The 112,920-nt window shown below is 62.4% G+C and carries 105 protein-coding genes (1 of these 105 only partly in view); 75 read left to right on the top strand and 30 right to left on the bottom strand.

All coding sequences use genetic code 11. The features are described 5' to 3' along the window. On the bottom strand, positions 1-239 hold the beginning of the coding sequence (locus tag F8N82_RS19270; RefSeq protein WP_038996807.1) for a CaiB/BaiF CoA transferase family protein. Its footprint begins 961 nt before the window's first position; the window shows 239 of its 1,200 coding nt (coding positions 1-239); it begins with the start codon at positions 237-239; its stop codon lies beyond the left edge, outside the window. A 130-nt stretch (positions 240-369) separates the two neighbouring features. Here F8N82_RS19270 and F8N82_RS19265 point away from each other — a divergent pair, with 130 nt between their 5' ends. The 3 genes from F8N82_RS19265 to F8N82_RS19255 all read left to right on the top strand — a co-directional run bounded on the left by F8N82_RS19265 (position 370) and on the right by F8N82_RS19255 (position 3,898). After that, entirely contained in the window at positions 370-909 is a 540-nt protein-coding gene (locus tag F8N82_RS19265; RefSeq protein WP_038996805.1) for a YaeQ family protein, read from the top strand. Between the two features lie 55 nt (positions 910-964). Then, positions 965-2,674: a single-stranded-DNA-specific exonuclease RecJ gene (recJ, locus tag F8N82_RS19260; protein WP_038996804.1), complete on the top strand. Its 1,710-nt coding sequence runs from the start codon at positions 965-967 to the stop codon at positions 2,672-2,674. 117 nt (positions 2,675-2,791) lie between these two features. Further along, on the top strand, positions 2,792-3,898 hold the full coding sequence (locus F8N82_RS19255; RefSeq protein ID WP_038996803.1) for an NADH:flavin oxidoreductase/NADH oxidase: 1,107 nt from the start codon (positions 2,792-2,794) through the stop codon (positions 3,896-3,898). A gap of 139 nt (positions 3,899-4,037) precedes the next feature. Here F8N82_RS19255 and F8N82_RS19250 read toward each other — a convergent pair whose 3' ends face one another. From F8N82_RS19250 to ydcS, 6 genes are all read right to left on the bottom strand, one after another. Further along, on the bottom strand, positions 4,038-5,900 hold the full coding sequence (locus tag F8N82_RS19250; RefSeq protein ID WP_038996802.1) for an NAD(P)-binding protein: 1,863 nt from the start codon (positions 5,898-5,900) through the stop codon (positions 4,038-4,040). 13 nt (positions 5,901-5,913) lie between these two features. Next, positions 5,914-7,338 (bottom strand): gamma-aminobutyraldehyde dehydrogenase, encoded by a 1,425-nt coding sequence (locus tag F8N82_RS19245; RefSeq protein WP_038996801.1) that lies wholly within the window; start codon positions 7,336-7,338, stop codon positions 5,914-5,916. Between the two features lie 19 nt (positions 7,339-7,357). Beyond that, positions 7,358-8,164, bottom strand: a complete 807-nt coding sequence (locus F8N82_RS19240) for an ABC transporter permease (RefSeq protein ID WP_038996800.1) — start codon at positions 8,162-8,164, stop codon at positions 7,358-7,360. Next, positions 8,154-9,092, bottom strand: a complete 939-nt coding sequence (locus F8N82_RS19235; RefSeq protein WP_038996799.1) for an ABC transporter permease — start codon at positions 9,090-9,092, stop codon at positions 8,154-8,156. The genes F8N82_RS19240 and F8N82_RS19235 overlap by 11 nt, the downstream gene beginning before the upstream one ends. A gap of 1 nt (position 9,093) precedes the next feature. Then, on the bottom strand, positions 9,094-10,134 hold the full coding sequence (locus F8N82_RS19230) for an ABC transporter ATP-binding protein (RefSeq protein ID WP_038996798.1): 1,041 nt from the start codon (positions 10,132-10,134) through the stop codon (positions 9,094-9,096). A gap of 71 nt (positions 10,135-10,205) precedes the next feature. Further along, positions 10,206-11,357: a putative ABC transporter substrate-binding protein YdcS gene (ydcS, locus tag F8N82_RS19225; RefSeq protein ID WP_038996797.1), complete on the bottom strand. Its 1,152-nt coding sequence runs from the start codon at positions 11,355-11,357 to the stop codon at positions 10,206-10,208. A gap of 188 nt (positions 11,358-11,545) precedes the next feature. Here ydcS and F8N82_RS19220 point away from each other — a divergent pair, with 188 nt between their 5' ends. The 15 genes from F8N82_RS19220 to F8N82_RS19150 all read left to right on the top strand — a co-directional run bounded on the left by F8N82_RS19220 (position 11,546) and on the right by F8N82_RS19150 (position 27,584). Then, positions 11,546-12,265 (top strand): tellurite resistance TerB family protein, encoded by a 720-nt coding sequence (locus F8N82_RS19220; RefSeq protein WP_038996796.1) that lies wholly within the window; start codon positions 11,546-11,548, stop codon positions 12,263-12,265. Positions 12,266-12,395: 130 nt separating this feature from the next. After that, positions 12,396-14,018: a methyl-accepting chemotaxis protein gene (locus tag F8N82_RS19215; protein ID WP_038996794.1), complete on the top strand. Its 1,623-nt coding sequence runs from the start codon at positions 12,396-12,398 to the stop codon at positions 14,016-14,018. A 7-nt stretch (positions 14,019-14,025) separates the two neighbouring features. Next, positions 14,026-14,556, top strand: coding sequence for a chemotaxis protein CheW (locus F8N82_RS19210; RefSeq protein ID WP_038996793.1), 531 nt, complete (start codon positions 14,026-14,028; stop codon positions 14,554-14,556). After that, a complete protein-coding gene (locus tag F8N82_RS19205) occupies positions 14,553-15,821 on the top strand; it encodes a CheR family methyltransferase (RefSeq protein ID WP_038996792.1) in 1,269 nt (422 codons plus the stop codon). Before F8N82_RS19210 ends, F8N82_RS19205 begins: the two co-directional genes overlap by 4 nt. After that, positions 15,818-16,483, top strand: coding sequence for a chemotaxis protein CheW (locus F8N82_RS19200; RefSeq protein ID WP_038996790.1), 666 nt, complete (start codon positions 15,818-15,820; stop codon positions 16,481-16,483). Before F8N82_RS19205 ends, F8N82_RS19200 begins: the two co-directional genes overlap by 4 nt. Beyond that, positions 16,480-18,756: a hybrid sensor histidine kinase/response regulator gene (locus tag F8N82_RS19195; RefSeq protein ID WP_038996789.1), complete on the top strand. Its 2,277-nt coding sequence runs from the start codon at positions 16,480-16,482 to the stop codon at positions 18,754-18,756. The genes F8N82_RS19200 and F8N82_RS19195 overlap by 4 nt, the downstream gene beginning before the upstream one ends. Beyond that, positions 18,753-19,766 carry a chemotaxis response regulator protein-glutamate methylesterase gene (locus F8N82_RS19190; protein ID WP_038996788.1) on the top strand — a complete coding sequence of 338 codons (1,014 nt, stop codon included), beginning with the start codon at positions 18,753-18,755 and terminating at the stop codon, positions 19,764-19,766. Before F8N82_RS19195 ends, F8N82_RS19190 begins: the two co-directional genes overlap by 4 nt. Positions 19,767-19,817: 51 nt before the next feature. Continuing rightward, complete coding sequence (locus F8N82_RS19185; protein WP_038996787.1) at positions 19,818-20,822, top strand: response regulator; 1,005 nt, start codon at positions 19,818-19,820, stop codon at positions 20,820-20,822. 168 nt (positions 20,823-20,990) lie between these two features. Beyond that, positions 20,991-22,086 (top strand): peptide chain release factor 2 gene (gene prfB, locus F8N82_RS19180; RefSeq protein WP_099050695.1). Its coding sequence is split into 2 segments (ribosomal slippage): positions 20,991-21,062 and positions 21,064-22,086, totalling 1,095 coding nucleotides; the frame shifts between segments, so codons are not numbered across the junction. Between the two features lie 93 nt (positions 22,087-22,179). Continuing rightward, positions 22,180-23,682, top strand: coding sequence for a lysine--tRNA ligase (gene lysS / locus F8N82_RS19175; RefSeq protein ID WP_038996784.1), 1,503 nt, complete (start codon positions 22,180-22,182; stop codon positions 23,680-23,682). A gap of 100 nt (positions 23,683-23,782) precedes the next feature. Further along, on the top strand, positions 23,783-24,487 hold the full coding sequence (locus F8N82_RS19170) for a TetR/AcrR family transcriptional regulator (protein WP_038996782.1): 705 nt from the start codon (positions 23,783-23,785) through the stop codon (positions 24,485-24,487). A 28-nt stretch (positions 24,488-24,515) separates the two neighbouring features. After that, entirely contained in the window at positions 24,516-25,061 is a 546-nt protein-coding gene (locus tag F8N82_RS19165; protein ID WP_038996781.1) for a hypothetical protein, read from the top strand. A 24-nt stretch (positions 25,062-25,085) separates the two neighbouring features. After that, positions 25,086-26,363, top strand: a complete 1,278-nt coding sequence (locus F8N82_RS19160; RefSeq protein WP_038996779.1) for a flavohemoglobin expression-modulating QEGLA motif protein — start codon at positions 25,086-25,088, stop codon at positions 26,361-26,363. Next, positions 26,335-27,258 (top strand): alpha/beta hydrolase, encoded by a 924-nt coding sequence (locus F8N82_RS19155; protein ID WP_038996778.1) that lies wholly within the window; start codon positions 26,335-26,337, stop codon positions 27,256-27,258. The genes F8N82_RS19160 and F8N82_RS19155 overlap by 29 nt, the downstream gene beginning before the upstream one ends. Then, positions 27,255-27,584: a hypothetical protein gene (locus F8N82_RS19150; protein WP_038996777.1), complete on the top strand. Its 330-nt coding sequence runs from the start codon at positions 27,255-27,257 to the stop codon at positions 27,582-27,584. The genes F8N82_RS19155 and F8N82_RS19150 overlap by 4 nt, the downstream gene beginning before the upstream one ends. A 70-nt stretch (positions 27,585-27,654) precedes the next feature. Here the strand turns inward: F8N82_RS19150 and F8N82_RS19145 are convergent, their stop codons facing one another. The 3 genes from F8N82_RS19145 to F8N82_RS19135 all read right to left on the bottom strand — a co-directional run bounded on the left by F8N82_RS19145 (position 27,655) and on the right by F8N82_RS19135 (position 29,525). Continuing rightward, positions 27,655-28,443 carry an OmpA family protein gene (locus F8N82_RS19145; protein WP_038996776.1) on the bottom strand — a complete coding sequence of 263 codons (789 nt, stop codon included), beginning with the start codon at positions 28,441-28,443 and terminating at the stop codon, positions 27,655-27,657. Between the two features lie 50 nt (positions 28,444-28,493). Next, on the bottom strand, positions 28,494-28,907 hold the full coding sequence (locus tag F8N82_RS19140; RefSeq protein WP_038996775.1) for a DUF4398 domain-containing protein: 414 nt from the start codon (positions 28,905-28,907) through the stop codon (positions 28,494-28,496). Between the two features lie 273 nt (positions 28,908-29,180). After that, the gene (locus F8N82_RS19135; protein WP_038996774.1) at positions 29,181-29,525 is read right to left on the bottom strand and encodes a hypothetical protein; all 345 of its coding nucleotides are present in this window, start codon (positions 29,523-29,525) and stop codon (positions 29,181-29,183) included. 119 nt (positions 29,526-29,644) lie between these two features. Here F8N82_RS19135 and ppc point away from each other — a divergent pair, with 119 nt between their 5' ends. From ppc to F8N82_RS19100, 7 genes are all read left to right on the top strand, one after another. Continuing rightward, positions 29,645-32,272 carry a phosphoenolpyruvate carboxylase gene (ppc, locus tag F8N82_RS19130; protein WP_038996773.1) on the top strand — a complete coding sequence of 876 codons (2,628 nt, stop codon included), beginning with the start codon at positions 29,645-29,647 and terminating at the stop codon, positions 32,270-32,272. Between the two features lie 257 nt (positions 32,273-32,529). Further along, positions 32,530-33,180 (top strand): adenylate kinase, encoded by a 651-nt coding sequence (gene adk, locus F8N82_RS19125; RefSeq protein WP_038996772.1) that lies wholly within the window; start codon positions 32,530-32,532, stop codon positions 33,178-33,180. Between the two features lie 87 nt (positions 33,181-33,267). After that, a complete protein-coding gene (tsaB, locus tag F8N82_RS19120) occupies positions 33,268-33,942 on the top strand; it encodes a tRNA (adenosine(37)-N6)-threonylcarbamoyltransferase complex dimerization subunit type 1 TsaB (protein WP_038996771.1) in 675 nt (224 codons plus the stop codon). Positions 33,943-34,071: 129 nt separating this feature from the next. Beyond that, a complete protein-coding gene (locus F8N82_RS19115; RefSeq protein WP_038996770.1) occupies positions 34,072-34,368 on the top strand; it encodes a hypothetical protein in 297 nt (98 codons plus the stop codon). A gap of 3 nt (positions 34,369-34,371) precedes the next feature. Next, positions 34,372-35,241 carry a DUF72 domain-containing protein gene (locus tag F8N82_RS19110; protein ID WP_038996769.1) on the top strand — a complete coding sequence of 290 codons (870 nt, stop codon included), beginning with the start codon at positions 34,372-34,374 and terminating at the stop codon, positions 35,239-35,241. Between the two features lie 33 nt (positions 35,242-35,274). Continuing rightward, positions 35,275-36,105: an isocitrate lyase/PEP mutase family protein gene (locus tag F8N82_RS19105; protein WP_038996768.1), complete on the top strand. Its 831-nt coding sequence runs from the start codon at positions 35,275-35,277 to the stop codon at positions 36,103-36,105. A 6-nt stretch (positions 36,106-36,111) separates the two neighbouring features. After that, positions 36,112-36,807, top strand: a complete 696-nt coding sequence (locus F8N82_RS19100; RefSeq protein WP_371857303.1) for an extensin family protein — start codon at positions 36,112-36,114, stop codon at positions 36,805-36,807. 3 nt (positions 36,808-36,810) lie between these two features. On the opposite strand, the gene F8N82_RS19095 is transcribed toward F8N82_RS19100, so the two are convergent. Next, a complete protein-coding gene (locus F8N82_RS19095) occupies positions 36,811-37,431 on the bottom strand; it encodes a hypothetical protein (protein WP_038996767.1) in 621 nt (206 codons plus the stop codon). Between the two features lie 98 nt (positions 37,432-37,529). Between F8N82_RS19095 and F8N82_RS19090 the strand changes: the two genes are divergently transcribed. Next, the gene (locus tag F8N82_RS19090; RefSeq protein ID WP_162195915.1) at positions 37,530-38,309 is read left to right on the top strand and encodes a class I SAM-dependent methyltransferase; all 780 of its coding nucleotides are present in this window, start codon (positions 37,530-37,532) and stop codon (positions 38,307-38,309) included. Here F8N82_RS19090 and F8N82_RS19085 read toward each other — a convergent pair. After that, on the bottom strand, positions 38,306-38,938 hold the full coding sequence (locus F8N82_RS19085; RefSeq protein WP_038996766.1) for a TetR/AcrR family transcriptional regulator: 633 nt from the start codon (positions 38,936-38,938) through the stop codon (positions 38,306-38,308). The two genes, F8N82_RS19090 and F8N82_RS19085, sit on opposite strands and share 4 nt — an antisense overlap. 195 nt (positions 38,939-39,133) lie before the next feature. Between F8N82_RS19085 and F8N82_RS19080 the strand changes: the two genes are divergently transcribed. Together F8N82_RS19080 and F8N82_RS19075 are read left to right on the top strand one after the other, a co-directional pair. Next, positions 39,134-40,234: an efflux RND transporter periplasmic adaptor subunit gene (locus tag F8N82_RS19080; RefSeq protein ID WP_038996765.1), complete on the top strand. Its 1,101-nt coding sequence runs from the start codon at positions 39,134-39,136 to the stop codon at positions 40,232-40,234. A gap of 6 nt (positions 40,235-40,240) precedes the next feature. Then, positions 40,241-43,306, top strand: coding sequence for an efflux RND transporter permease subunit (locus tag F8N82_RS19075; RefSeq protein WP_038996764.1), 3,066 nt, complete (start codon positions 40,241-40,243; stop codon positions 43,304-43,306). Positions 43,307-43,366: 60 nt separating this feature from the next. On the opposite strand, the gene F8N82_RS19070 is transcribed toward F8N82_RS19075, so the two are convergent. The 3 genes from F8N82_RS19070 to plsB form a co-directional block, all read right to left on the bottom strand. Beyond that, positions 43,367-44,056 carry a DUF4197 domain-containing protein gene (locus F8N82_RS19070; RefSeq protein WP_038996763.1) on the bottom strand — a complete coding sequence of 230 codons (690 nt, stop codon included), beginning with the start codon at positions 44,054-44,056 and terminating at the stop codon, positions 43,367-43,369. Between the two features lie 33 nt (positions 44,057-44,089). Next, positions 44,090-44,488 carry a YbaY family lipoprotein gene (locus F8N82_RS19065; RefSeq protein ID WP_038996762.1) on the bottom strand — a complete coding sequence of 133 codons (399 nt, stop codon included), beginning with the start codon at positions 44,486-44,488 and terminating at the stop codon, positions 44,090-44,092. 84 nt (positions 44,489-44,572) lie between these two features. Next, positions 44,573-47,059 carry a glycerol-3-phosphate 1-O-acyltransferase PlsB gene (gene plsB / locus F8N82_RS19060; protein WP_150776881.1) on the bottom strand — a complete coding sequence of 829 codons (2,487 nt, stop codon included), beginning with the start codon at positions 47,057-47,059 and terminating at the stop codon, positions 44,573-44,575. A 222-nt stretch (positions 47,060-47,281) separates the two neighbouring features. Between plsB and F8N82_RS19055 the strand changes: the two genes are divergently transcribed. Continuing rightward, a complete protein-coding gene (locus F8N82_RS19055) occupies positions 47,282-47,491 on the top strand; it encodes a cold-shock protein (RefSeq protein WP_038996759.1) in 210 nt (69 codons plus the stop codon). An 88-nt stretch (positions 47,492-47,579) separates the two neighbouring features. Here the strand turns inward: F8N82_RS19055 and F8N82_RS19050 are convergent, their stop codons facing one another. The 4 genes from F8N82_RS19050 to F8N82_RS19035 form a co-directional block, all read right to left on the bottom strand. Beyond that, complete coding sequence (locus F8N82_RS19050; protein ID WP_038996758.1) at positions 47,580-47,957, bottom strand: hypothetical protein; 378 nt, start codon at positions 47,955-47,957, stop codon at positions 47,580-47,582. Positions 47,958-47,974: 17 nt separating this feature from the next. Beyond that, positions 47,975-48,787, bottom strand: coding sequence for a putative RNA methyltransferase (locus F8N82_RS19045; protein ID WP_095163247.1), 813 nt, complete (start codon positions 48,785-48,787; stop codon positions 47,975-47,977). Continuing rightward, positions 48,787-49,938 (bottom strand): succinyl-diaminopimelate desuccinylase, encoded by a 1,152-nt coding sequence (gene dapE / locus F8N82_RS19040; protein ID WP_038996755.1) that lies wholly within the window; start codon positions 49,936-49,938, stop codon positions 48,787-48,789. Before dapE ends, F8N82_RS19045 begins: the two co-directional genes overlap by 1 nt. 142 nt (positions 49,939-50,080) lie before the next feature. Continuing rightward, positions 50,081-52,672 (bottom strand): glycosyltransferase, encoded by a 2,592-nt coding sequence (locus tag F8N82_RS19035; RefSeq protein WP_038996754.1) that lies wholly within the window; start codon positions 52,670-52,672, stop codon positions 50,081-50,083. 290 nt (positions 52,673-52,962) lie between these two features. Here F8N82_RS19035 and tcdA point away from each other — a divergent pair, with 290 nt between their 5' ends. Continuing rightward, the gene (gene tcdA, locus F8N82_RS19030) at positions 52,963-53,784 is read left to right on the top strand and encodes a tRNA cyclic N6-threonylcarbamoyladenosine(37) synthase TcdA (protein WP_038996752.1); all 822 of its coding nucleotides are present in this window, start codon (positions 52,963-52,965) and stop codon (positions 53,782-53,784) included. Here tcdA and F8N82_RS19025 read toward each other — a convergent pair. The 4 genes from F8N82_RS19025 to F8N82_RS19010 are packed head-to-tail and all read right to left on the bottom strand — an operon-like array spanning position 53,763 to position 56,869. After that, complete coding sequence (locus F8N82_RS19025; protein WP_038996751.1) at positions 53,763-54,173, bottom strand: SufE family protein; 411 nt, start codon at positions 54,171-54,173, stop codon at positions 53,763-53,765. The genes tcdA and F8N82_RS19025 overlap by 22 nt on opposite strands. Continuing rightward, positions 54,170-55,375 carry an aminotransferase class V-fold PLP-dependent enzyme gene (locus F8N82_RS19020; RefSeq protein ID WP_038996750.1) on the bottom strand — a complete coding sequence of 402 codons (1,206 nt, stop codon included), beginning with the start codon at positions 55,373-55,375 and terminating at the stop codon, positions 54,170-54,172. The genes F8N82_RS19025 and F8N82_RS19020 overlap by 4 nt, the downstream gene beginning before the upstream one ends. A gap of 54 nt (positions 55,376-55,429) precedes the next feature. Beyond that, entirely contained in the window at positions 55,430-56,464 is a 1,035-nt protein-coding gene (gene dapD / locus F8N82_RS19015) for a 2,3,4,5-tetrahydropyridine-2,6-dicarboxylate N-succinyltransferase (protein ID WP_095163246.1), read from the bottom strand. Positions 56,465-56,506: 42 nt separating this feature from the next. After that, positions 56,507-56,869: an ArsC family reductase gene (locus F8N82_RS19010; protein WP_095163244.1), complete on the bottom strand. Its 363-nt coding sequence runs from the start codon at positions 56,867-56,869 to the stop codon at positions 56,507-56,509. Positions 56,870-57,099: 230 nt separating this feature from the next. On the opposite strand from F8N82_RS19010, the gene F8N82_RS19005 reads away from it, so the two are divergent. After that, a complete protein-coding gene (locus F8N82_RS19005; protein WP_038996749.1) occupies positions 57,100-58,746 on the top strand; it encodes a Na+/H+ antiporter in 1,647 nt (548 codons plus the stop codon). 67 nt (positions 58,747-58,813) lie between these two features. On the opposite strand, the gene dapC is transcribed toward F8N82_RS19005, so the two are convergent. Genes dapC through map form a run of 3 tightly spaced genes read right to left on the bottom strand, consistent with a single transcriptional unit; the run spans position 58,814 to position 63,534 of the window. Next, positions 58,814-60,007, bottom strand: coding sequence for a succinyldiaminopimelate transaminase (gene dapC, locus F8N82_RS19000; protein WP_038996748.1), 1,194 nt, complete (start codon positions 60,005-60,007; stop codon positions 58,814-58,816). 23 nt (positions 60,008-60,030) lie between these two features. Continuing rightward, positions 60,031-62,730 carry a [protein-PII] uridylyltransferase gene (locus tag F8N82_RS18995; protein WP_038996747.1) on the bottom strand — a complete coding sequence of 900 codons (2,700 nt, stop codon included), beginning with the start codon at positions 62,728-62,730 and terminating at the stop codon, positions 60,031-60,033. A 21-nt stretch (positions 62,731-62,751) separates the two neighbouring features. Next, positions 62,752-63,534: a type I methionyl aminopeptidase gene (gene map / locus F8N82_RS18990; protein WP_038996746.1), complete on the bottom strand. Its 783-nt coding sequence runs from the start codon at positions 63,532-63,534 to the stop codon at positions 62,752-62,754. Between the two features lie 344 nt (positions 63,535-63,878). Here map and rpsB point away from each other — a divergent pair, with 344 nt between their 5' ends. The 23 genes from rpsB to ispD all read left to right on the top strand — a co-directional run bounded on the left by rpsB (position 63,879) and on the right by ispD (position 89,862). After that, on the top strand, positions 63,879-64,619 hold the full coding sequence (gene rpsB / locus F8N82_RS18985) for a 30S ribosomal protein S2 (protein WP_038996744.1): 741 nt from the start codon (positions 63,879-63,881) through the stop codon (positions 64,617-64,619). A 193-nt stretch (positions 64,620-64,812) separates the two neighbouring features. Further along, on the top strand, positions 64,813-65,676 hold the full coding sequence (gene tsf / locus F8N82_RS18980) for a translation elongation factor Ts (RefSeq protein ID WP_038996743.1): 864 nt from the start codon (positions 64,813-64,815) through the stop codon (positions 65,674-65,676). Between the two features lie 182 nt (positions 65,677-65,858). Then, a complete protein-coding gene (gene pyrH / locus F8N82_RS18975; protein ID WP_038614006.1) occupies positions 65,859-66,602 on the top strand; it encodes a UMP kinase in 744 nt (247 codons plus the stop codon). Next, positions 66,599-67,156 carry a ribosome recycling factor gene (gene frr / locus F8N82_RS18970; protein WP_038996742.1) on the top strand — a complete coding sequence of 186 codons (558 nt, stop codon included), beginning with the start codon at positions 66,599-66,601 and terminating at the stop codon, positions 67,154-67,156. The genes pyrH and frr overlap by 4 nt, the downstream gene beginning before the upstream one ends. An 18-nt stretch (positions 67,157-67,174) precedes the next feature. Continuing rightward, complete coding sequence (gene uppS, locus F8N82_RS18965) at positions 67,175-67,930, top strand: polyprenyl diphosphate synthase (protein WP_038996741.1); 756 nt, start codon at positions 67,175-67,177, stop codon at positions 67,928-67,930. After that, on the top strand, positions 67,930-68,745 hold the full coding sequence (locus F8N82_RS18960; protein ID WP_038996740.1) for a phosphatidate cytidylyltransferase: 816 nt from the start codon (positions 67,930-67,932) through the stop codon (positions 68,743-68,745). Before uppS ends, F8N82_RS18960 begins: the two co-directional genes overlap by 1 nt. Further along, positions 68,742-69,932, top strand: coding sequence for a 1-deoxy-D-xylulose-5-phosphate reductoisomerase (gene ispC, locus F8N82_RS18955; protein ID WP_038996739.1), 1,191 nt, complete (start codon positions 68,742-68,744; stop codon positions 69,930-69,932). Before F8N82_RS18960 ends, ispC begins: the two co-directional genes overlap by 4 nt. 57 nt (positions 69,933-69,989) lie before the next feature. Continuing rightward, a complete protein-coding gene (rseP, locus tag F8N82_RS18950) occupies positions 69,990-71,342 on the top strand; it encodes an RIP metalloprotease RseP (protein ID WP_038996738.1) in 1,353 nt (450 codons plus the stop codon). Between the two features lie 74 nt (positions 71,343-71,416). Further along, positions 71,417-73,765, top strand: a complete 2,349-nt coding sequence (gene bamA / locus F8N82_RS18945; protein ID WP_038996737.1) for an outer membrane protein assembly factor BamA — start codon at positions 71,417-71,419, stop codon at positions 73,763-73,765. Positions 73,766-73,809: 44 nt separating this feature from the next. Further along, positions 73,810-74,313, top strand: coding sequence for an OmpH family outer membrane protein (locus F8N82_RS18940; RefSeq protein WP_038996736.1), 504 nt, complete (start codon positions 73,810-73,812; stop codon positions 74,311-74,313). 2 nt (positions 74,314-74,315) lie between these two features. Then, positions 74,316-75,371: a UDP-3-O-(3-hydroxymyristoyl)glucosamine N-acyltransferase gene (gene lpxD / locus F8N82_RS18935; protein WP_038996734.1), complete on the top strand. Its 1,056-nt coding sequence runs from the start codon at positions 74,316-74,318 to the stop codon at positions 75,369-75,371. A gap of 110 nt (positions 75,372-75,481) precedes the next feature. Continuing rightward, the gene (fabZ, locus tag F8N82_RS18930) at positions 75,482-75,922 is read left to right on the top strand and encodes a 3-hydroxyacyl-ACP dehydratase FabZ (protein ID WP_010224833.1); all 441 of its coding nucleotides are present in this window, start codon (positions 75,482-75,484) and stop codon (positions 75,920-75,922) included. After that, the gene (lpxA, locus tag F8N82_RS18925; protein ID WP_038996733.1) at positions 75,919-76,695 is read left to right on the top strand and encodes an acyl-ACP--UDP-N-acetylglucosamine O-acyltransferase; all 777 of its coding nucleotides are present in this window, start codon (positions 75,919-75,921) and stop codon (positions 76,693-76,695) included. The genes fabZ and lpxA overlap by 4 nt, the downstream gene beginning before the upstream one ends. A gap of 1 nt (position 76,696) precedes the next feature. Then, the gene (lpxB, locus tag F8N82_RS18920) at positions 76,697-77,824 is read left to right on the top strand and encodes a lipid-A-disaccharide synthase (RefSeq protein ID WP_038996732.1); all 1,128 of its coding nucleotides are present in this window, start codon (positions 76,697-76,699) and stop codon (positions 77,822-77,824) included. Next, positions 77,825-78,454: a ribonuclease HII gene (rnhB, locus tag F8N82_RS18915; RefSeq protein ID WP_038996731.1), complete on the top strand. Its 630-nt coding sequence runs from the start codon at positions 77,825-77,827 to the stop codon at positions 78,452-78,454. It begins immediately after the preceding gene. A gap of 105 nt (positions 78,455-78,559) precedes the next feature. Beyond that, complete coding sequence (gene dnaE / locus F8N82_RS18910; RefSeq protein ID WP_038996730.1) at positions 78,560-82,081, top strand: DNA polymerase III subunit alpha; 3,522 nt, start codon at positions 78,560-78,562, stop codon at positions 82,079-82,081. A 98-nt stretch (positions 82,082-82,179) separates the two neighbouring features. Then, entirely contained in the window at positions 82,180-83,127 is a 948-nt protein-coding gene (locus tag F8N82_RS18905; protein WP_038996729.1) for an acetyl-CoA carboxylase carboxyltransferase subunit alpha, read from the top strand. 106 nt (positions 83,128-83,233) lie between these two features. Next, positions 83,234-84,529 (top strand): tRNA lysidine(34) synthetase TilS, encoded by a 1,296-nt coding sequence (gene tilS / locus F8N82_RS18900; RefSeq protein WP_038996728.1) that lies wholly within the window; start codon positions 83,234-83,236, stop codon positions 84,527-84,529. A 271-nt stretch (positions 84,530-84,800) separates the two neighbouring features. Then, positions 84,801-86,429: a CTP synthase gene (locus F8N82_RS18895; protein WP_038996727.1), complete on the top strand. Its 1,629-nt coding sequence runs from the start codon at positions 84,801-84,803 to the stop codon at positions 86,427-86,429. Between the two features lie 3 nt (positions 86,430-86,432). Next, positions 86,433-87,278 (top strand): 3-deoxy-8-phosphooctulonate synthase, encoded by an 846-nt coding sequence (gene kdsA, locus F8N82_RS18890; RefSeq protein WP_038996725.1) that lies wholly within the window; start codon positions 86,433-86,435, stop codon positions 87,276-87,278. Between the two features lie 153 nt (positions 87,279-87,431). Next, positions 87,432-88,721, top strand: a complete 1,290-nt coding sequence (gene eno, locus F8N82_RS18885; protein WP_038996724.1) for a phosphopyruvate hydratase — start codon at positions 87,432-87,434, stop codon at positions 88,719-88,721. A gap of 161 nt (positions 88,722-88,882) precedes the next feature. Beyond that, positions 88,883-89,161, top strand: coding sequence for a cell division protein FtsB (gene ftsB, locus F8N82_RS18880; protein ID WP_038996723.1), 279 nt, complete (start codon positions 88,883-88,885; stop codon positions 89,159-89,161). Continuing rightward, complete coding sequence (ispD, locus tag F8N82_RS18875; protein ID WP_038996722.1) at positions 89,158-89,862, top strand: 2-C-methyl-D-erythritol 4-phosphate cytidylyltransferase; 705 nt, start codon at positions 89,158-89,160, stop codon at positions 89,860-89,862. The genes ftsB and ispD overlap by 4 nt, the downstream gene beginning before the upstream one ends. 37 nt (positions 89,863-89,899) lie before the next feature. Here ispD and F8N82_RS18870 read toward each other — a convergent pair whose 3' ends face one another. After that, entirely contained in the window at positions 89,900-90,796 is an 897-nt protein-coding gene (locus F8N82_RS18870; RefSeq protein ID WP_038996721.1) for a LysR substrate-binding domain-containing protein, read from the bottom strand. A gap of 106 nt (positions 90,797-90,902) precedes the next feature. On the opposite strand from F8N82_RS18870, the gene F8N82_RS18865 reads away from it, so the two are divergent. The 8 genes from F8N82_RS18865 to rpoS all read left to right on the top strand — a co-directional run bounded on the left by F8N82_RS18865 (position 90,903) and on the right by rpoS (position 98,085). Then, positions 90,903-92,015 (top strand): S-(hydroxymethyl)glutathione dehydrogenase/class III alcohol dehydrogenase, encoded by a 1,113-nt coding sequence (locus F8N82_RS18865; RefSeq protein ID WP_038996720.1) that lies wholly within the window; start codon positions 90,903-90,905, stop codon positions 92,013-92,015. 8 nt (positions 92,016-92,023) lie between these two features. Next, positions 92,024-92,878 carry an S-formylglutathione hydrolase gene (gene fghA, locus F8N82_RS18860; protein WP_038996719.1) on the top strand — a complete coding sequence of 285 codons (855 nt, stop codon included), beginning with the start codon at positions 92,024-92,026 and terminating at the stop codon, positions 92,876-92,878. Between the two features lie 71 nt (positions 92,879-92,949). Beyond that, a complete protein-coding gene (gene ispF, locus F8N82_RS18855; protein WP_038996718.1) occupies positions 92,950-93,423 on the top strand; it encodes a 2-C-methyl-D-erythritol 2,4-cyclodiphosphate synthase in 474 nt (157 codons plus the stop codon). After that, the gene (gene truD, locus F8N82_RS18850) at positions 93,420-94,478 is read left to right on the top strand and encodes a tRNA pseudouridine(13) synthase TruD (protein ID WP_038996717.1); all 1,059 of its coding nucleotides are present in this window, start codon (positions 93,420-93,422) and stop codon (positions 94,476-94,478) included. The genes ispF and truD overlap by 4 nt, the downstream gene beginning before the upstream one ends. Next, positions 94,466-95,215, top strand: coding sequence for a 5'/3'-nucleotidase SurE (gene surE, locus F8N82_RS18845; protein ID WP_038996716.1), 750 nt, complete (start codon positions 94,466-94,468; stop codon positions 95,213-95,215). The genes truD and surE overlap by 13 nt, the downstream gene beginning before the upstream one ends. Continuing rightward, complete coding sequence (locus F8N82_RS18840; RefSeq protein ID WP_038996714.1) at positions 95,215-95,892, top strand: protein-L-isoaspartate(D-aspartate) O-methyltransferase; 678 nt, start codon at positions 95,215-95,217, stop codon at positions 95,890-95,892. Before surE ends, F8N82_RS18840 begins: the two co-directional genes overlap by 1 nt. Positions 95,893-96,071: 179 nt before the next feature. Continuing rightward, positions 96,072-96,971 carry a peptidoglycan DD-metalloendopeptidase family protein gene (locus tag F8N82_RS18835; RefSeq protein ID WP_038996713.1) on the top strand — a complete coding sequence of 300 codons (900 nt, stop codon included), beginning with the start codon at positions 96,072-96,074 and terminating at the stop codon, positions 96,969-96,971. A gap of 106 nt (positions 96,972-97,077) precedes the next feature. Next, positions 97,078-98,085, top strand: a complete 1,008-nt coding sequence (gene rpoS, locus F8N82_RS18830) for an RNA polymerase sigma factor RpoS (protein WP_038996712.1) — start codon at positions 97,078-97,080, stop codon at positions 98,083-98,085. A gap of 534 nt (positions 98,086-98,619) precedes the next feature. Here the strand turns inward: rpoS and fdxA are convergent. Together fdxA and mutS are read right to left on the bottom strand one after the other, a co-directional pair. After that, a complete protein-coding gene (gene fdxA, locus F8N82_RS18825) occupies positions 98,620-98,943 on the bottom strand; it encodes a ferredoxin FdxA (RefSeq protein ID WP_038996711.1) in 324 nt (107 codons plus the stop codon). A gap of 140 nt (positions 98,944-99,083) precedes the next feature. Further along, positions 99,084-101,651 carry a DNA mismatch repair protein MutS gene (gene mutS / locus F8N82_RS18820; protein WP_038996710.1) on the bottom strand — a complete coding sequence of 856 codons (2,568 nt, stop codon included), beginning with the start codon at positions 101,649-101,651 and terminating at the stop codon, positions 99,084-99,086. Positions 101,652-101,811: 160 nt separating this feature from the next. On the opposite strand from mutS, the gene F8N82_RS18815 reads away from it, so the two are divergent. Continuing rightward, entirely contained in the window at positions 101,812-102,555 is a 744-nt protein-coding gene (locus F8N82_RS18815; protein ID WP_038996709.1) for a LexA family transcriptional regulator, read from the top strand. A 437-nt stretch (positions 102,556-102,992) separates the two neighbouring features. Further along, entirely contained in the window at positions 102,993-104,135 is a 1,143-nt protein-coding gene (locus F8N82_RS18810; RefSeq protein WP_176470476.1) for a colicin-like pore-forming protein, read from the top strand. A gap of 31 nt (positions 104,136-104,166) precedes the next feature. Here F8N82_RS18810 and F8N82_RS18805 read toward each other — a convergent pair whose 3' ends face one another. Then, positions 104,167-104,499, bottom strand: coding sequence for a colicin E1 family microcin immunity protein (locus F8N82_RS18805; RefSeq protein WP_052251571.1), 333 nt, complete (start codon positions 104,497-104,499; stop codon positions 104,167-104,169). Positions 104,500-104,747: 248 nt separating this feature from the next. Here F8N82_RS18805 and F8N82_RS18800 point away from each other — a divergent pair, with 248 nt between their 5' ends. From F8N82_RS18800 to F8N82_RS18750, 11 genes are all read left to right on the top strand, one after another. Continuing rightward, on the top strand, positions 104,748-105,101 hold the full coding sequence (locus F8N82_RS18800; RefSeq protein ID WP_038996708.1) for a phage holin family protein: 354 nt from the start codon (positions 104,748-104,750) through the stop codon (positions 105,099-105,101). 4 nt (positions 105,102-105,105) lie between these two features. Beyond that, entirely contained in the window at positions 105,106-105,762 is a 657-nt protein-coding gene (locus F8N82_RS18795; RefSeq protein WP_038996706.1) for a hypothetical protein, read from the top strand. Positions 105,763-105,892: 130 nt separating this feature from the next. Further along, positions 105,893-106,411 (top strand): phage protein, encoded by a 519-nt coding sequence (locus F8N82_RS18790; protein WP_038996705.1) that lies wholly within the window; start codon positions 105,893-105,895, stop codon positions 106,409-106,411. Further along, complete coding sequence (locus F8N82_RS18785; RefSeq protein WP_038996704.1) at positions 106,408-106,968, top strand: phage baseplate assembly protein V; 561 nt, start codon at positions 106,408-106,410, stop codon at positions 106,966-106,968. Before F8N82_RS18790 ends, F8N82_RS18785 begins: the two co-directional genes overlap by 4 nt. Before the next feature lie 46 nt (positions 106,969-107,014). Beyond that, positions 107,015-107,341: a GPW/gp25 family protein gene (locus F8N82_RS18780; protein ID WP_038996703.1), complete on the top strand. Its 327-nt coding sequence runs from the start codon at positions 107,015-107,017 to the stop codon at positions 107,339-107,341. Then, positions 107,338-108,219: a baseplate assembly protein gene (locus tag F8N82_RS18775; RefSeq protein WP_038996701.1), complete on the top strand. Its 882-nt coding sequence runs from the start codon at positions 107,338-107,340 to the stop codon at positions 108,217-108,219. Before F8N82_RS18780 ends, F8N82_RS18775 begins: the two co-directional genes overlap by 4 nt. 1 nt (position 108,220) lies before the next feature. Further along, positions 108,221-108,826: a phage tail protein I gene (locus F8N82_RS18770; RefSeq protein WP_038996700.1), complete on the top strand. Its 606-nt coding sequence runs from the start codon at positions 108,221-108,223 to the stop codon at positions 108,824-108,826. Continuing rightward, entirely contained in the window at positions 108,823-110,526 is a 1,704-nt protein-coding gene (locus F8N82_RS18765; RefSeq protein WP_038996699.1) for a phage tail protein, read from the top strand. Before F8N82_RS18770 ends, F8N82_RS18765 begins: the two co-directional genes overlap by 4 nt. A 161-nt stretch (positions 110,527-110,687) precedes the next feature. Then, complete coding sequence (locus F8N82_RS18760) at positions 110,688-111,854, top strand: phage tail sheath subtilisin-like domain-containing protein (RefSeq protein WP_038996698.1); 1,167 nt, start codon at positions 110,688-110,690, stop codon at positions 111,852-111,854. A 12-nt stretch (positions 111,855-111,866) separates the two neighbouring features. Further along, positions 111,867-112,376, top strand: a complete 510-nt coding sequence (locus tag F8N82_RS18755) for a phage major tail tube protein (RefSeq protein ID WP_038996697.1) — start codon at positions 111,867-111,869, stop codon at positions 112,374-112,376. 9 nt (positions 112,377-112,385) lie between these two features. After that, on the top strand, positions 112,386-112,688 hold the full coding sequence (locus tag F8N82_RS18750) for a phage tail assembly protein (RefSeq protein ID WP_038996696.1): 303 nt from the start codon (positions 112,386-112,388) through the stop codon (positions 112,686-112,688). Positions 112,689-112,920: the final 232 nt, after the last annotated feature.

Below are 112,920 nucleotides of genomic sequence, written 5' to 3'. Positions count from 1 at the left end.
TCGGCATGCTTGAGGTTGAGGGTCAGCGACTGCTTGTTGCGGGCCTGGACGAACCACCACAGCGACGTGCCTTCGTAAAGCTTGCGCCACTTGCGCAGCGGGTCACCGCCATCGGGCGACTCGACCTTGATCACCTCGGCGCCGAATTCTGCGCAAATACGCGAAGCGAACGGTCCGGCGATCAACGTGCCGAGTTCGATGACTTTGAGGCCGGCGAGAGGTTTGCTGGGCGTAGGCATGAGGCGTCCGTGGCAGCTGGTCAGGGCCCCCGTTTTTATCATAGCTGGGGCCGCCCAGATACTGCCGCGGCGCAAGGAACATGCGGATCGGTTAGACTGGGCGACTTTCCTTGCCGCAAGAAGCCCGTCCATGGCCCAGCCTTCCACCACCTACAAGTTTGAATTGAACCTCACCGACCTTGACCGCGGCGTGTACGAAAGCGTCAAGCAGACCATCGCCCGTCACCCGTCGGAGACCGAAGAGCGCATGGCCGTGCGCCTGCTGGCCTACGCCCTGTGGTACAACGAGCAACTGGCCTTTGGCCGGGGTCTGTCGGATGTGGACGAAGCGGCGGTGTGGGAAAAGAGCCTGGACGACCGCATCCTGCACTGGATCGAAGTGGGCCAGCCGGATGCCGATCGCCTGACCTGGTGTTCGCGCCGCACCGAACGCACCAGCCTGCTGGCCTATGGCAGCCTGCGCGTGTGGGAAACCAAAGTGGTGCCGGCCGTCAAAAACCTGAAAAACCTGAACATCGCCGCCGTGCCCCAGGAAGTTCTGGAAACCCTGGCCAAGGACATGCCGCGGGCGATCAAGTGGGACGTGATGATCAGCGAGGGCACGGTGTTCGTTACCGACGATCGCGGTCAGCATGAAGTCCAGCTTCAATGGCTGATGGGTGAGCGCTGATCGCGCGCCCGTTCCGCTCGAACATTCCTGATTCACGAGAAGCCCCAATCGCCCCATGCGTATCGATCCCCGCCCGTTGCCGTCCACGCTGCCATTCCTTGGTGACCTGCCACCGTTGCTGACCCGCCTGTACGCCGCCCGTGGCGTGCAATCGGCAGCCGAGCTGGATAAGAGCCTGGCGCGCCTGCTGCCTTACCAGCAGCTCAAGGGCATCGATGCGGCAGTCGACCTGCTGGTGACGGCACTGGCGGAACGCCAGCGCATCCTCATCGTCGGCGACTTCGATGCCGATGGCGCCACGGCCAGCACCGTCGGCGTAATTGGCCTGCGCCTGCTCGGCGCGGCGCATGTCGATTACCTGGTGCCCAACCGCTTCGAGTACGGCTACGGCCTGACCCCGGAGATCGTCGAGGTGGCCCTGCAGCGCCAGCCGCAATTGCTGATCACCGTCGACAACGGCATCTCCAGTGTCGAAGGCGTGGCAGCCGCCAAGGCCGCCGGCCTGCAAGTGCTGGTGACCGATCACCACCTGCCTGGCCATGAACTGCCAGCGGCCGACGCCATCGTCAACCCCAACCAGCCGGGCTGTGAGTTCCCCAGCAAGGCGCTGGCCGGGGTCGGGGTGATCTTTTATGTGCTGATGGCCTTGCGCGCGCGTTTGCGCAGCCTCGGTCATTACGATAACGCGCCGCAGCCGAACATCGGCGAGCTGCTCGATCTGGTGGCCCTGGGTAGCGTGGCTGACGTAGTGCCGCTGGATGCCAACAACCGGATCCTGGTCCATCAGGGCCTGGAACGCATCCGCGCCGGGCGGGCGCGACCGGGGCTCAAGGCGATTCTCGAAGTGGCCCGGCGCGATCATGCGCGCATCACCTCCACCGACCTTGGTTTTATCCTCGGCCCACGGCTCAATGCTGCCGGGCGCCTGGACGACATGAGTCTGGGTATCGAGTGCCTGCTCAGCGACGATGCCAACCTGGCACGGGAAATGGCCGGCCAGCTCGACGAGCTGAACCAGGACCGCAAATCCATCGAGCAGGGCATGCAACGCGAAGCCCTGGCCCAGCTCAAGGACCTGCCGCTGGAGTCGATGCCGTTCGGCCTGTGCCTGTTCGAGGCGGACTGGCACCAGGGGGTGATCGGCATTCTCGCCTCGCGCCTGAAAGAGCGTTATCACCGCCCGACCATTGCCTTTGCCGATGCTGGCGAAGGCATGCTCAAGGGCTCGGCGCGCTCGGTGCCAGGCTTTCATATTCGCGATGCACTGGATGCCGTGGCGGCGCGCCACCCGCAGCTGATCAGCAAGTTTGGTGGCCACGCCATGGCCGCCGGCCTGTCGTTGCCGGCCGAGAACTTCCCGGCCTTTGCCCAGGCCTTCGACGAAGAAACCCGCCGTCAACTGCGTGAAGAAGACCTCACCGGCCGCTTGCTGTCCGACGGCACCCTGGCGGTCGAGGAGTTTCATCTGGAGCTGGCCCGCGCCCTGCGCCATGCAGGGCCCTGGGGCCAGCACTTCCCCGAGCCGCTGTTCCATGGGGTGTTCCAGCTGGTCGAGCAGCGGGTCGTCGGTGAACGGCACCTGAAGGTGGTACTCAAAAGCGAATGCGGTTCGCTCAAGCTCGATGGCATCGCCTTTGGCGTCGACCGTGAAGTCTGGCCCAACCCGACCGTGCGTTGGGTGGAACTGGCCTACAAGCTCGACGTCAACGAGTTCCGCGGCCAGGAAAGCGTGCAACTGATGATCGCTCATATCGAGCCGCGCTGAACCCAGCGGGCAAAGTGGTCTAGGCTTCGAATGATGGGTCGAAGAACCTGCGGGGAAGATTCTGTAGTCGGCCGGTCAACTATCTGGAGCCTTACCACTTGATTTGAGAGGTGCCCCATGAGCCTGCTGCTTGAGCCGTACACCCTGCGCCAGCTGATCCTGCCCAACCGCATTGCCGTGTCACCCATGTGCCAGTATTCCAGTGTCGACGGCCTGGCCAATGACTGGCACCTGGTGCATCTGGGCAGCCGCGCGGTGGGTGGCGCCGGCCTGATTTTCACCGAAGCCACTGCCGTGACTGCCGATGGCCGTATTAGCGCGCAGGACCTGGGCTTGTGGGACGACGCGCAGATCCCGCCGTTGCAACGCATCACCCGTTTTATCACCGCCCAAGGCGCGGTGCCGGGCATCCAGCTGGCCCATGCCGGGCGTAAGGCCAGTACCCATCGGCCGTGGCTGGGCAAGCATGGCAGCGTCAAGGTAGCCGACGGCGGCTGGGTACCGGTGGGGCCGTCGAAGATTGCCTTCGATCCGGAGCACACCGCACCCACCGAACTGACCGAAGCGCAGATCGGCGAGATCATCCAGGCCTTTGTCGATGCCGCGCGGCGCGCCCTGGAAGCGGGCTTCAAGGTCGTTGAAGTGCATGCCGCCCACGGTTACCTGTTGCACCAGTTCCTGTCGCCGTTGAGCAACCAGCGCCGTGACCAATACGGCAGCTGCTTCGAAAACCGTATCCGCCTGACCCTGCAGGTGACCGAAGCGGTGCGCGAGGTCTGGCCGGTCGAGCTGCCGGTGTTCGTGCGCCTATCGGCCACCGATTGGGTTGAAGATGGCTGGAATCCGGATGAAACCGTTGAGTTGGCCAAGCGCCTGCGCAAGTTGGGCGTGGACCTGATCGATGTATCCTCCGGCGGCACCTCGGTAAAAGCCGAGATCCCCACGGGGCCGGGCTATCAAACCCAGTTTGCGGCCAAGGTGCGGGAAGAGGCGGGGATCGCCACCGGGACGGTCGGCATGATTACCGACCCGATGCAGGCTGAAACCATCTTGCGTACGGCGCAGGCCGATATCATTTTCCTCGCCCGCGAGCTACTGCGCGACCCCTACTGGCCGCTGCACGCCGACGACGACCTGGGGGGCAACAAGGCAGTGTGGCCGGCGCAGTACCAACGGGCTACCAGTCGCGATCAGCCGATACACGAGTCCGACTTGCGTGATTGACTGAATTACCAGCGTTTCGCGCTCGATCGCGGGGCAAGGCCCGCTCCCACAGGTTTGGCGCCGCTCTCAGGGTGGGTTTATCAAGGATGATGGAGATCTTGTGGGAGCGGGCTTGCCCCGCGATGCAGGCGCCGCGGAATTAAGCCAATTCCCCCACCGCCCGCCACGCCTCATCAATCGCCGCATGGGCATAGGCGCTCCAGGCCGCATCGGAGTTGGCGATGCTGACCTTGCCCACGGGCTTGCGCGCCAGTTCCATCCACTGCTCGATCTGCGCCGGGTCGTCGTAGAGGGTATTGGTGGAGCAGGCATAGCCATGGGGCCAGCGGTTGACCGTGATCGCCAGGATGTCCTTGTTGTGGTCAAAGCCGCCAGGACCAAGCATGCGTTGCAACTGCTCGCGCAGTTGGCTTTCCAGCACCTCGAATGAGGTGCCGTACAGGCGTCCGCGTCCGGCACGGGCCTGGTCGCGGCTGTTCATGCCGCTGTCGGGGCTGGTCGGTACAAAAACCATGTGCAGGCCGATGGGCTGCGCCGGGTCGAGTGGATGCTCGTAGCCGCCCAGGCTCACCGGGTAATCGAGCTTGATCCGGCTGTAGGGTTGGGTCGCGGCGTAGATTTCGTGCACGCCAAGCTTCTGGAACGCCTGCCAGTTGCGCACGATGACCTTGGTGTACACCAGCGGGAACTTGACGTTCTGGCTCAGGGCATGGGCCTGTTCAGCCGACAGGTCGCGCAACAGGTAGGGGATCATCATGTTGTAGCAGGCCAGGATGCAGTGCTTGCCGCGCACCTGGGCCAGTTGCCCGGCGCGGTTGAAGCCGACATTGACGCCACCCTCGACGTTGCGCACGCTGACGGCGGTGCTGTTCAGACGCAGGCGTACCGGCTGCCCGGCACGGTCGAGCTGGCTGTAGTCGAAGGTGGCCAGAACGATGTCTTCCATGTTCTGGCCTGGCGCCACCGATGGCACCAGGCTGCGCACCAGCAGGCGTGCCAGCGAGGCGTTGCCGTCGGGGAAATGGTAGATGTAGGGCTCTTCCATCTCCGCTCGGGCTTCCTCGCTGAGCGGCTCCAGGTTCATCGCGGCAAAGCCGGGAAAGCCGACGCTGTAGGCATCGGCAGCGGCTACGGCATCGATGCCCACGGCCATGAAGTCGTTGGTGCGGCCCTGGAAGTACTTGACCGCGGTGGCCGACAGGCCAACGTCCTTGAGCAGGAAATCGCGGTAGCTGGTGCGCTCCAGGTAGGCGGTCTTGTCTTCCAACGATCTGCCAGCCAGGTAATCCCGGGGCGCCTGGTGCAGATCGATCAGGGCGTTGCGGTCGCTTTCGGGCAGGGGGAAATCATTGATGAAATCGCTGATCGAGCGGGCGTTGAGCTGCGCCGGGGCGATGTCATCGGCGACCATCGGCGTTGGGTCGCCGCTGACCAGCTTGTCTTCACCGAAGGTTTCCTGGTCGAAGAACACCGCGCGCGACAAGCCCAAATCCGGGTAGAAGTTACGGTCAAAGGCGGTCTCGAAACGCTTGATATCCACGCCGAGTTTTTGCAGCAGTCCGTTGACCTCTTCGCTGTACAGGTGATTCGGCGACTGAAAGGCTTCGCTGCCACCGTAGCCGAGGATCATCCGCCCGCCAGCGCTGAACTCGTTGCGCTTGGCATGGCCGCCGAAGTCATCGTGGTTGTCGAGGATCAGGATCTTTGCGGCGGGATGTTTTTCGCGATAGAAGAACGCCGCCGACAGGCCGCTGATGCCGCCGCCAACCACCACCAGGTCGTATTCCTCGCTGATCGGCAAGGCGTCGGTGGCGAAGGTTTTTTTCTCCCAGCCCATTTGGTGAGCGACTTCGAAGGCGCCGGCATGGCTGCCGCGCAAACCGGTCAAGGCCGGTGGGTAATAGCGCCCGCTGGGGGCAGCCTGAAGCAGTTGCAGCGGGGTCAAGCCCGCAACAACGCCGATGGCGACTCCGTTGATGAAGTCGCGTCGGGTGATTTCCATGGGTGTCCTTACCTTAATGTTTGAACATCACATGCCGGACGCAGGTGTAGTCCTCTAGTCCGTACATGGACATATCCTTGCCATAGCCGGACAGTTTCTGACCGCCATGGGGCATTTCGCTTACAAGCATAAAGTGCGTGTTAACCCAGGTACAGCCGTACTGCAGGCGCGCCGAAACGCGGTGGGCACGGCCGACATCGGCGGTCCACAGCGACGACGCCAGGCCGTAGTCGGAATCGTTGGCCCAGGCCAGGGCCTGGTCTTCATCGTCGAAGCGGGTCACCGAAACCACTGGCCCGAACACTTCGCGGCGGACGATCTCGTCATCCTGTTGGGCATCGGCCAGCACGGTGGGCTCGAAGAAGAAACCGTCACCGGCCACTGCCTTGCCACCGGTCACCAGGCGAATATGCGGCTGGGCAAGCGCCCGTTCGACCATGGCCGCCACCCGGTCGCGGTGCTGGGCGGTGATCAGTGGGCCGAGCTCGGTGTCGGGGTCGTTCTGCAGGCCATGCTTGATACTGGCCACGGCCTTGCCGAGCTTCTCGACGAATCGCTCGTAGATACCGCTCTGGGCGTAGATACGGCAGGCGGCGGTGCAGTCCTGGCCGGCGTTGTAGAAACCGAAGGTGCGGATGCCGTCGACTGCGGCGTCGATATCGGCATCATCGAAAATGATCACCGGGGCCTTGCCGCCCAGTTCCATGTGCATGCGTTTCACACTGTCGGCGGTGCCGGCGATGATATTGGCGCCCGTGGGAATGGAGCCGGTCAGCGATACCATGCGCACTTTCGGGTGGGTCACCAGCGGCGTACCGACACTCGGGCCTCGGCCGAAAAGGACATTCAGCACGCCAGCCGGGAACAGGTCGCTGGCAAGTTCTGCCAGGCGCAGCGCGGTCAGTGGGGTCTGCTCGGACGGTTTGAGCACCACGGTGTTGCCGGCGGCCAGCGCCGGAGCGATCTTCCAGGCGACCATCATCAGTGGGTAGTTCCACGGCGCGATCGAGGCGACCACGCCCAGCGGGTCGCGGCGCACCATCGAGGTGTGCCCCGGCAGGTACTCACCTGCGGCCGAGCCGCCCAGGCAGCGGGTGGCGCCGGCGAAAAAACGGAACACATCGGCGATCGCCGGGATCTCGTCGTTGAGCGCGGCGGCATAGGGCTTGCCGCAGTTGTCCGACTCCAGCCGGGCCAGCTCTTCGCCGTGGGCCTCGATAGTGTCGGCAAGCTTGAGCAGCAACAGCGAACGGTCCTTGGGCGTGGTCTGCGACCAACTGTCGAAGGCGCGGTCAGCAGCGCGCACGGCGGCATCGACCTGGGCCTCGCTGGCCTCGTTGACTTCTACCAGTACCGTGCTCAGCGCCGGGTTGAGCACCGCGTAGCCTGCGCCTTCGCCTTCTACCAGTTGGCCGTTGATCAACAGTCGGGTTTGCATGGTTGCAGTCCTCCAGGAGTTATTTGCCGCTGCCGGCAACGCTTTCGCCGCCGCGGGTCAGGTAATAGGCGCCGAGGATCGGCAGCATGGTCACCAGCATCACCAGCATGGCCACCACGTTGGTGACCGGCACATCGCGCGGCCGGCTCAACTGGTTGAGCAGCCAGATCGGCAGGGTGCGTTCGTGGCCGGCGGTGAAGGTGGTGACGATGATCTCATCGAACGACAAGGCAAAGGCCAGCATGCCGCCAGCCAGGAGGGCCGAGCCGAGGTTGGGCAGGACGATGTAGCGAAAGGTCTGCCAGCCGTCGGCGCCCAGATCCATCGACGCCTCGATCAGGCTCTGCGAGGTTCGTCGCAAGCGGGCGATGACGTTGTTGTAGACGATCACCACGCAAAAGGTGGCGTGGCCGACGACGATGGTGAAAATCCCGGGCTCTATGCCCAAGGTCTTGAACGCCGAGAGCAGGGCGATGCCAGTGATGATCCCAGGCAGGGCAATGGGCAGGATCAGCATCAGCGAAATGCTCTCCTTGCCGAAAAAGCTGCGCCGGTACAGCGCCGCCGAGGCCAGGGTACCGAGCACCAGGGCGATCAGCGTGGCCAGGCAGGCGACCTGCAGCGACAGCTTGATCGACTCCAGCACATCCGGGCGCGCAAACGCCACGCCGAACCACTTCAGGGTCAAGCCGCGGGGCGGAAAGCTGAAGGCGGCGTCCTCGGTGTTGAAGGCATAGAGGAAGATGATCAGGATCGGGAAGTGCAGGAACAGCAGCCCGCCCCACGCCGCCAGGCGCAGGCCGATCGAGGCGCGCTCAGAGTGCATCGAAGGCCCCCAGGCGTTTGACGATGGCCAGGTACACGGCGATCAGCACGATCGGCACCAGGGTAAAGGCGGCGGCCATGGGCATGTTGCCGATGGCGCCCTGCTGGGCGTAGACCATGCTGCCGATGAAATAGCCGGGCGGGCCGACCAGTTGCGGGACGATGAAATCGCCCAGGGTCAGCGAGAAGGTGAAAATCGAGCCGGCGGCAATGCCCGGCACCGACAACGGCAGGATCACCTGCGTGAAAGTCTGCCGCGGGCGGGCGCCAAGGTCCGCCGAGGCTTGCAGCAATGACGGCGGCAGGCGCTCCAGCGAGGCCTGGATCGGCAGGATCATGAACGGCAGCCAGATGTACACGAACACCAGGAAGCGACCCAGGTGCGAGGTCGACAGGGTGCTGCCGCCCACCCCGGGAATAGCGAGGATGAACTGCAGCACTGGCCCCAGGTTCAGTTGCTGGACGAACCACTGGGCCACGCCGCCTTTGGCCAGCAGCAAGGTCCAGGCGTAGGCCTTGACGATGTAGCTGGCCCACATCGGCATCATCACCGCGATATAGAAGAACGCCTTGGTTTTGCCACTGGTGTAGCGGGCCATGTAATAGGCGATCGGGAAGGCCAGGATGGCACTGGCGATCGACACGGCGATGGCCATGCCCAGGGTGCGCAGGATGATGTCGAAGTTCGATGGGTTGAACAGCGCGGCGAAGTTGCCCAGGGTCAGGTCCGGGGTGACCGCCATGGTGAAGTCGTCGAAGGTATAGAAGCCCTGCCACAGCAGGCTCAGCAGCGAGCCCAGGTAAATCGCGCCGAACCAGATCAGCGGCGGTATCAGCAGCAGCGCCAGGTACAGGTTGGGCCGCCGGTAGAGCAGGGTGGAGAAGCGCCGCATGACGGTCGGCGCGCGGCTTGCCAGGGCCTGGCTCATCTCAATGGCCCTCGCCGGGCAGGGTTTCCTGCAGCGCAGTCATCGCCTCGCGGGCCCAGCGCGCCTGCAGACGCTGGCCGGGCTGCCAGGGGGCGGCGTGCTCCTGCCATTGGTTGTTGGCCTGGCTGATGCTCAGCAGCTGGCCGTTGTCCAGTTGCAGCTCGTAGCGGGTAGCGCTGCCCTGGTACTGGATATCGTGGAGCAGTCCGCTGACCTGAATTTCGTTGCTGGCGACTGGCTGGTCGCCAAGGCGGATGTGTTCCGGGCGAATCGAGAAGGGCAACTGGCTGCCATTGAGCTGCTGCGCCAGCGTGCCGCGCAGCACATTCGAGGTGCCGACGAATTCGGCGACGAAGGTGGTCGCCGGCTTCATGTACAAGTTGCGTGGGGTGTCGACCTGCTCGATGCGGCCACGGTTGAACACCGCGACCCGGTCCGACATCGACAGCGCCTCGGTCTGGTCATGGGTGACGAAGATGAAGGTAATGCCCAGCTGGCGTTGCAGCTTTTTCAGCTCGCCCTGCATCTGTTCGCGCAATTTCAGGTCCAGCGCTCCCAGCGGTTCATCGAGCAGCAGCACCCGTGGGCGATTGACCAGCGCCCGGGCCAGGGCCACGCGCTGGCGCTGGCCGCCGGAAAGCTGCACCGGCTTGCGCAGGCCATAGCCGCCCAGGGCGACCATGGCCAGCGCTTCTTCGGCGCGGGCATGACGTTCGGCCTTGGCCACGCCCTTGACCTTCAGGCCATAGGCGACGTTGTCGCGCACGTTCATGTGCGGGAACAGCGCGTAGTCCTGGAACACCGTGTTGACGTCGCGCTGATAGGGCGGCAGGCCCGCCGCCTCTTCGCCGTGGATGCGGATCGAACCGGCGCTGGGTTGCTCGAAACCGGCGATCAGGCGCAGGCAGGTGGTCTTGCCCGAACCCGAGGGGCCGAGCATCGAGAAAAACTCGCCGTCGTGGATGTCGATCGACACCTGGTCAACCGCCCTGACCTCGCCAAAGGTGCGCGATACGTTGGTGAACTGCACTGCAAGGTTCATGGTGCGAAGCTCCGGCAGGAGGAGCAGGCCCGCGTCTTGAGGTAGGAGCGGGCTTGCCCCGCGATAGGGCCTTAACGGCCCCCCATGATCGCAATATAGTCCTGGGTCCAGCGGCTGTACGGCACGAACTTGCCCCCCTCAGCCTGCGGGGTCTTCCAGAAGGCGATCTTGTCGAACTGGTCGAAACCATTGGTCTTGCAACCTTCGGCTCCGAGCAGTTCACTACCGGTGCAGGCCGCTGGCACCGCTGGCAACGAGCCGAACCAGGCCGCTACGTCACCCTGGACCTTGGGTTGCAGCGACCAGTCCATCCACTTGTAGGCGCAGTTGGGGTGCTTGGCCTCGCTGTGCAGCATGGTGGTATCGGCCCAGCCCGTAGCGCCTTCCTTGGGGATGGTTGACGCCACCGGCTGCTTGTCGGCTTGCAGGCCATTGACCATGTAGCCCCAGGAGCTGGAGGCGACTACGCCTTCGTTCTTGACGTCACTCATCTGCACCGTGGCGTCATGCCAGTAGCGGTGGATCAGCGGCTGTTGCTGGCGCAGCAGGTCGAGCACCGCCTTGTACTGGGTTTCGTTCAGTTCATAGGGGTTCTGGATACCAAGTTCGGGCTTGGCAGATTTCAGGTACAGCGCCGCATCGGCGATGTAGATCGGCCCGTCGTAGGCCTGGACCCGGCCCTTGTTCGGCTTGCCGTCCGGCAGGTCCTGGGGCTCGAAGACCACGCCCCAGCTGGTTGGCGCCTGCTTGAACACCGTGGTGTTGTACAGCAGCACGTTCGGGCCCCACTGGTAGGGTGTGCCGTACACCTGCTGGTTGACGACGTACCAGGCGCCGTCCTTGAGCCGGGGGTCGAGGTTCTTCCAGTTGGGGATCAGCGCGGTGTTGATCGGTTGCACGCGCTTGCCGGCGATCAGCCGCAGCGAGGCGTCACCGGAGGCAGTGACCAGGTCGTAACCGCCCTTGGTCATCAGGCTGACCATTTCGTCGGAGGTGGCGGCGGTCTTGACGCTGACCTTGCAGCCGGTGTCTTTCTCGAAGCCGGTCACCCAGTCGTAGGCCTTGTCGCTTTCACCGCGCTCGATGTAACCCGGCCAGGCGACGATATCCAGCTGGCCTTCGCCGGCGCCCACGGCTTTCAAGGGGGCGGCGGCCTGCAGGCTGGCGCTGGCCAGCAGGGCGGTGCTCAGGGCGCAGAGCGTGGCGGTCTTGTGCACGAACATGGTGTTCCCTCTTGTTGGAATTATCTCGGGGCAGTGAAAGTGCAGGTATAGCTGCTTTAAGCGTAGTTGCTGTTGCCTGGGTCCAGCGTATCCCGGTCCTGGGCAACATCTGGAAGCAAATGCATTCAGCTTCGCTTCAGCCAGCGGCAGTACTCTTTGGGTCTCTTTCCTCCCCATGGAGATGCCCCATGAATACCCGTGGCTTGCTCGATCAACTGCTAAAATCCGGCCAGGACCTGCTGCAGAACCAGGGCGGCAAAAGCGCCGCCGGCAAATCCGGCGGTCTTGCTGACCTGCTCGGCGGCAAGGGCGGCGGTGGCCTGGGCAGCCTGCTCTCCGGTGCTGGCGGCGGTGCCCTGGCGGCGGGGGCGATGGGCTTGCTGCTGGGTAGCAAGAAGGCCCGCAAGTACGGCGGCAAGGCCCTGACCTACGGTGGCCTGGCGGCCCTCGGGGTCATTGCCTACAAGGCCTATGGCAACTGGCAGGCCAAGCAGGGCGCCGCCGTGCAGGGTGAGCCGCAAACCCTCGACCGCCTGCCGCCAGCCCAGGTCGAGCAGCACAGCCAGGCGATCCTCAAGGCGCTGGTGGCGGCGGCCAAGTCCGATGGCCACGTCGATGAGCGCGAACGGGCGCTGATCGAGGGCGAATTCGTCAAACTGTCCAACGACCAGGAGCTGCAACACTGGCTGCATGCCGAGCTCAACAGACCGCTGGATCCGGCCGACGTCGCCCGCGCCGCCAGCACCCCGGAAATGGCCGCCGAGATGTACATCGCCAGTGTCATGCTGGTGGACGAGGAACACTTCATGGAGCGTGCCTATCTGGACGAACTGGCGCGTCAGCTCAAGCTCGACCCGGCGCTCAAGAGCGAGTTGGAAAACCAGGTAAAACTTGCTGCCGGTCAATGAAATCGGGCTAATGGCCAGTATCTATCCCGTTTAGCCCGATCCAGCCCTTAAGTCAGCCGCAAATGCGCGCAGCCGCTGGGCTATACTCTGCCCATTTTTCCTGCTCGCGTAGAACACTTGAGGGCTGACTGTGAAAAACTGGACTTTGCGCCAACGGATCCTGGCGAGCTTCGCCGTGATTATCGCCATCATGACGCTGATGGTGGTCGCCGCCTATTCGCGACTGGTGGCCATAGAGTCCGGCGAGGAAGCGGTGCGAACCGACAGCATCCCCGGGGTTTACTACAGCTCGATGATCCGTAGCGCCTGGGTCGATAGCTATGTGCTGACCCAGCAATTGGTGGGCCTGAGCGACCATCGCGAGATCACCTCGGCCGACATGGAGCTGTACAAGGGCTTTGAAGAGCGCCTCAAGCAGCACATGGCCAGCTACCAGTCGACCATTCGCGAGAAGGACGATCAGGCCAGCTTCGACCAGTTCGGCCAGCTCGAAGTCGCCTACCTGAAGGCGGTGGAGACCGTGCTCGACGCCTACCGCAAGAAGGATTACCCCGAAGCCCAGCGCCTGCTCGCCGAAGTGCTGACCCCAGCCTGGGTTGATGGCCGCAAGCACCTGAACGGGGTGATCGAGCGCAATCGTCATTCGGCCGAGAGCGCCACCGACTCCATCGTCAGCGCCGTGGCCACCGCCAAGGTCAGCATGATCGTCTCGCTGCTGCTGGCCATCGTTGCCGCGACCATCTGCGGCCTGGTGCTGATGCGTGCCATCACCGCACCGATGCAGCGGATCGTCCATGCCTTGGACAAGCTCAGCGGCGGCGACCTCAGCGTGCGCCTGAACCTGGATCGCAAGGACGAATTCGGTGCAGTGGAAACCGGCTTCAACGAGATGATGGGCGAACTGACCAACCTGGTGTCCCAGGCCCAACGCTCGTCGGTGCAGGTCACCACCTCGGTGACAGAAATTGCCGCCACCTCCAAGCAGCAACAGGCCACCGCCACCGAGACCGCCGCCACTACCACCGAAATTGGCGCAACTTCGCGGGAAATCGCTGCGACTTCCCGTGACCTGGTGCGGACCATGACCGAAGTCACTTCGGCTGCCGACCAGGCCTCGATCCTTGCCGGCTCCGGCCAGCAGGGCCTGGCGCGCATGGAAGAGACCATGCATCAGGTGATGGGCGCAGCCGACCTGGTCAACAACAAGCTGGCGATCCTCAACGAGAAGGCCGGCAACATCAACCAGGTGGTGGTGACCATCGTCAAGGTCGCCGACCAGACCAACCTGCTGTCGCTCAACGCTGCCATCGAGGCGGAAAAGGCCGGTGAGTACGGCCGCGGTTTCGCCGTGGTCGCCACCGAAGTGCGGCGTCTGGCCGACCAGACCGCCGTCGCCACCTACGACATCGAGCAGATGGTCCGCGAGATCCAGTCGGCGGTGTCGGCCGGGGTCATGGGCATGGACAAGTTCTCCGAGGAAGTGCGTCGCGGCATGTTCGAGGTGCAGCAGGTCGGTGAGCAACTCACCCAGATCATTCATCAGGTCCAGGCCCTGGCGCCGCGGGTGCTGATGGTCAACGAAGGCATGCAGGCCCAGGCCACCGGCGCCGAGCAGATCAATCACGCCCTGGCGCAGCTGGGCGATGCCAGCAGCCAGACCGTCGAATCCTTGCGTCAGGCCAGCTTCGCCATCGATGAACTGAGCCAGGTGGCCACCGGCCTGCGTGGCGGTGTGTCGCGGTTCAAAGTCTGACCTGCCGATGAACGACCTTCAGCCTCGCCGCAACCAGGATGCGGCTTCCCACGGCACCCTGTACCTGGTGTTTCGCATTGGCGATCAGCGCTTTGCCCTGGACGCCCATGAAGTCGCCGAAGTGCTGCCGCGCCTGCCGCTCAAGTCCATTGCCCAGACGCCGGCCTGGGTTGCCGGGGTGTTGGCCCACCGTGGCACGCTGGTGCCGGTGATCGACGTCGGCGCCTTGAGTTTCGGCCTGCCGGCGCCCGTGCGCACCAGCACACGCCTGGTGCTGGTGCACTACCGCGTCGACCCGTTGCGCCCGGACTTGCTGCTGGGGCTGATCCTCGAACAGGCCACCGATACCCTGCGTTGCGATTCCGCCGAGTTCCAGCCTTATGGCCTGGACAACCAGCAGGCGCCTTACCTGGGCCCGGTACGCGAGGATGCCCACGGTTTGCTCCAGCGCATCGGTGTGCAGGACCTGCTCAGTGCCGAGGTGCGCCAGTTGTTGTTCCCACCTGAGCTTGCGGCAAGCGGCGAGGGCTCGGCATGAGTGGTGAACAGCGCTTCTTTCGCTTTTTGCAGGATCGTATCGGCCTGGACGTTGCCTCGGTCGGAGCGCCGATGGTCGAGCGTGCCCTGCGTCAGCGCTGCGCGACGCTTGAGGCCCGGGACCTGGATGACTACTGGCTGCGGCTGCAGCAGTCGAGCCAGGAACAGCAGGCGCTGATCGAAGCGGTGATCGTCCCGGAAACCTGGTTTTTCCGCTATCCGGAGTCGTTCAGCGCCCTGGTGACCCTGGCGCGCAAGCGCCTGGCCGAGCTGGGTGGCATGCGCCCGCTGCGCATCCTCAGCCTGCCGTGCTCCACCGGTGAAGAGCCGTATTCGATTGCCATGGCCCTGCTCGATGGCGGTTTGGCTGCCCACAGCTTTCGCGTCGACGCCATGGACATCAGCCCCAATTCCATTGGCCGGGCCGAGCAGGCGCTGTATGGGCGCAATTCGTTTCGTGGTTCGCACCTGGACTTTCGCGAGCGGCATTTCAGCGAGACGTCCGAGGGACATAGCCTGGATGAGCGCGTTCGCCAGCAGGTCACGCTGCAGGTGGGTAACGTGCTGGATCCGGCGCTCAAGGCCCGGGAAGGCAGCTACGATTTCGTGTTCTGCCGCAACCTGTTGATCTACTTCGATGTACCCACTCAGCAGCGGGTGTTCGAGGTGCTCAAGAACCTGATCCATGAACAGGGCGTGCTGTTTATCGGCCCGGCCGAAGGCAGCCTGCTGGCGCGCATGGGCATGCGCCCGGTGGGTATTGCCCAGTCGTTCGCTTATGTACGCCAGGCCGAACGGGAGCCAGCGCCACCGAGCAAGCCGCTGGCCATACCGCTGCCATTGACGGTTCCGGTGACGGCGGCCAGTGTGCCGCGCCCGGCACCGGTGATGGTGCGCAAGATCAAACCGATAGCGCCGCCGTCGGCCAAGCCCGCTGCGCAAGAATCGGCAGGCCAGTTGCTTGCACAGATTGCCCAGTTGGCCAATGCCGGCAGCAGCGCCGAAGCCCAGGCGGCCTGCACCCGCTATTTGCAGCAGTACCCGCCCACGGCCCAGGTGTTCTACTGGCTGGGCTTGCTCAGCGACACCGCCGGCGACAGCGGCGAAGCCCTGAGCCACTACCGCAAGGCGTTGTACCTCGAGCCCCAGCATCCGGAGGCGCTGGTGCACCTGGCTGCGCTGCTGGCCTCTCAAGGTGATATCGCAGGCGCCCGGCGGCTGCAGGAACGGGCCGCACGGCGCGCCGACCGGGAGTCTGAACAATGATGGGCGACAACGACGTGCAACTGGTCGCCAGTGACGCCGCCAGCATCGATGACTGCTGGAACCGTATTGGCGTACGCGGCGACAAGAGCTGCCCGCTGCTTGATGAGCATATTCACTGCCGCAACTGCGAGGTTTACGCGGTAGCGGCGACGCGTCTGCTGGACCGTTACTCGCTGTCCCAGGAAGCCCACGAGCAGAGCGAGGCGCCTGAGCAAACCAGCAGCGGCCGCTCGCTGTTGCTGTTTCGCCTGGGCGAGGAGTGGCTGGCGCTGGCCACTCGCTGCCTGGTCGAGGTCGCGCCACTGCAGCAGGTGCACTCCCTGCCGCACCAGCGCTCGCGGGTGCTGCACGGCGTGGCCAATGTGCGTGGCGCACTGGTGCCGTGCCTGTCGCTGGGCGATCTGCTCGGCCTTGAAACCCAGGCACCGGCGCCGACCTCGGCGCGGGTCATGCCGCGCATGTTGATCATTGCCGCTGCTGGCGGCTCGGTGGTGGTCCAGGTCGATGAAGTGGATGGCATCCATGGCCTGGACCCTGGCCGCCTGACGGCCGAGCAGGGCGAAACCCGTTTTACCGCAGCCGTGCTGCAATGGCGCGGGCGCAGTGTCCGCGTGCTGGATGAAGACCAAGTGCTGTCTGCCGTGAACCGGAGCCTGTCATGACCCCAGAGCAAATGCGCGACGCCTCGTTGCTCGAGCTGTTCAGCCTGGAGGCCGAAGCCCAGACCCAGGTGCTCAGTGCCGGGCTGTTGGCGCTGGAGCGCAACCCGACCCAGGCCGATCAGCTTGAAGCCTGCATGCGTGCGGCCCACTCGCTCAAGGGGGCGGCACGGATTGTTGGCGTCGATGCCGGGGTCAGCGTTGCCCATGTGATGGAAGATTGCCTGGTCGGCGCCCAGGAAGGCCGGCTGCTGCTGCGCCCGGAGCATATCGATGCGTTGCTGCAGGGCACTGACCTGTTGATGCGCATTGCCACCCCGGGCGATGTCAGCATCGACGCCGCGGTGCAGACCTTTCTGGTGCAGATGGCCGCTTTGCTTGACCCCGGTGCGGCACCGGCACCTGCAGTCGCAGCGCCAGCGCCGTTGCCGGAGCTCGAGCCAGTGGCGGTCGAGCCGCCCAGCGTTGAACCCGAGCCTGAAGCCGAAGCGGCACCGGTGCGCAGCGGCAAACGCACGGGCGAGGGCGGCGAGCGGGTCTTGCGCGTCACTGCCGAGCGCCTGAACAGCCTGCTCGACCTGTCGAGCAAATCGCTGGTCGAAACCCAGCGGCTCAAACCCTACCTGGCCACCCTGCAGCGCCTCAAGCGCATGCACGGGCAAAGCATCCGCGCTCTCGACGGCCTCAAGCAACAACTGGAAAGCAGCGGCCAGAGCCCGGAGGTCCAGGACGCCCTGGCCCAGGCCCAGCGCCTGCTCGGTGAAACCCAGCAGATTCTGTTGCAGCAGGCCTCTGACCTGGATGAATTCGGCTGGCAGGCCAGCCAGCGCGCGCAGTTGCTGTACGACACCGCGCTGGCCTGCCGCATGCGCCCGTTCGCCGATGTGCTGACCGGGCAAAGCCGCATGGTCCGCGATCTTGGCCGCTCGCTGGGCAAGCAGGTGCGCCTGGAAATCGAAGGCGAGAAGACCCAGGTCGACCGCGACGTGCTGGAAAAGCTCGAAGCGCCATTGACCCACCTGCTGCGCAATGCCGTCGATCACGGTATCGAGTCGCCCGAGCGGCGCCTGGTGGCCGGCAAGCCACTGGAAGGGCAGATCCGCCTGCGTGCCTCGCACCAGGCCGGGCTGCTGGTGCTGGAAATCAGCGACGATGGCGGCGGCGTCGATCTGGCGCACTTGCGCCAGAGCATCGTCGAGCGCCAGTTGTCGCCCGCCGAAACCGTGGCGCAGATGAGCGAGGCCGAACTGCTGACCTTCCTGTTCCTGCCCGGTTTCAGCCTGCGTGACCGGGTCACCGAGGTGTCCGGGCGTGGTGTCGGCCTGGATGCCGTGCAGCACATGGTTCGCCAGCTGCGCGGCTCGATCGAGCTGACCCAGACCAGCGGCCAGGGCAGTTGCTTCCATCTGGAAGTGCCGCTGACCCTGTCGGTGGTGCGCAGCCTGGTGGTCGAGGTTGGCGCCGAGGCCTATGCCTTCCCGCTGGCACATATCGAACGCACCCTGGAACTGCCGGCCGAGGCCATCGTGCAGATCGAAGGCCGTCAGCACTTTTGGCACGAGGGCCGGCATATCGGCCTGGTCGCGGCCAGCCAACTGCTCAACCGCCCGCCGAGCCAGGACGAAGGGCAAAGCATCAAGGTGGTGGTGATCCGCGAGCGCGAGATGCTCTATGGCGTGGCGGTCGAGCGCCTGATCGGCGAGCGGGTGCTGGTAGTGATGCCGCTGGATGCGCGGCTGGGCAAGGTCCAGGACATCTCTGCCGGGGCCTTGCTCGATGACGGCGCGGTGGTGCTGATCATCGACGTCGAAGACCTGCTGCGCTCGGTGGAAAAACTCCTCAGCACCGGCCGCCTGGAGCGTATCGAACGCGGCCAGCGCAGCGTCCGTGAGGCAGCGCGCAAGCGTGTGCTGGTGGTCGACGATTCGCTGACCGTGCGCGAGCTTGAGCGCAAGCTGTTGAGCAACAAGGGCTATGAGGTGGCCGTTGCCGTCGACGGCATGGACGGCTGGAATGCCTTGCGCAGCGAAGACTTCGACCTGCTGATCACCGACATCGACATGCCACGCATGGACGGCATCGAACTGGTCACCCTGCTGCGCCGCGACAGCCGCCTGCAGTCGCTGCCGGTGATGGTGGTCTCGTACAAGGACCGCGAAGAAGATCGTCGCCGTGGACTGGATGCCGGGGCCGACTACTATTTGGCAAAGGCCAGTTTTCACGATGATGCCTTGCTCGACGCCGTCGTCGAGTTGATCGGGGGAGCGCAGGGATGAAAATCGCTATCGTCAACGACATGCCCATGGCCGTGGAGGCCTTGCGCCGGGCGTTGGCATTCGAACCGGCCCATCAGGTGATCTGGGTCGCCAGCAATGGCGCCGAAGCGGTCAAACTGTGCGCCGAGCAACTGCCGGACCTGATTCTCATGGACTTGATCATGCCGGTCATGGATGGCGTCGAGGCGACCCGGCGGATCATGGCCGAAACGCCGTGCGCCATCGTTATCGTCACCGTCGACCGCCAGCAGAACGTCCACCGGGTGTTCGAGGCCATGGGCCATGGCGCCCTCGATGTGGTCGACACCCCGGCCCTGGGCGCTGGTGATCCGCGTGAAGCCGCAGCCCCCTTGCTGCGCAAGATCCTCAATATCGGCTGGCTGATCGGCCATCAGCGCAGCACCCCGACTCGGGCCATGGCCGCGCCGGTGCGTGAGGCCGTCCAGCGCCAGGGCCTGGTCGCCATCGGCTCTTCGGCTGGAGGCCCGGCGGCCCTGGAAGTGCTGCTCAAGGGCTTGCCCCGCAGCTTTGCGGCGGCCATCGTGCTGGTCCAGCACGTTGACCAGGTGTTCGCCGCCGGCATGGCCGAGTGGCTCAGCAGCGCTTCGGGCCTGGCGGTGCGCCTGGCCTGCGAAGGCGAGCCGCCGCAACCGGGGCAGGTACTGCTGGCCGGGACCAATCACCACATCCGCCTGCTCAAGAACGGCAACCTGGCCTATACCGCGGAGCCAGTGAACGAGATCTACCGGCCTTCGATCGATGTATTTTTTGAAAGCGTGGCCCGCTACTGGCGCGGCGACGCGGTCGGCGTATTGCTCACCGGCATGGGGCGCGACGGCGCCCAGGGCCTGAAGCTGATGCGCCAACAGGGCTTTTTGACCATCGCCCAGGATCAGCAGAGCAGCGCGGTGTACGGGATGCCCAAGGCAGCCGCCGCGATAGACGCCGCCGTGGAAATTCGCCCGCTGGAGCGAATCGCTGGGCGATTGATGGAAATTTTTCCAAAATGACGATATGTATTGAGCCACGCCGGCTGGCCGGCAGTGACCAGGTGACAGCGCATGAATGATTTACCGCTCGACGGTTTTCCGACCATGAACGAAAACTCGGCAATGGTCCTTTTGGTCGACGATCAGGCAATGATCGGCGAGGCGGTACGGCGCGGCCTGGCTCACGAAGAAAACATCGACTTCCATTTTTGCGCCGACCCGCACCAGGCGGTGGCCCAGGCCGTGCGGATCAAGCCCACGGTGATCCTCCAGGACCTGATCATGCCCGGTCTGGACGGCCTGACCCTGGTGCGTGAATACCGCAACAACCCGGCGACCCAGGACATCCCGATCATCGTCCTGTCGACCAAGGAGGACCCGCTGGTCAAGAGCGCGGCCTTTGCCGCAGGGGCCAACGACTACCTGGTGAAACTGCCGGACAACATCGAGCTGGTGGCACGCATCCGCTACCACTCGCGCTCCTACCTGACCCTGCTGCAACGCGACGAGGCCTACCGGGCCCTGCGCGTCAGCCAGCAGCAGCTGCTCGACACCAACCTGGTGTTGCAGCGCTTGATGAACTCCGACGGCCTCACGGGGCTGTCCAACCGCCGCCATTTCGACGAGTACCTGGAGCTGGAATGGCGCCGGGCCATGCGCGAACAGGCGCAGCTATCGTTGCTGATGATCGATGTCGACTACTTCAAGTCGTTCAACGACACCTTCGGCCACCTGGCCGGTGACGAAGCGTTGCGCAAGGTCGCCGAAGCCATTCGCGCCTCCAGCGCCCGCCCCAGCGACCTGCCGGCCCGTTACGGCGGCGAGGAATTCGCCCTGGTGCTACCCAATACCTCGCCGGGCGGGGCCCGTCTGGTCGCGGAAAAACTGCGCCAGACCGTTGCGGCCATGAACATTGCCCACACCATGCCCAACCCCGATTCGGTGCTGACCGTGAGCATCGGCCTGGCGACCCTGACCCCGGGCATCGGCAGCCATTGCCGGCAGTTGATCTCGGCGGCGGACAAGGGCCTGTACCTGGCCAAGAACAATGGCCGCAATCAGGTTGGGGTGGATTGACTGTGGGAGCGGGCTTGCCCCGCGATCAATGTATTGCTGTGCCTGGGCTGGCCTCTTCGCGGGGCAAGCCCGCTCCCACAGGTTGCCGCTAGACGGGCTGCCGTCGGCTTTCAGACTCGGTTATACTCTCCGGCTTTTCTACAGAATACGCACGAGAGCTGCCCGCCCATGGAAATCCAACCGATCCTGAACACCATCAAGGACCTGACCGAGCGCTCCGAGTCCATTCGGGGGTATCTTTGACTACGATCAAAAGCATGACCGCCTGATCGAAGTCAACCGCGAGCTCGAAGACCCGAACGTCTGGAACAAGCCCGAGTACGCCCAGGAACTGGGCCGCGAGCGCGCCATGCTGGCGCAGGTCGTCGAGACCCTGGACAAGATGGCCCACGGCCTGGCCGACTGCCAGGACCTGCTCGACATGGCCGTCGAGGAAAATGACGAAGGCGCCGTGAGCGACGTCGTGACCGAGCTGCAAGGCCTGGAAGAAAGCCTGGCCAAGCTCGAGTTCCGCCGCATGTTCAGCGGCGAGATGGACATGAACAACGCCTACCTGGACATTCAGGCAGGTTCCGGCGGCACCGAAGCCCAGGACTGGGCCAACATCCTCCTGCGCATGTACCTGCGCTGGGCCGACAAGCGCGGTTTCGACGCCACCATCATCGAGCTTTCCGAAGGTGAAGTCGCCGGCATCAAGGGCGCCACCGTGCACATCAAGGGTGAGTACGCCTTCGGCTGGCTGCGTACCGAGATCGGCGTGCACCGCCTGGTGCGCAAGAGCCCGTTCGACTCCGGCGCCCGTCGCCACACCTCGTTCTCGGCGGTGTTCGTGTCGCCCGAGATCGACGACAAGGTCGAAATCGACATCAACCCGTCTGACCTGCGCGTCGACACCTATCGCTCCTCGGGCGCCGGTGGTCAGCACGTGAACACCACCGACTCGGCGGTGCGTATCACCCACGTGCCGACCAACACCGTGGTGGCCTGCCAGAACGAACGCTCCCAGCACGCCAACAAGGACACCGCCATGAAAATGCTGCGGGCCAAGTTGTACGAGCTGGAAATGCAGAAGCGCAACGCCGCCTCGCAGGCATTGGAAGACAGCAAGTCGGACATCGGCTGGGGCCACCAGATCCGTTCGTACGTGCTGGATGACTCGCGTATCAAGGACCTGCGCACCGGCGTCGAGCGCAGCGACTGCCAGAAGGTGCTGGACGGCGACCTCGACCAGTACCTGGAAGCGAGCCTCAAGCAGGGGCTGTAAGCCGCACACCACCGCCGCGATGCCCGGCCGCCCGCCGGCATCGCGTGCCCTGCCCGAAAAGGGCAACGAATACCTGATGGAAAAAATGACGACATGAGCGACCTGAAGACCGAATCGCAAGACCTGCAACAGGAAGAAAACAACCTGATCGCGCTGCGCAAGGAAAAACTTGCTGGCGAGCGCGCCAAGGGTAATGCCTTCCCCAACGACTTCCGCCGTGACAGCTACTGCAACGACCTGCAGCAACAGTATGTCGACAAGACCAAGGAAGAGCTGGAAGCTGCAGCGATTCCGGTCAAGGTTGCCGGCCGCATCATGCTCAACCGTGGCTCGTTCATGGTGATCCAGGACATGACCGGGCGCATCCAGGTCTACGTCAACCGCAAGACCCTGCCGGAAGAAACCCTGGCCGCGGTCAAGACCTGGGACCTGGGCGACATCATCGCCGCCGAAGGTACCCTGGCGCGTTCCGGCAAGGGCGACCTGTACGTCGAAATGACCAGCGTGCGCCTGCTGACCAAGTCGCTGCGCCCGCTGCCGGACAAGCACCACGGCCTGACCGATACCGAGCAGCGCTACCGCCAGCGCTACGTCGACCTGATGGTCAACGAGGAAACCCGTCACACTTTCCGCGTCCGCTCGCAGGTCATTGCGCACATTCGCAACTTCCTGATGGCGCGCGACTTCCTCGAAGTCGAGACGCCGATGCTGCAAACCATCCCTGGTGGCGCCGCGGCCAAGCCGTTCGAAACCCACCATAACGCCCTGGACATGCAAATGTTCCTGCGTATCGCCCCGGAGCTGTACCTCAAGCGCCTGGTGGTGGGTGGTTTCGAGAAAGTCTTCGAGATCAACCGCAACTTCCGTAACGAAGGCGTTTCGACCCGGCACAACCCCGAGTTCACCATGCTCGAGTTCTACCAGGCCCACGCCGACTACGAAGACAACATGGACCTGACCGAGGAGCTGTTCCGCGAACTGGCCCAGCTGGTTCTGGGCAGCACCGACGTGCCGTACGGCGACAAGGTGTTCCACTTCGGCGAGCCGTTCGTGCGCCTGTCGGTGTTCGACTCGATCCTCAAGTACAACCCGCAAATCACCGCCGCCGATCTGCAGGACGTTGACAAGGCCCGTGAGATTGCCAAGAAGGCTGGCGCCAAGGTGCTGGGCTTCGAAGGCCTGGGCAAGCTGCAGGTGATGATTTTCGAAGAGCTGGTCGAGCACAAGCTGGAGCAGCCGCACTTCATCACTCAGTACCCGTTCGAAGTCTCGCCGCTGGCCCGTCGCAACGACGAGAACCCGAACGTCACCGACCGCTTCGAGCTGTTCATCGGTGGCCGCGAAATCGCCAACGCCTACTCCGAGCTCAACGATGCCGAAGACCAGGCCGAGCGCTTCATGGCCCAGGTGGCCGAGAAGGACGCCGGTGACGACGAAGCCATGCATTACGATGCCGACTTCGTCCGCGCCCTGGAATACGGCATGCCGCCAACCGCCGGCGAAGGCATCGGCATCGACCGTCTGGTGATGTTGCTGACCAACTCACCATCGATTCGCGATGTGATCCTGTTCCCGCACATGCGTCCACAGGCCTGAGCGAACTGAACAAGCCGCCTTCCGGGGCGGCTTTTTCATGCCTGCAAGAAATTCATCCATCGGATCCAACGTTTGGGGTAAACCAGCAGTGACTCCTGCAATGACTCAACAAGGTGCCGCCGGTGTGGCTACCGCGGTGGCCGAAAGCGTGCAGTACCAGGGCCGCAAGGCCAGCCGCGAAGGCAGCGAGCAGCGCCGCCAGCAGATCCTCGACGCGGCCATGCGCATCGTCGTGCGTGACGGCGTGCGCGGCGTGCGCCACCGTGCGGTGGCGGCCGAGGCCGGGGTGCCGCTGTCGGCGACCACCTATTACTTCAAGGACATCGAAGACCTGCTCACCGACACCTTCGCCCAGTATGTCGAACGCAGCGCGGCCTACATGGCCAAACTCTGGGAGAACACCGAGGTGGTGCTGCGCCAGTTGCTCTCCCAGGGCGACGGCAGCCCCCAGTGGCGAGCGCGCCTGGCCGATGAAGTGGCGAAGATGACCACCGACTACGTACAGCGCCAGTTGCATAACCGCCGCGACTTTCTGATGGCCGAGCAGGCCTTTCGCCAGGAGGCGCTGCTGTGTCCGCGGCTGGCCGATCTGGTCAAGCTGCACGAGCAGATTCTGCTGCGTGGCGCCGTGCAGATGCTGCAAGTGGTAGGCTCGCGTCAACCGCAACAGGATGCCTTGGTGTTGACGGCGATTATCGAGCAGATGGAATATCAGGGCCTGCTCGACGCTGAACAGGCCCAGGCCGAAGCGCCGATGCTCGCTATTCTTACCCGGTACCTGCATCTGGTCTTGGCGTCGGTGTAAGGCGCGAACCTATTTCAAGGAGAGGTTGATGAAAGCCAGAACCCTGCTGTTGGCATTGTCGTTCTTGCTGCTTGGCGGTTGTCTGGTCACCTTCAACGAGCCGATCCCGGCCAACAAGCCTGCGCCCAAGGCCCTGCTGGGCACCTGGACCAGCAAGGACGCCTGGGGTGAGCCGCTGACCCTGCAGATCAGCCGCAGCGGTGGCAACGCCTACAAGGCGGTGGCCATCGGCAAGGACAAGAAGCGCGACGAGTACGCTTTCACTGTGTCCCAGCACGGCAACCGCTGGTACCTCTCGGCCGGTGTGCCCAAGCGCCTGGGCGGCAATTTCCTGATCGGCGGCTTTGAAGTGCTCGATAACAAGGAACTGGTGGTCTACAACCTCGATGTCGAGCAGGTCAACCAGGCCGTGCAAAAGAAAGAACTCAGCGGGCGGACTATCGAGGTGGCGGAAGATAACGGCGAAGGCATTCTCATCGACAGCCCGGCCGAGCGCGTTCTGGCCTACCTGGACGACCCGGCCAACTCCGACCTGTTCATCGAAGTGGCGCGTTTCAAGCGGGCCGGCAAGTGATTGTTCCAATTCAAGGAGTGTAGGGTGGACGAGTACCAGCAGACGATACGCGCCCTGTCTGATCGCATTGTCCTGGCGCAAACGCCTATTCGCGTGCTCGATGCGGTGAAGTGGGACGACAGCATCCGCCAGGGTTTCCTCAAGGCCAAGGGCAAGGAGCTACCTGCGGTAGACCGTGCCTACTACCAGGGCCGGCCGCTGTCGTTCGACTCCGCCGCGGTCAAGCTCGAGTTCCAGAACATCGAACGCGACATCACCCGCCAGCTCGGCCAGTTCAACCCGGTCGGGCAGATCATGCGGCGCATGTGCAAGGAATACCGCATGGTGGTGCGCATGCTCGAAGCGCGCGGCACCGAAGATTTCGGCCTGATCTCCCAGGAGCTGTATGGCGCCGCCTCCGACGCCTTCCATGCCGGTGACCCGACCCTGGCCGACCTGGGCCTGATGCTTTCGGATTACCTGAACAACATCGACGGGCGTGGCGACCTCAAGGACGAGCCGAAGAACCTCACCGCCAAGCAGGCCGTGGAGATGCTCCAGGGCCGCCTGAACAAGGTGTTCAACGAGGCCGAAGACACCATTCGCGTGTTCGAGTCCGACGGTATCGTCGCCGACGCTGCTGCCGGCGCCGACTACATCAAGATCCGCGCCGACGCCATGTTCAACAGCCGCGACGTGCGTGCGCTGGAGGTTCACGAAGGCCTGGTGCACGTCGGCACCACCCTGAACGGCCTCAACCAGCCGATCTGCACCTTCCTGGCCAAGGGCCCGCCGTCATCGACCGTGACCCAGGAAGGCCTGGCGATCCTCATGGAGGTGATCGCCTTTGCCTCCTACCCCAGCCGCCTGCGCAAGCTGACCAACCGCACCCGGGCCATCCACATGGTCGAGGAGGGTGCCGACTTCATGCAGGTCTACGAGTTTTTCCGCGCCCAAGGCTTCGAGATGGCCGAGAGCTATGGCAACGCCAGCCGGGTGTTCCGTGGCTCGGTGCCCAACGGCCTGCCGTTTACCAAGGACTTGTCCTATCTCAAGGGCTTTATCATGGTTTACAACTATATTCAGTTGGCCGTGCGCAAGGGCAAGCTCGAACAGATCCCCTTGTTGTTTTGCGGCAAGACCACCCTTGAAGACATGCGCACCTTGCGCCAACTGGTCGATGAAGGCCTGGTGGAACCGCCCAAGTACCTGCCGGAGCAGTTTCGTGACCTCAACGCGCTGTCGGCCTGGATGTGTTTCTCCAACTTCCTCAACCACCTGAGCCTGGACCGGATTGAAGCCGATTACTCGAACATTCTCTGATGCATGGCGCAGGCCCCTGGGCCTGCTGCTGGTGCTGCTGAGTCTGGGCGGCTGCAGTTCGCTGTTGTTCTACCCTGAGCCTGGCCAGCCGTTCACCCCCGAGAAAGCCAGGCTCGCGTACCGCGACGTCACCCTGACCGCGGCCGACGGCACTCGCCTGCATGGCTGGTGGCTGCCGGCCAAGGCCGGTGTCCAGGTCAAGGGCACGGTGCTGCACCTGCATGGCAATGGCGGCAACCTGGCCTGGCACTTGGGTGGCAGCTGGTGGCTGCCGGAGCAGGGCTATCAGGTGCTGTTGCTCGACTACCGCGGCTATGGCCTGTCCGAGGGCAAGCCCGAGCTGCCTGAGGTCTACCAGGACATCGGCGCCGCGCTGGACTGGCTGGACAAGGCGCCCGAGGTCCAGGGCAAGCCACAGATATTGCTGGGCCAGAGCTTGGGCGGCTCGATGGCCATTCATTACCTGGCCGAGCACCCGCGCCAGGCCGAGCGCTTCAAGGCCATGGTCTTCGATGGCGTGCCGGCCAGCTATCGCCAGGTCGGACGCTTTGCCCTGAGCAACTCCTGGATGACCTGGCCGCTGCAGGTCCCGTTGTCGTGGCTGGTGCCCGATGGCGACAGTGCGATTCATTCGATTACGCGGATCAAGACCCCGCCCAAGCTGTTCTTCCACAGCATCGACGACCCCATCGTGCCGCTGGCCAACGGCATCCAGTTGTACCAGGCTGCGCCACCCCCGAGGGTGTTGCAGCTGACCCGTGGCGGGCATGTACAGACCTTTGCCGACAAGACCTGGCGCCAGGTCATGTTGCGCTTTCTGGACGACCCGAGCCATTTCAACGGGCTGCGGCGCCTGGCCGAAGTCCCCAATTACCCTGACGAGAAGTCGCAATGAGTGAAGAACGCAACGCCATCCCCCTGATCATTACCGGTGTCTGCAGCATCATCGGTACGGTCGCGGCCCTGTGGTATTACGGTTACCTGCATTTCGCCAAGCCGGAGGATGCCTTGCTGTTGTCCGACTTCACCATGCTCAAGACCATCCCGGGCGAGGACTACAAGATCTCCCTGCAACCGGCTACCCAGGTGGCGCAGTGCGTTGATGGCGTGCTGGTGTTGTTCGATACCGCGCAGAAAGGCCTGACGGGTGTGCTGGTCAACAACAAGAAGCAGGCGGTGCGCTGCCTGGGGCAGGAAACCCCACAAGAAATCCAGGAGTAAAGCATCGCGGGTCAAGCCAAACAAAAATCCCGCCAGACTCGGCGGGATTTTTGTTACTGCTGAGCAAACATCAGTTCAGCTGGCTCACCGAACGCGGTGCCACCGGCTGGTTGTCGTTGGAAATGGTCACTTCCACCCGGCGGTTCTGGGCACGGCCGGAGTTGCTGGTGTTTTCGGCAACCGGGTACTCCTTGCCATAACCCTGGGCGACGATGCGAGCAGGATCAACGCCTGCACGTACCAGCGCGGCACGCACGGAGGCGGCACGACGCTCGGACAGCGTCTGGTTGTAATTGGCGCTGCCTTTGCTGTCGGTGTAGCCCTCGACGATCACCTTGCGGTCAGGGTTCTCCTGGAGGAACTGCGCCAGCTTGGTGATGTTCGGGTAGGCGCTGCTCTTGAGGGTGGCCTTGTCGAAGTCGAACAGCACGTCACCGAAGGTCACCAGGGTGCCACGGTCGGTCTGCTTGGCGTTGAGGCTGTCCTGCAGCTTCTTGATCTGTGCATCGCGGGCATCGAGGCGAGCCTGGGCACGCTGGGCGGCAGCGTTTTTCAGGTTGCCTTCGGCGGTGCGCAGGGCAATGGTCTGCTTGGCCACTTCAATGCGCTGGTTGGTCAGGTAGGCGAGCTGATCGACTTTCTTCTCGTCTTCCTTGTCCATGTAGGCCTTGTCGGCCTTGTTCAGCCAGTCCTGAGCGTCCTTGGTTTCAAGGGCCGCGACCTTGACCGACTGCGGGTTGCTCTGCAGCGCAGAGAAGTTGGTCCGGGCCGATTCCAGGTTGGCGTTCGGCTGCGTGGAGCAGGCGGCCAGGCCAACGCTCAGGGCCAGAAGGGCTGGGATCATCACGTGTTTACGCATAATGGTTCATCCTTTGATCGATTACGAATGCACGGGTCGGCAAGCGGGCGTCATTGGACGCTGCGCATGCCTTCCTCACGCAGGTCCTGAACGCCCTGGTGGGCATCCTGTACGGCTTTCTCGGCCTTGGCGGCCTGGGCCTTGCGCTCGGCGACGCGGGCGTCCCACTCGGCCTGTTCGGCCAGGCGCTTGGCGTCGTCGTACTGCTTGTCGTGCATGGCGATTTCCGCCTGTTTCAGCTTGTCCTGCGCGGCCTTCATTTCGACGGCGGCGAACTCGGTACCGCCAGCGCTGACAGCGGAATTGACCGCCGATTGCGTTACAGCGTACTGCTCGGTGGGTGGGTTGCCGGCACAGCCGGCCAGGACCAGGCTGCTGCCCAGTGCCAGCGCGGCCAGCTTGAGCCCGCGCAGGTGGGTGGACGAGGTGTTTGCGGTGCGGGTCTTCATGGTGGTCAACTCCATTGGATCACTCCTGATGAACAACGAATTCCGTAACAGTCCATCGGCGCGACCCATCAGCTTCCGGGACTGCTCTGACCCGGTTCTGAAAGGGTTTTGCCGTGATGGCTATTGGCTGTGACCGAAGCTTTTTTTGAATAGTTCAGAAAAAAATGCCGCTTGTTCGCGGTTTTTGCTGACTGATCGGTCAGTGGGTTTTTCGTTGAACTTTCAGGTCTGCCCACGGTACGCGAGCGCCTGTGCGGGCGCTCGCAGCGCCGGGAAAGGCGGGGTCAATCAAGGCGTTTCAAGGTCTTTGGCGCTGCTCAACTCGTGCAGGTAGCGGCGTGAAAGGGCAAGAAAACGCGGGGTCGGGCCGATGTCTTCATAGAGCGGATCGCCTTCTTCATCGGTGGCGATCACCTGCGTACCCTGGACATAGGGAAAGCTCGCTTCCAGCTCTTCAAGCGCTGCCCCCAGCAGTTCGCCGAGCAGCTCTTCGGGCTGGCGTTTGGGGTACATCTCGGCCAGGGCCGCCAGCCGCGCCGCCGCTTCCATGTCCAGGTGCAGGACATGGCCGGTGGGGCTCAGCGAGCCTTTGGCGTGCTGTTCCCAATGCTGGGCAAGATCACGGATTTTCATGATGTTCTCCTGTGTGCCTGTGTTCAGCGTAGTTCAGCCGTGGCTCTGCCTTGAAGCTCGACCTCTACTGGGGCACTCTGGACCCAGAGCGGTTTTCCCGAATGCCGGAGGCATGGCTGATGACTGATATCGATGTGCGCTTGCGTGAAGATGTTCATTTGTTGGGCGAGTTGTTGGGCGATACCGTGCGCGAGCAGCACGGCGAAGCGTTTTTACAAACCATCGAGGATATTCGCCGCAGTGCCAAGGCCGATCGCAGCGGCAGTGCCGAGCAACTGAGCTCGACCCTCAATGACCTGGCCGAAGACCAGCTGTTGCCGGTGGCCCGGGCCTTCAACCAGTTTCTCAACCTGGCCAACATCGCCGAGCAGTACCAGTTGATTCGCCGCCGCGACGCCGGCCAGGCCGAACCCTTTGAAGCGCGGGTGCTGCCCGAACTGCTGGCGCGCCTCAAGGCCGCCGGCCACAGCGACGATGCCCTGGCCCGGCAACTGGGCAAGTTGAGCATCGAGCTGGTACTCACCGCCCACCCGACCGAAGTAGCCCGGCGCACCTTGATCCAGAAGTACGACGCGATTGCCGCGCAACTGGCCGCGCAGGATCACCGCGACTTGATCCCCGCCGAGCGCGAGCAGATCCGCGAGCGCCTGCAGCGGCTGATTGCCGAGGCCTGGCATACCGAGGAAATCCGCCGCACCCGGCCAACCCCGGTGGACGAAGCCAAGTGGGGCTTTGCGGTGATTGAGCATTCGCTGTGGCAGGCGGTGCCACACCATTTGCGCAAGGTCGACAAAGCCCTGCACCAGGCCACCGGCCTGCGCCTGCCGCTGGAGGCGGCGCCGATCCGCTTTGCCTCGTGGATGGGCGGCGACCGTGATGGCAACCCCAATGTCACCGCGCCGGTGACCCGTGAAGTGCTGTTGCTGGCGCGCTGGATGGCCGCTGACCTGTTTTTGCGCGATATCGATGCCCTGGCCGCCGAGCTGTCGATGCAACAAGCCAGCGAAGCGCTCAGGGCCAAGGTCGGCGAGTCGGCCGAACCGTATCGCGCGGTGCTCAAGCAGTTGCGTGAGCGCTTGCGCATTACCCGGGCCTGGGCCCACGCCTCGCTGACCACCACGCAGGCTCCGGCCCCTGAAGTGCTGCAGGACAACCGCGAATTGTTCGAGCCGCTGCAGCTGTGCTTCGAATCGCTGCACGCCTGCGGCATGGGCGTGATTGCCGATGGCCCGTTGCTCGATTGCCTGCGCCGGGCGGTGACCTTCGGTCTGTTCCTGGTGCGCCTGGACGTGCGTCAGGACGCGGCGCGGCACACCTCGGCACTGAGCGAAATTACCGAGTACCTGGGCCTTGGCCGCTATGCCGAGTGGGATGAAGAGGCGCGCATCGCCTTCCTGCAGCAGGAACTCAACAGTCGTCGTCCGCTGCTGCCAAGCTACTTCAAGCCCCAGGCCGACACCGCCGAGGTGCTCGCCACCTGCCGCGAGATAGCCGCCGCACCCGCGGCCTCGCTGGGCTCTTATGTGATCTCCATGGCAGGCGCCGCTTCCGACGTGCTGGCCGTGCAGTTGTTGCTCAAAGAGGCCGGTGTGCTGCGGCCGATGCGCGTGGTGCCGCTGTTCGAAACCCTGGCCGACCTGGACAACGCCGGACCGGTGATGCAGCGCCTGCTTGGCTTGCCCGGTTATCGCGCCGGGCTGCATGGCCCGCAGGAAGTGATGATCGGCTACTCCGATTCGGCCAAGGATGCCGGTACCACGGCGGCGGCCTGGGCCCAGTACCGGGCCCAGGAAACCCTGGTACGCATCTGCCGTGAGCAGCAGGTCGAACTGCTGCTGTTCCACGGCCGTGGCGGTACCGTCGGACGTGGCGGCGGCCCGGCTCACGCGGCGATCCTGTCGCAGCCACCGGGTTCGGTGGCCGGGCGTTTCCGTACCACCGAGCAGGGCGAGATGATCCGCTTCAAGTTCGGCCTGCCGGACATTGCCGAGCAGAACCTCAACCTCTACCTGGCGGCGGTGCTGGAAGCGACCCTGCTGCCCCCGCCGCCGCCACAACCGGCGTGGCGCGAGCTGATGGACCAACTGGCCGCCGATGGCGTCAAAGCCTATCGCGGTGTGGTGCGCGACAATCCGGAGTTCGTCGAGTACTTCCGCCAGTCCACTCCCGAGCAGGAGCTGGGCCGCTTGCCGCTGGGCAGCCGCCCGGCCAAGCGGCGCGCCGGTGGTATCGAAAGCCTGCGGGCGATCCCGTGGATTTTCGGCTGGACCCAGACCCGCCTGATGCTGCCGGCCTGGCTCGGCTGGGAAGCGGCATTGAACAATGCCCTGGCCGGTGGCCAGGGGCCGTTGCTGGCCGAGATGCGTGAGCAGTGGCCGTTTTTCCGCACACGCATCGACATGCTGGAAATGGTCCTGGCCAAGGCCGATGCCGATATCGCCCGCTCCTACGACGAACGTCTAGTGCAACCAGAACTGCGACCTTTGGGTGCACATTTGCGCGACCTATTGTCGCAGGCGTGCCAGGTGGTACTGGGTCTGACCGGGCAGCCGGTGCTACTGGCGCACAGCCCCGAGACCCTGGAATTCATCCGCTTGCGCAACACCTATCTGGACCCGCTGCATCTATTGCAGGCCGAACTGCTGGCGCGCTCGCGCGGGCGCGAAGCCGCTCTGGACAGCCCGTTGGAACAGGCCTTGCTGGTGACCGTGGCCGGCATCGCGGCGGGCTTGCGCAATACCGGATGAGTTAAGAAAACGGTCTGCCGATCGTTTGCCCAAGGAGGGCAGAATGCTTGTAAAGCAATAGGTTGCGCCCGGCGCAACCTGTGCTCAAGAGGGCCACTGTGCGCGGGTTTTTCCGACTTTCGACCGCTTGTGTGGCTTGCGGGCGCTGTGTATCTTGAGCAGCCTTTTGATCGAAATTACGATCATCACCCAAATTCCGGGATTGGCCCTGCGTGGCAAACCCACTGATTTGCTTACAAAAAAATGAGGAGCACGAGATGCGCGTAATTCTGCTGGGAGCTCCCGGGGCCGGTAAAGGTACTCAGGCAAAGTTCATCACCGAGAAGTTCGGTATTCCACAGATTTCCACTGGCGACATGCTGCGCGCCGCAGTCAAGGCCGGCACCCCGCTGGGCCTGGAAGCCAAGACGATCATGGACGCTGGCAAGCTGGTCTCCGACGAGCTGATCATCAACCTGGTCAAGGACCGTATTGCCCAGCCTGACTGCGCAAAAGGTTTCCTGTTCGATGGTTTCCCACGCACCATTCCTCAGGCTGAAGCCCTGGTGACTGCCGGCGTCGAGCTGGATGCCGTGGTCGAGATCGCCGTCGAAGACGAAGAAATCGTTCAGCGTATCGCTGGCCGCCGTGTGCACGAAGGTTCGGGCCGCGTTTATCACGTGGTCTACAACCCGCCAAAGGTTGAAGGCAAGGACGACGAAACCGGCGAAGCGCTGGTGCAGCGCAAAGATGACACCGAAGAAACCGTGCGTCATCGTCTGTCGGTCTACCACGACCAGACCAAGCCGCTGGTGGACTTCTACCAGAAGCTTTCGGCTGCCAACGGTGGCAAGCCCAAGTACGCGCATATCGAAGGCGTGGGCTCGGTTGACGCGATCACCGCCAAGGTCCTCTCCGCACTGAGCTGATCGACGCTCGGTAGTGCAGACAACGGCCCGCTTGCGGGCCGTTGTTGTTTATAATGCCGCTCTTTTATCTTGCCCCTGGAACCCCCGATGACCACCTTGCTGGCCCTCGATACCGCCACTGAAGCCTGCTCCGTTGCCTTGCTGCATGACGGCAAGGTTTCCAGCCACTATGAGGTGATCCCGCGCCTGCACGCGCAGAAGCTGCTGCCGATGATCCAGCAACTGCTGGCCGACGCCGGTGTCACCCTGCAACAGCTCGATGCCATTGCCTTCGGCCGTGGCCCGGGCGCCTTTACCGGCGTGCGTATCGCCATTGGCGTGGTCCAGGGCCTGGCCTTTGCTCTGGAGCGTCCGGTATTGCCGGTGTCCAACCTTGCAGTGCTGGCCCAGCGCGCCATGCGCGAGCAGGGCGTAACGCAAGTGGCAGCGGCGATCGATGCGCGCATGGACGAGGTCTACTGGGGCTGCTATCAGAACGTCGACGGTGAAATGCGCCTGCAAGGCCTTGAGGCGGTGCTGCCACCGGAGCAGGTCGCATTGCCGGTCGGTGCCAGCGGCGACTGGTTCGGTGCGGGCACCGGTTGGGGCTATGCCGAACGCCTGGCGGTCAAGGCCGGCGGCCAGGATGCCAGCCTGCTGCCCCATGCACAGGACCTGCTGAGCCTGGCCACCTTCGCCTGGCAGCGTGGCGAAGCCATTGCTGCAGACCTCGCGCAACCTGTCTACCTGCGCGACAAGGTGGCCACGCCCAAAGCGCGTTGAGTGCAACTCGTCGGTTATTCCCAGGCCAGATAAAACCTTTTGCCCGATCTGTGGTCCAGTTATCAATCGGGCATTAGCGAAGGATCAGCGATGCTGCTAAATTGCCATCACTGCTCTTGAGTAATCGCCATGCGCGTCGACGGATTTTCCTCTCAGTCCTACCCCATCAAGCGAGCCCTGCGCAAAGCGCCGGTGCGCACCGATGAGGTAGACGACGAAGATCTGCCGGGCGAATTCGAAGTGCAGTCGCAAGCCAGCGCCAGCCACGGCCAGGCACGCACCGGCGGCCTGCCGGCCCGGCCCCAGGACATGATCTTCCCGCGGGCGCGCAACAAGCGTACCGCCCATGCCTTGGCCAGCTACTTGACCACTGCCGGTTTTGTTGACTGGGAGATGGAAGTACTGGGGCTGGACCTGTACATTTGATGGATGAGTCTGTCCACGCTTCCCTATTTTGTTGGTTGTCCGTCCTGGAGTGAAAACGCCTGGCGCGAGTACCTGTACCCGGCTGACGCTAAAACCGGCGACTTTCTTGGCCTCTACAGCCAGGTCTTCAATGCCGTAGAAGGCAACACCACCTTTTATGCCCGCCCGGCACTGGCGACGATCGAGCGCTGGGCGCAGGTGATGCCCGCGCATTTTCGTTTTACGGCCAAGTTCCCCGGTGATATCAGCCACAGCGGTGACCTGCATGGTCAACTGGCCGCAGCCCAGTCCTTTATCGAATTGCTCAAGCCCTTAGGCACTCGCGTAGCGCCATACTGGTTGCAGCTACCGGCGACCTTCGGCCCGGCGCGCCTGGGCGAGCTGGTGAGCTTTCTCGACGAGGCTGGCGTGCCGATCGCCGTAGAGGTGCGCAACGCCGCATTCTTCAGCAAGGGCGAGGAAGAGCGCCTGCTCAACCGGCTGCTGCTCGAGCGCGGTGTGGAGCGTATCTGCCTTGATCCACGCGCGTTGTTCAGCTGCACTTCACGGACTCCCGAAGTGCTCCACGCCCAGTCGAAAAAACCGCGCGTGCCGCCACGCCCGACCGCTTTCACCCAGCACCCGCAGATCCGCTTCATCGGCCACCCGGAGCTGGCTGCCAACGAGCCGTTCCTGCTGCCCTGGCTGGACAAGGTCGCGGCCTGGATCGAGGAGGGGCGCAGCCCCTATGTTTTCCTGCATACTGCCGACAATCGCCTGGCCGCCGCCCTGGCCCGGCGTTTCCATCAGGGCCTGATGGAGCGTCTGCCGGGGCTCGCGGCCTTGCCTGAACTGGACCGGACGCCAGAAGCCGAACAACTCGGCCTGCTCTGATCGCGTCCTGCCGTCTGCCCGGGAGTCTTGATCATGGATGTGCAAACCCTGCGTGCCGAAGCCTTCAAAGCCCTGCATGAACGCGATGGCGCCTTCGTCATTCCCAACCCCTGGGATGCCGGTTCCGCCAAGCTGCTGGCCAGCATCGGCTTCGAGGCGCTGGCCACCACCAGCGCCGGGCTGGCGTTCTCCCTGGGGCGGCCGGATGCCGAAGGGGCGATGAACCTGGAGGAAACCCTCGTCAATGCCCGGGCGATTGTCGACGCCACGGCGTTGCCGGTGGCCGCTGACCTGGAAAACGGTTTCAGCGACGATCCCAAGGGCTGCGCCGAGGCGATCCTGCAGGGCGCCGCCGTCGGCCTGGTGGGTGGTTCGATCGAGGATGCCAGCGGCAATGCCGACGAGCCGATCTACAGCTTCCACCACGCGGTGGAGCGAGTCGAAGCGGCCGTCGCCGCCGCCCGTAGCCTGGACTTTCCGTTCATGCTTTGTGCACGCGCCGAAAACCTGCTGCACGGGCGCATGGACCTGGACGACACCATCGCCCGCCTGCAGGCCTTCGCCGAAGCGGGCGCCGATGTCCTCTATGCGCCGGGCTTGCGCACGGCTGAAGAGATCCGTCGGGTGGTCCAGGCGGTAGCGCCGAAACCGGTCAACGTGCTGATGGGCCTGAGCGGTGTGCAATTGAGTTTTGCCGATGTTCAGGCGTTGGGCGTCAAGCGCATCAGTGTTGGCTCGTCGCTGGCGCGGGCGGCCTATGGGGCGTTCTTCAACGCCGCACAACAGATTCACGATCACGGCCGTTTTGACTACGCCGACCAGGCGCTGTCGTTCGACCAGCTCAACCAGTTGTTCAGGCGCTGATCGATAATGCGCAAAGGATTGCTCGCAGTGCTGTGCCTGATACTGATCACCCTGCTAGTGGCTGCCTGGCGCCTGGGCTGGCGTTTGCCGGATGCCTGGAACCCTTGGGCGGCGCTGGATGTGCGTGAACCGCCGAACCTGCTCACGCCCTACAAATTGGGGCGCCTGGAAGATGATCCGCAACTGTGCGAGCAGGCCCTGGCAACTTCCAATCTGCGCTACCGCAAGCAGGCCGACAGCCCGGCCAATGCGCCCTGCCCACTGGAAAACGTGGTGCGGGTCGAAGGCTCGTCGGTGCGCCTTAGCAGCAGCTTTGTTGCCAGCTGCCCATTGGCGGTGGCTTACGCGCTGTTCGAGCGCCATTCCCTGCAGCCGGCGGCGCAGCGCGCCTTTGCCCAGCCGGTGGTGCAGGTCGATCACCTGGGCAGTTTTGCCTGTCGCAACATGTACAACCGCAAGAATGGTCGCCTCAGCCAGCACGCCAGCGCCAACGCCCTGGACATTGCCGGATTTCGCCTGGCCGACGGGCAGCGCATCCAGTTGCTCAAGGACTGGCCGGGGGAGGGCGTCAAAGCCAGATTCCTAAAGGATCTGCACGCCAGTGCCTGCGACAGTTTCAACACGGTGCTGGGGCCCGACTACAACGCCGCGCACCGTAATCACTTACACCTGGACATGGGCTTCTGGCAGATCTGCCGCTAAGCCTCAGGCGGCGATGCGGACGTTGTTCAGCACCACCGGGCGGGCCCAGCGGTTGTCAAAGTCCAACTGCGACTGCTGCATGGCCATGGTGGTTTCGTCGAAGGGTTCGGGCGCCTTGTCCAGCAAGTCCGTCTCGAACTCGGCGATCGGCAGGTACAGCGGCTTGGCCTGTGGAGCCGGGCCAGGCTCGGGCAGCGGGTGGCCCTGGCTCATGACCACCGGGCGGACCCAGGTGTTGCTGATATCCAGCTGGCGCTGTTGCTCGATCAGTTCGGCGGCGCTGAACGGCGGGGCGAGTTTTTCCAGCAGTTCAGGCTCAAGCTCGGCAATCGGCAGGAACAGCGGCTCCGGCGGGGCCAGTTCGGTGTCATGCACATCGCACAGGCGCTGGCTGTGAATCTGCGCCAGTACCTGACTGCCACCCAGCGGTTCGCCGGTGACCTTGTCGAACTGCTCGCTAGCCACGGTCTTGGCCGCGTCTTCCGGACCTTGCTGCTCAGCCAGGGCGCGGGCAAAAAAATCCTGCCACAGGTGGCTGACGCCGCCCAGTGCCTGGGTATTGTGCCGGCCATAGTCGCCGACGGGCGAGATATAACCTGAGTTGAGCTGAAGAATGTCGGTCATGGCAGTCGCAGAGGGTTCTGGTCTGGCAAAATAGCGAATACTTCGTATATCGGCCGCGGCCGACGATCATTTAATTTTTTTGAGTACAGGATTTGATAGTGGAGCAACTGGCGGACGGCGGCATCCGGGTCGAGGCATTGACGGCCGATTATCAGGCCCAGGCTGCCGAGTGGGCGCAGCGCCTGGAGTTGCCGCTGAGCGATGACAACGCAGGCTTCGCGGTGCAGGTCGGCGCCGATGGTCTACAGATCCAGCAACTGGGGCCGCAGGCGCCAGGGCCGGTGCGGGTGGACTTCGTCGAAGGCGCGGCAGCCCACCGGCGGGTGTTCGGCGGCGGCAGCGGGCAGATGATCGCCAAGGCTGTGGGGGTCGCCCAGGGCGTGCGCCCGCAGGTGCTCGACGCCACGGCGGGGCTGGGCAAGGACGCTTTCGTGCTGGCTAGCCTGGGCTGCCAGATGACCCTGATCGAGCGCCAGCCGCTGGTCGCCGCCCTGCTCGAAGACGGCCTGGCCCGCGCCCGTAGCGATGCCGAGGTGGGCCCGATCGTCGCCCGCATGCAGCTGCTCACCGGCAATGCCATCGAGCGCATGCGCAACTGGCAGGGCGAGCCGCCGCAGGTGATCTACCTCGACCCGATGTTCCCGCACCGCGACAAGAGCGCCCTGGTAAAAAAGGAAATGCGCGTGTTCCGTCCGCTGGTCGGTGACGACCTCGACGCCCCGGCGCTGCTCGAAGCCGCCCTGGCCTTGGCCAGCCACCGGGTGGTGGTCAAGCGCCCGCGCAAGGCGCCGATCATCGACGGGCCCAAGCCCAGTCACTGCCTGGAAGGCAAATCCAGCCGTTACGACATCTACCCGAAAAAAGCCCTCAAGGCTTAAGGCCGGTAGGCGCGCATGAACAGCGCCACCACTTCCTGCACATGGGCCTCGGCGGCCTCGGCATCCAGCGCCGGGGCATAGCCGAGCAACAGGCGGAAGTTGGCCGCGCCCTTGAGCAGGCAGAAGAAGTGCTCGGCGGCATTGGCCGGCAGTTCGATACTCAGCAGCCCGCGGGCATCCACCTGGCGCAGCAGCGCCTCCATCTCGTGCAGGACCCGCAACGGGCCAGCCTCGAAGAAGATCTGGTTGAGCTTCGGATCCTGATTGCCCAGGGCCATGATCAGCCGGTGCAGCTTGACCGACAGGTCGCTACTGATCAGCGCCTGAAAGCCGCGGCCGATTTTCACCAGTACCTGCTCCAGCGGCACTCCTTCAGGCAGCTCGAAGATCAGCTCGGGCAACTGTGCCGTGCAGGTGGCGACCACCGCCGAGGAAAACAGTGTCTCCTTGTCGGTGAAATGGCTGTAGACCGTGAGTTTTGACACACCTGCCGCTGTCGCGACCGCATCCATGCTGGTGTTGGCATAGCCAAGGGTTAGAAACAGCGCTTTGGCTGCTTCGAGAATGGCCTGGCGCTTTGCCAGGTCCTTGGGTCGGCCGGGGCCGGTAGGAGCGGTGACTTTGGGCATGAGTGAAAAGTTACATATTCCAGTAAGTGCACATGGTACATCGCGACCGGTATTTCGGCGGGCAAATATCGACGCGCTGCTCCTGGGGTAAAAATGGGATTTCTCTCGGACGCCTGCTTCCACGGTCCGGTTCCCTGATTTAATATACCCGTCAGTATAAATATTCAAAGCGCCATTCGCGAAAGGTCATCCATCATGTTGCGCCATGCCTTGCCCCTCGCTTTGCCCGTCGGTCTCGTGCTGTTGCTTGCTGCCTGTGGGCAGGAAAGCGCACCGCAGACTTCCCTTCGTCCGGCCATGGTGGTGCAGCCGCAGCCGGCCAGCGCCGCTGCCGACAGCTACCCTGGCGAGGTGCGTGCGCGCTTCGAGCCGGAGCTGGCGTTCCGTATCGGTGGCAAGGTCAGCAAGCGCCTGGTCGAGGAGGGGCAGCGGGTCAAGGCCGAGCAGGCACTGGCCGAACTCGACCCCCAGGACGTACGCCTGCAACTGGAAGCCAGCCGTGCCCAACTGGCCGCCGCCGAAGCCAACCTGAGCCTGGTCAAGGCCGAACGCGACCGCTACAAGACCTTGCTCGACCGGCAGATGGTCAGCCATTCGCAATATGACAATGCCGAAAACCTCTACCGCGCAGGTCTCGCCCGGCTCAAGCAGGTACGCGCCGAGTTCGACGTCGCCGGCAACCAGGCAGAGTACGCCGTGCTGCGGGCATCCCAGGACGGGGTGATTGCCAAGCGTCAGGTCGAAGTGGGGCAGGTGGTATCTGCCGGGCAGACGGTATTTACCCTGGCCACCGACGGTGAGCGCGAGGTGCTGATCGGCCTGCCGGAGCAGAACTTTGGCCGTTTCAAGGTTGGCCAGGCGGTGTCGGTGGAGCTCTGGTCGCAACCGGATCAACGCTTCAACGGCCGTATTCGCGAGCTGTCACCCTCGGCTGACCCGCGCTCGCGGACCTTCGCTGCGCGCATCGCCTTTAGCGCTGGCAAGGTGCCGGCCGAGCTTGGCCAGAGCGCCCGGGTGTATATCCAGCACGCCGAGCAGATTCCCCTGGCGGTGCCGCTCTCGGCGCTGACCTCAGAGAACGGCCAGACCTACGTCTGGCGTGTCGATGCCAACAACACCCTCAAACGCGTGCCGGTGCGGGTTGGTGCCTACGGTGAAAGTACCGTACCGGTGCTCGAAGGCCTGAATGCCTCGGACTGGGTGGTGGCGGCCGGCGTGCATGTGCTCCAGGAGGGGCAACAGGTGCGTCCGGTGGATCGTTCCAATCGTGTGGTGAATCTGGCGGCCAAGGAGTAAGTCCCGATGGGTTTCAACCTTTCCGCCTGGGCCCTGCGCAATCGGCAGATCGTGCTGTTCCTGATGATTCTGCTGGCCGTGGTCGGCGCGCTGTCCTACACCAAGCTGGGGCAGAGCGAAGACCCGCCCTTTACCTTCAAGGCCATGGTCATCCGGACCATCTGGCCAGGCGCCAGTGCCGAGGAAGTCTCGCGCCAGGTGACCGAACGCATCGAGAAGAAACTGATGGAAACCGGCGAGTACGAGAAGATTGTCTCGTTCTCGCGCCCCGGTGAATCGCAGGTCACCTTCATGGCCCGCGACTCGATGCATTCGGCCGACATCCCCGAGCTGTGGTACCAGATCCGCAAGAAGGTCGCCGATATCCGCCACACTTTGCCCCAGGGTATCCAGGGGCCGTTCTTCAACGATGAATTCGGTACCACCTTCGGCAATATCTATGCGCTGACCGGTGACGGCTTCGACTACGCCGTGCTCAAGGACTACGCCGACCGGGTGCAGATCCAGCTACAGCGGGTCAAGGATGTCGGCAAGGTCGAGCTGTTGGGGCTGCAGGACGAGAAGATCTGGATCGAGTTGTCCAACCTCAAGCTGGCCACCCTCGGCCTGCCCTTGGCAGCGGTTCAGCAGGCGCTGGAAGAGCAGAACGCGGTGAGCACCGCAGGCTTCTTCGAGACCCCGAGCGAGCGCCTGCAACTTCGCGTCAGCGGGCGCTTCACCACGGTCGAGCAGATCCAGCAGTTCCCGATCCGGGTCGGCGATCGCACCTTCCGTATCGGCGATGTCGCCGATGTGCGCCGAGGTTTCAATGATCCGCCCGCACCGCGCATGCGCTTCATGGGCGAGGATGCCATTGGCCTGGCGGTGTCGATGAAGGCGGGAGGCGATATCCTGGTGCTGGGAAAGGCCCTGGAAACCGAGTTCGCCCGCATCGCCCACAACCTGCCGGCCGGCATGGAGCTGCGCAAGGTCTCCGATCAGCCGGCAGCGGTGAAGACCGGCGTTGGCGAGTTCGTCCAGGTGCTGGTCGAAGCCCTGGCCATCGTCTTGCTGGTGAGCTTTTTCTCGCTGGGGATGCGCACCGGCCTGGTGGTGGCCCTGGCCATTCCGCTGGTGCTGGCGATGACCTTTGCCGCCATGTACTACTTCGGCATTGGCCTGCACAAGATCTCCCTCGGTGCGCTGGTACTGGCCCTGGGCTTGCTGGTGGATGACGCGATCATTGCCGTGGAGATGATGGCGATCAAGATGGAGCAGGGTTTCGACCGGCTCAAGGCCGCCAGTTTCGCCTGGACCAGCACTGCCTTCCCGATGCTCACCGGCACCCTGATCACTGCCGCAGGCTTCCTGCCGATTGCCACCGCGCAGTCCGGTACGGGCGAGTACACCCGCTCGATCTTCCAGGTAGTGACTATCGCCTTGCTCGCCTCATGGATCGCTGCGGTGGTGTTCGTGCCCTACCTGGGCGAGCGCCTGCTGCCGGACCTGGCCAAGCTGCACGCGGCCAAGCACGGCACCGCCGAGGGCGGCCCGGATCCGTACGGCACGCCGTTCTACCAGCGTGTGCGGCGCCTGGTCGGCTGGTGCGTGGAGCGGCGCAAGACGGTGATCGTGGCGACCATCGCCCTGTTTATCGGCAGCATTCTGTTGTTCCGCTTCGTGCCCCAGCAGTTCTTCCCGGCCTCCGGGCGCCTGGAACTGATGGTCGACCTCAAGCTGGCCGAAGGCGCCTCGCTGAGCAACACCGCCGAGCAGGTCAAACGCCTGGAAGCGCTGCTCAAGGAGCGCGCGGGAATCGACAACTATGTGGCCTATATCGGCACCGGTTCGCCGCGCTTCTATCTGCCATTGGATCAGCAACTGCCGGCGGCAAGTTTTGCCCAGTTTGTGGTATTGGCGAAAACCATCGAGGAGCGTGAGCAACTGCGCAGTTGGCTGATCGCCACCCTCGATGAACAGTTCCCCGACCTGCGTTCGCGAGTCACGCGCCTGGAAAACGGCCCGCCGGTGGGCTACCCGGTGCAGTTCCGGGTCACTGGCGAGCACATCGAGCAGGTGCGTGCCCTGGCCCGTAAAGTGGCGGCCAAGGTGCGCGAGAACCCTCATGTGGTCAACGTCCATCTGGACTGGGAAGAGCCAAGCAAGGTGGTCTACCTGAACATCGACCAGGACCGCGCCCGCGCACTGGGGGTGAGCACGGCGAACCTGGCGAAGTTTCTGCAAAGCTCGCTGACCGGCTCTGCGGTCAGCCAGTTTCGCGAAGACAACGAGCTGATCGAGATCCTCCTGCGCGGTACCCAGCAGGAGCGCAGCGAGCTTGCCAACCTGCCAAGCCTGGCGGTGCCCACCGACAATGGCCGCAGTGTGGCGCTGTCGCAGGTGGCGACCCTGGAATATGGCTTTGAAGAGGGCGTCATCTGGCACCGCAACCGCCTGCCCAACGTCACCGTACGTGCCGATATCTATGGCAAAGAGCAGCCGGTGACCCTGGTCAACCAGATCCTGCCGACCCTGGACCCGATACGTGCCGAGCTGCCTGATGGCTATCTGCTGGAAGTGGGTGGCACGGTGGAAGACTCGACCCGTGGGCAGAAGTCGGTAAACGCCGGGGTGCCGTTGTTCATCGTCGTGGTACTGACCTTGCTGATGCTGCAATTGCGCAGCTTCTCGCGCACGGTGATGGTGTTCCTCACTGCGCCCCTGGGGCTGATTGGCGTGACCCTGTTCCTGCTGGTGTTCCGCCAGCCGTTCGGGTTTGTGGCGATGCTCGGGACCATTGCCCTGTCAGGGATGATCATGCGCAACTCGGTGATCCTGGTCGATCAGATCGAGCAGGACATTGCCGCCGGGCTGGACCGCTGGCAAGCGATTATCGAGGCGACGGTGAGGCGCTTCCGGCCGATCGTACTGACAGCCCTGGCGGCAGTGCTGGCGATGATCCCGCTGTCACGCAGCGTGTTCTTCGGGCCGATGGCAGTGGCGATCATGGGCGGTTTGATCGTGGCGACGGCGTTGACGCTGTTGTTCCTGCCGGCGCTATATGCGGCGTGGTTCAGGGTCAAGAAAGCCTGAGCGCCTCATCGCGGGGCAAGCCCGCTCCTACGGTAGGAGCGGGCTTGCCCCGCGATGCTTTTAAAGCGCGCCAAACACCTTCTTGGCAATGCTGGTAGCCGCCGCAGCCGGGTTCTGGCGGATGGTTTCTTCCTGCTTGGCAATCATCTCGAACAGGCCGTTGAGCGCCTGTTCGGTCACGTAGCCTTCGACGTTGGCATTCTTGGCATCCAGCACGCCAAGGGTCGCCGCTTGCCCGGCGAAGTTGTTGTATTGCTGGGCAAGGCCAACCTGGTCGGTGGCTTTCTTGACGATCGGCAGGAACTTGGCGCGAATCTGCTCGCGGCTGGTCTTGCTCAGGTACTGGGTAGCCGAATCGTTGCCGCCGCTGAGGATGCCCTTGGCATCGTCCACGGTCATTTTCTTCACGGCATCGACCAGCAGCGCCTGGGCCTGCGGCATGGCCGCCTCGGCGGCTTTGTTCATGCTGGTTTCCAGTTGCTCGACCTGGGCGCCCATGCCGAAGGTCTTCATCTTCTTGGCCGCTTTGCCAAGGTTGCCCGGCAGTTCGATGCGCACATCCGGGTTGTTGCTGAAACCACCGGGGGTGCCCAGTTGTTTCACTGCTACCTGGGCGCCCTGGGTCAGTGCGTCTTTCAGGCCAGTGGAGGCATCTTTTTGCGAGAGGTCGCCGAGCGACAGCGCCAGGGCGCTGGCTGACAGCAGCAGGCCGGCGCACAGGCCGGTGAAGGTTAGAGCAGGGCGGAACATGGCAGCATCCTTATGCGAAGGGAACACAATCAATCAACGAACGGCATCGACCTTGATCCGCACCGGCTGCGGGTCGTTGCCATCAAGCTGCACACCATGGTGTTCGGTATTGATGAACAGCAGCTTGCCGTCCAGTTCGATCCGCGCGCTGACCGCATAGCGGTGGCCGGGCTTGACCTGAGCAGGATCGTAGCTCAGGTGGAAGGGCAGCGGCACGTTGCCTTTGACCGGGCCGCTCTGGCTGGCCAGGGTGACGGCGGGGGCGTCCATCAGCGAAACGTCCTGCAGGGCGACGCTCAAAGTGGCGGCCGGCGGCAGGGCGATACGTTGCAGGTAGAAGACCTCGCCATCGAGGCTGGCCTTGGGCGCTTCAGGGGTGCTGCTGCACGCGGCCAGCAGGCTGCCAAGAAGGATCAGGGACAGTTTTTTCATCAGTAGCTCCTTATCGTTGGCGCCGCTACGGCGGTCGCCAACCGGTTCGATTCGTGTTGCTCCAATGGCACGGGCCAGTATGGCCTATGCCGCGGTCTCGGTGGCTTCTTCGCTGCGATGCAGGGCTACCTGGCGGATCGACAGGCGCACCTGCGCCGACAACACCCGCTTGGCCGCGCCTTCGGCCAGCTCGCTGAGTTTTTCGTGGTAACCGAGCTTGCCATTGACGTCCGGATGCAGCACGCCTTGTTCGATCTGGGTCTGGATGAAGTGGCGGAACAGGGTTTTGTCGAAGAACTCCGGGGCGTTCAGGCCATGCAAAATCGACAGGCGCTGGGCCATGATCACGCACAGGTCTTCCAGCTCTTCGGCGCTCAGCGTGTGCTGGCCGCTGTTGAGCAGCAAGGCGGTGGCCATGTAGAAGCGCTGCAGGGTCTGGGTGATGGCACGGGCCAGCAGGGTCAGCAGCACGAACTGCCGCGAACTTGGCGCCGGGCGCAGGTACACGCCGTTTTCAAAGCGCAGCAGGCCCTGCTCGACGAAAGCCTCCAGCCACTGGTCGATGACTGCGTCCAGCTCATCGAGCTCCCAGCGAATGAACAGTTCCGATTGCAGGTACGGGTACAATGCCCGGGTGTACTGCAGGATCAGTTCGCGGCTCATCCGCGAGCTGCTCTGGAAGAAGCTTGCCAGCAAGGCCGGCAGGGCGAAGATATGCAGCACGTTGTTGCGGTAGTAGGTCATCAGGACGGCGTTCTGCTCGTCCAGGTAGAGGATCTTGCCTAGCGCATCGCTCTGCTCGGCCAGCAGCTCCATGCCCTTGACGTGGCTGATCAGGGCCAGGCCATCGCCTTCAGGCAGCGTGGTGTGCGGCGAGTAGGGCACCTTGCGCAGCAGTGCCAGGTACAGGTCCAGCACCCGCGCCAGGGCGCGTTCGTCCAGGGCCAGGCGGCTGGTGGAGAGCAGCGCCAGGGCCACCAGGTTGACCGGGTTGATCGCCGCTGCCTCGTTCAGGTGCTGGGCGACCTTCTCGCCCAGGCGCGATGTGGTTTCGTTGAGCCAGGCCGGGCGGAACTGTGGGCCGTGCTCCTGCTCGCGCCAGCCGGGTTGCTGCTGGTCGAGGAAGGCGCCGAGGCGGATCGGCTCGCCGAAGTTGACCGCCACCTGGCCAAAGCGTTGCTTGAGCGCGCCGATGACCTTGAAGATGTCGAAAATCGTTTCTTTCTTCTTGCTCGCCCCGCGCAGTTCGCCCAGGTAGGTGCGGCCTTCGAGTACCCGTTCATATCCGATGTACACCGGCACGAAGACGATTGGCGTGCGCGATGAACGCAGGTAGCTGCGCAGGGTGATGGCGAGCATGCCGGTTTTCGGCTGCAGCATGCGCCCGGTGCGCGAGCGGCCGCCCTCGACGAAGTACTCGACCGGGAAACCCTTGGTGAACAGGGTGTGCAGGTACTCGTTGAACACGGCGGTGTACAGCGGGTTGCCCTTGAAGGTGCGGCGCATGAAAAACGCCCCGCCACGGCGCAGCAGGCCGCCGATCACCGGCATGTTGAGGTTGATCCCGGCAGCGATGTGCGGCGGCGTCAGGCCGTTGCGAAACAGCAGGTAGGACAGCAGCAGGTAGTCGATATGGCTGCGGTGGCACGGCACGTAGATGACTTCGTGGCCCGGGGCGATGCCCTGCACCTGCTCGATGTGGTTGACCTTGATGCCGTCGTAGATCTTGTTCCAGAACCAGCTCAGTACCACTTCGAGGAAGCGGATGGCGGTGTAGGTGTAGTCCGAGGCGATCTCGTTGCCGTAGCGCAGGGCCTGGGCTTCGGCTTTTGCCAGCGGGATTTTCTCGCGTTCGGCTTCATCGGCAATGGCCTGGCGCACCAGCGGGTCGTGGACCAGGCCCTTGACCAGGTTGCGCCGGTGGGAGATGTCCGGGCCGATGACCGCGCTCTTGAGGTTGCGAAAGTGCACCCGCAGCAGGCGCTGGGCCATGCGCACGGTGCGCTCGTGACCTTTGTTGTGTTGCACCAGCTCGCGCAGGTGAATCGGCGCCGAGAACTGCACGCGGGTCTTGCGCCCGAGGATCAGTACGGTGAGCAGACGGCGCAGGCGCCCGGTAACTGCCCAGCTGTCGGCGAACAGCAGCTTCCAGGGGCTGGATTCGCTGGCCGGCGACTGGCCCCAGAACACGCTGACGGGGATGATCTGTGCATCTTCCTCGGCATGCTGGCTGATGGCGTTGACCAGCCGCGCCAGGGTGGGAGGGGCGCCGCGCTTGTCCTGGCGGCCGAGCCAGTCGGGCTCCGGCGTCAGGTAAAAGAACGCTGCGGGCTCTTGCAGGGTACCCACGGCGACCGGTAGCACCGGGCGAGGCAGCCCGGCTTTGGTGCATTCGCGGTCAAGCACGGCAAGGTCGGTGAGCGACGGCGACTGCAGGGCGTAGAACACCGGCCGGCTGCGATCCAGGTTCAGGGTAAAGGACGACTGGTTGATGGTCTCGGAGCGAACCCACAGGTACAACAGGCGACGCAGGGCGCCGAAGATCAGGCGGCGCAAGGGGGAACGGGTCATACGGTGTGTGCTCTGGATGAGATTTTCGAGTACTTGCTCAGTCGACTAGTGTGCCGTATCTGCGCAAGTTCAGCAAAAAGCGCCCCGGTCATGAAAATTAATTTAAGTGTGTCATATACTCGGTCCGCCGCTTGCAAGAGATTTGCGCAAGCTGCGTCGGCAGGGGGCCGTGACCCCTCTGCATGCAAGGCGATTCCAAAATAAAAATCCGGAGTAGTGCAGATGTCGTCTCGTGAGACTGGAAGTGTAAAGTGGTTCAATGACGCCAAAGGTTACGGCTTCATTCAGCGTGAAGGTGGCGCGGACGTGTTCGTTCACTACCGTGCCATCCGCGGGGAGGGTCATCGCACCCTGCTTGAGGGGCAGCAGGTCGAATACAATCTGACTCAGGGCCAGAAAGGCCTGCAGGCAGAAGACGTAGTCGGGCTGTAAGCGCCGGGCCACAAGCCTCGAGCCTGGGCCCAGAAGCGAAAAGGCCCGCCGCCGGACGACCGGGGCGGGCCTTTTCGAAAAAGCTCTTTCAGGCGGTACGCCAGGTGATTTCCTCTTCACCGTCGGCACTGATGCGGATCCAGCGATCGGCATCCTCTTCACCTTCTTCCTCGACCCAGCTGCCCGGTGCGCAGCGCACTTCGACGTTCAGTGCGGCAAAGGCGGCGCGGGCGCAGGCAATGTCGTCATCCCACGGCGTCTGGTCGCTTTCCAGGAAAAGACTGTTCCATTTGCCTACAGCCTTCGGTAACCAGGTAACTGGAATGTTACCGGCCTTGCACTTGTAGGTCTGGCCTTTCTGCTGCCAGTCGCTGCACGGGCCGAGCGCTTCAGTGAGCCAGGCAGCAATCTGCTTGTGGTCGACGTCGGCGTCTTTCAGGTAAATCTCGATATCGGGTTGGCGCATAGGGGCTCCGGGTGCGCTCAGTCTTGGCGCACAAAGTAATCGTAACGCATCGATACCGTGACCTCGAAAGGTTCGGCCTGGTCGATGACGCGCGCGCGTTTTTCAGCGCTGGCGCGCCAGCCATGCGGGGTCATGGCCAGCAGGTCGGCGCGGGCCTTGCTGTCGGCAAGGCTCAAGCGCAATTTCAGGGTTTCGCTGTGGGCGTGCCGCATGCCCTCGGGCACCAGTGCCAGGTGCTTGTCGTCGCTGTAGTCGCGCACTTCATCGTAGAGCTTGTGGCGCAGCTCGATCAGGTGCTCGTTGGTCGGGCCGACACGCATCAGGCCGCCGCCGGGGCTGAGCAGGCGCAGGGCCTCTTGCCAGTCCAGAGGGCTGAAGACACTGGCCAGGAACTGGCAACTGCCATCGGCCAGCGGCACCCGGGCCATGCTCGCCACCAGCCAGGTCAGCGCCGGGTTGCGCTTGCAGGCGCGCTTGACCGCTTCGCGGGAGATGTCCAGGGCGTAACCGTCGGCTTCGGGCAATGCCTGGGCAATTTGCGCGGTGTAGTAACCCTCGCCACAGCCGATGTCCAACCAGCGCGCGGGTGCGCGTTCAGCGGCAAGTTCGGCCAGGCGCCGGGCTACTGGAGCGTAATGGCCAGCGTTGAGAAAATCGCGGCGGGCCTCGACCATGGCCTGGTTGTCACCCGGGTCACGGCTGTTCTTGTGCTGCACCGGCAATAGGTTCAGGTAACCCTGACGGGCACGGTCGAAACGGTGGCCGGCCGGGCAGGCCACACCATTGTCGAGCGTGCTCAGCGCGGCGCTGCAGATCGGGCAGGTGAGCATCAGGCAAGCAACCGGGTCAGGGTCTGGTAGTAGATTTCGGTCAGCACATCGAGGTCGCTGGCCAGGATCCGCTCGTTGACCTGGTGAATGGTGGCGTTGACCGGGCCCAATTCGACCACCTGGGTGCCCAGGGTGGCGATGAAGCGCCCGTCGGAGGTGCCGCCGCTGGTCGAGGCCTTGGTCTCACGACCGGTGACCGCCTTGATGCTGGCCGATACCGCGTCGAGCAGGTCGCCCGGTTCGGTCAGGAATGGCAGGCCCGAAAGCGCCCAATCCACATGCCAGTCCAGTTGGTGCTTGTCGAGGATGGCGGCAACCCGCTGCTGCAGGCTTTCGACCGTCGATTCGGTAGAGAAGCGGAAGTTGAACAGCGCGGTCAGCTCGCCCGGTACCACGTTGGTGGCGCCGGTGCCGGAGTTGAGGTTGGAGATCTGGAAGCTGGTCGGCGGGAAGAACGCATTGCCTTCGTCCCAGTGCTCGCCAGCCAGTTCCGCCAGGGCTGGAGCTGCCAGGTGAATCGGGTTCTTGGCCAGGTGCGGGTAGGCCACATGGCCCTGCACGCCACGCACCGTGAGCTTGGCGCCAAGCGAGCCGCGACGGCCGTTCTTGACCACGTCACCGACCAGGCTGGTGCTCGATGGCTCGCCGACGATGCACCAGTCCAGGCGCTCGTTGCGCGCGGCCAGGCGCTCGACCACGGCCTTGGTGCCGTGGTGGGCCGGGCCTTCTTCATCGCTGGTGATCAGGAAGGCGACCTTGCCGCGATGGTTCGGGTAGTCGGCGACGAAGCGCTCGGTAGCCACCACCATGGCGGCCAGGCTGCCCTTCATGTCGGCCGCGCCGCGCCCGCAGAGCATGCCGTCGGCATCGATCAGGGCGTCGAACGGATCGTTCTGCCAAGCCTGCACCGGGCCGGTCGGGACCACGTCGGTGTGGCCGGCGAAGCACAGCACCGGACCTTCCTGGGTGCCATGGGTAGCCCAGAAGTTGTCGACGTCTTCGATGCGCATCGGCTCAAGCAGGAAACCGGCATCGCCCAGGCGCTGCATCATCTGTTTCTGGCAGTCGAAGTCCAGCGGGGTTACCGACGGACGGCGAATCAGGTCGCAGGCCAGTTCAAGGGTAGGCGAGAGGTCGGCTGGGGCCGTCATGGGGAACTCCGGGGGCAAGGCAGGGCACGAATTCGAGGGGGGTTATCTTATAGCAATTCAGCGCCCTGTAGGAGCGGGCGTGTCCCGCAATTGCGGGCCATCGCATCGCGGGGCACGCCCGCTCCTACAGGTTATCTCAGGGTCAGGAGGCCTGGGCCGGCTGCGCGGCATCCACCGGCTTTGGCAGCGACGACAGCAGGGCCATGATCAGCGCCGCCAGGTACGGCAGCGACTGCACCAGCAGCATGGCCACCCAGAAGCGCATGTCATTGCTCGGCAGACCCTGGACCAGATAGATCCCGGCCGCCGCGCCCCACAGCAGCAGCATGATGAACAGCTCTTCACGGGCCTCGGACAGTGCCACCAGCACACCATGGCTGTCGGCGTTCTTTGGCGTGCGGAAGAACGGAATGCTGCTGGTGAAGAAACCGTACAGCACCGCCTTGGCGATGGTGTGCGACAACGCAAGGCCGGCCAGCGCCGCGGCGAAGGCGTCCTTGAGGTTCACGCCCACCGCACGGCGGTAGAGGAACACGATCTTGCCGACCTTGAACACGAACAGCGCCAACGGTGGAATGGCGAAGATCAGCAGCGGCGGGTCGACCCGTTGCGGCACGATGATCATCGCTGCCGACCACAGCAGCGCGCCGACGGTGAAGAAGATGTTCATGCCATCGGCGATCCACGGCAGCCAGCCGGCGAGGAAGTGGTAGCGCTGGCCACGGGTCAGTTCCGAGTCCTTGCCGCGCAACAGGCTCGCGGCGTGGCGCTTGATGATCTGGATGGCGCCATAGGCCCAGCGGAAGCGCTGCTTCTTGAAGTCGATGAAGGTATCGGGCATCAGCCCCTTGCCATAGCTCTCGTGGGAATACGCCGCCGAGTAGCCTTTCTCGAACACCCGCAGGCCCAGCTCGGCGTCTTCACAGATACACCAGTCGGCCCAGCCCAACTCTTCGAGTACCGAGCGGCGGGTCATGGTCATGGTGCCGTGCTGGATGATCGCGTCACGGTCGTTGCGGGTGACCATGCCGATATGGAAGAAGCCCTTGTACTCGCTGTAGCAGAGCTTCTTGAAGGTGCTTTCGTTCTGGTCGCGATAATCCTGGGGCGATTGCACCACGGCAATCTTCGGGTCGGCGAAGTGCGGCACCATGTGCTTGAGCCAGTTGCGATCGACGCAGTAGTCCGAGTCGATCACCGCGATCACTTCGGCGTCCTTGGCGGTATGCGGGATCAGGTAGTTCAGCGCGCCGCCCTTGAAGCCGGCCAGGGGCGCGACGTGGAAGAACTTGAAGCGCTCGCCGAGCATCTCGCAGTGGGCCTTGATCGGCTCCCAGACCGCCGGGTCCTTGGTGTTGTTGTCGATGATCAGGACTTCGTAGTCCGGATAGTCCAGCGCGGCCAGGGCGTTGAGGGTCTGTTTGACCATCTCCGGCGGCTCGTTGTAGCAGGGCACATGCACCGAGACCTTGGGGCGGTAGGCGGCGTCGGCCTGCACCGGCAGGAACTCCCGGCGGCGCTTGTGGATCCATACCGCTTCGGCCAGTTCATGGGCCTCGGTGAGCAACACAATGAATACGCCGAGTGCGCCGAGGGCGAGCAAAAAGCCCACGGTCAGGCTGAACCAGGTGCTGTACTGCTGGCTGTAGTCGTAGCCGATCCACACCAGCACCGAACCGCAAAGGAAAGCGATGAAGGTCAGGAAGGTCCGGCCGCGCTGGCGCAGGGCCGAGCCGTCGATCAGCAGCAGGGTCAGCGAGAGCATCGCCAGCACCACCGAGCCGACTGCCAGCACGCGCCATTGCGGAATGGCCACCACCGGGCCTTCGAAGTTGAATTTTTGCTGGCGGGCAGCGTTGAACACGCCCCAATAGGCGCCCACCGAGCCTTCGTCGCTGGCCTTCCACGGTTGGTCGTAGGCTTCGATGACAAAGTAGTTGTAACCCTGGCGGTTGAGCTTGTTGACCAGGGTGCGCAGATAGATGGCCTGGTCGGCCTGGGTGGCGTCGGCACCGCCGCGCATGCGGCCGTTGCTCGGCCAGCCGACTTCAGACAACAGCAGGGGTTTGCGTGGGAATTGTTGCTTGAGGTCGCGGGCGCGATCCAGGACGAACTGGCCGGCATCCTTCATCGGGATGAATTCCCAATACGGCAGGATGTGCGCCGCCACCAGGTCCGCATGCTTGGCCAGCTCCGGATGATCTTTCCAGATGTGCCACTGCTCACTGGTGGTGACTGGCACTTTTACCGCCGCGCGCACCCGGTCCATGTACTGGATCAGCGCTTCAGGGGTGATCTCCTTGCGAAACAGCGCTTCGTTGCCGACCATTACCCGCACGACACTGCGCGAGCTGTTGGCCAGTTCGATGGCTTTCTCGATTTCCCGCTCGTTGCGCTCAAGGTCGGGGCTGATCCACACCCCCAGGGTCACACGCAGGCCGAACTCTTCGGCCAGGCGCGGAATCTCCGCCTGGGTGCCTTCAACAGTGTAAATCCGGATGCTGTCGGTCAGCTTGCTGAGCTGCTCGAGATCCTGGCGCAGTTCGTCCTCGCTCGGGTACTGGCCCTTTTGCGGGCTCTCGCCCAGGCGGAACGGCGAATAGGAGAAACCGGAAATCTGCTCCGGCCAGTTGGGGGCGGAAACCGGGCGGTTGATCAGCGCCCAGAACCCGGTGAATAGTGCGGCGATAGCCATGACTATTACCAGGTTGATACCAAATTTACGCGATGACATAGATAGTTCGGGTTCCGAAAGGTGGAACGGGCGGGCGCCAGGAGGCGCGAATCCTGCGTGCTTCCTGCCCAGGCAGTGTGGGAGCAGGTCGGTGGCAGAAGATTGGATTGGCTTCAGGAGCTGAAGTTCTTAGGCCCGTGCTTTTGTCGTCCAAGTCTTAGGATTGCATAGGACATTAAAGCAGGATTACAACTACCTTTACCAATGCACCACTCAGGCGGCGGGCACAGCAGGGTGCCATCGCGCCGCAAGAGGCCTATAATGCGCGCCGGTTTTTTCGGGGTTGGGCCATGAGTACAGAAGATCCACGCTTTGCCGGTGTCGCCCGGTTATACGGTGACAACGGCCTGCAGCGCCTGCGCGAGGCCCATGTGGCCATCGTCGGTATCGGCGGGGTCGGCTCCTGGGCGGCCGAAGCCATGGCCCGTAGCGGTGTGGGCGAAATATCGCTGTTCGACCTCGATGATGTCTGCGTCAGCAACACCAACCGCCAGTTGCATGCCCAGGAAGGCAATATCGGCCGGGCCAAGGCCGAGGTCATGGCCGAGCGCCTGCGGGCCATCAACCCAGCGTGCAAGGTGCATGCGGTGGTGGATTTCGTCACCAAGGAAACCCTGCCCGAGTACATCGGCGAGCACATCGATTGCGTGATCGACTGCATCGACAGTGTCATGGCCAAGGCCGCGTTGATTGGCTGGTGCAAGCGCCACAAGATCACCATTATCAGCACCGGTGGTGCCGGTGGGCAGATCGACCCGACCCAGATCCGCGTCGCCGACCTGAACAAGACCTTCAACGACCCGCTGGCCTCGCGGGTGCGTTCGACCCTGCGTCGTGACTATGGGTTTTCCCGCACGGTAACCCGCAACTACAGCGTGCCCTGTGTGTTCTCCACCGAGCAACTGCGCTACCCCAAAGGTGACGGCAGCGTCTGCCTGCAGAAGAGCTTTGTCGGCGAGGGGGTGAAGCTCGATTGCTCCGGCGGCTTCGGCGCGGTGATGATGGTCACCGCGACCTTTGGCATGGTCGCCGCCAGCAAGGCGGTGGAAAAGCTTGTGGCCGGTGCCCGCCGCCCGTCCGAGCGCAAGGCTCAGGTGCCTGCGGCAAGCTGAGCCATGCGTTGCAGCACGGCGTTCAGGCCGTTGCTGCGCGAAGGCGAGAGCTGGCGGCCCAGGCCCAGTTGATTGAACCACGCGGGCAGGTCCAGTTGCGCCAGCTCAGCGCTGGACAGTCCCTCGACCCGCACCAGCAATAGTGCTAGCAAGCCGCGAATGATCCGCGCATCGCTGGCACCTTTGAAGCGCCACTGGCCGTCCTGTTGCTCGGCCACCAGCCAGACCTGGCTTTCGCAGCCATGAACACGGTTGGATTCAGTCTTTTCCTCTTCGCTCAAGGGCGCCAGACGCTCGCCCCATTGCATCAGCAGTCGCGCCCGCTGTTCCCAGCCTGGCGCCTGTTCGAAAGCATTCAGGGCTTGTTGTGCCACGACGGGCAGGCTCATCGCAGCAACTCCAGGGCTTGATCCAGAGCTTCGAAGAAGCGCTGCAGGTCGTTGGAGTCGTTGTACAAACCCAGGGATACGCGGATCGCGCCGTCCAGGCCGAGGCTTTTAAGCAACGGCATGGCGCAGTGATGGCCGGCGCGCACGGCGATACCCTGCTCGGTGAGCATATGGGCCAGATCAGCGTTGTGTACGCCCTCGACCACGAAGCTGGCCAGGGCCAGTTGCGGCTGGCCGAGCAAGCGGATGCCGTCGCGGTCGTTGAGGCCGCGCAGCAGGTGGCGGTGCAGGCCGGCTTCATGCTCGGCGACTGCGTTGGCATCCAGACCCGCCAGGTAATCGAGGCTGGCGCCCAGAGCGATCACGCTGGCAATGGGCGGGGTACCGGCTTCGAAGCCCAGGGGCGCCGGGCGAAAGCTGGCGCTGTGGTAGTCGGCGACCTGTACCATCTCGCCGCCGAACTGCCAGTGACGCAGGCGCGCCAGGGCTTCGCTGCGGCCGTAGAGCACGCCGACACCGTCAGGGCCATACAGCTTGTGGCTGGAGAATACGTAGAAGTCACAGCCCAGTTGACGTACGTCGTGGCGGCCGTGGACCACGCCTTGGGCGCCATCGACCACGGTCAGTGCGCCTTGGGCCTGGGCATGAGCCAGCAGTGGCTCCAGTGGCTGCCAGGCGCCGAGTACGTTGGAAAGCTGGCTGACCGCCAGCACCCGGGTACGCGGGCCAATCAGTTGCAGGGCGATGTTGAGGTCGATCAGGCCGCGACTGTCCAGTGGCAGGACTACCAACTTGAGCCCGCGACGCTGAGCCAACTGCTGCCAGGGCAGCAGGTTGGCATGGTGTTCCAGGGCGCTGATGGCGATCTCGTCACCGGCCTCGAACAGCGGCTCAAGCCCATAGGCGAGCAGGTTCAGGGCCGAGGTGGCGCCATGGGTGAAGACGATTTGCTGGCTGTCTGCGGCGTTCAGCCAACCGGCAACCTTTTCCCGGCTGCGTTCGAAGGCCTGGGTAGCCAGGGCGCCGGGCAAGTGTTGGGCACGGTGCACATTGGCTGCACCATGGCCGTAATAGTGGCTCAAGGCATCGAGCAGGATTTGCGGTTTTTGCGTGGTAGCGGCGCTGTCCAGGTAGGTCTGGTGTTGCCGTTGCAGGGCGTCGATGGCTGGAAAGTCAGCGCGCCAGGGGGAGGGCTGGAACATGATGATCGGACCTGAAAATCGGGCCTGGCGTTAGGCCAGACCCGATGGTACCACTTAGTTGTGGGCGTGCAGCGCTTCGTTCAGCTCGATGGCCGATTTGTGGGTCTTGCACTCCACGGCGCCGTTGAGCGAGTTGCGGCGGAACAGCAGGTCGGTCTGGCCGGCCAGGTCACGGGCCTTGACGACCTTGACCAGCTGGTTGTTCTCGTCCAGCAGGTTCACCTTGGTGCCAGCGGTGATGTACAGGCCGGCTTCGACGGTGTTGCGGTCGCCCAGCGGGATGCCGATACCGGCGTTGGCGCCGATCAGGCAGCCTTCGCCAACCTTGATGACGATGTTGCCGCCGCCGGACAGGGTGCCCATGGTCGAGCAACCGCCGCCCAGGTCCGAACCCTTGCCGACGAAGACGCCCGCAGAAACGCGGCCTTCGATCATGCCCGGGCCTTCGGTGCCGGCGTTAAAGTTGACGAAGCCTTCGTGCATGATGGTGGTGCCTTCGCCGATGTAGGCGCCCAGGCGCACACGAGCGCTGTCGGCGATACGCACGCCGGCAGGGACGACGTAGTCGGTCATTTTCGGGAACTTGTCCACCGAGAACACTTCCAGCAGTTCGCCCTTCAGGCGCGCTTCCAGTTGCTGCTCGGCAAGCTCGGCCAGGTCGATGGCGCCCTGGCTGGTCCAGGCTACGTTCGGCAGCAGCGGGAAGATGCCGGCCAGGTTCAGGCCGTGTGGCTTGACCAGGCGGTGCGAGAGCAGGTGCAGCTTCAGGTAGGCTTCCGGGGTGGAGGTCAGTGCGGCGTCTTCGGCCAGCAGGGTGACCACCAGCGGCTTGTTGCTTTCTGCCAGGCGGGTCAGCAGTGCGGCCTGGGCAGCGTCGACGCCCTTGAGGGCTTCGGCCAGTTGGGCCGCCTGGCTGGTGCTGAAGGCGATCGCCTGGTTACCGCCTTCGTAGCCCAGGACTGGGGCGATGGCCGCGACCAGTTCGGCAGCCGGGTTGATCAGCGGCTGTGCGTAGAAGACTTCCAGCCAGGCGCCTTGACGGTTCTGGGTGCCGACACCGAAGGCCAGGCTGAACAGGGTAGTGGACATGCAGTTACCTCTTGCGAAATTGAATGAAAGCTCGGCGCCGGGTTACTGAAGGGCGGCCGCGTACAGATCAGGCTTGAAGCCGACCAGGGTCCGCTTGCCGAGGTCGAGCACAGGGCGCTTGATCATCGACGGCTGGGCCAGCATCAGTTCGATGGCTTTGGCCTGGTCGAGATCGGCCTTCTGGGCGTCGTCGAGTTTGCGGAAGGTGGTGCCAGCACGGTTGAGTACGGTTTGCCAGCCATGTTCATCGCACCAGCGCTCAAGGCTCGCACGGTCGATGCCCTGGGTCTTGTAGTCGTGGAAATCGTAGCCCAGGCCCTGGTCTTCGAGCCAGGTGCGGGCTTTCTTCATGGTGTCACAGGCCTTGATTCCATAAAGGTGCAATGGCGTGTCGCGTTTGGTCATGTCTTGCCCCCCTGGGAAAAAATGGTGAAGGATTATGCCATGGTCGGCAGCTTTGGGTTGGCGCTGCCGCGGCTCTTTGTAGCATTGTGTTACAGGTTCTTGGCAGTACTGCGACTTTTGTGCAGCGGTGCGCCGGCAGCCTAAGCGGCTAATATGTCGTTTCAATGGCAATGCCGTACCCAGGCCCGCATAAGTTATTGAATGCGTTTGAATTGAACAGGACTCGCCGAATGCAATCAGCCTACACCGTTCTCATCCTGCTGATGCTGGTGAGTGTATCCAAACTGGTCGGGCGGATGATCCCGCTGCCCTTGCCGTTGGTGCAAATTGCCGCTGGCGCCTTGCTGGCGTGGCCTACCCTGGGCCTGCACGTGGCCTTGGACCCGGAATTGTTTCTGTTCTTGTTCTTGCCGCCGCTGCTGTTTTCCGATGGCTGGCGGATGCCCAAGCGTGAACTGTGGAAGTTGCGCGGGCCTATCCTGACCCTGGCCGTCGGCCTGGTGCTGTTTACCGTGGTCGGGGCGGGCTATTTCATTCACTGGATACTGCCGAGCATCCCCTTGCCGGTGGCCTTTGCCCTGGCTGCCGTGTTGTCGCCCACCGATGCCGTGGCGGTCTCGGCGATTACCCAGGACCGCTTGCCGACCCCGTTGATGCACATGCTTCAGGGCGAGGCGTTGATGAACGACGCCTCGGGCCTGGTGACCTTCAAGTTCGCCCTGGCGGCGGCGATTACCGGCGTGTTCTCCCTGGCCGAGGCCAGCTTGACCTTTGTGCTGGTGGCCGTCGGTGGCCTGGCCATTGGTGTGGCCCTGAGCTGGCTGGTCGGCCGCCTGCGCGCCTGGATGATTGCCCGCGGCTGGGATGATCCGGCCACCCATGTGGTGTTCATGTTGCTGTTGCCATTTGCCGCTTATGTGCTGGCCGAACGCCTGGGCGCCTCCGGCATTCTCTCGGCAGTGGCGGCGGGGATGATGCAGAGCTGGCTCGACCTGCTGCCCCGCCAGACCAGCACGCGCTTGCTCAACCGCAGCGTCTGGTCGCTGCTGGAGTTCGCGTTCAATGGCCTGATCTTTCTGCTGTTGGGCTTGCAGTTGCCCGATATCATCAAGGCGGTGACCAGCCACGAAGCCTCGCTGTGGCCGACCTTGTTGTGGCGCTGCCTGGATGTGGTGGCGATCTTCGCGGTGTTGCTGGCCTTGCGTTTCATCTGGGTGCAGAGCATCTGGCGCTTGATTGGCGTGATCCGTCGCTGGCGCGGCAAGGAAGACCTGGTGCTGATGCCCAACGCCCGTTCTTGCTGGTTGTTGACTGTCGGTGGCGTGCGCGGGGCGGTGACCCTGGCCGGTGTCATGTCGGTGCCGCTGCTGATCAGCGCCGGCAAGGACTTCCCCGAGCGCGATTTGCTGATATTCATTGCTGCCGGGGTGATTCTGCTGTCGCTGGTGTCGGCGTGCATTGCCTTGCCGTTGCTGTTGCGCGGTGTCACCAAGAGCCCGGATGACGCCCTGCGCCAGGAAGCCCAGGACGCCTGGCGGCGCACAGCTGAAGCGGCGATTCACGCCCTCGAGGCAGAAGACCTGGCTGAGGCCGGTGCCCCACTGGATGCGTCCCAGGCAGCACTGGCGGCAGAACTCAAGGCACGGTTGATGGCGGAGTACCGGCATCAGCTCGATACCTTCAACGACAGCGCCGAGGCCCAGGCCCTTGCCGAGCAGATGGATCACCTGGAGCGGCGCTTGCGCCTGCGGGCGCTGCGGGCCCAGCGTCTGGAACTGTACAACCTGCATCGCCAGCACCAGATTGGCGATGACGTGGTGCGTCAGGTGCTGGGGGAGCTGGATATGAGTGAGGCGAATCTGGGGCCGGTGAAGTAAAGCATCGCGGGGCAAGCCTGCTCCTACCATCTTCAGTGGGAGCGGGCTTGCCCCGCGATGTGGCTACTTACTTCTGCAAGAACGCGCGAATGCGCTCGGCGGCTTCCACGCATTCGGCCAATGGCGCCACCAGCGCCATGCGCACGCGCCCGGCACCCGGGTTGACGCCATCTACTTCACGGGACAGGTACGAGCCCGGAACTACGGTAACGTGCTGGGCTTGGAACAGGTCGCGGGTGAAGGCGGCGTCATCGCCAGGTACCTTGGCCCACAGGTAGAAGCCGCCATCCGGGCGCTGCACGTCCAGTACCGGGGCGAGGATCTGCAGCACTGCCTCGAACTTCTCGCGGTACAGGTCGCGGTTGGCCAGCACGTGCTCTTCGTCGTTCCAGGCGGCAATGCTCGCCAGCTGGGTTTGTACCGGCATGGCGCAGCCGTGGTAGGTGCGGTAAAGCAGGAACGGCTTGATGATCTCGGCGTCGCCGGCCACGAAGCCTGAGCGCAGGCCCGGCAGGTTAGAGCGCTTGGACAGGCTGTGGAACACCACGCAACGCTTGAAGTCGCTGCGGCCAAGCTCGACGCAGGCGCTGAGCAGGCCCGGCGGCGGGCTTTGCTCGTCGAAGTACAGCTCGCTGTAGCACTCGTCGGCGGCGATGACGAAGTCGTACTGGTCGGCCAGGGCGATGAGCTTTTTCAGGGTGTCCATCGGCACCAGGGCGCCGGTGGGGTTGCCCGGGGAGCAAAGGAAGAGGATCTGGCAGCGCTGCCAGGTCTCGGCCGACACCGCGTCGAAGTCCGGGTTGAAGCCGTTGCTGTCCAGGCACGGCAGGTAATGCGGGGTGGCGCCGGCCAGCAAGGCTGCGCCTTCATAGATCTGGTAGAACGGGTTGGGGCTGATCACCAGGCCATCGTCGGCGCGATTGACCACTGCCTGGGTGAAGGCGAACAGCGCTTCACGGGTGCCATTGACCGGCAATACGTGTTTGTCGGCATCCAGCCATCCCGCCGGTACGCCAAAGCGTTGCTCGCACCAGCGCACGATGGCCTGGCGCAGGGCTGGCAGGCCGACGGTGGTCGGGTACACCGCCATTTGCTTGAGGCTTTCGGCCAGGGCCTGGGCGACGAACGCCGGCGACTCATGCTTCGGTTCACCGATCGACAGGGCAATGGCGCGTTTGTCCGCCGCCGGCGTCACGCTGCCGAGCAGGGCGCGGAGCTTTTCGAACGGGTAGGGCTGAAGCTGAAGCAAATCGGAATTCATCGGCGCAAGGTCTCGTCAAACGTTCAAATGGTCAGGCGGGTCAAAGGCACCCCGGTCGCCTGGTCGACGCGCAGTTGCTCGACGATCGCATCCTGCAGGCGGCTGCACAGTTGCGGGTCGGACAGGGGCTGGTTGTCGGCGTCGGTAATGAAGAACACGTCTTCGACCCGTTCGCCGAGGGTGGCAATCTTGGCATTTTGCAGTGACAGGTCGAACTCCAGGAAAATCTTGCCGATCCGCGCCAGCAGGCCGGGGCGGTCGGGGGCACTGAGTTCGAGGATGGTCACCGGGCGCTGGGCATCGTTATGGATGGTCACCTGCGGGGCAAAGGTGAAGTGCTTGAGCTGGCGCGGTACCCGGCGCTGGATGATGGTCGGGTAGTCGTCGGGGTTGCGCAGGGCGTCGGTCAGGCCGTCGCGAATCTGCTTGACTCGCACGGGATTGTCGCCGATCGAGCCGCCATCGTTGTCGAGCACGATATAGGTGTCGAGGGTGAACTGGCTGCTCGAGGTGATGATCCGCGCGTCATGGATGTTCAGGTTCAGCTGGTCCATGGCCGCCACGGTCACGGCGAAGAAGTCGTGCTGGTCGGGGGCGTAGATGAAGATCTGGGTGCCGCCTTCGAACTCGCGCTGGGTGGTTTCCTTGATTAGCACCAGTGGCCCGCCGTCGGCCGGCTGCTGAAGGATGGCATCGCTGTGCCAGGCCACGTCGGCGGCAGTGTGGCGCAGAAAGTAGTCATCGCCCAGTTGCGACCATAGTTGCTCGACGTCGTCCGGGTCGGTGCCCTCGCGAATGAGGATGTCCAGTGCCGCGCTCTGGGTCTGGCGGATCTGCTCTTCGCGGTCCAGCGGGTTTTCCAGGCCGCGGCGCAGGGCACGCTTGGTCTCGGTGTAGAGCTGGCGCAGCAGGCTGGCGCGCCAGGAGTTCCACAGGCTCGGGTTGGTGGCGTTGATATCGGCCACGGTCAGCACGTAGAGGTAGTCCAGGCGCGTTTCGTCGCCCACCAGTTGGGCAAAATCGTAGATCACCTGTGGGTCGGAAAGGTCCTTGCGTTGGGCGGTGGTCGACATCACCAGGTGATGTTGCACCAGCCAGACGATCAGGCGGCTATCCCAGCTCGGCAACTGATGGCGTGCGCAGAAGGCCTGGGCGTCCACCGCGCCAAGCTCGGAATGGTCGCCCTGGCGGCCCTTGCCGATGTCGTGATAGAGCCCGGCCAGGTAGATCAGCTCCGGCTTGGGCAGGCGGCCCATGAGCTTGCTGGCCAGCGGGAATTTCTCCGAAACCGGGGTGTACTGCAGTTTGCGCAGGTGCTTGATCAGGTTCAGGGTGTGCGCATCGACCGTGTAGATGTGGAACAGGTCGTGCTGCATCTGTCCGACGATCAGGCCGAACTCCGGCAGGTAACGGCCGAGAATACCGTAGCGGTTCATCCGCCGCAGGTTGCGGTGGATACCGATCTCGCACTTGAACAGCTCGATGAACAGGCTGGTGTTGCGGATATCGTTACGAAAGTCGTCGTCGATCAAGTGCCGGTGTTCGCGCAGCAGGCGAATGGTGTCGGCGCGCACGCCCTTGATTTCCGGGTGCTGGGCCATCAGCACGAAGATTTCCAGCATGGCGAACGGTGTGCGCTTGAAGACGTTGGTGCGCACCGCCTCGATATAGCCGTCATGCAGTTGGAAGCGCGCGTTGAGCGGCTGGGCGGCGCCGCTGTCGTCGTCGAGGATGACTTCTTCGAAGTGCTGGATGATCAGGTCGCTGAGCTCGGCGATGCTCATCACCACCCGGTAGTACTGCTGCATGAACTGTTCGATGGCGCGCTTGGGGTTTTCGTCGCCAAAACCGAGCAGGGCGGCAATGCTGCGCTGATGGTCGAACAGCAGGCGGTCTTCGGCGCGTCCGGCAAGCATGTGCAGGGCGTAGCGCACCTTCCAGAGAAACTCCTGGGACGAGGCCAGCAGGTTGTTCTCGCTTTCCAGCAAGAAGCCTTCGCCGGCCAGGGCGTGCAGGTTGAGGGTGCCGTACTGGCGGCGGGCGATCCACAGGACCGTCTGGATGTCGCGCAGGCCGCCCGGTGAGCCCTTGACGTTGGGCTCCAGGTTGTACTCGGTATCGTTGTATTTGTGGTGCCGGGCCTTTTGCTCGGCCCGCTTGGCCAGGAAGAATTCCTTGCTCGGCCACATGTGCGCGGTGCTGGTCACTTCGAGCATGCGCTGGCGCAGGTGCTCGGGGCCGGCAATGGTGCGGCTTTCCATGAGGTTGGTGACAACCGTCAGGTCGGCGCGGGCTTGTTCTGCGCATTCATCGACCGAGCGCACGCTCTGGCCCACTTCCAGGCCAATATCCCAAAGCAGGGTCAGGAAACGTTCGATCGAGTCACGAAAGACCTCGTGATCGGCGCTGTCGAGCAGGATCAGCAGGTCGATGTCGGAATAGGGGTGCAGCTCCCCGCGCCCGTAACCGCCGGTGGCGATCAGGGCGATATCGGCGTCTTCGCTCCAGGTAAACTGGTTCCACGCCTGTTGCAGGATATTGTCGACGAACCAGGCGCGGTCCTCGATCAGCCGGCGGATCTCGCGACCGCTGCGAAAACGGTTGTCGAGCACCTCGCCGGCCTGGCGGATGGCTTTCTTGAAGGCAGCGATGGGGCTTGCCTTAAGGGCCAGTTCCGCCTGGAACTGGCCGCGATCGAACAGCTCGGGATCCACCTGGGGCATCGAGAGGCTTTCCTGTAGGAGTCAGGCCGATGTGCGAGGAATAGTGTCGTCTTTACGCAGGGTGAAGATTTCGTAACCAGTCGCGGTCACCACCAGGGTGTGTTCCCACTGGGCCGAGAGCTTGCGGTCCTTGGTGATAGCGGTCCAGCCGTCGCCCAGCACCTTGGTGTCAGCCTTGCCCTGGTTGATCATCGGCTCGATGGTGAAGGTCATGCCTTCCTTGAGCTCCATACCGGTGCCGGCGCGACCATAGTGGAGGATCTGCGGCTCTTCGTGGAACACCTTGCCGATGCCGTGGCCGCAGAACTCGCGCACCACCGAGAAGCCGTTCTTTTCCGCGTGCTTCTGGATCACTTCACCGATGTCGCCCAGGCGGCAGCCCGGCTTGACCAGTTCGATGGCCTTGTACATGCATTCCTGGGTGACCTGGGACAGGCGTTCGGCCCAGACCGGCACGTTGCCGACGTGGAACATGCGGCTGGTGTCGCCGTGGTAGCCGTCCTTGATCACCGTAACGTCGATGTTCAGGGTGTCGCCATCCTTGAGCGGCTTGTCACCGGGGATGCCGTGGCAAACCACGTGGTTGACCGAGGTGCAGATCGACTTGGGGAAGCCCTTGTAGTTGAGCGGTGCCGGGATTGCCTGCTGGACGTTGACGATGTAGTCGTGGCACAGGCGGTCGAGCGCTTCGGTGGTGACACCGGGCTTGACGTGCTCTTCGATCATCTCCAGGACTTCGGCGGCCAGGCGGCCGGCGATGCGCATCTTTTCGATGTCTTCGGCGGTTTTGATGGTAACGGTCATTACAGGCTCTCTACGGCGCAGCAAGGCGCAAGTAATCTGGGGAAAGGCCGGATTCTAACAGAGCGAAGCCCGATTCAGGCGGCTATGGCGCTGATACAGCCTTTATATAGGGACCATTCTGGCGCTTATGGGCGGTGTGTGCAAAAGCCTGTGACGTTCTATGGTAATTCGGGTTTCGCTTGGCGGGCATCTGTGGTATAAAATGCGCCGCTTTCCGGGGATAGCTCCGGAAGCACTAAACCCACACACGTGTCGACACGATGACCTGGGTGCCTTCGATCCTCGGATCGCGGGTTGGTCATTGGGATACGTGGAGGCCCAACCCGACTTATCAAGGAACTATCATGTCCCAAGTCAACATGCGCGATATGCTGAAGGCCGGTGTGCACTTCGGTCACCAAACCCGTTACTGGAACCCGAAAATGGGCAAGTACATTTTCGGTGCGCGCAACAAGATTCACATCATCAACCTTGAAAAAACCCTGCCAATGTTCAACGAGGCACTGACCTTCGTAGAGCGTCTGGCCCAGGGCAAAAACAAGATTCTGTTCGTCGGCACCAAGCGTTCCGCTGGCAAGATCGTTGCTGAAGAAGCAGCACGTTGCGGTTCGCCGTACGTCGATCACCGCTGGTTGGGCGGCATGCTGACCAACTACAAGACCATCCGCGCTTCGATCAAGCGTCTGCGCGACCTGGAAACCCAGGCCGAAGACGGCACTTTCGCCAAGCTGACCAAGAAAGAAGCCCTGATGCGCTCCCGTGATCTGGAAAAACTGGATCGCAGCCTGGGTGGTATCAAGGACATGGGCGGCCTGCCTGATGCCCTGTTCGTGATCGACGTTGATCACGAGCGCATCGCTATCACCGAAGCCAACAAGCTGGGCATCCCGGTCATCGGCGTTGTCGATACCAACTCCAGCCCAGAAGGCGTTGACTACATCATCCCAGGTAACGATGACGCCATCCGCGCTATCCAACTGTACATGGGTTCGATGGCTGACGCCGTGATCCGTGGCCGCAACAACGTTGCTGGCGGTACCGAAGTGTACGCCGAAGAAGCAGCAGCGCCGGCTGCCGAAGCCTGAGTAACTGACGCTTAGCGTCTACTCGGCACGCGAAAAGGGGGCTTTGCCCCCTTTTTGCCACCTTGAAATCCTCTTGTCAGCATCGCCGTTGCAACCTTGTTACTGCATGAGTGCTGGTAAGTGGATTTACAGAATTGAACGCCCGTCAAGTATCGGGTGGAATGGTTGAAAACCTATCCAAGAGGAATTTGAAATGGCAGCAATTACTGCAGCGCTGGTCAAAGAACTGCGTGAGCGTACCGGCGAAGGTATGATGGATTGCAAAAAGGCTCTGGAAAAGGCCGGCGGCGACATCGAAAAAGCCATTGACGACATGCGCGCTTCGGGCGCCATCAAGGCCGCTAAAAAGGCCGGCAACGTTGCCGCTGAAGGCGCTATCGCCATCAAGGCCGACGACAAGTCCGCCGTCCTGCTGGAAGTCAACTCGCAGACCGACTTCCTGGCCCTGCAAGACGACTTCAAAGCTTTCGTAAACGACAGCGTTGAACAGGCCTTCGCCGAGAAACTGACCGAAGCCGCTCCGCTGATCGCTTCGCGCGAATCGGCTCGTGAAGCGCTGGTTGCCAAGGTTGGTGAGAACGTCAACATCCGTCGCCTGGTGCGCGTTGAAGGTGACGTTGTCGGCACCTACCTGCACGGCAACAAGATCGGCGTTGCTGTTGTCCTGAAGGGCGGCGACGTCCAGCTGGCCAAAGAAATCGCCATGCACGTAGCTGCCAGCAACCCAGAGTTCCTGAATCCATCGGAAGTCTCCGCTGAAGCAATCGAGCGCGAGAAGGCTGTATTCATGCAGCTGAACGAAGAGAAGATGAAGGGCAAGCCTGAGAACATCGTCGCCAACATGATCGACGGTCGTATCAAGAAGTTCCTGGCCGAAGCTTCGCTGGTCGAGCAAGCCTTCGTCATGAACCCGGAAGTCAAGGTCGGCGAGCTGGCCAAGAAAGCCGGTGCTGAAATCGTTTCCTTCACCTACTTCAAAGTAGGCGAAGGCATCGAGAAGCCAGTCGACAACTTCGCTGAAGAAGTTGCTGCTCAGCTGGCTGCTGCCAAGCAATAAGACAGATTCACCTCTGTCGCCCCGAAGAGGCTGCCCGCTCACGCGCGCAGCCTCTTTGTCAAAGCGGGAGCGGTTTACGAGACCGCCTTTCGCTGGCGCAGTAGCTGCGCCACGCTAGAGTTACGCGCAGGCTGAAAGCAGCCCGCCAGATTTTTTTCAAAACGCCGCAGGAGAGATTCGCAATGGCTCAGCAGGGCAGTGGTTATCAAGCTCGCTATAAACGCATTCTACTCAAGCTTAGCGGCGAGGCCCTGATGGGCTCGGAAGAGTTCGGGATCGACCCCAAGGTCCTGGATCGCATGGCACTGGAAGTCGGCCAACTGGTTGGCATTGGTGTTCAGGTAGGTTTGGTGATCGGTGGTGGCAACCTGTTCCGTGGTGCGGCGCTCAGTGCAGCCGGCATGGACCGCGTCACTGGCGACCACATGGGCATGCTGGCGACCGTAATGAATGCCCTGGCCATGCGCGATGCGCTGGAGCGTGCCAACATTACCGCGATCGTCATGTCGGCCATCTCCATGGTTGGCGTCACCGATCACTATGATCGCCGCAAAGCCATGCGCCACCTGAACTCGAAAGAAGTGGTCATCTTCGCTGCCGGTACCGGCAACCCGTTCTTCACCACCGACTCCGCCGCTTGCCTGCGCGCCATCGAAATCGATGCCGACGTGGTATTGAAGGCAACCAAAGTCGATGGTGTATACACTGCAGATCCATTCAAAGACCCGCATGCCGAGAAGTTCGATCATCTGACCTACGATGAAGTACTGGATCGCAAGCTGGGCGTGATGGACCTGACGGCAATCTGCCTTTGCCGCGATCACAAGATGCCGCTGCGCGTCTTCAACATGAACAAGCCCGGCGCCCTGCTGAATATCGTGCATGGCGGCGCTGAAGGTACTCTGATCGAGGAAGTTCAAAAATGATCAACGAAATCAAGAAAGACGCTCAAGAGCGCATGCAAAAGTCGCTGGAATCCCTGGCGCACGCTTTCAGCCGAATTCGTACTGGCCAGGCGCACCCTAGCGTTCTGGAAGGTGTGATGGTTCCTTACTACGGTGCCGATACGCCAATCAAGCAAGTGGCCAATATCACCGTTAAAGATGCCCGTACCCTGCAGGTCGTGGCGTTCGAGCGCAATATGCTGGGTGCTGTCGACAAGGCAATCGGCAGTGCGGGTCTGAACCTTAACCCGACCAACCTGGGCGAGCTGCTGCTGATCACCATGCCAGCGCTGACCGAAGAGACCCGCAAGGGTTTCACCAAGCAGGCTCGTGACGCTGCTGAAGATGGCCGTATTGCCGTGCGCAATATCCGTCGCGATGCGCTGAGCCAGCTCAAGGATCTGGTCAAGGAAAAGGAAATCAGCGAAGACGACGAGCGCCGTGCCGCTGACGAAATCCAGAAGCTGACTGACAAGTTCGTGGCTGAGATCGAAGTTGCCGTCAAGCAGAAAGAAAAGGACCTGATGGCCGTTTAAGGGTCGGGACTTTTTTTAATGGAAAAGACCAAGCAAGGTGTGTCCCCATCGGTGCCGCGCCATGTCGCGATCATCATGGATGGGAATAATCGCTGGGCGAAGAAGCGCCTGTTGCCCGGTGTTGCCGGGCACAAGGCCGGTGTCGATGCGGTGCGCGCGGTCATCGAGGTGTGTGCCGAGGCCAAGGTCGAGGTGCTGACCCTGTTCGCCTTTTCCAGTGAAAACTGGCAGCGCCCGGCCGAAGAGGTCGGGGCGTTGATGGAGCTGTTCTTCTCGGCTTTGCGCCGGGAAGCCAAGCGCCTCAACGACAACAACATCAGCCTGCGCATCATCGGTGACCGCTCGCGCTTTCACCCTGAGCTGCAGGCCGCCATGCGTGAAGCCGAAGCGCTGACCGCGGGTGCCAATCGCTTCATCCTGCAGATCGCCGCCAACTACGGCGGTCAATGGGATATCGCCCAGGCCGCCCAGCGCCTGGCGCGGGAAGTCCAGGCCGGTCACCTGCGCCCGGAGGACATCACCCCCGAGCTGCTACAGACCTGCCTGTCCACAGGTGACCTGCCGTTGCCCGATCTGTGCATCCGTACCGGTGGCGAGCACCGCATCAGCAATTTCCTGCTGTGGCAGCTGGCCTACGCCGAGTTGTACTTTTCCGACCTGTTCTGGCCGGACTTCAAACACGAGGCCATGCGCACTGCGCTGGCCGATTTCGCTTCGCGCCAGCGCCGCTTCGGGAAAACCAGCGAGCAGGTCGAAGCTGGAGCCCGTGCTTAATGCTTAAACAACGCATCATTACTGCGCTGATCCTGCTGCCGATCGCTCTTTGCGGTTTCTTCCTGTTGAACGGTGGCGACTTCGCCCTGTTCATCGGGGTGGTAGTGACCCTGGGTGCCTGGGAGTGGGCACGACTGGCTGGTCTGGTCGCGCAATCCCTGCGGGTGGCCTATGCGGCAGTCGTCGCCGGGCTGCTGATGCTGCTCTACCTGATGCCGGACCTGGCGCCCTGGGTGCTGGGTGCGTCGGTATTGTGGTGGGGGCTGGCCACCTGGTTGGTGCTCACCTATCCACGCAGCAGCGAGCTGTGGTCCAGTGCGGCCTGCCGCTTGCTGATCGGTTTGCTGATCCTGTTGCCGGCCTGGCAAGGCCTGGAACTGCTCAAGCAGTGGCCGCTGGGTAACTGGCTGATCATGGCGGTGATGGTGCTGGTCTGGGGGGCGGATATTGGCGCGTACTTCTCCGGTCGTGCCTTCGGCAAGCGCAAGCTGGCCCCGCAGGTCAGCCCGGGCAAGAGCTGGGAAGGTGTTTATGGCGGCCTGGCCCTGAGCCTGGTGATCACCGCAGCGGTAGGCATCTATCGCGACTGGAGTGCTGGCGAGTTGGTCCTTGGCCTGTTCGGCGCTGCGGTGGTGGTGCTGGTGTCGGTGGTCGGCGATCTGACCGAAAGCATGTTCAAGCGTCGTTCGGGGATCAAGGACAGCAGCAACCTGCTGCCCGGTCACGGCGGCGTGCTGGACCGTATCGACAGCCTCACTGCGGCGATCCCGGTGTTTGCAGTGCTGCTCTGGGCAGCCAATTGGGGCGTAATGTGAGCGGCGTGCAGCGTATTACCGTACTGGGTGCGACCGGCTCCATCGGTCTGAGCACCCTCGATGTGATAGCCCGTCACCCGGATCGTTACCAGGTGTTCGCCCTGAGCGGCTACTCGCGTGTGCAAGAGCTGCTGGCGCTGTGCCTGCGCCATACCCCGGCGTTTGCCGTGGTGCCTTCGGCCGAGGCTGCGCAGCAGCTGTGCGAAGGCCTGGCGGCAGCAGGTTCGGCCACCGAGGTGCTGGTCGGCGAGCAGGGCCTGTGTCAGGTGGCTGCGGCTGCCGAGGTCGATGCCGTGATGGCGGCGATCGTCGGCGCTGCCGGCCTGCGTCCGACCCTGGCTGCGGTCGAGGCGGGCAAAAAGGTTTTACTGGCCAACAAGGAGGCGCTGGTGATGTCCGGCGCCTTGTTCATGCAGGCGGTGCGGCGCAGTGGCGCGGTGCTGCTGCCGATCGATAGCGAGCACAATGCGATCTTCCAGTGCCTGCCGGGCGATTACTCCCGTGGCCTGGCCCGGGTTGGCGTGCGCCGAATCCTGTTGACCGCTTCTGGCGGGCCGTTTCGCGAAACGCCGATGGCCGAGCTCATGGATGTCAGCCCAGAGCAGGCCTGCGCCCACCCGAACTGGTCAATGGGCCGCAAGATCTCGGTTGATTCGGCCAGCATGATGAACAAGGGCCTTGAACTGATCGAGGCGTGCTGGCTGTTCGATGCCCGGCCTAGCCAGGTCGAGGTGGTGGTGCACCCGCAAAGTGTGATCCACTCGCTGGTCGATTATGTCGACGGCTCGGTGCTGGCCCAGTTGGGCAATCCGGATATGCGCACGCCGATCGCCAATGCCCTGGCTTGGCCTGAGCGGATCGATTCGGGGGTGGCGCCACTGGACCTGTTCGCGGTTGCCCGCCTGGACTTCAACGCCCCGGACGAGCAGCGTTTCCCGTGCTTGCGCCTGGCCCGTGAGGCAGCTGAAGCGGGTAACAGCGCGCCGGCCATGCTCAATGCGGCCAACGAAGTGGCGGTGGAGGCATTTCTCCAGCGGCGCATCCGCTTCCCCGAGATCCCGAGTATGATCGAACACGTGCTCGATCAGGAGCCGGTGGTTGCTGTCGAGTCGCTCGATGCGGTGTTTGCCGCCGATCAGCGTGCACGGCAACTGGCCGGACAATGGTTGGCTCATCACGGCCGCTGAGGTCTGGCGCCCTAGTGCGTCAGGCCCGGTGCCGCTGAACGTCATTCGGAGAGAGACATGAGTGCGCTCTACATGATTATCGGCACCCTGGTGGCATTGGGTGTGCTGGTCACCTTTCACGAATTCGGTCACTTCTGGGTGGCCCGGCGTTGCGGCGTCAAGGTTTTGCGTTTCTCCGTCGGTTTCGGCATGCCGTTGCTGCGCTGGCATGACCGCCATGGCACCGAGTTTGTGGTGGCGGCGATTCCGCTGGGCGGCTATGTGAAGATGCTCGACGAGCGCGAAGGCGAGGTGCCCCGCGATCAGGTCGAGCAATCGTTCAACCGCAAATCGGTGCGCCAGCGTATCGCGATTGTTGCGGCGGGACCGGTGGCCAACTTTCTTCTGGCGATTTTCTTCTTCTGGATCCTGGCCATGGTCGGCACCCAGCAGGAGCGCCCGGTCATTGGTGCGGTCGAGGCTGGGAGCATTGCCGAAGTGGCCGGGCTCAAAGCTGGCCAGGAAATTGTTTCCATTGATGGCAAAGCGACCAGCGGTTGGGCTGCGGTCAACCTGCAACTGATCCGCCGCCTGGGCGAGAGCGGTCAGTTGCACATCAGCGTGCGTGAAGAGGGCGCTACGGTCGACAGCCCCCACGTGCTGACCCTGAACAACTGGCTCAAGGGCGCCGACGAGCCCGATCCGATCCACTCCCTGGGCTTGCGCCTGTGGCGCCCGGCGTTGCCGCCGGTGCTGGCTGAGCTTGACCCTAAAGGCCCGGCGCAGGCCGCTGGGCTGAAAACCGGCGACCGCCTGCTGGCTCTCGATGGCCAGGCGCTGAACGACTGGCAGCAAGTGGTCGATACCGTGCGTGGCCGCGCCGGCAGCAAGATCGTTCTGCGTATCGAACGTGACGGCGCGCCGCTTGAAGTGCCGGTAACCTTGGCCAGTCGCGGAGAAGGTAAATCGGCTAAGGGTTATCTCGGTGCCGGGGTCAAGGCCGTGAAGTGGCCGGATGCCATGCTTCGTGAGGTTAGCTACGGGCCGCTCGAGGCTGTGGGGGAGGGGCTTTCACGCACTTGGAACATGAGCGTCCTGACCCTCGAATCGCTCAAGAAAATGCTGTTCGGCGAGCTCTCGGTAAAAAACTTGAGCGGACCGATAACCATTGCTAAAGTGGCGGGCGCTTCGGCCCAGTCCGGCGTTGGAGATTTCCTGAATTTCCTCGCCTACCTGAGCATTAGCCTGGGGGTTCTTAATTTGCTGCCCATTCCTGTACTGGATGGGGGGCATTTGCTGTTCTACCTGATCGAGTGGGCGCGTGGTCGTCCGCTTTCGGATCGGGTGCAAGGTTGGGGGATCCAGATCGGTATCAGTTTGGTAGTCGGGGTGATGTTGCTTGCCCTGATCAACGATTTGGGTCGACTGTAAAGCTTCGCTCAATTGCGAACCTGCCGCGTCCCGCGGCGGGTCGTTTATTGCCAGTTGGAATAAGAAAGGACTTCATGAAACGTCTGCTGCTAACTGCGGTTCTCGCCGTACTGATGATCGCTGAAGTTCACGCCGAGTCCTTCACCATCTCCGATATTCGTGTCAATGGTCTGCAGCGGGTTTCCGCGGGCAGCGTTTTTGGTGCCTTGCCATTGAACGTCGGCGATGAGGCCGATGACCGGCGCCTGGTGGAATCCACCCGGTCCCTGTTCAAGACCGGTTTCTTCCAGGACATCCAACTGAGCCGGGACGGCAACGTCCTGATCATTACCGTGGTCGAGCGTCCTTCGGTGTCGAGCATCGAGATCGAAGGCAACAAGGCGATCAGCACTGAAGACCTGATGAAGGGTCTGAAGCAGTCCGGTCTGTCCGAAGGCGAGATCTTCCAGCGTGCCACCCTCGAAGGCGTGCGTAACGAACTGCAGCGCCAGTACGTTGCCCAAGGCCGCTACTCGGCCGAGGTCGACACCGAAGTGGTGCCGCAACCGCGCAACCGCGTGGGCCTGAAGATCAAGATCAACGAAGGCACGGTTGCTGCGATCCAGCACATCAACGTGGTCGGCAACACCGTCTTCCCCGATGAAGACCTGATCGGCCTGTTCGAACTCAAGACCACCAACTGGCTGTCGTTCTTCAAGAACGACGACAAGTACGCCCGCGAAAAACTCTCCGGTGACCTGGAACGTCTGCGTTCCTACTACCTGGACCGCGGCTACATCAACATGGACATCGCTTCCACCCAGGTGTCGATCACCCCGGACAAGAAGCACGTCTACATCACCGTCAACGTCAACGAAGGCGAGAAGTACACCGTTCGTGACGTCAAGCTTTCCGGCGACCTCAAGGTGCCTGAAGACCAGGTCAAGTCGCTGCTGCTGGTACAACCTGGCCAGGTATTTTCGCGCAAGGTGATGACCACCACGTCCGAGCTGATCACCCGTCGTCTGGGTAACGAAGGCTATACCTTCGCCAACGTCAACGGCGTGCCGCAACCGCACGATGAAGATCACACCGTCGACATCATGTTCGTGGTCGACCCAGGCAAGCGTGCCTACGTCAACCGCATCAACTTCCGCGGCAACACCAAGTCCGAAGACGAAGTGCTGCGCCGTGAAATGCGCCAGATGGAAGGTGGTTGGGCTTCGACCTACCTGATCGACCAGTCCAAGACCCGTCTGGAGCGCCTGGGCTTCTTCAAGGAAGTCAACGTCGAGACCCCGGCTGTTCCGGGCACTGACGACCAGGTCGATGTCAACTACAGCGTTGAAGAGCAAGCCTCTGGTTCGATCACCGCCAGCGTCGGTTTCGCCCAGAGCGCCGGTCTGATCCTCGGTGGTTCGATCAGCCAGAACAACTTCCTCGGTACCGGTAACAAGGTTTCCCTCGGCCTGACCCGCAGTGAATACCAGAGCCGCTACAACTTCGGTTATGTGGACCCCTACTGGACTGCTGACGGCGTGAGCCTGGGCTACAACGCTTTCTATCGCACCACCGACTACGATGACCTCGACGTCGACGTTGCCAGCTATGCGGTCGACAGCCTGGGTGCCGGTGTCAGCGTTGGTTACCCGATCAGCGAAACCTCGCGCCTGACCTTCGGTCTGACCGTACAGCAGGACGAGATCAAGACCGGCAAGTACACCGTTGACGAGATCTTCGACTTCGTCGACAAGGAAGGCGACAAGTACCTGAACTTCAAGGCCTCGGCCGGTTGGTCCGAGTCGACTCTGAACAAGGGCGTGCTGGCTACCCGTGGCCATTCGCAAAGCCTGGTGCTGGAAGCAACCACTCCGGGTAGCGACCTGTCGTTCTTCAAACTCGATTACCGTGGCCAGCTGTTCAAGCCAATCAACAATGACTACACCCTGCGCCTGCACACCGAGCTGGGCTATGGTGATGGCTTCGGCGGTACCTCAAGCCTGCCGTTCTACGAGAACTACTACGCCGGTGGCTTCAACTCGGTACGTGGCTTCAAGGACAGCAGCCTCGGTCCACGCAGTACGCCGAGCAAAGGTAACAAGCCCGGCACCATTGAAGATCCGGATCAGGACCCGCTGCCGTTCGGTGGTAACGTCCTCGTCCAGGGTGGTGTAGAGCTGCTGTTCCCGCTGCCGTTCGTCAAGGACCAACGCTCGCTGCGCACCTCGGTCTTCTGGGATGTGGGTAACGTATTCGACACCAACTGCGGTTCCAAGCCGGACTGCGAGAAGGTCGGCCTGTCGGGCCTGGCCAGCTCCGTCGGCCTGGGCGTGACCTGGATTACCGCGCTCGGTCCGTTGAGCTTCAGCCTGGCAATGCCGGTGAAGAAGCCGGACGAAGCCGATACCCAGGTGTTCCAATTCTCTCTGGGCCAGACCTTCTAAGGTCTGCCCCTTGCTAACGACAACGGATTCTGTAGGAGTGCATCGTGCGTAAGTTGACTCAACTGGCAGTACTGGCTGCGACCCTGATCGCAACCCCGGCTTTCGCCGAAATGAAAGTTGCCGTGCTGAACTATCAAATGGCTCTGCTCGAGTCGGACGCGGCGAAGAAATACGCCGTCGATGCCGAGAAGAAGTTCGGCCCGCAGCTGACCAAGCTGAAGAACCTGGAAAGCAGCGCCAAGGGCATTGCCGATCGCATCCGTGCCGGTGGCGACAAGATGGCCCAGCCAGAGCGCGAGCGCCTGGAGCTTGAATACAAGCAGAAAGCCCGTGACTTCCAGTTCCAGTCCAAGGAGCTGAACGAGTCCAAGGCCGTGGCTGACCGCGAAATGCTCAAGCAGCTCAAGCCCAAGCTTGATGGCGCAGTTGAAGAAGTGATCAAGAAAGGCGGTTTCGATCTGGTTCTCGAGCGTGGCGCGGTCATTGATGTCAAACCTCAGTACGACATCACCCGCCAGGTTATCGAGCGCATGAACCAGTCCCGTTGATCATGACCGTGACCATGAAACTCGGTCAGCTGGCCGAGTTCCTCGGAGCCACCCTGAGTGGCCCCGAGGAGCTGGAAATCACTGGCCTGGCAACCCTTCAGGAAGCCGGGCCTGGGCAGTTGAGCTTTCTCGCCAACCCTCAGTACCGCAAGTACCTGGGTGAAACCCACGCGGCGGCGATCCTACTCAAGCCGGCCGACGCCGAAGGCTTTACCGGCAACGCCCTGATCGTTCCCGACCCGTACCTCGCGTATGCGCGCATCTCCCACCTGTTCGATCCAAAGCCCAGGGCTGTAGCGGGAATCCATCCCAGCGCCGTGGTTGCCGCCGATGCCCAGGTCGATGCCAGCGCCAGCGTTGGTGCCTGTGCAGTGATCGAGAGCGGTGCGCAGATCGGCCCGGGTGTGACCATCGGTGCGCAGTGCTTCATCGGCGCGCGTTGCGTGATCGGCGAAGGCGGCTGGCTGGCCCCGCGGGTGACCCTGTACCACGATGTGCGTATCGGCAAGCGTGTGGTGATCCAGTCGGGCGCAGTGATCGGTGGCGAAGGCTTCGGCTTTGCCAACGAGAAGGGTGTGTGGCAGAAGATCGCCCAGATCGGTGGCGTGAGCATCGGTGACGATGTCGAAATCGGCGTCAATACGGCGGTCGACCGCGGTGCCCTGGCCGATACCCGTATTGGTGACGGGGTCAAGCTCGACAACCAGATCCAGATCGCCCATAACGTACAGATCGGCGATCATACGGCCATGGCGGCGTGTGTCGGGATTTCCGGCAGCACCAGGATCGGCAAGCATTGCACCATTGCCGGCGGTGTCGGCATGGTTGGGCACATCGATGTCTGCGACAACGTTTTCGTATCCGGGATGACCATGGTGACGCGCTCGATTACCGAGCCAGGCGCCTATTCTTCCGGTACGGCGATGCAGCCGCTGGCCGAGTGGCGCAAAAGCGCCGCACGGATTCGCCAGCTGGACGAGATGTCAAAACGCCTTCAACAACTGGAAAAGCGTCTCGCCGCCGTGACCTCTGGCGATAAAGCTTCATCAGAAGGCTGATACCATTTCCTGATCAAGAGTGAACAGCCCTAGACTGACTCTTTGATTTGCTAAAGGAGCGCCGTGTGAAAACCGGCGCTCCCTATCTTTACTACAGGCTTCCCCCCGAAATGATGGACATCAACGAGATTCGCGAATACCTGCCTCACCGTTACCCGTTCCTGTTGGTGGACCGGGTGGTGGAACTGGACGTCGAGGCCCAGCGCATTCGTGCCTACAAGAATGTCAGCATCAACGAACCTTTCTTCAATGGTCACTTCCCGGCGCACCCGATCATGCCGGGCGTGCTGATCATCGAGGCCATGGCCCAGGCAGCCGGTATCCTTGGCTTCAAGATGCTCGACGTGAAACCTGCGGACGGTACCCTGTACTACTTCGTCGGTTCCGACAAACTGCGCTTCCGCCAGCCAGTGCTGCCGGGTGATCAACTGATCCTCGAAGCCAAGTTCATCAGCTGCAAGCGCCAGATCTGGAAGTTCGAGTGCCAGGCGTCGGTTGATGGCAAGCCGGTATGCTCGGCCGAGATCATCTGCGCGGAACGCAAGCTATGAGTTTGATTGACCCTCGGGCAATCATCGATCCGTCGGCCAAGCTTGCCGACGGTGTCGAGGTAGGCCCTTGGTCGATCATCGGTGCCGGGGTCGAGATCGGCGAGGGGACCGTTATCGGTCCGCACGTGATTCTCAAGGGGCCGACCCGCATCGGTCGGCACAATCGCATCTACCAGTTTTCCTCGGTAGGCGAAGATACCCCTGACCTCAAGTACAAGGGTGAGGCTACGCGCCTGGTGATCGGCGATCACAATGTGATCCGCGAAGGCGTGACCATTCACCGTGGCACTGTGCAGGACCGCTCGGAAACCACCCTGGGTGATCACAACCTGATCATGGCCTATGCCCACATCGGCCACGACAGTGTCATCGGTAACCATTGCATTCTGGTCAACAACACGGCGCTGGCTGGCCATGTTCATGTTGATGACTGGGCGATCCTCTCCGGGTTCACCCTGGTGCATCAGTTCTGCCATATCGGCGCCCACAGCTTTTCCGGCATGGGCACGGCGATCGGCAAGGACGTACCGGCCTTCGTGACGGTGTTCGGCAACCCGGCCGAAGCGCGCAGCATGAACTTCGAGGGCATGCGCCGTCGCGGTTTCAGCGAGGATGCGATTCACGCCCTGCGTCGGGCCTACAAGGTGGTCTACCGCCAGGGCCTGACCGTCGAGCAGGCGATTGCCGAGTTGGCAGAGCCTGCGACCCAGTTCCCTGAAGTCGACGTGTTCCTCAAGTCGATCCAGAACTCCAGCCGCGGCATCACTCGCTGATATGGCCGAGCTTTGTGTAGCGCTGGTGGCCGGTGAGGCCAGTGGTGATATTCTCGGCGCCGGGTTGATGCGCGCGCTCAAGGCGCGCCATCCGCAGGTACGCTTCATTGGTGTCGGTGGACCGTTGATGCAGGCCGAAGGCCTGACCTCGTACTTCCCCATGGAGCGCCTGGCGGTGATGGGCCTGGTCGAGGTGCTAGGGCGCCTGCGCGAGCTGCTCAAGCGTCGCAAGGAACTGATCCAGACCCTGATCGCCGAGCGCCCGGACGTGTTCATCGGCATCGATGCCCCGGACTTCACCCTCAATATCGAGCTGAACCTGCGCAAGGCCGGGATCAAAACCGTGCATTACGTCAGCCCGTCGGTCTGGGCCTGGCGACAGAAGCGGGTGCTGAAGATTCGCGAAGGCTGCGACCTGATGCTCACGTTGTTTCCGTTCGAAGCCAAGTTCTATGAAGAGAAGGGCGTACCGGTGCGCTTTGTCGGCCATCCGCTGGCCGACAGCATTCCACTGGACGCTGACCGCGGCGCTGCCCGCGAACAGCTCGGGCTGGGTGAAGGGCCGCTGGTTGCCCTGATGCCTGGCAGCCGGGGTGGTGAGGTCGGCCGCCTGGGTACGCTGTTCCTCGACACCGCCCAGCGTCTGCGCGAATTGGTGCCGGAGGTGCGTTTCGTTTCCCCGTGTGCCAATGCCGAGCGCCGTGCCCAGCTTGAACAGATGCTCCAGGGCCGCGACCTGCCGGTGACCCTGCTTGACGGTCGCTCGCATCAGGCCCTGGCTGCCTGCGACGCGGTATTGATCGCGTCCGGTACAGCTACCCTTGAAGCCTTGCTGTTCAAGCGGCCGATGGTCGTGGCCTACCGCTTAGCGCCGCTGACTTACTGGATTTTGAAACGCCTGGTAAAAAGCCCGTACGTATCGCTGCCCAACCTGCTGGCCCAGCGCATGCTGGTGCCCGAGTTGCTGCAGGAAGCCGCCACTGCCGACGCCCTGGCCCAGACCCTGGCGCCGTTGGTACATGGTGGTGTGCAGCAGACCGAAGGCTTTGACCAGATTCACCGTACCTTGCGCCGCGATGCCTCCAACCAGGCAGCTGACGCGGTGCTGGCTTTGCTGGAAAACCAATAGATGCAAATGGGATTGGACTTCAACCTGGTCGAGGACCTGGTCGCCGGTGTCGACGAGGTGGGCCGTGGCCCGCTGTGCGGCGCAGTGGTGACCGCTGCGGTGATTCTCGACCCTAAGCGGCCGATTCTGGGGCTCAACGACTCGAAGAAGCTCACCGAAGCCAAGCGTGAAAAGCTTTTTGACGAAATTTGTGAAAAAGCCCTGAGCTTCTGCATCGCCCGTGCCGAGGTCGAGGAAATCGACCAGCTCAATATCCTTCACGCCACCATGCTGGCCATGAAGCGAGCGGTCGAGGGATTGAGCGTCACGCCAAAACTGGCGCTGATCGACGGTAACCGCTGCCCGCAGCTATCGGTGCCGGCGGCGCCGGTGGTCAAGGGCGATAGCCAGGTGCCGGCTATTGCCGCCGCGTCGATCCTGGCCAAGGTCACCCGTGACCGCGAAATGGCAGCGTTCGAGCTGATCTATCCTGGCTACGGCATTGGCGGGCACAAGGGCTACCCGACCCCGGTGCACCTCGAAGCCCTGGCGCGCCTGGGGCCGACGCCGATCCACCGGCGCTCGTTCGCACCGGTACGCGCCGCCTTCGAAGCCCGCGATGCCATCAGCGGCGGGTTTGCCGAGGTCTGACTAGGCAAGGGCGTCAATAGTCAGGATCGCCCTGCACTGGCTGTTGTTTTGATCAAGGCCCGGTACAATCCGGGCCTTGTTGTTTTGTGCTGCTATAGGATCATCATGTCGGCTTCTTTCGTTCATCTTCGCCTGCACACCGAATACTCGCTGGTCGATGGCCTGGTGCGGATCAAGCCGCTGGCCAAGGCATTGGCGGCGATGAACATGCCGGCGGTCGCGGTTACCGACCAGAGCAACATGTGTTCGCTGGTCAAGTTCTACAAGAACGCCATGGGCGCCGGTATCAAGCCAATCTGCGGCGCCGACCTGTGGCTGGCCAACAGCGACCCGGATGCGCCGTTGTCGCGCATCTGCCTGCTGGCCATGGACGCCAAGGGCTACCGCAACCTTACCGAGTTGATTTCCCGCGGCTGGGTCGATGGCCAGCGCAATGGCCTGGTGATCATTGAGCGTCAGTGGATCGCTGAAGCCAGCGAGGGCGTGATTGCGCTGTCTGCGGCCAAAGAGGGCGACATCGGCATGGCGTTGCTCAATGGCAACCCGGATGAAGCCGAGGCCTTGCTGCGCGACTGGATGCAGATGTTCCCTGAGCGCTTCTACGTCGAAGTGCAGCGCACCAACCGCGCCGGTGACGAAGAATACCTGCACGCCGCCGTGGCCCTGGCCGACAAGCTGAACGCACCGCTGGTGGCAACCAACGACGTGCGCTTTATCAAGCAGACCGACTACGACGCCCACGAAACCCGCGTGTGCATCGGTGAAGGTCGGGCGCTGGACGACCCGCGCCGGTCGCGTAACTACAGTGACCAGCAGTACCTGAAAAGCCCGGAAGAAATGGCCGAGCTGTTCAGCGACCTGCCCGAGGCGATTGCCAACACCGTCGAGATCGCCAAGCGCTGCAACATCCAGGTTCAGTTGGGCAAGCACTTCCTGCCGGACTTCCCGACACCCAACGGCATGGGCATCGACGACTACCTGCGCCACGTTTCCCACGAGGGCCTGGAAGAGCGTCTGGCGGTACTCTGGCCGAAAGACACCACACCGAATTACGAAGAGAAGCGCCAGGTCTACCTCGACCGGCTGAAGTTCGAACTGGATATCATCATCCAGATGGGCTTCCCCGGTTACTTCCTGATCGTTATGGACTTCATCAAGTGGGCCAAGAACAACGGCGTGCCGGTCGGCCCGGGCCGGGGTTCGGGTGCCGGCTCGCTGGTCGCTTACGTACTGAAGATTACCGACCTCGATCCGCTGGCCTATGACCTGCTGTTCGAACGCTTCCTCAACCCGGAACGGGTCTCGATGCCCGACTTCGACGTCGACTTCTGCATGGATGGTCGCGACCGGGTAATCGAATACGTGGCCGACGCCTACGGGCGCAACGCCGTGAGCCAGATCATCACCTTCGGTACCATGGCCGCCAAGGCGGTGGTGCGCGACGTGGCGCGGGTGCAGGGCAAGTCCTACGGCCTGGCTGACCGTCTGTCGAAGATGATCCCCTTCGAAGTCGGCATGACCCTGGAAAAAGCCTACGAGCAGGAAGAAATCCTGCGCGATTTCCTCAAGAGCGACGAAGACGCCAAGGAAATCTGGGACATGGCCCTCAAGCTCGAGGGCGTTTGCCGGGGTACCGGTAAACACGCCGGTGGTGTGGTTATCGCGCCGACCAAGCTTACCGACTTCTCGCCGATCGCCTGTGATGAAGAAGGCGGCGGCCTGGTTACCCAGTTCGACAAGGATGACGTCGAGGCCGCCGGCCTGGTGAAGTTCGACTTCCTCGGCCTGCGGACCCTGACCATTATCAAGTGGGCGATGGAAACCATCAACCGCGAACAGGCCAAGAAAGGCCTCGATGACCTGAACATCGATTTCATCCCGCTGGATGACAAGAAGACCTACGACCTGCTGCAGAAAGCCGAAACCACGGCGGTGTTCCAGCTTGAATCGCGGGGCATGAAAGAGCTGATCAAAAAGCTCAAGCCCGACTGCCTGGAAGACTTGATCGCACTGGTGGCGCTGTTCCGTCCCGGCCCGCTGCAATCGGGCATGGTGGACGACTTCATCAACCGCAAGCACGGTCGCGCGGAACTGGCTTACCCGCACTCGGACTACCAGTACGAAGGCCTCAAGCCCGTTCTGGCCCCGACCTACGGCATCATCCTGTACCAGGAACAGGTGATGCAGATTGCCCAGGTCATGGCGGGCTATACCCTCGGCGGCGCGGACATGCTGCGCCGGGCCATGGGTAAGAAAAAACCCGAGGAAATGGCCAAGCAGCGGGGCGGTTTCATTGAAGGTTGTGCCAGTAACAACATCGATCCGGACCTCGCCGGTAACATTTTCGACCTGGTAGAGAAGTTCGCCGGTTACGGCTTCAACAAATCCCACTCCGCCGCCTATGGCCTGGTGTCCTACCAGACTGCCTGGCTCAAGACCCACCACCCGGCGCCGTTCATGGCCGCGGTGCTGTCGGCGGATATGCACAACACCGACAAGGTCGTGACCTTGATCGAGGAAGTGCGCAGCATGAAGTTGCGCCTCGATGCGCCGGATGTGAACACCTCCGACTTCAAGTTCACGGTCAATGACGATGGCCGCATCGTCTATGGCCTGGGCGCGATCAAGGGCGTGGGCGAGGGGCCAGTCGAGGCCATCGTCGAAGCCCGTGCTGGCGGCCCGTTCAAGGACCTGTTCGACTTCTGCGAGCGAGTCGATCTCAAACGCATCAACAAGCGTACCCTCGATGCCTTGATTCGCAGCGGCGCGCTGGATCGCCTCGGCCCGCATTTTCATGACGAGCTCAAGGCCTATCAGGCCAACATCGACCGCAACCGCGCGGTGCTGCTGGCGGCCATGGAAGAGGCGATCAAGTCTGCCGAGCAGACGGCACGCACCGCCGATAGCGGTCATGTCGACCTGTTCGGCGGGCTGTTCGTCGAAGAGGATGCCGACGTCTATGCCAACCACCGCAAGGCCCGCGAGCTGACCCTCAAGGAGCGCCTGCGGGGTGAAAAAGACACCCTGGGCCTGTACCTGACCGGTCACCCGATCGACGAATACGAAGGCGAGATCCGCCGCTTCGCACGCCAGCGCATCATTGACCTGAAGCCTGCGCGCGACACCCAGACCGTCGCCGGGATGATCATTGCCCTGCGCGTCATGAAGAATAAAAAGGGCGACAAGATGGGCTTTGTCACCCTCGACGACCGCTCCGGGCGCATCGAGGCGTCGCTGTTCGCCGACGCCTTCATGGCCAACCAGGCACTGCTGCAGACCGATGCTATGGTGGTGGTTGAAGGCGAGGTCAGCAACGATGACTTCTCCGGTGGCCTGCGCCTGCGGGTCAAGCGGGTGATGAGCATGGAAGATGCCCGCACCAACCTGGCCGAAAGCCTGCGCCTGAAGGTGCACACCGACGCCCTCAAGGGCGACCGGCTGAACTGGCTGGGCGAGTTGTTCAAGCGCCATCGCGGCGCCTGCCCGATCACCATGGAATACACCGGCAGCGATGCCAAGGCCATGCTGCAGTTCGGTGAAAGCTGGCGTATCGACCCCGCCGATGGCCTGATTCAGGCCCTGCGTGACCAGTTCGGACGTGAGAACGTCTTTTTGCAATATCGATGAATTTTTAATCTCGACCTGAATGCGCCTGATCCCTTAAGGTAGGGCGCCAAACGGATCAACCGGCCGGCCGCCTGGCCGTAGACCCAAGACGGATGCCTATGAACCCGAATTTTCTGGATTTCGAACAGCCGATTGCTGACCTGCAAGCCAAGATCGAAGAGCTGCGCCTGGTTGGCAATGACAACTCGCTGAACATCGGCGATGAGATCGCCCGTCTGCAAGACAAGAGCAGCACCCTGACCGAAAGCATTTTCGGCAACCTGACCAGCTGGCAGATCGCCCGCCTGGCCCGTCATCCGCGCCGTCCGTACACCCTGGACTACATCGAACACATCTTCACCGAGTTCGACGAGCTGCACGGTGACCGTCATTTCTCCGACGATGCTGCCATCGTTGGCGGTATCGCCCGCCTGGACGACCAGCCGGTGATGGTCATCGGTCACCAGAAAGGCCGCGAAGTGCGCGAAAAGGTTCGCCGCAACTTTGGCATGCCGCGCCCTGAAGGCTACCGCAAGGCGTGCCGCCTGATGGAAATGGCTGAGCGTTTCAAGATGCCGATCCTGACCTTCATCGACACCCCGGGCGCCTACCCTGGCATCGACGCCGAAGAGCGCAACCAGAGCGAAGCCATTGCCTGGAACCTGCGGGTCATGGCGCGTCTGAAAACCCCGATCATCGCCACCGTTATCGGTGAAGGTGGTTCTGGCGGTGCGCTGGCTATCGGTGTCTGCGACCAGCTGAACATGCTGCAGTACTCGACCTACTCGGTGATCTCGCCAGAAGGTTGCGCCTCGATCCTGTGGAAGACCGCCGAGAAAGCCTCGGACGCAGCCGAAGCCATGGGCATCACCGCCGAGCGCCTGAAAGGCCTGGGCATCGTCGACAAGGTCATCGCCGAGCCGCTGGGCGGCGCGCACCGTGATCCGGCGAAGATGTCCGCCAACGTTCGTAGCGAGCTGATCGAGCAACTGGACATGCTCAAGACGTTAGACAACGACGCGCTGCTCAAGCGCCGTTATGACCGTCTGATGAGCTACGGGCTCTGATCTGACAATCGCGGGTCACGTCCGCTCCCACAGTTTGCCTTGAGCACTGTGGGAGCGAGCTTGACCCGCGATCGAGCGCAAAGCGCTCGCAACCGGGTCGACGCTGATGATTGATCTTCACACCAAGCTGTCCCCCTGGCTCACCGCCCCCTCCTGGTGCATCGCCCTCTCTGGCGGCCTGGATTCCACCGTCCTCCTGCACCTGCTGGCAACCCTGTCCCGCCAGCAACCCCTGCCTGCACTGCGCGCCATTCACATCCATCACGGTTTGCAAGCTGCGGCTGATGCCTGGCCGGGTCATTGTCAGCGCCTGTGCGACGCTCTGGGCGTCGAACTGCAGATCATTCGGGTCAGCGTCGCCCTTGGTGCCAGCCTCGAGCAGGGCGCCCGTGATGCGCGCTACGCAGCTTTTAGCGCTGCCTTGGCTCCCGGCGAAATCCTCCTGACCGGCCAGCACCGCGAAGACCAGGCCGAAACCCTGTTGTTTCGCCTGTTGCGCGGTGCCGGCCTGCGCGGCGTGAGTGCGATGCCGGCGCAGCGGCCGCTAGGGCAGGGCATGCTGGTGCGGCCGTTGCTGGGTGTTTCTCGTAGTGACCTGCAGGCTTACGCCCAGGCGCAGCAGTTGAACTGGATCGAAGATCCGTCCAACAACGACACCCAGTTCTCCCGCAATTACCTGCGCCACCAGGTTTTCCCGACGCTCGTGCAGCGCTGGCCGCAAGCGGCGCAAAACCTGGCACGCAGCGCCGAACACCTGAGTGAAGCCCAGGGCCTGCTCGATGAGCTGGCCCTGGAGGATCTGGCCGAGGCCTCGACCCCGGCGCCGTTCGCCTGGCTTGGCCTCGACTCGTTGGACCTTGAGGTGCTGCGCCGGCTATCCCCGGCCCGTCAGCGCAATGCCCTGCAGTACTGGCTGGCACCGCGCACACGGCTGCCCGATAGCCGCCACTGGGCCGGCTGGGAGGCTCTGCGCGATGCTGCATCCGACGGATGGCCACTGTGGCGGCTGACCGACGGCGAGCTGCACCGCGCAGGCGCCCGGATCTGGTGGTTGGCCGCTGACTGGCTGATGCCTGTGGGCGGCCCGCAGGCCTGGCCTGATGCGGGCAAAGTGCTGGCGTTGAGCGGTAACGGCAGCGTCAGCCTCAGCGGCACGTTGCCGCAGGGGCCCTTGCATATTGCCTACCGCCAGGGCGGCGAAACCCTGACAATCAACGGCCGCGGCCAGCGCGATCTGAAGCGCCTGCTCAACGAGTCGCAGCTGCCGTCATTCGTCCGTTCACGCCTGCCGCTGCTGTATTGCAGCGAGCAATTGCTGGCGGTGGCCAACCTGCCGGGTTTGAGCCAGGGCGACTGGCAATTGCATTGGCATGCGCCGACGAGCGAGCAAGGTTTGAGATGAAAGGCACATTCGGGTAGACTACGCTCCCTTCTTGATACAGCTTCTGTGGCTTCCCCGAAATCACAGCAGTTGCCGATTACCAAGCAGTTTTTTGCTGGGCGATTCTAAAAATGTTTAGCGAGCTCCTAACCGGGTATCCAACCCCCGGTGTGACCAGACGCGGCAGTTTTTTAAGATGCACTGTGATTGACGCAGGTGATCGGGGGCTTCGGCCTTCCTTCGCTTTCCCCGGCGGCACTGACCGCTTTAACGCAGACTTCTAGGGTTTTTCATGACGCGCTACATATTCGTCACGGGCGGTGTTGTTTCTTCATTGGGGAAAGGCATTGCCTCGGCTTCATTGGCGGCCATCCTGGAGGCGCGGGGGCTCAAGGTCACCATGCTCAAGCTGGACCCGTACATCAACGTCGACCCGGGCACCATGAGCCCGTTCCAGCACGGTGAAGTGTTCGTCACCCACGACGGTGCCGAGACCGACCTGGACCTGGGCCACTACGAGCGGTTCATCCGCACGACCATGACCCAGAACAACAACTTCACCACCGGCCGTATCTACGAGCACGTGCTGCGCAAGGAGCGCCGTGGTGATTACCTGGGCGCGACCATCCAGGTCATTCCGCACATCACCGACGAGATCAAGCGCCGCATCATCAAGGGTGCTGGCGATGCCGACGTGGCCCTGGTGGAAATCGGCGGTACCGTGGGTGACATCGAGTCGCAACCGTTCCTCGAGGCTATCCGTCAGCTGCGCGTCGAAGTGGGCTCCAAGCGCGCCATGCTGATGCACCTGACCCTGGTTCCGTACATCGCCACCGCTGGCGAGACCAAGACCAAGCCAACCCAGCACTCGGTCAAGGAGCTGCGCTCCATCGGCCTGCAGCCAGACGTGCTGATCTGCCGCTCCGACCATCCGGTGGATGTCTCCTCGCGCCGCAAGATCGCCCTGTTCACCAACGTCGAAGAGCGTGCGGTGATCTCCCTGGAGGACGTCGATACCATCTACAAGATCCCGGCCGTGCTGCACGCCCAGGGCCTGGATGACTTCGTCGTCGAGCGTTTCGGCCTGCAATGCAACGGTGCCGACCTGTCCGAGTGGGAAAAGGTCGTCGACGCCAAGCTCAACCCTGAGCACGAAGTCACCATCGCCATGGTCGGCAAGTACATGGAGCTGCTGGACGCCTACAAGTCGCTGATCGAAGCGATGAGCCATGCCGGCATCCAGAACCGCACCAAGGTCAACCTGCGCTACATCGACTCCGAAGACATCGAGAACCAGGGCACCAGCCTGCTCGAAGGCGCCGATGCCATTCTGGTCCCGGGTGGTTTCGGCCTGCGTGGCGTTGAAGGCAAGATCACTGCTGTGCAGTACGCTCGCGAGAACAAGGTCCCGTACCTGGGTATCTGCCTGGGCATGCAAGTGGCGGTCATCGAATTCGCCCGTAACGTCATGGGCTGGAAAGACGCCAACTCCACCGAGTTCGATCGCAACAGCGGCCACCCGGTCGTTGGCCTGATCACCGAGTGGGAAGATGCCACCGGCGCGGTCGAAACCCGTACCGAAGCCTCCGACCTGGGCGGCACCATGCGTCTGGGCGCTCAGGAATGCCAGCTGGCAAGCGGTTCCAAGGTCCACGATTGCTACGCCAAGGACGTGATCGTCGAGCGTCATCGCCACCGTTACGAAGTGAACAACAACCTGCTGCCGCAGTTGGTCGAAGCCGGCCTGAAAGTTTCCGGTCGTTCCGGCGACGGCGCGCTGGTCGAAGTGGTCGAGTCCCAGGATCATCCTTGGTTCGTCGCTTGCCAGTTCCACCCGGAGTTCACCTCGACCCCGCGTGACGGCCATCCGCTGTTCAGCGGCTTCGTCAAGGCGGCACTGGCTCAAAAGAACAAGGCCTGATCCATGACCCAGAAGATCATTCGCGTCGGTAACATCGAGATCGCCAACGACAAGCCGTTCGTCCTGTTCGGCGGCATGAACGTGCTGGAATCCCGTGACCTGGCCATGAAGGTCTGTGAAGAGTACGTGCGGGTTACCGAGAAACTCGGTATCCCTTACGTGTTCAAGGCCAGTTTCGACAAGGCCAACCGTTCGTCGATCACCTCCTACCGTGGCCCTGGCCTGGAAGAGGGGATGAGGATCTTCGAAGAGATCAAGAAGACCTTCAACGTGCCGGTCATCACCGACGTGCACGAGCCGGAGCAGGCCGCCGCGGTGGCCAAGGTCTGCGACATCATCCAGTTGCCGGCCTTCCTCTCGCGCCAGACCGACCTGGTGGTGGCCATGGCCAAGACCGGCGCGGTGATCAACATCAAGAAGGCGCAGTTCCTCGCACCTCAGGAAATGAAACACATCCTGACCAAGTGCGAAGAGGCCGGTAACGATCAGTTGATTCTCTGCGAGCGTGGTTCGAGCTTCGGTTACAACAACCTGGTAGTGGACATGCTCGGCTTTGGCATCATGAAGCAGTTCGAGTACCCGGTGTTCTTCGACGTGACCCACTCCCTGCAGATGCCGGGTGGTCGCGCCGATTCCGCCGGTGGTCGCCGCGCCCAGGTCACCGACCTGGCCAAGGCGGGCCTGAGCCAGGGCCTGGCCGGCCTGTTCCTCGAGGCGCATCCGGATCCGGACAACGCCAAGTGTGACGGCCCATGCGCCCTGCGCCTGGACAAACTGGAGCCTTTCCTGGCCCAGCTCAAGCAACTGGATGACCTGGTGAAGAGTTTTCCGACGGTAGAAACCGCGTAATCCTCGATTCTCCGGTAAAGTACCCCCCGTTCAACCTCTGACCCTCGGGTCAGGGGTCTGCTTTCGCCGGGCCTGCCTGTTTCAAATTGCCCGGCGAGCGGCAAGATTTTTCTCAGCTGCGTTGTTTTCGTCAATTCTGGAGTGCTTACAACAATGGCAAAAATCGTCGACATCAAAGGTCGTGAAGTTCTCGATTCGCGTGGTAACCCTACCGTAGAAGCGGACGTGCTGCTCGACAACGGCATCATCGGCAGCGCCTGCGCGCCGTCCGGTGCTTCCACTGGCTCGCGCGAAGCGCTGGAGCTGCGTGATGGCGACAAGAGCCGTTACATGGGCAAGGGCGTACTCAAGGCAGTTGCCAACATCAACGGCCCGATCCGCGACCTGCTGCTGGGCAAGGACCCGGTTGACCAGAAAGCCCTCGACCGCGCCATGATCGACCTGGACGGTACCGAGAACAAGGCCAAGCTGGGCGCCAACGCCATCCTCGCCGTGTCCCTGGCTGCCGCCAAGGCCGCTGCACAGGACCAGGACCTGCCGCTGTACGCGCACATCGCCAACCTCAATGGCACCCCAGGCCAGTACTCGATGCCGGTTCCGATGATGAACATCATCAACGGCGGCGAGCACGCCGACAACAACGTCGACATCCAGGAGTTCATGGTTCAGCCGGTTGGCGCCAAAACCTTCTCCGACGCGCTGCGCATGGGCACCGAGATTTTCCATCACCTCAAGGCTGTGCTGAAGGCCCGTGGCCTGAACACCGCTGTCGGTGACGAAGGTGGTTTCGCGCCTAACCTGGCCTCCAACGAAGACGCGCTGTCGGCCATCGCCGAAGCCGTCGCCAACGCCGGTTACAAGCTGGGCACCGACGTGACCCTGGCCCTGGACTGCGCAGCCAGCGAATTCTTCGAAGACGGCAAGTACAACCTGTCCGGCGAAGGCAAGTCCTTCGACGCTGCCGGTTTTGCCGACTACCTCAAAGGCCTGACCGAGCGTTTCCCGATCATCTCGATCGAAGACGGCCTGGACGAGTCCGACTGGGCTGGCTGGAAGATCCTCACCGACAAGATCGGCGACAAGGTGCAACTGGTCGGTGACGACCTGTTCGTGACCAACACCAAGATCCTCAAAGAAGGCATCGACAAGAAGATCGGCAACTCGATCCTGATCAAGTTCAACCAGATCGGCTCGCTGACCGAAACCCTGGAAGCCATCCAGATGGCCAAGGCTGCTGGTTACACCGCAGTAATCTCGCACCGTTCGGGCGAAACCGAAGACTCGACCATTGCTGACTTGGCCGTGGGTACTGCTGCCGGCCAGATCAAGACCGGTTCGCTGTGCCGTTCCGACCGCGTCTCCAAGTACAACCAGCTGCTGCGTATCGAAGAGCAACTGGGCAGCAAGGCTGTGTACCGTGGCCGTGCCGAGTTTCGCGGCTAAGCAAGAGATGGTAAAAAGACAGCAGCAAAGCGGCGCCGAGCGGTCATACTGATCGTTCAGAAGCCCATGCTGCAGGTGTCTGAACACAAAGCCTGGCTTCGGCCAGGCTTCGTGCCATCAGCGACCTGCAGATGTGGCGGTCTTTTCCACTGGATACCCTGATGCGCAGTCCTTATTGGTTGTTCCTCGTCTTGCTCCTGCTGCTCGGTGGCCTGCAGTATCGTCTGTGGGTGGGCAATGGCAGCCTGGCCCAGGTCACCGAACTCAAGCAACAGATCGCTGACCAGCACGCTGAGAACGAGCGTTTGCTGGAGCGTAACCGCGTGCTTGATGCCGAAGTGCTGGAGCTGAAGAAAGGTATGGAAACCGTCGAAGAACGGGCTCGCCACGAACTGGGTATGGTCAAGGAGGGTGAAACCCTCTACCAGCTTGCCCAATGAACCAGACCTTGCCGGCCTTCTGGGCCGTGATTCCCGCTGCGGGTGTTGGTGCCCGCATGGCTGCCGACCGTCCCAAGCAGTACCTGCAATTGGGCGGGCAGACCATTCTCGAGCATAGCCTCGACTGTTTTCTTGACCATCCCTGTGTCAAAGGGGTGGTGGTCAGCGTTGCCGCTGACGATCCTTACTGGCCCGCTTTGCGCTGCGCCAGCGATCCACGTATCCAGCGCGCCGAGGGCGGCCAGCAACGCGCCGACTCGGTGCTCAACGCCTTGTTGCTGCTACACGCCCAAGGCGCGGCGGACAGCGACTGGGTGCTGGTACACGACGCCGCGCGGCCAAACCTGGCACGCAGCGACCTCGACCGCCTGCTGGCCGAACTTGCCGATGACCCGGTGGGCGGGCTGCTGGCGGTGCCGGCGCGCGATACCCTCAAGCGTGCGGATGCCAACGGCCGGGTCAGCAGCACTATCGACCGCAGTACCGTCTGGCAGGCTTACACGCCGCAAATGTTCCGCCTCGGTGCCTTGCACCAGGCCCTGGCCGACAGCCTGGTGGCTGACGTGGCGATTACCGACGAGTCCTCGGCCATCGAATGGGCCGGGCAGGCGCCACGCTTGATCGAAGGGCGCAGCGACAACATCAAGGTCACCCGCCCCGAAGATCTGGAGTGGTTGCGCCAGCGCTGGGCCAAGCGCTGATTGCGGGGGTGGGAGCGGGCTTGCCCCGCGATGCTTTTCAGGTGTCTCGATACTCAGGCAGCCCCGCCAACCCCTCACGTAGATAATCCACCAGCTTGCGCACTTTCGGCGACAAATGCCGCTGCTGCGGATACAGCGCCCACACCGCTGTATTCGGCGGCTGATGCGCTTCCAGCAACGACACTAGTGCGCCACTTTTGAGGTGCTCGAGCACGTAGTAATCCGGCAACTGACACAAGCCCATCCCCTGCAGCGCCGCATCCAGCACCGCCTGGCCGCTGTTGCAGCGCCAGTTGCCCTGGACTCGCTGCCCCATTTCCCGTCCATCCAGTTGCAGCGCCCAACTGTCCGAGCTGCCGATCAGGCAATTGTGCCGCGCCAGTTCCGAAAGGCTATGCGGCCGGCCATAGCGTTCCAGGTACGCGGGCGATGCACACAGGTACATACGCCGCGGTGCCAGACGCGTAGCTACCAGCCGCGAGTCCTGCAGGCGGCCGAGGCGAATCGCCAGGTCCATGCCCTCATGCACCAGGTCCAGCGGGCGGTTGCTCAGTTCGATGTCCACCCGCAGTTGCGGATACGACGCCATGAAGCGCGTAACCAACGGCACGATGAAGCGTTCACCGTAGGCCACGGCGCAGGTCATGCGCAGCAGGCCCTTCGGTTCGCTGGTCAGGTCGCCCATGGCGCGCAGGGCTTCTTCGCGGCCATCCTGCAGGCGTTGACAATGTTGCAGGAAGGTCTGCCCGGCTTCGCTCAAGGTTACCCGCCGCGTACTGCGATACAGCAGACGGGTTTGCAGGCGCTCTTCGAGGCGGGCGATCTGCCGGCTGACATGGGACGACGACACCCCGAGGCGTTCGGCGGCAGCGGTGAACTGCCCGGCCTCGGCAACGGCGACGAACTCGTCTATACCCTCCCAAAGATTGCTCATTGATTGTCCCTGTGCAGCAATAATGTTTTGTCTTTGCCTGGATTATTCATCAAATAACGATGAATTACACTGCAAGCCTGAACTGACCCTTTGCTGGAGAAGATTGATGATCAAGTCCCGTGCCGCCGTTGCCTTTGAGGCCAAGAAACCGCTGGAGATCGTCGAAGTCGACGTGGCCATGCCCAAGGCCGGCGAGGTGCTGCTGCGTGTAGTCGCCAGCGGCGTTTGCCATACCGACGCCTATACCCTGTCGGGCGCCGACCCGGAAGGCATCTTCCCGTCGATCCTCGGCCACGAAGGCGGCGCCATTGTCGAAGCCATCGGTGAGGGCGTGACCTCGGTTGCTGTTGGCGATCATGTGATCCCGCTGTATACCCCCGAGTGCGGCCAGTGCAAATTCTGCCGTTCCGGCAAGACCAACCTGTGCCAGGCCATTCGTGCGACCCAGGGCAAGGGCCTGATGCCCGATGGCACTACGCGTTTCTCCTACAAGGGTCAGCAACTGTTCCACTACATGGGCACCTCGACCTTTTCCGAGTACACCGTGCTGCCAGAAATTTCCGTGGCCAAGATCCAGAAAGAAGCACCGCTGGAAAAGGTCTGTCTGCTCGGTTGCGGCGTAACCACCGGTATCGGCGCGGTGCTCAATACCGCCAAGGTCAAGCCCGGCGACACCGTGGCCATCTTCGGCCTGGGCGGCATCGGCCTGTCGGCGATCATCGGTGCGGTGAAGGCCAAGGCTTCGCGGATCATTGCCGTGGACATCAACCCGAGCAAATTCGAGATCGCCAAACAACTGGGCGCCACCGACTGCGTCAACCCGAAAGACTACGACCGTCCGATCCAGGACGTGATTGTCGACCTCACCGACGGCGGCGTGGACTTCTCCTTCGAGTGCGTGGGTAACGTGCAACTGATGCGTGCAGCGCTCGAATGCTGCCACAAGGGCTGGGGCGAGTCGGTGATCATCGGTGTTGCCGGTGCCGGTCAGGAAATTTCCACCCGTCCGTTCCAGCTGGTGACTGGTCGGGTCTGGCGCGGTTCGGCCTTCGGTGGCGTGCGTGGTCGCAGCGAGCTGCCGAGCTACGTGGAAATGTCGGAAAAAGGCGAAATCCCGCTGGATACCTTCATCACCCACACCATGGGCCTGGAAGACATCAACAAGGCGTTCGACCTGATGCATGAAGGCAAGAGCATTCGCAGCGTCATCCACTTCTGAGGTTTGCCATGAGCCTGGAAAACATCTCCTGCCAGAAGAGCTTCGGCGGTTGGCATAAACGCTACCGCCATCGCTCCCAGGTGCTCGGTTGCGACATGGTGTTTGCCGTGTACCTGCCGCCGCAGGCCGAGCAGGGCGGCAAGCTGCCGGTGCTGTACTGGCTGAGTGGCCTGACCTGCACCGATGAAAACTTCATGCACAAAGCCGGTGCGCACAAACTGGCTGCCGAGCTTGGCTTGATCATCGTTGCTCCCGATACCAGCCCGCGCGGGCCGCAGGTGCCGGCTGATCCGGACGGCGCCTGGGACTTCGGCCTGGGTGCCGGGTTCTACCTCAACGCCACCGAGCAGCCGTGGGCCCAGCACTATCGCATGCACGATTATGTGGTGGACGAGCTGCCGGCGCTGGTCGAGGCGCATTTTCCCGCGTCCACGCAGCGTGGCATCAGCGGTCACTCCATGGGTGGGCACGGTGCACTGGTGTGCGCCTTGCGTAACCCCGGGCGCTACCGTTCGGTGTCGGCGTTCGCGCCGATCAGCAACCCGATGGATTGCCCTTGGGGGCAGAAGGCCTTCAGCCGCTATCTGGGGCAGGATCGGGCCCGCTGGCGCGAGTGGGACGCCAGTGTGTTGCTTGCCGAGGCTGGCGAGCGCTTGCCGCTGCTGGTCGATCAGGGCGATCGCGATGATTTCCTCGACAACCAGCTCAAGCCGCAGGTGCTCGAGCAGGCGGCCAAGGCCGCGGGCCATCCGCTGACCTTGCGGTTGCAGCCGGGCTATGACCACAGCTATTACTTCATCGCCAGCTTCATCGATGACCACTTGCGTCATCATGCCGCAGCGCTGACAGGTGCGTGTAACTGATCCTACAAATCAAGCCCAAGCACCGGCAAAGCAGGTAGAATCACGCCCTGACTCAATCAGGGCGTTTTTTTATGCGTATTGGCCACGGCTACGATGTGCACCGCTTCGCGGAAGGCGATTTCATCACCTTGGGTGGGGTGCGCATTGCGCACAAGTTCGGGCTGCTGGCCCATTCTGATGGCGACGTTCTGCTGCACGCCCTGAGTGATGCCCTGCTTGGCGCCGCGGCGCTGGGCGATATCGGCAAGCATTTTCCCGATACCGACCCGCAGTTCAAAGGCGTAGACAGCCGTGTGCTGTTGCGCCATATCGTCAAGATCGTCCAGGCCAAGGGCTGGAAGGTCGGCAATATCGACGCCACCATCGTTGCCCAGGCGCCGAAGATGGCCCCGCATATCGACACCATGCGCCAGTTGATCGCCGAAGACCTGCAGGTCGAACTGGACCAGGTCAACGTCAAGGCCACCACCACCGAAAAGCTCGGCTTTACCGGGCGTGAGGAAGGCATTGCGGTTCACGCCGTCGCGCTGTTGCTGCCGGCATGACTGAACTCGAACTGCTGGGCCCGCGTGCGTCGGGTGAAGCGCTGGGCAGCGCAATTCTCAAGGCCTGCGCCGAAGACTTCCAGGTCGACGAAGTGCTCGACATTCCCCTGAGCGGCGCCGGTGAGCACCTGTGGCTGTGGGTCGAAAAACGCGACCTGAACACCGAAGAAGCTGCCCGCCGCCTGGCCCGTGCTGCCGGTGTGCCGGTACGCAGCATCAGCTACGCCGGCCTCAAGGACCGCCAGGCCCTGACCCGCCAGTGGTTCAGCCTGCACCTGCCGGGCAAGGCCGACCCTGACCTGAGCGCGGCCGAAAACGAAACCCTGAGTATCCTCAAGCAAACCCGCCACTCGCGCAAACTGCAGCGTGGCGCGCATTCGGCCAACGGTTTTACCTTGCGCCTGACTGGCCTCAAGGCCGAGCATGCGGCACTGGATACCCGGCTTGAGCAGATCCGCAGCCAGGGCGTGCCGAACTATTTCGGCACCCAGCGCTTCGGCCACGGCGGCGGCAATGTGCACGACGCCCGCGACTGGGCCAACCGCCAGGCGTTGCCGGAGCAGCGCAACGTCCGTTCGCGGCTGCTTTCCACTGCCCGCAGTTACCTGTTCAACCAGGTGCTGGCTCAACGTGTCGCCAATGGCAGTTGGCAGCAGGCACAGGTTGGTGATCTGCTGGCGTTTACCGACAGCCGCAGCTTTTTTCCGGCCGGCGAGGCGGAATGCTCCGATCCACGCCTGGCGATTCTTGACCTGCACCCCACCGGCCCGCTGTGGGGCGAAGGCCAGTCCGGCGCCAGCGGAGCGGCCGGCGAACTCGAGCAACGTATCGGTGAGCAGCATGCGGCCTTGTGCCAATGGCTGGCGCGGGCGGGCATGAGTCACGAACGACGCATTCTACGACTGCCCATTAGCGGGCTTACGTGGCATTATCCCGAGCCTGATATCCTGCAACTGGAATTCGTCCTTCCGGCCGGATGCTTCGCCACCGTGGTGGTGCGCGAGCTTGTTGATCTGGTGCCGGCAGGGCAGACGGACAGCCCATGCGTATTCTGATTTCGAACGACGACGGGGTTACCGCACCCGGTCTCGCCGCGCTGCATGCTGCGCTGGCGGATTATGCCGAATGTGTGGTGATCGCCCCGGACCAGGACAAAAGCGGCGCCAGCAGCTCGCTGACGCTCGACCGGCCGTTGTGCCCGCAAACCCTGGCCAATGGCTTTATCAGCCTCAACGGCACGCCGACCGATTGCGTCCACCTGGGCCTCAACGGCTTGCTGGAGGCCCCAGTGGACATGGTGGTGTCGGGTATCAACCTGGGCGCCAACCTGGGCGATGACGTGCTGTATTCCGGTACCGTGGCTGCGGCGCTGGAAGGGCGCTTTTTGGGTGGTACTTCGTTTGCCTTCTCGTTGCTCTCGCGTTTGCCCGACAACCTGCCGACGGCCGCCTATTTTGCCCGTAAACTGGTCGAAGCCCATGCCAGCCTCGAGCTACCGCCACGTACGGTGCTCAACGTCAACATCCCCAACCTGCCGCTTGAGCATATCCGCGGCATCCAGTTGACCCGCCTCGGGCATCGCGCCCGCGCGGCGGCGCCGACCAAGGTGGTCAATCCGCGAGGCAAGGAAGGCTACTGGATCGCCGTGGCCGGCGATGCCGAAGACGGTGGCCCGGGCACGGATTTTCATGCGGTGATGCAGGGCTACGTCTCGATCACGCCGCTGCAGCTTGACCGGACCTTCAACGATGCCTTCGAGCGCCTCGATGGCTGGCTGGAGGGGCTACTCTGATGCGCGAACAGGATGATCTGATGCGCCATGGTATCGGTTTTACCTCTGAGCGAACCCGCGAGCGGTTGATCAAGCGCCTGATCGAAGAAGGGGTCTCCAACCCCAAGGTGATCGACGTACTGCGCCGTACGCCCCGGCACCTGTTCGTCGATGAAGCCCTGGCCCACCGCGCCTACGAAGACACGGCGTTGCCCATTGGCAACAACCAGACCATCTCCCAGCCGTTCATGGTTGCGCACATGAGCGAGCTGCTGCTTGAAGCCGGCCCGCTGGACAAGGTGCTGGAGATTGGCACAGGTTCCGGCTACCAGACTGCGATTCTCGCGCAACTGGTGGAGCGGGTGTTTTCTGTCGAGCGCATCAAGGTCCTGCAGGATCGTGCCAAGGAGCGCCTGATCGAGTTGAACCTGCGCAACGTGGTGTTCCGTTGGGGCGATGGTTGCGAAGGCTGGCCGGCTCTGGCGCCTTACAATGGCATTATCGTCACCGCCGTGGCGCCAGAGGTGCCGCAGGCCCTGCTCGACCAGCTCGCCCCGGGCGGGCGCATGGTCATTCCGGTAGGGCCGGCCGGTGAAACCCAGCAATTGATGCTGATCGTTCGCGAAGAGCACGGCTTCTCGCGGCGGGTGCTGGGTGCGGTGCGCTTTGTGCCGTTGCTCAACGGTCCATTGGCCTGACCGGGCTTTTTTTTCGCCCGGGCGAATTTCGCCAGCATTGCCCTGTCTATCTGGCGGGCTACCATAATCTGTTGCAGATCACGTTTAGCAATGGCCTGACGTCCGCATGGCGGCGCGCTCGGGTATAATTGCAACAATATTGCATTTTTAACATCGGTCACCATTAGAGGGAGCGGCGGGTGGGTCACACAAACATTCGGCAGCGCAAGGATCCATCAAGCTTCAAGCTTCTGCTGATTGCACTGGCCGTGGGCACGCTAGTGACGGGGTGCACCAGCACGTCCTCCAACAGTGTTCGGGTGGTCGATCGCAACAACGCCGCGCCCAAACGCCCTGTGGTCACCACCGGTCAATACGTGGTGCGCCCCGGCGACACCCTGTTCTCCATTGCCTTTCGCTACGGCTGGGACTACAAGGCCCTGGCTGCGCGCAACGGTATTGCCCCGCCATATACCATTCGCCCGGGCCAGGCGATCCGTTTCGATGGCCGCTCCAGTGGCCCGGCGCCCGTTGCGGGCAGCACGGTGGTCACCAGCTCGCCTTCGTCCTCGAGCAAGACCACCATCATCAAGCGTCCGCTGGACAGCTCCGGTAAACCGATAACGCCGCCGCCCACTACGGCGCCTGCAACCACGCCAAACACCCCGCCAGTTGCCCCGGTGGCGACCACCACGGCACCCGTGCAGGTGCCACCGGCTGGGCGCTCCACGGCCGGCTGGGCGTGGCCGGCCAATGGTGTGCTGATTGGAAAATTCGCTTCAAACGGTAGTTTGAATAAAGGCATTGATATCGCCGGTGATTTGGGACAGCCTGTTTTTGCTGCATCTGATGGTTCAGTTGTCTACGCCGGGAGTGGCTTGCGGGGCTACGGCGAGTTGGTAATCATCAAGCACAACGATACCTACGTCAGTGCCTACGGTCACAACCGCAGGCTTTTGGTTCGGGAGGGACAGCAGGTCAAGGTAGGGCAGACAATTGCCGAAATGGGGTCCACGGGTACCGACCGGGTGAAGCTTCATTTTGAAATTCGCCGCCAGGGCAAACCTGTCGATCCGCTGCAATTCCTGCCACGTCGTTGATTGCTAGGCCCGGCCTGTTCCTCGCGTAGAGGGGACAGGCTCCAGCGCTGCCAGGGATAAAGGCGTCGCTCGAGTCTGAGTTCGAACTCAGCAAAGGACTATAACAATGGCTCTCAGTAAAGAAGTGCCGGAGTTTGACATCGACGATGAGGTTCTCCTGATGGAGACCGGCATCGTTTTGGAAACGGATGTGATGTCAGACGAACCTGCTGTACCTACGGTTCGGACCAAGGCTAAACAGGGCTCTACGCTCAAACAGCACAAGTACATCGATTACACTCGGGCACTTGATGCGACCCAGCTTTACCTCAATGAAATTGGCTTCTCGCCATTGCTCTCACCGGAAGAAGAAGTGCACTTTGCGCGCCTGTCGCAACGTGGCGATCCGGCCGGGCGCAAGCGCATGATCGAAAGCAACCTGCGTCTGGTGGTTAAAATCGCCCGGCGTTATGTCAATCGGGGGCTTTCGCTGCTCGACCTGATCGAAGAGGGTAACCTCGGCCTGATTCGTGCGGTCGAGAAGTTCGACCCGGAACGCGGCTTCCGTTTCTCCACCTACGCCACCTGGTGGATACGGCAGACCATCGAACGGGCGATCATGAACCAGACCCGTACCATCCGCTTGCCCATTCACGTGGTCAAGGAACTCAACGTCTACCTGCGCGCAGCCCGCGAACTGACCCAGAAGCTCGATCACGAACCGTCCCCGGAAGAGATCGCCAGCCTCCTGGAAAAACCGGTCGGCGAGGTCAAGCGCATGCTTGGGCTCAACGAGCGGGTATCGTCGGTGGACGTGTCCCTGGGGCCTGATTCGGACAAGACCCTGCTCGATACCCTGACCGACGACCGTCCAACTGATCCGTGCGAACTGCTTCAGGATGACGATCTGTCCCAGAGCATTGACCAGTGGCTCAGTGAGTTGACCGACAAGCAGCGCGAGGTGGTGATCCGCCGCTTCGGCCTGCGCGGGCATGAAAGCAGTACGCTGGAAGATGTAGGCCTGGAAATCGGCCTGACCCGGGAGCGGGTACGGCAGATCCAGGTAGAGGGGCTCAAGCGCCTGCGCGAGATCCTCGAAAAGAACGGCCTGTCCAGCGAGTCGCTGTTTCAGTAAAAACGCGATATCGTCGTGAAAAGCGCCCCGTCCTATCGGGGCGTTTTTGCATCTGGAGAACACCGAATTACCCGTGAACGGCTTCCCGATGGTGTTGATGAAACATCCGGGTTTGGGCGCGATCCGACAGAGATGTTGGTACTGTTCTAGTTCGTGTAAGCCATCGCTTACCCGTTATGTAAGTCATAGCTGTACGCTGTAGTAAATCGTTGTCGTTTTTAGTGTGCGCTTTTGTTTAACTTATTGATATATAACAAATATTTTGTTTATGACAGTACGGTTACCGCAGCTTTTTGAGAGCTTTGTGCTGTTGTGGTAAATCTTGGAAGCGCTAATATTTGTCCTGTGTCTACGGACTGACACAGGCTCTCAAGGATGAAAGCCAAAGGACATCGCAGGATGCGATTCATCAGGATGATGAAAGGGAACAAAGGGACTACGGAAAAAATGTGGGCGGGTTAAACCGCCCCTTTTTTTTGCCCGCAACAAACATAAAAAAGGCCCTCGAAGGGCCTTTTTTGTTGATCCGCGCGCTTAGCGCTCCAGATCGGCGATCTTGCCGGTCTTGCCATCCCACTCGGCGGCATCTGGCAGCGAATCTTTCTTTTCGGTGATGTTCGGCCAGATTTCCGCAAGCTCGGCATTGAGCTCGATGAAGTTTTCCATGCCGGCAGGCACTTCGTCTTCCGAGAAAATGGCGACGGCGGGGCATTCAGGCTCGCACAGTGCACAGTCGATGCACTCGTCCGGGTGAATGACCAGGAAGTTCGGGCCTTCGTAGAAGCAGTCCACCGGACAGACTTCTACGCAGTCGGTGTACTTGCACTTGATGCAGTTGTCGGTGACGACGAAGGTCATTTCTAATTCTCTCCTCAGGCGACGGCAGCGGTGCCCTACCAGACAGGGCCGCTCGGTTTGGTTGTTCGGCTGCAGGCCAGGCTAGTAACCTGCAGCGCCGCCAAACCGCGCGGGATTCTATCAGCTTGTGCGAGCGCGCGTTATAACAGAGTCTTCAGTGTATAGAGCATTTCGATAGCTTGACGCGGCGTCATGTTGTCCAGGTCCAGCTTTCCGAGCTTCTCGATGGCCGGATGCGGCAGGCTGGCAAACAGGTCGCTCTGGTGCGGTACGGCAGGTGCACCTTGCTGCAAGACAGGAGTTTCATGGGGCAGGCTGGCAGTTTCCAGTCGGCCCAGGTGTTCACGGGCACGCTGGATCACCGGTGACGGTACGCCAGCCAGTTGCGCTACCGCCAAGCCGTAGCTCTGGCTGGCAGGGCCGGGCAGCACGTGGTGCAGGAATACGATACGTTCGTTGTGCTCGGTGGCGTTCAGGTGCACGTTGGCCACCAGCGGTTCGCTCTCTGGCAATACCGTCAGCTCGAAGTAATGCGTGGCGAACAGGGTGTAGGCACGCAATTGCGCCAGACGCTCGGCAGCGGCCCAGGCCAGCGACAGGCCGTCGAAGGTACTGGTGCCGCGACCGACTTCATCCATCAGCACCAGGCTACGCTCGGTGGCGTTGTGCAGGATGTTGGCGGTTTCGCTCATCTCGACCATGAAGGTCGAGCGGCCGCCGGCCAAGTCATCGCTGGAACCGATGCGGGTGAAGATGCGGTCGACCAGCGACAGCTCACAGGCCGCGGCCGGAACGAAGCTGCCGATATGCGCCATCAGCACGATCAGTGCGGTCTGGCGCATGTAGGTGGATTTACCGCCCATGTTCGGACCGGTGATCACCAGCATCCGGGTGTTGTCATCCAGCGCCAGGTCGTTGGCCACGAATGGCGTGGTCAGTACCTGCTCGACCACCGGGTGACGGCCCTGGGTAATACGCATGCACGGTTCGTCGACGAAACTTGGGCAGTTCAGGTCCAGGTTCAGTGCACGCTCGGCCAGGTTGCTCAGCACATCCAGCTCAGCCAGGGCTGCGGCGGTGTCCTGCAACGGCGCCAGGTGACCGATCAGGTTCTCCAGCAAGGCGTCATAGAGCATCTTCTCGCGGGCAAGTGCGCGGCTCTTGGCCGATAGCGCCTTGTCTTCGAAGGTTTTCAGCTCCGGGGTGATGAAGCGCTCGGCGCCCTTGAGGGTCTGGCGCCGGATGTAATCAGCGGGCGCCTGTTCGGCCTGTTTGCTTGGCAGCTCGATGAAGTAGCCGTGCACACGGTTGTAGCCGACCTTGAGGTTGGCCAGGCCCGTGCGGGCTTTCTCGCGGGCTTCCAGATCGATCAGGAACTGCCCGGCGTTTTCGCTCATGGCCAGCAGCTCGTCCAGCTCGCTGTCGTAGCCGGTCTTGAGCACGCCGCCGTCGCGGATGACCGCCGGCGGGTTGTCGATGATGGCTTTGGCCAGCAGGTCGGCAAGCTCCGGGTAGGTCCCGGCGATGGCGGCCAGGCGCGCCAGGTGCGGCGCCTCAAGCTCGGCCATGGCGTTCTGCAGTTCAGGCAGGGCGCCGAGGGCATCGCGCAGGCGCGCCAGGTCCCGCGGACGGGCGTTGCGCAGGCCAATACGGGCGAGGATGCGCTCGATGTCGCCGATTTCCTTCAACTGCGGTTGCAGCTTCTCGAAGCGGTAGCCGTCGAGCAGGCAACGAATCGAGCCCTGACGCGCCTGCAGCACTTTCAGGTCGCGCAGCGGGCGGTTCAGCCAACGGGTCAGCAGGCGGCTGCCCATGGCGGTCTGGCAACGGTCGATTACCGATTGCAGGGTGTTGTCGCGGCCGCCGGCCAGGTTCACATCCAGCTCGAGGTTGCGCCGGCTGGCGCCGTCGAGCACCACGGTGTCGTCCAGGCGCTCATGCTTGAGGCTGCGCAGGTGGGGCAGGGCGGTACGCTGGGTTTCCTTGGCGTAACCGAGCAGGCAGCCGGCGGCGCCAATGGCCAGGGTCAGCTTCTCGCAGCCAAACCCCTTGAGGTCCTGGGTAGCGAACTGCTGGCAAAGGCTTTTGCGTGCCGAATCGCGGTCAAAATCCCACGGCGCACGGCGACGTGCGCCACGGCGTTTCTCCGCTGGCAGGCCCTGGGGCCAATCGTCGGGGATCAGCAACTCGACCGGATTGATGCGCTCGAGCTCGGCCAGCAGGTTTTCCCAGCCCTTGATCTCGAGCACGCTGAAGTTGCCACTGGTGATGTCCAGCACAGCCAGGCCGAACAGGCGCTCGTCACCCAGCACGGCGGCGATCAGGTTGTCGCGGCGCTCGTCGAGCAGCGCTTCGTCACTGACCGTACCCGGGGTAATGATGCGCACTACCTGGCGCTCCACCGGGCCCTTGCTGGTGGCCGGGTCGCCGATCTGCTCGCAGATCACCACCGACTCGCCCAGCTTCACCAGCTTGGCCAGGTAGCCCTCGGCTGCGTGGTAGGGGATGCCACACATGGGAATCGACTGGCCCGCCGACTGCCCGCGGGCGGTCAGGGTGATGTCCAGGAGTTTTGCGGCCTTCTTCGCGTCTTCGTAGAAGATCTCGTAGAAGTCGCCCATGCGGTAGAACATCAGCTGGTCCGGGTGCTGGTTTTTCAGCTTCCAGTACTGCTGCATCATCGGGGTGTGTGCGGAAAGATCGCTCATTGCAAAAACTTGGCTCGCAGTGTCGTTGTAGACCAAAGGCAAGCGGGCAATGGTACAGGGATTTTGCCTGGGCTGCCGAGGGCAAACGGGCGGGCGCGACCATTTGTCCGTGCATATTCATGCATTACAGTGTTTGCATTCTATTCAAGCTCCCGGCATTATGCATTTTATGCAAAAACGCAACGTAGCATCCGTCCTCAGAGCACTGCTCGATCGCCACGGTCTCTCCCCCACGGAGCTGCACCGGCGTACCGGCGTGCCGCAATCCACCCTGTCGCGTATTCTCAGCGAGAAAATCGTCGACCCGTCCGATAAACACGTGTCGAAGATCGCCGAGTACTTCGGCGTGAGCACCGACCAGTTGCGCGGTCGCGCCGAGCTCGGCGAAAGCCGTGAAGCCGCGCCTGGCCGCAGTCATGCAGAGTTGCACGATATCAGCCTGTGGGATGACGACACCCCGGTCGAGGACGACGAGGTGTCCATTCCGTTTCTTCGCGAGGTCGAGTTGGCAGCAGGATCAGGAAGATTCGTCATCGAAGAAAGCGAGAAGGCCAGCCTGCGCTTCGGCAAGCGCAGCCTGCGCCACAACGGCGTGCAGTTCGATCAGGCCAAGTGCGTGACGGTGCGCGGCAACAGCATGTTGCCGGTACTGCGTGACGGCGCCACGGTCGGCGTCAACGCCGGTAAAAGTGGCATCGGCGACATCGTCGACGGCGACCTGTACGCCATCAACCATAACGGCCAGTTGCGGGTAAAGCAGCTCTATCGCCTGCCTACCGGCATTCGCCTGCGCAGCTTCAATCGCGACGAGCACCCGGATGAAGACTACAGCTTCCAGCAGATGCAGGAGGAGCAGATCAGCATCCTCGGGCATGTGTTCTGGTGGGGTATGTACGCCCGCTGAGTAGTCCACGTCCTCAGAAAAGCCCGCTTCGGCGGGTTTTTTTTCGCCTGCAGGAAATCGGTCCAGCCCAGGTAGATCAAGCCTTACATGCATAGATGCATTTTCCTGCGCATAAATATTTCCACAAATGCATTGACTGTATATGCATCAATGCATAATCTTTGTCTCAAGCCGGTCGACACCGGCAGTGACAAAGGCAGCGATGAACAGGCCTGAACTGTTCAGAGGGTTGGCAACTGGCCCGGGTGTGCAGCGTAAAGCACCAGAAGCAGTTATCCGGCGGGCAGGTGGCCGCGGCCGGAAGAACAATTTGAAGCGGAGTCGCCCAGCGCACCAGTCGTGGCGGGCGGTTCGACAACGCATTACTGAAAAGCCTGGGGAGGCCGGGCTTTTTGGAATGCCGAGCGATCGGTTCTACCCAATACGCTGCTGGCACGATGCCGAGCAGCTTCAGTTTTGAAAGGGAATTTTTTATGGCGCTAGAGCTAGCGACGACCATTATTTACGGCGACGGGTCAGTTGAATTTATCAGTCTGAACCCTGGTCAGGTACGCGGCAGTATTCTCGGTAACTACCCGATGGGTAATCCCATGCTGGGAGCTGTTATTGGCATCGAAAATGATTACAAAGCTGCGCACGCTAACCTGGAGATCAACCTGCAGAAAGAACTCGACCTGTTGTCCAGTCAGTTTCCACCGCTGGCCGATACTGCGGCCGTCGTCGTGCTGGAACGGCAAGTGTCGGTCATCAATACGTTGCTGATTAAAAAGAATAGTGAGCTGCAAACGGAATTGAAGGCGGTTAAAAGTAGCTACAGTATCGGTAAGCTGATGGCTACTTATAACGCAACGCTTCTCAATGAACAGGTCGCCAGCCTGCTGGAGCGTCAGGGTAAACTAAATGCCGAAATCACTCGGCAACATGCGGCTATCGAAGCCCAGCGAAAAGCGCAGGAAGCAGCTCGAGTACAGGCTGAAGCAAAGCGAAAAGCCGAAGAAGCCAAACGCCTGGCTGACGAGAAAGCCAAGGCAGAGGTTGATTACAAGGCAGCGCTAAAGTTTACCGCAGATTTTTATAAGGACTTGGCGCAGAAACTGGGTGGGCAGCTAGCCGGGCAAGCTCAAGCATTGGCAGCGAGTGCCCAGGGTAAGCGCATTGGCAATGCTAAGGAGGCCATGGCGGCGTTCGAGAAATATAAAGACGCGTTGAACAAGAAGTTTAGTGTCAAGGATCGACAGGCTATTGCCAAGGCATTGGATTCGCTGAACAAGGAGCAAATGGCGAAAAACCTGAAGCAGTTCAGCAAGGCCTTCGGTTATGTCGGTAAAGCCATTGATTACGCCGACCTGCTGACAGAAATCAAGAAAAGCTACACGACGGGAGAGTGGAGTAACACTTTTCTAAAAGTGGAAACACTTTTTGCTGGCAGCGCCGCAAGTGCATTACTTGCCGTTGTTTTTGGGGCAGCCGCTTCGACGGCGATGGGCGCGGTTGCCTTTGCATTGTTAATGGCGATGACCGGTGCGTACATCGATGAGGCGCTGGTCAAGAAGTTCAACGATGCGGTCATCGCGCTGTGAAGGCCGCAAGCATACAGGCGGCTAACGCAGGCTACCTTTTTATTAGCAGGTAGATAAAGTAAGCGCCGCCTAAGGGAATCGCTGTCGCCATGCAGGCGAAATAAAACAGCGCAAAAAGGCCATTTTTAGCCGGCGTCTCTATGAATAATCCACGGCTCCAGAATTCCGGCGTTGAAAACCTGAGAAAGAATCGTTCGATCAGCTTTCTCGAGAATGGGAACAGCACCAGGCTTGCACTGGCAGCCAGGAAATACAACAGGTTTTCCTCTGCTGAAAATGAGTTGTCGTACATCCAGACTGCTGTCCCTATTGTGCACAGGCCTAGGGCGAGCAGGACGTTCTTGAAATAGTAGTTTTTTTCCATGGCGATTCAGGTGATTCAAATAATTGGATTGTATGTGGCGGGTAAAACGGTATTTCGAGTTTTCGCTATAGCGATGTATTCGCTGAATCTCTTTTCAGCCAATGCTGAGCCTTGTCGTGAGCCACGGCGCCTGCTCTTTCAGACGCTAATCGATAGATGAACTTTACCCGTTTTTACCTCGCAGGGGGGTAACGGTACAAAAAAGCCGCTGGCAAGCTGCCGAGCGGAACTACCAAGGAGACAGGACAGTGACAAACGAGCAACAGACGTTGCTGGAAATGCCGATCTGGCTGGTGATCGTCCTGGCCTTGCTGGGCGGCCTTTCCGGAGAGATGTGGCGCGCGGACAAGGCCGGTGCCCGAGGTTGGGCGCTTTTTCGGCGCCTGTTATTGCGCTCGGGGGCCTGCATGGTCTGCGGCGTGTCCACGGTGATGCTGCTGTACGCCAGCGGCATGTCGATCTGGAGCGCCAGCGCTTTTGGTTGCCTCACCGCCATGGCCGGCGCCGATGTCGCCATTGGCCTTTATGAGCGATGGGCGGCCCGGCGGCTGGGCATCGAGACGCAATCGCCAAACATGGAGAGCCCTGGCAACAAGGAGTGAGGCGATGAATCAGGTTTTTGCCGACGCGGACAGCTGCATCACGGACAGCACAGATGCTTTGCGTGCTAGGGTTGGCAAAGAATTGCCCAGTCTTGAAAGGAATCCCATGCCTTCGGTGTTCTCTCAGATCACATCGCAGCCACCCAAATCACAGATCAAGATTTACTGCATGCTGGTAGTCGTCACGTCGTTGTTTGCAGTTTTATCCATGAGCAGCATTCAGGGCTATACCACGCCGAATCCTCTTCAAATGCAAGGCCTGGAAGGCCGGCTGACGGGGTGGTCCGAGGTGTGGAACTATGATCAATCGCTGATGCGCATGGGGGTAAGGTTCAGACTGCCGGGTGAACGCGAAGACCAGCGGCGGACTGTGTATGTGCCTAAAGATATTTTGCAATCCTCGCAACTGTCTGAAAAGGCGAACGTAGCGTTGCTGGTCGAGCGCATATCCGAGGACGTGATTGTTCGTGAAATGCACTCGCTCGACGGTCGGTTGCTGTTTGATGACAGCCTGCTCAAGCATGTTGTATCGGTTGGCGATGAGCGCGCGCAACGCGGGCTGGTAGTTTCCGTGCTGATGGCTGTGCTGAGTCTGCTGGCGGCTGTGGTGACTTGGTGGCGACACTTGAGAGCCCCGACGGATCACGCGACTACCCACTAGTCCCTTATCCAATGCACCTGGTTTCAACAGGTGCCTCGTGCCGCAACATCAAGGCACAACTCCCTCAAACCGACCGAGCGATGGCGCACGGATTTCGTGTGCCTGACGATAATGTTGCCGAGGAGCGCAGGTGAACGAATTAACGACGTTGCACGAGGCCATTACCGCGACTATCAAGGCCGCTATGCCTCAACTTGAAACCGTTGCAGCCTATACCGCAGCGGATCAGAACACGGCGCTTCCTGCGCTGTATCACGCTATAACCGGTTCTAAGCCCGCAGCAGATCCAGGCGATGGCCGCTGTTGCATCCTGGCAAGCTTCGAAGCACGCATCCTGGTTGATGCCGGTGTTGCGCCGGCACCGCTGTTGGTGACTGCCCTGGCAATGCAGTTGACCATTTTGTTGCGCCAGCAGTTCTGGCAAATGGACTTTGTCGAGGCTGCCAAAAATGTCCAGGCGTCGGTAGTCCAACCTGCAGCAGACTCGACTTCACCAATCAGTTGGCGGGTGCAGTGGGAGCAGGTGCTGTATCTGGGGGCCGAGCAATGGCCATGGCCCGTTGAACCGGGCCCGCTGGCCTTTGCCTTCAGCCCCGATACCGGTGCGGGCTTTGAAGCGGATTACCAATCGCCGGAGGATATGCAATGAGCTACGCCAGCGCCATGCACGACCGCATGCTCGCCGGCCTGGTGATTCCCTGCCGGGTGGTCGCTGTTGACCTTGCCGCCGCTCGAGTGCGAGTGGCCGACGGCGCCGGCTGGACCAGCGCCTGGTTGCGCTGGCACAGCCAGGCCGCTGGCAAGGTGCGCCACTGGCGTGCGCCCAGCCTAAACGAGCAAGGGGTGTTGATCAGCCCGAGCGGTGAACCTGCACAAGGCACTTTCGTGCCTGGCCTGTACGGCAACGCCGGGGCGCCAGCGGACAATCGCGAGCATGTCGAGGTCTGGCGCTTCGACGATGGTGGCTCGCTGGTCTACGACTGGCAGGCCCGCAGCTACAGCATCGAGCTCCCCAGCGGTACCGTCAACATCAAGGTTGGCAGCAGCTCTGCAGTGGTAACGGATCAGGCCATCACCGCGAATGCTGCGAGTATCACCCTGACTGGCGAGGTGCACATCAACGGACCCCTGCGGGTAACCGGCGACATCCTCGGCGGCGGTAAGATCATCGACACCGGCGGCAACACCGCCAATCACAAACACTGAAAACCGGCCCGCCCACTGCGGGCTTTTTTACGCCTGGAGAACATCAATGATCGGCATGGATCGCCGGAGCGGCCAGCCGTTATCCGGCATTGCACATTTGCGCCAGTCCATCGAAGACATCCTCACTACGCCACTGGGCAGCCGGCGCATGCGCCCGGAATACGGCAGCAAGCTGCGCCGCTTCGTCGACTTGCCGGTCAACGAAGGCTGGAAAAGCGCGGTGCAGGCGGAGGTGGCGCGCGCACTGGGCCGTTGGGAGCCACGACTGAAGCTGGAGCGGGTCCGAGTAACGGCAGTGGTGGGCGGGCAGATCACTCTGCAACTGAGCGGACAGTACCAGGGCGCCAACCAGACTTTGGAGGTGACGGCATGAGTAGTGTGGATCTTTCGGCGCTGCCCGCGCCGCAGGTTCTGGAAGACCTCGATTTCGAGGAACTCTTCCAGGCTGACCTGGCGACCTTCCGGTCGCATATGGGCGACAACTGGGACGCCGCAGTCGAAAGCGACCCGGTGAACAAACTGTTGGAAGTCGGCGCCTACCGCAAGCTGCTCAACCGCGCACGGGTCAACGATGCCGCCAAGGCACTGTTGCTGGCTTATGCGCAGGGTTCCGATCTGGATCAACTGGCGGCCAATGTACAACTGCAGCGCCTGGTGGTGCAGGCTCAGGACACCAGCACGGTGCCGCCAACGCAGCTGGTGCTCGAGGAAGACGACGCCCTGCGTGAGCGAGTGCAGCTGGTCTATGAAGGGCTGACCACGGCGGGTCCGCGCAACAGTTACATCCTGCATGCCCGCAACGCTTCCGGCCTGGTGGCCGATGCCAGCGCCGAAAGCCCGTCGCCGGCCCAGGTGGTGGTGACGGTGCTGGCGCTCGAAGGCGATGGCAGCGCCACAGCTGCGCTGCTGGACACCGTGCGGCTCAAGCTCAATGACGATGACGTGCGCCCGGTGGGCGACCGCCTGACGGTACAAGGTGCGCAGATCTTGCGCTACCGCATCGATGCCATGGTGCACATGAGCGGCAGCGGCCCGGAGGTTGAAGCGACGCTTGCCGAGTGCAAAAGCCGGCTGCAAGCCTGGGTCAATCCGCGCCGGCGCCTGGGCGCTCAAGTTGCCCGTTCCGGCGTGGACGCCCAGTTGCATATCAACGGCGTCAGCCGAGTCGACCTGAACAACTGGACCGACATCCGCCCGACCCAGGCGCAAGCGGCCTGGTGCGAAGGGATCACCGTGACGCGAGGAAGCTGACATGGACAGTCTGCTCCCGCTCAACAGTACCGATCTCGAACAGGCCATCGAAGCCGCCGGCTTTGAAACCACCGAAGTCCCCCTGCGTGCGCTGTACAACCCCGACACCTGTCCGGCGCACCTGCTGCATCAGTTGGCCTGGGCCTGGTCGGTGGATCGCTGGGATGAAACCTGGCCGGAGGCAATCAAGCGTTCGGTGATCCGCTCGGCGTTCTATGTGCATGCGCACAAAGGGACCATTGGCGCGTTGCGCCGGGTGGTGGAGCCGCTGGGTTACCTGATCGACGTGGAGGAGTGGTGGCAGACGCTACCGCAAGGTGTGCCGGGCACCTTTGCCCTTCAGGTCGGGGTGCTGGAGAACGGAATCTCCGAGGCAATGTACCTGGAACTGACCCGGCTGATCGATGACGCCAAGCCGGTCAGCCGCCACCTGACGGGGCTTGCGATCACGCTCGCCAGCAGTGGCTATCTGCGCCTGGGAATAAGCCTTTCTGAAGGCGATGAAATCGACATTTTTCCGCCGACCTCTCGCGACATTGAAGTCAGCGGCAGCTATGGCCTTGTGGGCCGTGAACACCAAATTGAAACCCTGGACGTGTACTCATGACTGACCAGACAAGCCAGTTCTTCGCCATCCTGACTGCGGTGGGGGAGGCCAAGCAGGCCAACGCCAACGCCCTGGGCGTGCCGTGGAGCTTTGCGCAAATGGGGGTTGGTGATGCCAACCTGACCGACCCGATCCCATCGAGGGATCAGAAAAAGCTCATCAACGAACGCCGCAGGGCGCCGCTCAACCAGGTCAAAGTGGATCCGGAAAACGCCAGCGTCATCATCGCGGAACAAGTGATACCGCCGGATGTGGGTGGCTGGTGGATTCGGGAAATTGGTCTGTATGACGCAGACGGTGATCTAGTTGCGGTAGCTAACTGTGCGCCAAGTTTCAAACCGTTGCTCAGTCAGGGAACCGGCAAGACGCAGGTAGTTCGGCTTAACATCGTTGTCACTAGCGCGACAAACGTTGAACTGAAGGTCGATCCTTCAGTGGTGTTGGCAACTCGTGAGTATGTTGATGCATCCTTACTTAACGTATTGCCTCGAAATCGTCCGGCAGGTACCTATACCAAGGTACAGATCAACGAGCGTGGAGTTGTAGTAGCGGGTGCCAATCCGAGCACTCTGGCAGGATTCGGTATCACCGATGCGATGGCCAAGGATGCCGGTGGTTTGATGACTTATGCTCCAGGCGTGGATGGCAAGATTTACCTCTTGCCCGGTAGTCAGTTCTTCTCTGCTGTGCCGCAAACCGCTGACCGCCCCTCAGGCGTTGATTACGGTACAGGGGTACATATCAAGTTCCCGGACGGATTGACCGGATTTGATCTGCTTTCTGGTACCAGTACAGAATGGTACGGCGTCCGTCAATTCTCGGGGGCGGGAGCAGGCGCGTGGCGTGTGCTCTGGCACAGCGCAAACTTTGACCCGAGCAGCAAAGCTGACAAGTCTGCATTGGTCGTCCCTGTCGTATCGGTGAATGCTTCAAAAACGCTCACTGCAGCAGAGTTGGGGCTGGTGCTGGTGGATGCAACAGCGTCATCGGTGACCCTTACTTTGCCGGCCGCCAATGCAGCGCTCGGGGTTCGGGATGTAATGGTTCGCCGCGTGGATGGGGCGCAGACCACGCTGCTGATCAGGGCCGCGGGCTCAGACAAGATCAAGTTTCACACCCATTTGCGTGCTGAGGGTTATCAGTTCTTCCAGTTGTTGGGGGCTGGCGATTTCTGGCACCTTCGCAGCGATGGTGCGTGTAATTGGTACCCCATCAGCCGCCTCGACGATTCACCGCTTGGCCGAGTATTCATCGAGACTGCGATAGTGCTGGCACCTGGGGGCTATGGTGCCCCAGATGGAACTATCTACAGTCGTAGCAGCTGGCCTTGGTTGTGGGACTTCGCGCAGCAATCCGGAATGTTGGTGGCCGATAGTGCTCGTGCCGGGATGGAAGGGTGCTGGACCACTGGCGATGGTAGCAGCACCTTCCGTTGCCCCGACGTACGTGGTGAACATCCCCGCTTCCTTGACTCTGGTCGGGGCATTGATGTGGGACGGATACCGGGGAGTTGGGTGCCTGACCAGGTCAAGGCGCATAGCCATTCCTACAATGTGGCCTCGGCTAACACCGGCAGCGGTGGCACGCAAAATCCGATTCCTACCGATACTCCTGGGACCACCAAGCAGACAAATATGTCAGGTGGCGAGGAAAACCGCGTGCGCACCATTGCGTTCCCTGCGCGCATGAAACTGATTTAAGGCCATCCAGCCAATACCTTTCTGCATGAAGGACCGTGCTCACCTGGTTGGTCAGCTTAACTCACCCCCAAAAGCCCCGCACCGCCGGGGCTTTTTCTTACCCGCAAAAAACCTTCTGAAGGCTCCGCACCGCGGGGCCTTCGCATTTCTGGAGACTTAATATGAGTGGATTCTTCCACGGCGTTACCGTAACCAACGTCGACACCGGCGCACGTACCATCGCGCTGCCTTCTTCCTCGATCATCGGCTTGGTCGACACCTTCACCGAAGGCCCGGGCGCAAGTGCCAAGGCTAACGACCTGGTGCTGATCACCAGCGAGCGTGAAGCCGTCGCCGCCTTCGGCGCCGACTCGGCAATCACCCGCGCTTGCCAGGCGATCTACAGCCGCGCCAAAGCGGTGATCGTCGCGTGCGGCGTGGCCAAGCTCGAAGAAGAGGCCGAGCAGACCTCGGCCATCATCGGCGGCGTGCTGGCCGACGGCAAACGCACCGGCCTGCAGGCGCTGCTGGACGGCAAAAGCCGTTTCAACGCCCAGCCTCGCCTGCTGGTGACGCCAAAGCACAGCGCCACCCTGGCGGTCGGTACTGCCCTGGTGGCCCTGGCCGACAAGCTGCGCGGCCTGGCCATTATCGATGGCCCGAACACCACCGACGAGGCAGCCATTGCCTACGCCGAGAACTTCGGCGCCAAGCGTGCCTACCTGGTCGACCCGGGCGTGCAGTACTGGGACACCGGCAAGAGCGCCACTCTCGATGCCCCGGCGTCGGCCTGGGTCGCCGGCCTGTTTGCCTGGACCGACAGCGAATACGGTTTCTGGGCCTCGCCGTCGAACAAGGAGTTCGTCGGCATCACTGGTACCAGCCGCTCGATCGAGTACCTGGATGGCGATGCCACCTGCCGGGCCAACCTGCTCAACAACGCCAACATCACCACCGTGATCCGTGATGACGGCTTCCGTCTGTGGGGCAACCGCACCCTGAGCAGCGACCCTAAGTGGACCTTCGTCACCCGCGTGCGGACCATGGACATCGTCATGGACGCGATCCTCTACGGCCACAAGTGGGCGGTGGACCGCTCGATCACCGCGACCTACGTCAAGGACGTGACCGAAGGCCTGCAGGCGTTCATGCGTGATCTGAAAGCCCAGGGCGCAATCATCAATTTCGAAGTGTTCGCCGACCCCGAGCTGAACACCGCCAGCCAGCTGGAGCAGGGCAAGGTGTACTGGAACATCCGTTTCACCGATGTGCCGCCCGCCGAGAACCCGAATTTCCGAGTCGAGGTCACCAACCAGTGGTTGACCGAAGTCCTCGACCAAGCCGTTTAAGGAGCAATAACCATGGCAATGATTCCCGAAACCCTGGCGAACCTGAACCTGTTCGTCGATGGCGTCAGCTTTCAAGGCGACGTCCCCAGCCTGACCCTGCCCAAGCTCACCCTGAAGATGGAGGAGCACCGTGCCGGCGGCATGGACATGGCGATCGAAATCGACCAGGGCATGGAGAAGCAGGAAGCCGGCTTCGTCACCACTGGCGTGCGCCGTGAGTCGCTGAAGTTCTTCGGCCTGGCCGACGGCTCGGCCTTCAACGGCACCTTCCGCGGTGCTTTCAAGGGCCTCAAAGGCAAGATCACCCCGGTCATCGTCACCCTGCGTGGCGCGCTGAAAGAAGTCGACATGGGCGACTGGAAGCCGGGCGACAAGGCCGAGATCAAGCACAACGTGGCCGTGACCTACTACAAGCTCGAAGTCGACGGCCGCCTGGTCTACGAGATCGATCCGCTGGGCATGAAGCGCGTCATCAATGGCGTCGACCAGCTCGCCGCCCAACGTTCGGCCCTGGGCTTGTAAGGAGGCGACATGACTCAAACCGCGAAAATGCCGAGCTGGCTGAATGTCAGTGCCGAACGTGTCGTCGTTCAACTGAGCAAAGCCAGTGAGGCCAACGGCATGCAGGTTGACAGCCTGTCGCTGCGTGCACCCACCGTGCGCGACATCCGCACCGCCCAGTCGGCGGCCAGTGGCGATGATGAGCAGCGCGAGCTGAACCTGTTTGCCTCCCTGGCCGAGGTCGGGGTCAAGGACCTCGAAGGGTTGTCGCTCAAGGACTATGGCCGCTTGCAGGTGGGCTATTTTCGTCTGGTGCAAGACGACGAGCTTTGATCCCGGGTTGCAGAAGGCGGCGGCAAAGCGGCTCGCCAAAGAGCTGAACTTTACCGCCGCCGAAATCATGACCATGTCGTTTAGCGACATGGTCTGGTGGCTCACGGATTGAGCAGATAGCCCATGCATAGGGGGATCAGATGGCGAGCAAACTGGCGTTTGAGCTGGTAATCGGTGCCGCCGTCAACCCGACGGTAGGTACCGTTTTAAACGCGGTCGAAGACCGTATCAA

The organism is Pseudomonas fluorescens, assembly GCF_902497775.2.
GTDB classification, from domain to species: Bacteria; Pseudomonadota; Gammaproteobacteria; order Pseudomonadales; family Pseudomonadaceae; genus Aquipseudomonas; species Aquipseudomonas putida_F.
Note: the sequence above shows the minus strand (reverse complement) of the source record. Positions and strands in the feature narration are given on the sequence as shown.

What these genes read in the sequence shown, in the direction of transcription:
- F8N82_RS19265 (WP_038996805.1), top strand. Translation starts at nt 370, where the DNA reads ATGGCCCAGCCTTCCACCACCTACAAGTTTGAATTGAACCTCACCGAC.
- recJ (WP_038996804.1), top strand. Translation starts at nt 965, where the DNA reads ATGCGTATCGATCCCCGCCCGTTGCCGTCCACGCTGCCATTCCTTGGT.
- F8N82_RS19255 (WP_038996803.1), top strand. Translation starts at nt 2,792, where the DNA reads ATGAGCCTGCTGCTTGAGCCGTACACCCTGCGCCAGCTGATCCTGCCC.
- F8N82_RS19250 (WP_038996802.1), bottom strand. Translation starts at nt 5,900, where the DNA reads ATGGAAATCACCCGACGCGACTTCATCAACGGAGTCGCCATCGGCGTT.
- F8N82_RS19245 (WP_038996801.1), bottom strand. Translation starts at nt 7,338, where the DNA reads ATGCAAACCCGACTGTTGATCAACGGCCAACTGGTAGAAGGCGAAGGC.
- F8N82_RS19240 (WP_038996800.1), bottom strand. Translation starts at nt 8,164, where the DNA reads ATGCACTCTGAGCGCGCCTCGATCGGCCTGCGCCTGGCGGCGTGGGGC.
- F8N82_RS19235 (WP_038996799.1), bottom strand. Translation starts at nt 9,092, where the DNA reads ATGAGCCAGGCCCTGGCAAGCCGCGCGCCGACCGTCATGCGGCGCTTC.
- F8N82_RS19230 (WP_038996798.1), bottom strand. Translation starts at nt 10,134, where the DNA reads ATGAACCTTGCAGTGCAGTTCACCAACGTATCGCGCACCTTTGGCGAG.
- ydcS (WP_038996797.1), bottom strand. Translation starts at nt 11,357, where the DNA reads ATGTTCGTGCACAAGACCGCCACGCTCTGCGCCCTGAGCACCGCCCTG.
- F8N82_RS19220 (WP_038996796.1), top strand. Translation starts at nt 11,546, where the DNA reads ATGAATACCCGTGGCTTGCTCGATCAACTGCTAAAATCCGGCCAGGAC.
- F8N82_RS19210 (WP_038996793.1), top strand. Translation starts at nt 14,026, where the DNA reads ATGAACGACCTTCAGCCTCGCCGCAACCAGGATGCGGCTTCCCACGGC.
- F8N82_RS19205 (WP_038996792.1), top strand. Translation starts at nt 14,553, where the DNA reads ATGAGTGGTGAACAGCGCTTCTTTCGCTTTTTGCAGGATCGTATCGGC.
- F8N82_RS19200 (WP_038996790.1), top strand. Translation starts at nt 15,818, where the DNA reads ATGATGGGCGACAACGACGTGCAACTGGTCGCCAGTGACGCCGCCAGC.
- F8N82_RS19195 (WP_038996789.1), top strand. Translation starts at nt 16,480, where the DNA reads ATGACCCCAGAGCAAATGCGCGACGCCTCGTTGCTCGAGCTGTTCAGC.
- F8N82_RS19190 (WP_038996788.1), top strand. Translation starts at nt 18,753, where the DNA reads ATGAAAATCGCTATCGTCAACGACATGCCCATGGCCGTGGAGGCCTTG.
- F8N82_RS19185 (WP_038996787.1), top strand. Translation starts at nt 19,818, where the DNA reads ATGAATGATTTACCGCTCGACGGTTTTCCGACCATGAACGAAAACTCG.
- lysS (WP_038996784.1), top strand. Translation starts at nt 22,180, where the DNA reads ATGAGCGACCTGAAGACCGAATCGCAAGACCTGCAACAGGAAGAAAAC.
- F8N82_RS19170 (WP_038996782.1), top strand. Translation starts at nt 23,783, where the DNA reads ATGACTCAACAAGGTGCCGCCGGTGTGGCTACCGCGGTGGCCGAAAGC.
- F8N82_RS19165 (WP_038996781.1), top strand. Translation starts at nt 24,516, where the DNA reads ATGAAAGCCAGAACCCTGCTGTTGGCATTGTCGTTCTTGCTGCTTGGC.
- F8N82_RS19150 (WP_038996777.1), top strand. Translation starts at nt 27,255, where the DNA reads ATGAGTGAAGAACGCAACGCCATCCCCCTGATCATTACCGGTGTCTGC.
- F8N82_RS19145 (WP_038996776.1), bottom strand. Translation starts at nt 28,443, where the DNA reads ATGCGTAAACACGTGATGATCCCAGCCCTTCTGGCCCTGAGCGTTGGC.
- F8N82_RS19140 (WP_038996775.1), bottom strand. Translation starts at nt 28,907, where the DNA reads ATGGAGTTGACCACCATGAAGACCCGCACCGCAAACACCTCGTCCACC.
- F8N82_RS19135 (WP_038996774.1), bottom strand. Translation starts at nt 29,525, where the DNA reads ATGAAAATCCGTGATCTTGCCCAGCATTGGGAACAGCACGCCAAAGGC.
- ppc (WP_038996773.1), top strand. Translation starts at nt 29,645, where the DNA reads ATGACTGATATCGATGTGCGCTTGCGTGAAGATGTTCATTTGTTGGGC.
- adk (WP_038996772.1), top strand. Translation starts at nt 32,530, where the DNA reads ATGCGCGTAATTCTGCTGGGAGCTCCCGGGGCCGGTAAAGGTACTCAG.
- tsaB (WP_038996771.1), top strand. Translation starts at nt 33,268, where the DNA reads ATGACCACCTTGCTGGCCCTCGATACCGCCACTGAAGCCTGCTCCGTT.
- F8N82_RS19115 (WP_038996770.1), top strand. Translation starts at nt 34,072, where the DNA reads ATGCGCGTCGACGGATTTTCCTCTCAGTCCTACCCCATCAAGCGAGCC.
- F8N82_RS19110 (WP_038996769.1), top strand. Translation starts at nt 34,372, where the DNA reads ATGAGTCTGTCCACGCTTCCCTATTTTGTTGGTTGTCCGTCCTGGAGT.
- F8N82_RS19105 (WP_038996768.1), top strand. Translation starts at nt 35,275, where the DNA reads ATGGATGTGCAAACCCTGCGTGCCGAAGCCTTCAAAGCCCTGCATGAA.
- F8N82_RS19100 (WP_371857303.1), top strand. Translation starts at nt 36,112, where the DNA reads ATGCGCAAAGGATTGCTCGCAGTGCTGTGCCTGATACTGATCACCCTG.
- F8N82_RS19095 (WP_038996767.1), bottom strand. Translation starts at nt 37,431, where the DNA reads ATGACCGACATTCTTCAGCTCAACTCAGGTTATATCTCGCCCGTCGGC.
- F8N82_RS19085 (WP_038996766.1), bottom strand. Translation starts at nt 38,938, where the DNA reads ATGCCCAAAGTCACCGCTCCTACCGGCCCCGGCCGACCCAAGGACCTG.
- F8N82_RS19080 (WP_038996765.1), top strand. Translation starts at nt 39,134, where the DNA reads ATGTTGCGCCATGCCTTGCCCCTCGCTTTGCCCGTCGGTCTCGTGCTG.
- F8N82_RS19075 (WP_038996764.1), top strand. Translation starts at nt 40,241, where the DNA reads ATGGGTTTCAACCTTTCCGCCTGGGCCCTGCGCAATCGGCAGATCGTG.
- F8N82_RS19070 (WP_038996763.1), bottom strand. Translation starts at nt 44,056, where the DNA reads ATGTTCCGCCCTGCTCTAACCTTCACCGGCCTGTGCGCCGGCCTGCTG.
- F8N82_RS19065 (WP_038996762.1), bottom strand. Translation starts at nt 44,488, where the DNA reads ATGAAAAAACTGTCCCTGATCCTTCTTGGCAGCCTGCTGGCCGCGTGC.
- plsB (WP_150776881.1), bottom strand. Translation starts at nt 47,059, where the DNA reads ATGACCCGTTCCCCCTTGCGCCGCCTGATCTTCGGCGCCCTGCGTCGC.
- F8N82_RS19055 (WP_038996759.1), top strand. Translation starts at nt 47,282, where the DNA reads ATGTCGTCTCGTGAGACTGGAAGTGTAAAGTGGTTCAATGACGCCAAA.
- F8N82_RS19050 (WP_038996758.1), bottom strand. Translation starts at nt 47,957, where the DNA reads ATGCGCCAACCCGATATCGAGATTTACCTGAAAGACGCCGACGTCGAC.
- F8N82_RS19045 (WP_095163247.1), bottom strand. Translation starts at nt 48,787, where the DNA reads ATGCTCACCTGCCCGATCTGCAGCGCCGCGCTGAGCACGCTCGACAAT.
- dapE (WP_038996755.1), bottom strand. Translation starts at nt 49,938, where the DNA reads ATGACGGCCCCAGCCGACCTCTCGCCTACCCTTGAACTGGCCTGCGAC.
- F8N82_RS19035 (WP_038996754.1), bottom strand. Translation starts at nt 52,672, where the DNA reads ATGTCATCGCGTAAATTTGGTATCAACCTGGTAATAGTCATGGCTATC.
- tcdA (WP_038996752.1), top strand. Translation starts at nt 52,963, where the DNA reads ATGAGTACAGAAGATCCACGCTTTGCCGGTGTCGCCCGGTTATACGGT.
- F8N82_RS19025 (WP_038996751.1), bottom strand. Translation starts at nt 54,173, where the DNA reads ATGAGCCTGCCCGTCGTGGCACAACAAGCCCTGAATGCTTTCGAACAG.
- F8N82_RS19020 (WP_038996750.1), bottom strand. Translation starts at nt 55,375, where the DNA reads ATGTTCCAGCCCTCCCCCTGGCGCGCTGACTTTCCAGCCATCGACGCC.
- dapD (WP_095163246.1), bottom strand. Translation starts at nt 56,464, where the DNA reads ATGTCCACTACCCTGTTCAGCCTGGCCTTCGGTGTCGGCACCCAGAAC.
- F8N82_RS19010 (WP_095163244.1), bottom strand. Translation starts at nt 56,869, where the DNA reads ATGACCAAACGCGACACGCCATTGCACCTTTATGGAATCAAGGCCTGT.
- F8N82_RS19005 (WP_038996749.1), top strand. Translation starts at nt 57,100, where the DNA reads ATGCAATCAGCCTACACCGTTCTCATCCTGCTGATGCTGGTGAGTGTA.
- dapC (WP_038996748.1), bottom strand. Translation starts at nt 60,007, where the DNA reads ATGAATTCCGATTTGCTTCAGCTTCAGCCCTACCCGTTCGAAAAGCTC.
- F8N82_RS18995 (WP_038996747.1), bottom strand. Translation starts at nt 62,730, where the DNA reads ATGCCCCAGGTGGATCCCGAGCTGTTCGATCGCGGCCAGTTCCAGGCG.
- map (WP_038996746.1), bottom strand. Translation starts at nt 63,534, where the DNA reads ATGACCGTTACCATCAAAACCGCCGAAGACATCGAAAAGATGCGCATC.
- rpsB (WP_038996744.1), top strand. Translation starts at nt 63,879, where the DNA reads ATGTCCCAAGTCAACATGCGCGATATGCTGAAGGCCGGTGTGCACTTC.
- tsf (WP_038996743.1), top strand. Translation starts at nt 64,813, where the DNA reads ATGGCAGCAATTACTGCAGCGCTGGTCAAAGAACTGCGTGAGCGTACC.
- pyrH (WP_038614006.1), top strand. Translation starts at nt 65,859, where the DNA reads ATGGCTCAGCAGGGCAGTGGTTATCAAGCTCGCTATAAACGCATTCTA.
- frr (WP_038996742.1), top strand. Translation starts at nt 66,599, where the DNA reads ATGATCAACGAAATCAAGAAAGACGCTCAAGAGCGCATGCAAAAGTCG.
- uppS (WP_038996741.1), top strand. Translation starts at nt 67,175, where the DNA reads ATGGAAAAGACCAAGCAAGGTGTGTCCCCATCGGTGCCGCGCCATGTC.
- F8N82_RS18960 (WP_038996740.1), top strand. Translation starts at nt 67,930, where the DNA reads ATGCTTAAACAACGCATCATTACTGCGCTGATCCTGCTGCCGATCGCT.
- rseP (WP_038996738.1), top strand. Translation starts at nt 69,990, where the DNA reads ATGAGTGCGCTCTACATGATTATCGGCACCCTGGTGGCATTGGGTGTG.
- bamA (WP_038996737.1), top strand. Translation starts at nt 71,417, where the DNA reads ATGAAACGTCTGCTGCTAACTGCGGTTCTCGCCGTACTGATGATCGCT.
- lpxD (WP_038996734.1), top strand. Translation starts at nt 74,316, where the DNA reads ATGACCGTGACCATGAAACTCGGTCAGCTGGCCGAGTTCCTCGGAGCC.
- fabZ (WP_010224833.1), top strand. Translation starts at nt 75,482, where the DNA reads ATGATGGACATCAACGAGATTCGCGAATACCTGCCTCACCGTTACCCG.
- lpxA (WP_038996733.1), top strand. Translation starts at nt 75,919, where the DNA reads ATGAGTTTGATTGACCCTCGGGCAATCATCGATCCGTCGGCCAAGCTT.
- lpxB (WP_038996732.1), top strand. Translation starts at nt 76,697, where the DNA reads ATGGCCGAGCTTTGTGTAGCGCTGGTGGCCGGTGAGGCCAGTGGTGAT.
- rnhB (WP_038996731.1), top strand. Translation starts at nt 77,825, where the DNA reads ATGCAAATGGGATTGGACTTCAACCTGGTCGAGGACCTGGTCGCCGGT.
- dnaE (WP_038996730.1), top strand. Translation starts at nt 78,560, where the DNA reads ATGTCGGCTTCTTTCGTTCATCTTCGCCTGCACACCGAATACTCGCTG.
- F8N82_RS18905 (WP_038996729.1), top strand. Translation starts at nt 82,180, where the DNA reads ATGAACCCGAATTTTCTGGATTTCGAACAGCCGATTGCTGACCTGCAA.
- tilS (WP_038996728.1), top strand. Translation starts at nt 83,234, where the DNA reads ATGATTGATCTTCACACCAAGCTGTCCCCCTGGCTCACCGCCCCCTCC.
- F8N82_RS18895 (WP_038996727.1), top strand. Translation starts at nt 84,801, where the DNA reads ATGACGCGCTACATATTCGTCACGGGCGGTGTTGTTTCTTCATTGGGG.
- kdsA (WP_038996725.1), top strand. Translation starts at nt 86,433, where the DNA reads ATGACCCAGAAGATCATTCGCGTCGGTAACATCGAGATCGCCAACGAC.
- eno (WP_038996724.1), top strand. Translation starts at nt 87,432, where the DNA reads ATGGCAAAAATCGTCGACATCAAAGGTCGTGAAGTTCTCGATTCGCGT.
- ftsB (WP_038996723.1), top strand. Translation starts at nt 88,883, where the DNA reads ATGCGCAGTCCTTATTGGTTGTTCCTCGTCTTGCTCCTGCTGCTCGGT.
- ispD (WP_038996722.1), top strand. Translation starts at nt 89,158, where the DNA reads ATGAACCAGACCTTGCCGGCCTTCTGGGCCGTGATTCCCGCTGCGGGT.
- F8N82_RS18870 (WP_038996721.1), bottom strand. Translation starts at nt 90,796, where the DNA reads ATGAGCAATCTTTGGGAGGGTATAGACGAGTTCGTCGCCGTTGCCGAG.
- F8N82_RS18865 (WP_038996720.1), top strand. Translation starts at nt 90,903, where the DNA reads ATGATCAAGTCCCGTGCCGCCGTTGCCTTTGAGGCCAAGAAACCGCTG.
- fghA (WP_038996719.1), top strand. Translation starts at nt 92,024, where the DNA reads ATGAGCCTGGAAAACATCTCCTGCCAGAAGAGCTTCGGCGGTTGGCAT.
- ispF (WP_038996718.1), top strand. Translation starts at nt 92,950, where the DNA reads ATGCGTATTGGCCACGGCTACGATGTGCACCGCTTCGCGGAAGGCGAT.
- truD (WP_038996717.1), top strand. Translation starts at nt 93,420, where the DNA reads ATGACTGAACTCGAACTGCTGGGCCCGCGTGCGTCGGGTGAAGCGCTG.
- surE (WP_038996716.1), top strand. Translation starts at nt 94,466, where the DNA reads ATGCGTATTCTGATTTCGAACGACGACGGGGTTACCGCACCCGGTCTC.
- F8N82_RS18840 (WP_038996714.1), top strand. Translation starts at nt 95,215, where the DNA reads ATGCGCGAACAGGATGATCTGATGCGCCATGGTATCGGTTTTACCTCT.
- rpoS (WP_038996712.1), top strand. Translation starts at nt 97,078, where the DNA reads ATGGCTCTCAGTAAAGAAGTGCCGGAGTTTGACATCGACGATGAGGTT.
- fdxA (WP_038996711.1), bottom strand. Translation starts at nt 98,943, where the DNA reads ATGACCTTCGTCGTCACCGACAACTGCATCAAGTGCAAGTACACCGAC.
- mutS (WP_038996710.1), bottom strand. Translation starts at nt 101,651, where the DNA reads ATGAGCGATCTTTCCGCACACACCCCGATGATGCAGCAGTACTGGAAG.
- F8N82_RS18815 (WP_038996709.1), top strand. Translation starts at nt 101,812, where the DNA reads ATGCATTTTATGCAAAAACGCAACGTAGCATCCGTCCTCAGAGCACTG.
- F8N82_RS18810 (WP_176470476.1), top strand. Translation starts at nt 102,993, where the DNA reads ATGCCGAGCAGCTTCAGTTTTGAAAGGGAATTTTTTATGGCGCTAGAG.
- F8N82_RS18805 (WP_052251571.1), bottom strand. Translation starts at nt 104,499, where the DNA reads ATGGAAAAAAACTACTATTTCAAGAACGTCCTGCTCGCCCTAGGCCTG.
- F8N82_RS18795 (WP_038996706.1), top strand. Translation starts at nt 105,106, where the DNA reads ATGAATCAGGTTTTTGCCGACGCGGACAGCTGCATCACGGACAGCACA.
- F8N82_RS18785 (WP_038996704.1), top strand. Translation starts at nt 106,408, where the DNA reads ATGAGCTACGCCAGCGCCATGCACGACCGCATGCTCGCCGGCCTGGTG.
- F8N82_RS18780 (WP_038996703.1), top strand. Translation starts at nt 107,015, where the DNA reads ATGATCGGCATGGATCGCCGGAGCGGCCAGCCGTTATCCGGCATTGCA.
- F8N82_RS18775 (WP_038996701.1), top strand. Translation starts at nt 107,338, where the DNA reads ATGAGTAGTGTGGATCTTTCGGCGCTGCCCGCGCCGCAGGTTCTGGAA.
- F8N82_RS18770 (WP_038996700.1), top strand. Translation starts at nt 108,221, where the DNA reads ATGGACAGTCTGCTCCCGCTCAACAGTACCGATCTCGAACAGGCCATC.
- F8N82_RS18765 (WP_038996699.1), top strand. Translation starts at nt 108,823, where the DNA reads ATGACTGACCAGACAAGCCAGTTCTTCGCCATCCTGACTGCGGTGGGG.
- F8N82_RS18760 (WP_038996698.1), top strand. Translation starts at nt 110,688, where the DNA reads ATGAGTGGATTCTTCCACGGCGTTACCGTAACCAACGTCGACACCGGC.
- F8N82_RS18755 (WP_038996697.1), top strand. Translation starts at nt 111,867, where the DNA reads ATGGCAATGATTCCCGAAACCCTGGCGAACCTGAACCTGTTCGTCGAT.
- F8N82_RS18750 (WP_038996696.1), top strand. Translation starts at nt 112,386, where the DNA reads ATGACTCAAACCGCGAAAATGCCGAGCTGGCTGAATGTCAGTGCCGAA.